Origin of the sequence: Pseudomonas sp. Irchel 3A5, assembly GCF_900187575.1 — a bacterium.
GTDB lineage: Bacteria > Pseudomonadota > Gammaproteobacteria > Pseudomonadales > Pseudomonadaceae > Aquipseudomonas > Aquipseudomonas folii.
In genome coordinates this window covers 173,015-286,304 of the sequence record NZ_FYDU01000007.1, presented here as the reverse complement: position 1 = coordinate 286,304, position 113,290 = coordinate 173,015, and the positions used below count along the sequence as shown (strand labels likewise).

Annotated in this window: 112 protein-coding genes, 1 tRNA gene and 2 pseudogenes (1 of these 115 only partly in view); 47 read left to right on the top strand and 68 right to left on the bottom strand. The window is 57.1% G+C overall.

What is annotated here, in order from left to right:
* Positions 1–211: 211 nt before the first annotated feature.
* The gene (locus CKW31_RS14045; protein WP_095095826.1) at positions 212–694 is read right to left on the bottom strand and encodes a DUF6882 domain-containing protein; all 483 of its coding nucleotides are present in this window, start codon (positions 692–694) and stop codon (positions 212–214) included.
* A gap of 269 nt (positions 695–963) precedes the next feature.
* Between CKW31_RS14045 and CKW31_RS14040 the strand changes: the two genes are divergently transcribed.
* Complete coding sequence (locus tag CKW31_RS14040) at positions 964–1,260, top strand: DUF2388 domain-containing protein (RefSeq protein WP_095095823.1); 297 nt, start codon at positions 964–966, stop codon at positions 1,258–1,260.
* Positions 1,261–1,291: 31 nt separating this feature from the next.
* On the opposite strand, the gene CKW31_RS14035 is transcribed toward CKW31_RS14040, so the two are convergent.
* The 13 genes from CKW31_RS14035 to thrS form a co-directional block, all read right to left on the bottom strand.
* Positions 1,292–1,549: a DUF1652 domain-containing protein gene (locus CKW31_RS14035; protein ID WP_095095820.1), complete on the bottom strand. Its 258-nt coding sequence runs from the start codon at positions 1,547–1,549 to the stop codon at positions 1,292–1,294.
* Between the two features lie 103 nt (positions 1,550–1,652).
* Positions 1,653–1,832, bottom strand: a complete 180-nt coding sequence (locus CKW31_RS14030; RefSeq protein ID WP_095095817.1) for a hypothetical protein — start codon at positions 1,830–1,832, stop codon at positions 1,653–1,655.
* 192 nt (positions 1,833–2,024) lie between these two features.
* Entirely contained in the window at positions 2,025–2,240 is a 216-nt protein-coding gene (locus CKW31_RS14025) for a hypothetical protein (protein ID WP_095095815.1), read from the bottom strand.
* Between the two features lie 88 nt (positions 2,241–2,328).
* Positions 2,329–2,847 carry a GNAT family N-acetyltransferase gene (locus CKW31_RS14020; protein ID WP_256582620.1) on the bottom strand — a complete coding sequence of 173 codons (519 nt, stop codon included), beginning with the start codon at positions 2,845–2,847 and terminating at the stop codon, positions 2,329–2,331.
* A gap of 665 nt (positions 2,848–3,512) precedes the next feature.
* Positions 3,513–3,589 (bottom strand) — tRNA-Pro (locus tag CKW31_RS14015).
* 86 nt (positions 3,590–3,675) lie between these two features.
* Positions 3,676–4,032 (bottom strand): MerR family transcriptional regulator, encoded by a 357-nt coding sequence (locus tag CKW31_RS14010; protein WP_095095809.1) that lies wholly within the window; start codon positions 4,030–4,032, stop codon positions 3,676–3,678.
* Positions 4,013–4,315, bottom strand: coding sequence for an integration host factor subunit alpha (gene ihfA, locus CKW31_RS14005; RefSeq protein ID WP_002553164.1), 303 nt, complete (start codon positions 4,313–4,315; stop codon positions 4,013–4,015). The genes CKW31_RS14010 and ihfA overlap by 20 nt, the downstream gene beginning before the upstream one ends.
* A 3-nt stretch (positions 4,316–4,318) precedes the next feature.
* A complete protein-coding gene (gene pheT, locus CKW31_RS14000; RefSeq protein ID WP_095095806.1) occupies positions 4,319–6,697 on the bottom strand; it encodes a phenylalanine--tRNA ligase subunit beta in 2,379 nt (792 codons plus the stop codon).
* A gap of 79 nt (positions 6,698–6,776) precedes the next feature.
* On the bottom strand, positions 6,777–7,793 hold the full coding sequence (pheS, locus tag CKW31_RS13995; RefSeq protein ID WP_027898688.1) for a phenylalanine--tRNA ligase subunit alpha: 1,017 nt from the start codon (positions 7,791–7,793) through the stop codon (positions 6,777–6,779).
* A 106-nt stretch (positions 7,794–7,899) separates the two neighbouring features.
* Positions 7,900–8,256, bottom strand: a complete 357-nt coding sequence (rplT, locus tag CKW31_RS13990) for a 50S ribosomal protein L20 (protein WP_007905879.1) — start codon at positions 8,254–8,256, stop codon at positions 7,900–7,902.
* A gap of 28 nt (positions 8,257–8,284) precedes the next feature.
* Positions 8,285–8,479 carry a 50S ribosomal protein L35 gene (gene rpmI / locus CKW31_RS13985; RefSeq protein WP_002553160.1) on the bottom strand — a complete coding sequence of 65 codons (195 nt, stop codon included), beginning with the start codon at positions 8,477–8,479 and terminating at the stop codon, positions 8,285–8,287.
* A gap of 60 nt (positions 8,480–8,539) precedes the next feature.
* The gene (infC, locus tag CKW31_RS13980; RefSeq protein ID WP_176469887.1) at positions 8,540–9,091 is read right to left on the bottom strand and encodes a translation initiation factor IF-3; all 552 of its coding nucleotides are present in this window, start codon (positions 9,089–9,091) and stop codon (positions 8,540–8,542) included.
* A complete protein-coding gene (thrS, locus tag CKW31_RS13975; protein WP_095095803.1) occupies positions 9,091–11,013 on the bottom strand; it encodes a threonine--tRNA ligase in 1,923 nt (640 codons plus the stop codon). Before thrS ends, infC begins: the two co-directional genes overlap by 1 nt.
* Before the next feature lie 364 nt (positions 11,014–11,377).
* Between thrS and CKW31_RS13970 the strand changes: the two genes are divergently transcribed.
* Complete coding sequence (locus CKW31_RS13970; protein WP_095095800.1) at positions 11,378–11,683, top strand: hypothetical protein; 306 nt, start codon at positions 11,378–11,380, stop codon at positions 11,681–11,683.
* Positions 11,684–11,979: 296 nt separating this feature from the next.
* A complete protein-coding gene (locus CKW31_RS13965; protein ID WP_007905882.1) occupies positions 11,980–12,192 on the top strand; it encodes a cold-shock protein in 213 nt (70 codons plus the stop codon).
* 64 nt (positions 12,193–12,256) lie between these two features.
* On the opposite strand, the gene CKW31_RS13960 is transcribed toward CKW31_RS13965, so the two are convergent.
* Entirely contained in the window at positions 12,257–12,571 is a 315-nt protein-coding gene (locus CKW31_RS13960) for an I78 family peptidase inhibitor (RefSeq protein ID WP_027898684.1), read from the bottom strand.
* Between the two features lie 311 nt (positions 12,572–12,882).
* Here CKW31_RS13960 and CKW31_RS13955 point away from each other — a divergent pair, with 311 nt between their 5' ends.
* Positions 12,883–13,077 (top strand): hypothetical protein, encoded by a 195-nt coding sequence (locus CKW31_RS13955; RefSeq protein WP_095095798.1) that lies wholly within the window; start codon positions 12,883–12,885, stop codon positions 13,075–13,077.
* A gap of 31 nt (positions 13,078–13,108) precedes the next feature.
* Here the strand turns inward: CKW31_RS13955 and CKW31_RS13950 are convergent, their stop codons facing one another.
* From CKW31_RS13950 to CKW31_RS13915, 8 genes are all read right to left on the bottom strand, one after another.
* Entirely contained in the window at positions 13,109–14,134 is a 1,026-nt protein-coding gene (locus tag CKW31_RS13950; RefSeq protein ID WP_095095796.1) for a nucleoside hydrolase, read from the bottom strand.
* Between the two features lie 40 nt (positions 14,135–14,174).
* Positions 14,175–14,579: a D-ribose pyranase gene (rbsD, locus tag CKW31_RS13945; RefSeq protein WP_095095793.1), complete on the bottom strand. Its 405-nt coding sequence runs from the start codon at positions 14,577–14,579 to the stop codon at positions 14,175–14,177.
* A complete protein-coding gene (gene rbsK, locus CKW31_RS13940; RefSeq protein ID WP_095095790.1) occupies positions 14,576–15,523 on the bottom strand; it encodes a ribokinase in 948 nt (315 codons plus the stop codon). The genes rbsD and rbsK overlap by 4 nt, the downstream gene beginning before the upstream one ends.
* 35 nt (positions 15,524–15,558) lie before the next feature.
* Positions 15,559–16,563 carry a LacI family DNA-binding transcriptional regulator gene (locus CKW31_RS13935; protein WP_095095788.1) on the bottom strand — a complete coding sequence of 335 codons (1,005 nt, stop codon included), beginning with the start codon at positions 16,561–16,563 and terminating at the stop codon, positions 15,559–15,561.
* A gap of 1 nt (position 16,564) precedes the next feature.
* The gene (locus tag CKW31_RS13930; protein ID WP_095095784.1) at positions 16,565–17,560 is read right to left on the bottom strand and encodes an ABC transporter permease; all 996 of its coding nucleotides are present in this window, start codon (positions 17,558–17,560) and stop codon (positions 16,565–16,567) included.
* The gene (locus tag CKW31_RS13925; RefSeq protein WP_095095781.1) at positions 17,560–19,110 is read right to left on the bottom strand and encodes a sugar ABC transporter ATP-binding protein; all 1,551 of its coding nucleotides are present in this window, start codon (positions 19,108–19,110) and stop codon (positions 17,560–17,562) included. The genes CKW31_RS13930 and CKW31_RS13925 overlap by 1 nt, the downstream gene beginning before the upstream one ends.
* A gap of 55 nt (positions 19,111–19,165) precedes the next feature.
* A complete protein-coding gene (locus tag CKW31_RS13920; protein WP_095095778.1) occupies positions 19,166–20,128 on the bottom strand; it encodes a sugar ABC transporter substrate-binding protein in 963 nt (320 codons plus the stop codon).
* A 159-nt stretch (positions 20,129–20,287) separates the two neighbouring features.
* Positions 20,288–20,683, bottom strand: coding sequence for a hypothetical protein (locus tag CKW31_RS13915; protein ID WP_218192152.1), 396 nt, complete (start codon positions 20,681–20,683; stop codon positions 20,288–20,290).
* A gap of 169 nt (positions 20,684–20,852) precedes the next feature.
* On the opposite strand from CKW31_RS13915, the gene CKW31_RS13910 reads away from it, so the two are divergent.
* The 4 genes from CKW31_RS13910 to CKW31_RS13895 all read left to right on the top strand — a co-directional run bounded on the left by CKW31_RS13910 (position 20,853) and on the right by CKW31_RS13895 (position 22,749).
* Positions 20,853–21,104, top strand: coding sequence for a DUF1654 domain-containing protein (locus tag CKW31_RS13910; protein ID WP_027898675.1), 252 nt, complete (start codon positions 20,853–20,855; stop codon positions 21,102–21,104).
* 4 nt (positions 21,105–21,108) lie between these two features.
* A complete protein-coding gene (locus tag CKW31_RS13905) occupies positions 21,109–21,831 on the top strand; it encodes an endonuclease (protein ID WP_095095771.1) in 723 nt (240 codons plus the stop codon).
* Positions 21,832–22,185: 354 nt separating this feature from the next.
* Positions 22,186–22,428 carry a DUF6555 family protein gene (locus CKW31_RS13900; RefSeq protein WP_095096080.1) on the top strand — a complete coding sequence of 81 codons (243 nt, stop codon included), beginning with the start codon at positions 22,186–22,188 and terminating at the stop codon, positions 22,426–22,428.
* A 66-nt stretch (positions 22,429–22,494) separates the two neighbouring features.
* The gene (locus tag CKW31_RS13895; RefSeq protein WP_095095768.1) at positions 22,495–22,749 is read left to right on the top strand and encodes a hypothetical protein; all 255 of its coding nucleotides are present in this window, start codon (positions 22,495–22,497) and stop codon (positions 22,747–22,749) included.
* A gap of 49 nt (positions 22,750–22,798) precedes the next feature.
* On the opposite strand, the gene map is transcribed toward CKW31_RS13895, so the two are convergent.
* Entirely contained in the window at positions 22,799–23,590 is a 792-nt protein-coding gene (map, locus tag CKW31_RS13890) for a type I methionyl aminopeptidase (protein ID WP_095095765.1), read from the bottom strand.
* Positions 23,587–23,841, bottom strand: coding sequence for a ParD-like family protein (locus tag CKW31_RS13885; protein ID WP_095095762.1), 255 nt, complete (start codon positions 23,839–23,841; stop codon positions 23,587–23,589). Before CKW31_RS13885 ends, map begins: the two co-directional genes overlap by 4 nt.
* Positions 23,842–23,985: 144 nt before the next feature.
* On the opposite strand from CKW31_RS13885, the gene CKW31_RS29570 reads away from it, so the two are divergent.
* Complete coding sequence (locus CKW31_RS29570) at positions 23,986–24,180, top strand: hypothetical protein (protein WP_141230155.1); 195 nt, start codon at positions 23,986–23,988, stop codon at positions 24,178–24,180.
* Here CKW31_RS29570 and CKW31_RS13875 read toward each other — a convergent pair.
* The 3 genes from CKW31_RS13875 to CKW31_RS13865 form a co-directional block, all read right to left on the bottom strand.
* Entirely contained in the window at positions 24,131–24,328 is a 198-nt protein-coding gene (locus CKW31_RS13875; RefSeq protein WP_095095756.1) for a hypothetical protein, read from the bottom strand. The genes CKW31_RS29570 and CKW31_RS13875 overlap by 50 nt on opposite strands.
* A gap of 88 nt (positions 24,329–24,416) precedes the next feature.
* Positions 24,417–25,454: an Ldh family oxidoreductase gene (locus tag CKW31_RS13870; protein WP_095095753.1), complete on the bottom strand. Its 1,038-nt coding sequence runs from the start codon at positions 25,452–25,454 to the stop codon at positions 24,417–24,419.
* Between the two features lie 80 nt (positions 25,455–25,534).
* Complete coding sequence (locus tag CKW31_RS13865; protein WP_095095750.1) at positions 25,535–25,978, bottom strand: N-acetyltransferase; 444 nt, start codon at positions 25,976–25,978, stop codon at positions 25,535–25,537.
* A 194-nt stretch (positions 25,979–26,172) separates the two neighbouring features.
* On the opposite strand from CKW31_RS13865, the gene CKW31_RS13860 reads away from it, so the two are divergent.
* Positions 26,173–27,210, top strand: a complete 1,038-nt coding sequence (locus CKW31_RS13860; protein ID WP_095095747.1) for a FecR family protein — start codon at positions 26,173–26,175, stop codon at positions 27,208–27,210.
* Positions 27,211–27,563: 353 nt separating this feature from the next.
* Here the strand turns inward: CKW31_RS13860 and CKW31_RS13855 are convergent, their stop codons facing one another.
* Positions 27,564–29,897: an acylase gene (locus CKW31_RS13855; protein WP_095095744.1), complete on the bottom strand. Its 2,334-nt coding sequence runs from the start codon at positions 29,895–29,897 to the stop codon at positions 27,564–27,566.
* Between the two features lie 223 nt (positions 29,898–30,120).
* Between CKW31_RS13855 and CKW31_RS13850 the strand changes: the two genes are divergently transcribed.
* A complete protein-coding gene (locus CKW31_RS13850; protein ID WP_095095742.1) occupies positions 30,121–30,510 on the top strand; it encodes a Fe2+/Zn2+ uptake regulation protein in 390 nt (129 codons plus the stop codon).
* Positions 30,511–30,545: 35 nt separating this feature from the next.
* Here the strand turns inward: CKW31_RS13850 and CKW31_RS13845 are convergent, their stop codons facing one another.
* Entirely contained in the window at positions 30,546–30,734 is a 189-nt protein-coding gene (locus CKW31_RS13845) for a hypothetical protein (RefSeq protein ID WP_095096077.1), read from the bottom strand.
* Between the two features lie 244 nt (positions 30,735–30,978).
* On the opposite strand from CKW31_RS13845, the gene CKW31_RS13840 reads away from it, so the two are divergent.
* A complete protein-coding gene (locus tag CKW31_RS13840; protein WP_095095739.1) occupies positions 30,979–32,787 on the top strand; it encodes a monovalent cation:proton antiporter-2 (CPA2) family protein in 1,809 nt (602 codons plus the stop codon).
* A 221-nt stretch (positions 32,788–33,008) separates the two neighbouring features.
* Here the strand turns inward: CKW31_RS13840 and CKW31_RS13835 are convergent, their stop codons facing one another.
* The 3 genes from CKW31_RS13835 to moaB all read right to left on the bottom strand — a co-directional run bounded on the left by CKW31_RS13835 (position 33,009) and on the right by moaB (position 35,784).
* Positions 33,009–33,935 carry a glycosyltransferase family 2 protein gene (locus CKW31_RS13835; RefSeq protein WP_095095736.1) on the bottom strand — a complete coding sequence of 309 codons (927 nt, stop codon included), beginning with the start codon at positions 33,933–33,935 and terminating at the stop codon, positions 33,009–33,011.
* A 99-nt stretch (positions 33,936–34,034) separates the two neighbouring features.
* A complete protein-coding gene (gene glp, locus CKW31_RS13830) occupies positions 34,035–35,237 on the bottom strand; it encodes a gephyrin-like molybdotransferase Glp (protein WP_095095733.1) in 1,203 nt (400 codons plus the stop codon).
* A gap of 7 nt (positions 35,238–35,244) precedes the next feature.
* Positions 35,245–35,784, bottom strand: coding sequence for a molybdenum cofactor biosynthesis protein B (gene moaB, locus CKW31_RS13825; protein WP_027898187.1), 540 nt, complete (start codon positions 35,782–35,784; stop codon positions 35,245–35,247).
* A 77-nt stretch (positions 35,785–35,861) separates the two neighbouring features.
* Between moaB and mobA the strand changes: the two genes are divergently transcribed.
* Together mobA and CKW31_RS13815 are read left to right on the top strand one after the other, a co-directional pair.
* Positions 35,862–36,455, top strand: coding sequence for a molybdenum cofactor guanylyltransferase MobA (mobA, locus tag CKW31_RS13820; RefSeq protein WP_095095730.1), 594 nt, complete (start codon positions 35,862–35,864; stop codon positions 36,453–36,455).
* A 96-nt stretch (positions 36,456–36,551) separates the two neighbouring features.
* Positions 36,552–36,776 carry a YgdI/YgdR family lipoprotein gene (locus tag CKW31_RS13815; protein WP_027898189.1) on the top strand — a complete coding sequence of 75 codons (225 nt, stop codon included), beginning with the start codon at positions 36,552–36,554 and terminating at the stop codon, positions 36,774–36,776.
* Between the two features lie 69 nt (positions 36,777–36,845).
* Here CKW31_RS13815 and CKW31_RS13810 read toward each other — a convergent pair whose 3' ends face one another.
* The 5 genes from CKW31_RS13810 to CKW31_RS13790 all read right to left on the bottom strand — a co-directional run bounded on the left by CKW31_RS13810 (position 36,846) and on the right by CKW31_RS13790 (position 40,711).
* Complete coding sequence (locus tag CKW31_RS13810; RefSeq protein WP_095095727.1) at positions 36,846–37,736, bottom strand: pseudouridine synthase; 891 nt, start codon at positions 37,734–37,736, stop codon at positions 36,846–36,848.
* Between the two features lie 82 nt (positions 37,737–37,818).
* Positions 37,819–38,340, bottom strand: a complete 522-nt coding sequence (sodC, locus tag CKW31_RS13805) for a superoxide dismutase family protein (RefSeq protein WP_095095724.1) — start codon at positions 38,338–38,340, stop codon at positions 37,819–37,821.
* A gap of 304 nt (positions 38,341–38,644) precedes the next feature.
* Complete coding sequence (locus CKW31_RS13800) at positions 38,645–38,881, bottom strand: glutaredoxin family protein (protein WP_095095721.1); 237 nt, start codon at positions 38,879–38,881, stop codon at positions 38,645–38,647.
* Between the two features lie 77 nt (positions 38,882–38,958).
* On the bottom strand, positions 38,959–39,585 hold the full coding sequence (locus CKW31_RS13795) for a hypothetical protein (RefSeq protein ID WP_371856741.1): 627 nt from the start codon (positions 39,583–39,585) through the stop codon (positions 38,959–38,961).
* 34 nt (positions 39,586–39,619) lie between these two features.
* Positions 39,620–40,711 (bottom strand): acyltransferase, encoded by a 1,092-nt coding sequence (locus CKW31_RS13790; RefSeq protein ID WP_095095719.1) that lies wholly within the window; start codon positions 40,709–40,711, stop codon positions 39,620–39,622.
* A 464-nt stretch (positions 40,712–41,175) separates the two neighbouring features.
* Between CKW31_RS13790 and CKW31_RS13785 the strand changes: the two genes are divergently transcribed.
* The 8 genes from CKW31_RS13785 to CKW31_RS13750 all read left to right on the top strand — a co-directional run bounded on the left by CKW31_RS13785 (position 41,176) and on the right by CKW31_RS13750 (position 50,295).
* On the top strand, positions 41,176–41,490 hold the full coding sequence (locus tag CKW31_RS13785) for a YqjD family protein (RefSeq protein ID WP_027898740.1): 315 nt from the start codon (positions 41,176–41,178) through the stop codon (positions 41,488–41,490).
* Positions 41,491–41,495: 5 nt separating this feature from the next.
* Positions 41,496–41,888, top strand: a complete 393-nt coding sequence (locus tag CKW31_RS13780) for a phage holin family protein (protein WP_095095715.1) — start codon at positions 41,496–41,498, stop codon at positions 41,886–41,888.
* Positions 41,885–42,223, top strand: coding sequence for a hypothetical protein (locus tag CKW31_RS13775; protein WP_095095712.1), 339 nt, complete (start codon positions 41,885–41,887; stop codon positions 42,221–42,223). The genes CKW31_RS13780 and CKW31_RS13775 overlap by 4 nt, the downstream gene beginning before the upstream one ends.
* Before the next feature lie 176 nt (positions 42,224–42,399).
* Positions 42,400–43,557, top strand: coding sequence for an EAL domain-containing protein (locus tag CKW31_RS13770; RefSeq protein WP_095095709.1), 1,158 nt, complete (start codon positions 42,400–42,402; stop codon positions 43,555–43,557).
* Positions 43,558–43,619: 62 nt separating this feature from the next.
* Positions 43,620–44,951, top strand: coding sequence for a deoxyguanosinetriphosphate triphosphohydrolase (locus CKW31_RS13765; RefSeq protein WP_095095706.1), 1,332 nt, complete (start codon positions 43,620–43,622; stop codon positions 44,949–44,951).
* A 324-nt stretch (positions 44,952–45,275) separates the two neighbouring features.
* Positions 45,276–45,674 (top strand): response regulator, encoded by a 399-nt coding sequence (locus CKW31_RS13760; protein WP_095096073.1) that lies wholly within the window; start codon positions 45,276–45,278, stop codon positions 45,672–45,674.
* 335 nt (positions 45,675–46,009) lie between these two features.
* Entirely contained in the window at positions 46,010–46,636 is a 627-nt protein-coding gene (locus CKW31_RS13755; RefSeq protein WP_176469880.1) for a response regulator transcription factor, read from the top strand.
* Positions 46,637–46,644: 8 nt separating this feature from the next.
* Positions 46,645–50,295, top strand: coding sequence for a transporter substrate-binding domain-containing protein (locus CKW31_RS13750; protein WP_095095701.1), 3,651 nt, complete (start codon positions 46,645–46,647; stop codon positions 50,293–50,295).
* Between the two features lie 43 nt (positions 50,296–50,338).
* Here CKW31_RS13750 and CKW31_RS13745 read toward each other — a convergent pair whose 3' ends face one another.
* Positions 50,339–50,683: a YggL family protein gene (locus CKW31_RS13745; RefSeq protein ID WP_027898748.1), complete on the bottom strand. Its 345-nt coding sequence runs from the start codon at positions 50,681–50,683 to the stop codon at positions 50,339–50,341.
* Positions 50,684–51,002: 319 nt separating this feature from the next.
* Here CKW31_RS13745 and dacB point away from each other — a divergent pair, with 319 nt between their 5' ends.
* Positions 51,003–52,469, top strand: coding sequence for a D-alanyl-D-alanine carboxypeptidase/D-alanyl-D-alanine-endopeptidase (gene dacB, locus CKW31_RS13740; RefSeq protein ID WP_095095698.1), 1,467 nt, complete (start codon positions 51,003–51,005; stop codon positions 52,467–52,469).
* 169 nt (positions 52,470–52,638) lie between these two features.
* Here the strand turns inward: dacB and CKW31_RS13735 are convergent, their stop codons facing one another.
* Together CKW31_RS13735 and rlmKL are read right to left on the bottom strand one after the other, a co-directional pair.
* Positions 52,639–55,050: a diguanylate cyclase gene (locus tag CKW31_RS13735; RefSeq protein ID WP_095096070.1), complete on the bottom strand. Its 2,412-nt coding sequence runs from the start codon at positions 55,048–55,050 to the stop codon at positions 52,639–52,641.
* Between the two features lie 151 nt (positions 55,051–55,201).
* The gene (gene rlmKL / locus CKW31_RS13730; RefSeq protein WP_095095696.1) at positions 55,202–57,472 is read right to left on the bottom strand and encodes a bifunctional 23S rRNA (guanine(2069)-N(7))-methyltransferase RlmK/23S rRNA (guanine(2445)-N(2))-methyltransferase RlmL; all 2,271 of its coding nucleotides are present in this window, start codon (positions 57,470–57,472) and stop codon (positions 55,202–55,204) included.
* Positions 57,473–57,544: 72 nt separating this feature from the next.
* Here rlmKL and CKW31_RS13725 point away from each other — a divergent pair, with 72 nt between their 5' ends.
* The gene (locus CKW31_RS13725) at positions 57,545–57,799 is read left to right on the top strand and encodes a hypothetical protein (protein WP_095095693.1); all 255 of its coding nucleotides are present in this window, start codon (positions 57,545–57,547) and stop codon (positions 57,797–57,799) included.
* A 240-nt stretch (positions 57,800–58,039) separates the two neighbouring features.
* Positions 58,040–58,255, top strand: a complete 216-nt coding sequence (gene rmf / locus CKW31_RS13720) for a ribosome modulation factor (protein ID WP_002553055.1) — start codon at positions 58,040–58,042, stop codon at positions 58,253–58,255.
* A gap of 117 nt (positions 58,256–58,372) precedes the next feature.
* Here the strand turns inward: rmf and CKW31_RS13715 are convergent, their stop codons facing one another.
* On the bottom strand, positions 58,373–59,398 hold the full coding sequence (locus CKW31_RS13715) for a quinone-dependent dihydroorotate dehydrogenase (RefSeq protein WP_095095691.1): 1,026 nt from the start codon (positions 59,396–59,398) through the stop codon (positions 58,373–58,375).
* Positions 59,399–60,519: 1,121 nt separating this feature from the next.
* On the opposite strand from CKW31_RS13715, the gene CKW31_RS13710 reads away from it, so the two are divergent.
* The 7 genes and pseudogenes from CKW31_RS13710 (at position 60,520) to cobA (ending at position 70,673) form a co-directional block, all read left to right on the top strand.
* Positions 60,520–61,728 carry a CmpA/NrtA family ABC transporter substrate-binding protein gene (locus CKW31_RS13710; protein WP_095095688.1) on the top strand — a complete coding sequence of 403 codons (1,209 nt, stop codon included), beginning with the start codon at positions 60,520–60,522 and terminating at the stop codon, positions 61,726–61,728.
* A gap of 13 nt (positions 61,729–61,741) precedes the next feature.
* Positions 61,742–62,317 carry an ANTAR domain-containing response regulator gene (locus tag CKW31_RS13705; RefSeq protein ID WP_095095685.1) on the top strand — a complete coding sequence of 192 codons (576 nt, stop codon included), beginning with the start codon at positions 61,742–61,744 and terminating at the stop codon, positions 62,315–62,317.
* Between the two features lie 419 nt (positions 62,318–62,736).
* Complete coding sequence (locus tag CKW31_RS13700; RefSeq protein WP_095095682.1) at positions 62,737–63,948, top strand: NarK/NasA family nitrate transporter; 1,212 nt, start codon at positions 62,737–62,739, stop codon at positions 63,946–63,948.
* Positions 63,949–63,956: 8 nt separating this feature from the next.
* Entirely contained in the window at positions 63,957–65,615 is a 1,659-nt protein-coding gene (locus CKW31_RS13695) for a bifunctional protein-serine/threonine kinase/phosphatase (protein ID WP_095095680.1), read from the top strand.
* A 336-nt stretch (positions 65,616–65,951) separates the two neighbouring features.
* A pseudogene (locus tag CKW31_RS13690) lies at positions 65,952–67,151 on the top strand (NAD(P)/FAD-dependent oxidoreductase); the annotation flags it as partial.
* 29 nt (positions 67,152–67,180) lie between these two features.
* Entirely contained in the window at positions 67,181–69,910 is a 2,730-nt protein-coding gene (locus tag CKW31_RS13685) for a nitrate reductase (protein ID WP_095095674.1), read from the top strand.
* A gap of 13 nt (positions 69,911–69,923) precedes the next feature.
* Positions 69,924–70,673 carry a uroporphyrinogen-III C-methyltransferase gene (gene cobA, locus CKW31_RS13680; protein WP_095095670.1) on the top strand — a complete coding sequence of 250 codons (750 nt, stop codon included), beginning with the start codon at positions 69,924–69,926 and terminating at the stop codon, positions 70,671–70,673.
* A gap of 78 nt (positions 70,674–70,751) precedes the next feature.
* On the opposite strand, the gene CKW31_RS13675 is transcribed toward cobA, so the two are convergent.
* The 8 genes from CKW31_RS13675 to ppsA form a co-directional block, all read right to left on the bottom strand.
* Positions 70,752–71,786, bottom strand: coding sequence for an OmpA family protein (locus tag CKW31_RS13675; protein ID WP_095095667.1), 1,035 nt, complete (start codon positions 71,784–71,786; stop codon positions 70,752–70,754).
* 106 nt (positions 71,787–71,892) lie between these two features.
* Entirely contained in the window at positions 71,893–72,483 is a 591-nt protein-coding gene (sigX, locus tag CKW31_RS13670) for an RNA polymerase sigma factor SigX (RefSeq protein ID WP_027902735.1), read from the bottom strand.
* A gap of 86 nt (positions 72,484–72,569) precedes the next feature.
* The gene (locus tag CKW31_RS13665) at positions 72,570–73,394 is read right to left on the bottom strand and encodes a mechanosensitive ion channel domain-containing protein (RefSeq protein WP_095095664.1); all 825 of its coding nucleotides are present in this window, start codon (positions 73,392–73,394) and stop codon (positions 72,570–72,572) included.
* A gap of 2 nt (positions 73,395–73,396) precedes the next feature.
* Positions 73,397–73,645 (bottom strand): CrfX protein, encoded by a 249-nt coding sequence (locus tag CKW31_RS13660; RefSeq protein WP_095095661.1) that lies wholly within the window; start codon positions 73,643–73,645, stop codon positions 73,397–73,399.
* An 87-nt stretch (positions 73,646–73,732) separates the two neighbouring features.
* Positions 73,733–74,728, bottom strand: a complete 996-nt coding sequence (locus CKW31_RS13655; protein WP_095095659.1) for a zinc transporter ZntB — start codon at positions 74,726–74,728, stop codon at positions 73,733–73,735.
* An 11-nt stretch (positions 74,729–74,739) separates the two neighbouring features.
* Complete coding sequence (gene rraA / locus CKW31_RS13650) at positions 74,740–75,228, bottom strand: ribonuclease E activity regulator RraA (protein WP_095095656.1); 489 nt, start codon at positions 75,226–75,228, stop codon at positions 74,740–74,742.
* 174 nt (positions 75,229–75,402) lie between these two features.
* A complete protein-coding gene (locus tag CKW31_RS13645) occupies positions 75,403–76,395 on the bottom strand; it encodes an alpha/beta fold hydrolase (protein ID WP_095095653.1) in 993 nt (330 codons plus the stop codon).
* A 97-nt stretch (positions 76,396–76,492) separates the two neighbouring features.
* Positions 76,493–78,868, bottom strand: a complete 2,376-nt coding sequence (gene ppsA / locus CKW31_RS13640) for a phosphoenolpyruvate synthase (protein ID WP_095095650.1) — start codon at positions 78,866–78,868, stop codon at positions 76,493–76,495.
* Here ppsA and CKW31_RS30360 point away from each other — a divergent pair.
* Positions 78,815–79,024, top strand: coding sequence for a hypothetical protein (locus CKW31_RS30360; protein ID WP_343073043.1), 210 nt, complete (start codon positions 78,815–78,817; stop codon positions 79,022–79,024). The genes ppsA and CKW31_RS30360 overlap by 54 nt on opposite strands.
* Before the next feature lie 39 nt (positions 79,025–79,063).
* Complete coding sequence (locus CKW31_RS13630; protein ID WP_087265069.1) at positions 79,064–79,882, top strand: pyruvate, water dikinase regulatory protein; 819 nt, start codon at positions 79,064–79,066, stop codon at positions 79,880–79,882.
* Between the two features lie 130 nt (positions 79,883–80,012).
* Here CKW31_RS13630 and prpF read toward each other — a convergent pair whose 3' ends face one another.
* From prpF to CKW31_RS13605, 5 genes are all read right to left on the bottom strand, one after another.
* Positions 80,013–81,194, bottom strand: a complete 1,182-nt coding sequence (prpF, locus tag CKW31_RS13625) for a 2-methylaconitate cis-trans isomerase PrpF (RefSeq protein ID WP_095095646.1) — start codon at positions 81,192–81,194, stop codon at positions 80,013–80,015.
* Positions 81,195–81,374: 180 nt separating this feature from the next.
* Positions 81,375–83,966 (bottom strand): Fe/S-dependent 2-methylisocitrate dehydratase AcnD, encoded by a 2,592-nt coding sequence (acnD, locus tag CKW31_RS13620; protein WP_095095643.1) that lies wholly within the window; start codon positions 83,964–83,966, stop codon positions 81,375–81,377.
* Between the two features lie 207 nt (positions 83,967–84,173).
* Positions 84,174–85,301 carry a 2-methylcitrate synthase gene (gene prpC, locus CKW31_RS13615; protein ID WP_095095641.1) on the bottom strand — a complete coding sequence of 376 codons (1,128 nt, stop codon included), beginning with the start codon at positions 85,299–85,301 and terminating at the stop codon, positions 84,174–84,176.
* Positions 85,302–85,405: 104 nt separating this feature from the next.
* The gene (gene prpB, locus CKW31_RS13610) at positions 85,406–86,299 is read right to left on the bottom strand and encodes a methylisocitrate lyase (protein WP_095095638.1); all 894 of its coding nucleotides are present in this window, start codon (positions 86,297–86,299) and stop codon (positions 85,406–85,408) included.
* Positions 86,299–87,024, bottom strand: a complete 726-nt coding sequence (locus CKW31_RS13605) for a GntR family transcriptional regulator (RefSeq protein WP_095095634.1) — start codon at positions 87,022–87,024, stop codon at positions 86,299–86,301. Before CKW31_RS13605 ends, prpB begins: the two co-directional genes overlap by 1 nt.
* A gap of 324 nt (positions 87,025–87,348) precedes the next feature.
* Between CKW31_RS13605 and CKW31_RS13600 the strand changes: the two genes are divergently transcribed.
* The 5 genes from CKW31_RS13600 (at position 87,349) to CKW31_RS13580 (ending at position 92,846) form a co-directional block, all read left to right on the top strand.
* Positions 87,349–87,885, top strand: coding sequence for an ATP-dependent zinc protease (locus tag CKW31_RS13600; RefSeq protein WP_027902243.1), 537 nt, complete (start codon positions 87,349–87,351; stop codon positions 87,883–87,885).
* A 4-nt stretch (positions 87,886–87,889) separates the two neighbouring features.
* Positions 87,890–89,443: an inactive transglutaminase family protein gene (locus tag CKW31_RS13595; protein ID WP_095095631.1), complete on the top strand. Its 1,554-nt coding sequence runs from the start codon at positions 87,890–87,892 to the stop codon at positions 89,441–89,443.
* Entirely contained in the window at positions 89,443–90,420 is a 978-nt protein-coding gene (locus tag CKW31_RS13590; RefSeq protein WP_176469885.1) for an alpha-L-glutamate ligase-like protein, read from the top strand. Before CKW31_RS13595 ends, CKW31_RS13590 begins: the two co-directional genes overlap by 1 nt.
* 108 nt (positions 90,421–90,528) lie before the next feature.
* The gene (gene pabB, locus CKW31_RS13585) at positions 90,529–91,881 is read left to right on the top strand and encodes an aminodeoxychorismate synthase component I (protein ID WP_095095626.1); all 1,353 of its coding nucleotides are present in this window, start codon (positions 90,529–90,531) and stop codon (positions 91,879–91,881) included.
* A gap of 230 nt (positions 91,882–92,111) precedes the next feature.
* Entirely contained in the window at positions 92,112–92,846 is a 735-nt protein-coding gene (locus CKW31_RS13580; RefSeq protein WP_027902239.1) for a phosphoadenylyl-sulfate reductase, read from the top strand.
* A 205-nt stretch (positions 92,847–93,051) separates the two neighbouring features.
* Here CKW31_RS13580 and cysB read toward each other — a convergent pair whose 3' ends face one another.
* The 3 genes from cysB to CKW31_RS13565 all read right to left on the bottom strand — a co-directional run bounded on the left by cysB (position 93,052) and on the right by CKW31_RS13565 (position 95,137).
* Complete coding sequence (cysB, locus tag CKW31_RS13575) at positions 93,052–94,026, bottom strand: HTH-type transcriptional regulator CysB (RefSeq protein WP_087265080.1); 975 nt, start codon at positions 94,024–94,026, stop codon at positions 93,052–93,054.
* Positions 94,027–94,147: 121 nt separating this feature from the next.
* Positions 94,148–94,660, bottom strand: a complete 513-nt coding sequence (locus tag CKW31_RS13570) for a universal stress protein (RefSeq protein ID WP_095095623.1) — start codon at positions 94,658–94,660, stop codon at positions 94,148–94,150.
* Between the two features lie 141 nt (positions 94,661–94,801).
* Positions 94,802–95,137, bottom strand: a complete 336-nt coding sequence (locus CKW31_RS13565) for a co-chaperone YbbN (RefSeq protein WP_095095620.1) — start codon at positions 95,135–95,137, stop codon at positions 94,802–94,804.
* Between the two features lie 217 nt (positions 95,138–95,354).
* Between CKW31_RS13565 and CKW31_RS13560 the strand changes: the two genes are divergently transcribed.
* The gene (locus CKW31_RS13560; protein ID WP_027902234.1) at positions 95,355–96,431 is read left to right on the top strand and encodes a 3-deoxy-7-phosphoheptulonate synthase; all 1,077 of its coding nucleotides are present in this window, start codon (positions 95,355–95,357) and stop codon (positions 96,429–96,431) included.
* Between the two features lie 95 nt (positions 96,432–96,526).
* Here CKW31_RS13560 and CKW31_RS13555 read toward each other — a convergent pair whose 3' ends face one another.
* A complete protein-coding gene (locus CKW31_RS13555; protein WP_027902233.1) occupies positions 96,527–96,808 on the bottom strand; it encodes a GNAT family N-acetyltransferase in 282 nt (93 codons plus the stop codon).
* A gap of 602 nt (positions 96,809–97,410) precedes the next feature.
* On the opposite strand from CKW31_RS13555, the gene CKW31_RS13550 reads away from it, so the two are divergent.
* On the top strand, positions 97,411–97,662 hold the full coding sequence (locus tag CKW31_RS13550; protein ID WP_027902232.1) for an Lpp/OprI family alanine-zipper lipoprotein: 252 nt from the start codon (positions 97,411–97,413) through the stop codon (positions 97,660–97,662).
* A gap of 859 nt (positions 97,663–98,521) precedes the next feature.
* Here CKW31_RS13550 and CKW31_RS13535 read toward each other — a convergent pair.
* From CKW31_RS13535 to CKW31_RS13525, 3 genes are all read right to left on the bottom strand, one after another.
* On the bottom strand, positions 98,522–99,490 hold the full coding sequence (locus CKW31_RS13535; protein ID WP_095095613.1) for a L,D-transpeptidase family protein: 969 nt from the start codon (positions 99,488–99,490) through the stop codon (positions 98,522–98,524).
* 84 nt (positions 99,491–99,574) lie between these two features.
* The gene (locus CKW31_RS13530) at positions 99,575–99,868 is read right to left on the bottom strand and encodes a hypothetical protein (RefSeq protein WP_027901747.1); all 294 of its coding nucleotides are present in this window, start codon (positions 99,866–99,868) and stop codon (positions 99,575–99,577) included.
* A 56-nt stretch (positions 99,869–99,924) separates the two neighbouring features.
* Positions 99,925–100,530, bottom strand: a complete 606-nt coding sequence (locus tag CKW31_RS13525; RefSeq protein ID WP_095095610.1) for an arylesterase — start codon at positions 100,528–100,530, stop codon at positions 99,925–99,927.
* A 10-nt stretch (positions 100,531–100,540) separates the two neighbouring features.
* Here CKW31_RS13525 and CKW31_RS13520 point away from each other — a divergent pair, with 10 nt between their 5' ends.
* From CKW31_RS13520 to greB, 3 genes are read left to right on the top strand one after another with little or no spacing between them, the layout of a single operon-like run.
* Positions 100,541–101,224 (top strand): ABC transporter ATP-binding protein, encoded by a 684-nt coding sequence (locus tag CKW31_RS13520; protein ID WP_027901749.1) that lies wholly within the window; start codon positions 100,541–100,543, stop codon positions 101,222–101,224.
* Positions 101,224–103,731 (top strand): ABC transporter permease, encoded by a 2,508-nt coding sequence (locus CKW31_RS13515; RefSeq protein ID WP_095095607.1) that lies wholly within the window; start codon positions 101,224–101,226, stop codon positions 103,729–103,731. The genes CKW31_RS13520 and CKW31_RS13515 overlap by 1 nt, the downstream gene beginning before the upstream one ends.
* A gap of 36 nt (positions 103,732–103,767) precedes the next feature.
* Entirely contained in the window at positions 103,768–104,265 is a 498-nt protein-coding gene (greB, locus tag CKW31_RS13510; protein WP_095095604.1) for a transcription elongation factor GreB, read from the top strand.
* Positions 104,266–104,458: 193 nt separating this feature from the next.
* Here greB and CKW31_RS13505 read toward each other — a convergent pair whose 3' ends face one another.
* From CKW31_RS13505 to CKW31_RS13495, 3 genes are all read right to left on the bottom strand, one after another.
* The gene (locus CKW31_RS13505) at positions 104,459–104,761 is read right to left on the bottom strand and encodes a hypothetical protein (RefSeq protein ID WP_095095601.1); all 303 of its coding nucleotides are present in this window, start codon (positions 104,759–104,761) and stop codon (positions 104,459–104,461) included.
* Between the two features lie 279 nt (positions 104,762–105,040).
* Positions 105,041–105,475, bottom strand: coding sequence for a DoxX family protein (locus CKW31_RS13500; protein WP_095095598.1), 435 nt, complete (start codon positions 105,473–105,475; stop codon positions 105,041–105,043).
* Between the two features lie 97 nt (positions 105,476–105,572).
* Positions 105,573–106,997, bottom strand: a complete 1,425-nt coding sequence (locus tag CKW31_RS13495; protein WP_095095595.1) for a transglycosylase SLT domain-containing protein — start codon at positions 106,995–106,997, stop codon at positions 105,573–105,575.
* Between the two features lie 191 nt (positions 106,998–107,188).
* Between CKW31_RS13495 and CKW31_RS13490 the strand changes: the two genes are divergently transcribed.
* The 3 genes and pseudogenes from CKW31_RS13490 to CKW31_RS13480 form a co-directional block, all read left to right on the top strand.
* Positions 107,189–108,010 carry a TatD family hydrolase gene (locus CKW31_RS13490; protein WP_095095592.1) on the top strand — a complete coding sequence of 274 codons (822 nt, stop codon included), beginning with the start codon at positions 107,189–107,191 and terminating at the stop codon, positions 108,008–108,010.
* 89 nt (positions 108,011–108,099) lie between these two features.
* A complete protein-coding gene (locus CKW31_RS13485; protein WP_095095589.1) occupies positions 108,100–109,581 on the top strand; it encodes a methyl-accepting chemotaxis protein in 1,482 nt (493 codons plus the stop codon).
* A gap of 290 nt (positions 109,582–109,871) precedes the next feature.
* Positions 109,872–110,093 (top strand): annotated as a pseudogene (locus CKW31_RS13480) (terminase); the annotation flags it as partial.
* A gap of 20 nt (positions 110,094–110,113) precedes the next feature.
* Here CKW31_RS13480 and CKW31_RS13475 read toward each other — a convergent pair.
* The 3 genes from CKW31_RS13475 to CKW31_RS13465 all read right to left on the bottom strand — a co-directional run.
* Entirely contained in the window at positions 110,114–110,908 is a 795-nt protein-coding gene (locus CKW31_RS13475) for an acyl-CoA thioesterase II (protein ID WP_095095586.1), read from the bottom strand.
* Positions 110,909–111,237: 329 nt separating this feature from the next.
* Positions 111,238–112,002, bottom strand: coding sequence for a CHAD domain-containing protein (locus tag CKW31_RS13470; RefSeq protein ID WP_095095582.1), 765 nt, complete (start codon positions 112,000–112,002; stop codon positions 111,238–111,240).
* A 10-nt stretch (positions 112,003–112,012) separates the two neighbouring features.
* Positions 112,013–113,290, bottom strand: partial view of a DUF3488 and transglutaminase-like domain-containing protein gene (locus tag CKW31_RS13465; RefSeq protein ID WP_095095579.1) — the 3' portion only. 735 nt of this gene lie beyond the right edge of the window; 1,278 of the gene's 2,013 nt are visible here — the last part of the coding sequence; its start codon lies off the right edge, out of view — the gene reads right to left on this strand; it ends in the stop codon at positions 112,013–112,015.

Sequence of the window (113,290 nt, the reverse complement as noted above, 5' to 3'; positions counted from 1 at the left end):
ACCAATGTGAATCGTTAATAAGTGACACCAGCAGGCTACACACGAGACGTTCTGCAAGGTCACGATTAACGACCAGTACTTGTTAGCTCAGAGGCAGTGTTTGAAGGCAAGTCATGTTGCAGCTCTTCTGCCGTCTATATAGATATAGAAAACCTGCTGCATGAGGCTTACCGTTGCCGTAACGTGCTTGCTCTACTTAAGCCAATCAAGTTCAATCGTGCCTTACATGCTTAACATTGGTAAGCGCGAGGTAGACATTCGGCCCCTCCTCCCCTGTTGGAGCCCGGTAGCATCCCTCGGCATTCAAATAATGGACCGCGATGGCTGCCAGCTCCCAAGCCATCGATTCACCTTCGACGGCAAATGCCTCCTCGCTACCAAACAGTTCAATGCCGGTGATGTCGCGCAGATTTTTCAATGGAAGCGCTTTATCGCGAAGCTCAGGCTCAACACTCGGGTTGCACCACGCCCATTTCCAGGTATCGCTTTTGGGTGCAAAAGAACCGATATTAAGAATATTGGCTTCAACAGCAAGCCTGTCATTCTCGTCGAAAAACTGAACGGTGGCATTCGTCTGATCCATCCACCAACGAGCCATTTCACCGAGACCAAAATTCTCCTGGAGCGCCTCCTGCTTGGTCATCAGGTTCTGCATCGCCTTTTCAAGCAACAGAGCAAATTCATTGTCTTCCATGTGCATTCCTTTTTATCAGTATCTGGCGAGCCTTCAGTCGATCCGCAGTAAACGACCGGTAGATAAGGCAAACCTATTACCGTCGGTTGTCTGAGCCGGTAGCCTCCGCGTGCCCCAAAGGTAGTGGGTGACAGGGGGGAAGGGTCGCCCAAAAAGAGTGGCAACTGTCAGTAAAACGAGCCCGGCCAAGTGCCATGCTTTTCGTATCTGACGGGTACTCGCCCATGCTATTGTGCCGCCCCCCAAACAGGCAATGGACGTATTGAAGAATGAATTCATGGAAGGCTGTGGTGATGGCTCTGGCAACCTTGATCGGCGCACAGGTAGAAGCCGCTGAATACGTCCGCTTCAGTACAGTCGCGACGGCTTTGTTGACTACAATGTCATCCGAAAAAATCGCTGATTTTTTCACACCCGCTCGTGACGATGCTCTGGCTTTTATCGGCTCGGATGGCGATATCCGTGGCGCGCAGTTTGAGCAGGCTGTTCAGCGCTACCGCTCGACTGCTAACCAACCCCAGATGTCTGATCTTCAACTGGCCCAAGCTATTGCTGCAAGGGACTGACTGGCTCACCGGCAGACTTTTCGTATCTGCCCTACCCCAGTCGCTTCATGGACAACTCCATCTTACCCATAAGGTCTCTCTGCTCTTTCAGCGAGAGCACCAACCTGGCGATGGATCTGCTGGTAGAAAGCTCAGACAAAGGGATCGCTGCTATATACAGCTCGACATCGCCTGATTCGGGGTTGATGAGCTTCACCGAGAAGCTATCGTTTGCGCCAATAACGCATTCGCACTTCGAAGGTAAAAACGCCGTTTCAAGCACTCGCTGGATATCTGCTTTTGAATACATCGTGCGTCCTCTGCTGACCCGGTAGTTTCACCAAGAGTAGATCACGGCTTCAGGTGCGTCTTGCACAACCCGGATCAGGATGACAAGGGCGAGACCGAAAGCCCTATTTAGTGTTTGTCGACTGCGTGAACATCCAGCCAAAAATCACGATCATCACAATAGGCATGATCAGTTGAGAAGATGGCGCAGTACCGCTGTAAACCTGCAAGCCGGTGAACAGAATCACGAACAGGTTTCCAACGACACAAACCAGAGATGGCCAGCGCAAGTACTTCGGAAACATCTCTCACTCCTTTGAGCAAAAGCAGGATGGTAATTGGGTGTGGCTTTCATTCCTAGTAGTGGCCGAAAAGCTTCCCCTCAAAAAGTGGAAGGTTCCACCATTCAATTTGCCCGGCATGAGCGGAGCTCGAACCGACATGCGCAGGGATACCTGACTAAGGTCTGGGCGGCCGCCCGAAGTCAGGCGCGCTTTCTAAAATTCAGCCAGATTCCCCTTCACCAAGTGGCAGCAGTATCGACTCTTGTCCACCGCACTTGGCTTGAACTGATCGAGCAACCCCACCTGCTCTTCACCTAAGTCAGCAGCCGCTTGCTCTGACAGCTCGTCTATATCGATACCCATACTCGCAGCTGTTGCGTAAACAGCGACCAGCATCTGCTTTAGTTCAATTGCGTGCTTGCCGATCATGTCTGAGCCCTCTGGGTTTGGGCTTGAACTTAGACCTGTAGCGCGACTGGCTTTAAAACGGCTTGCTAAAATCGTTATTCCAATGCAGCTAATCAAGATACATCCGGGCAACCGGGTCTGTACGCAGCAGACTGTATTGGTGGAGGCTCAGGAACTCGCCGTCCTTAAGCTCGACATCACGAAGAGTTCCGTCGTGGTGAAATCCGAGCTTTCGAAGCAAGGCGCAACTCGCTTCATTGGCCGGTTCAACATCAGCATGGATTCGATGAACACCCAAAGCTTTAAACGCATAGCGAAAAACGGATGGCAGAGCTTCGGTCAATAGGCCTTGGCGCCAGTAGGTGGGCATGAGCCAATAGCCAAGCTCTACACGGCGATGGTGTTGGCTCCAATCATTAAAACCGCAGGCACCTATCATTGAGTCGTCTTTCAGGTCTGCTATAGCCCACCAGGCTCCCGTTTGCTCGGCAACGATTTTCTCAAACCATTGCATTTGCGCTTCAGTCGCTTCAATGCTGGAGTACGAAACTCCGTAGTGCGCGATGACTAACGGATCCGATAAGCCAACGTAGACCGCTGGTAGATCACTTGGCCGGACAGGCCTCAATCTAATCCTGTCAAGCGCGAACTCTGGAACGGTCTCAGACAATTTCGGTGCTCACTTTTTTAGTGCCGAGATCATGCCAGTATTCGTGATACCACTTCAACGATAGCCACCTGATGACGTGTCGCCGTGTTAAAAATGCCCTACAACTACCCACTCCAACATTGCCCCGAGCCCCCCTCCGATACCAGCAGCGAATATGCCGATCTCTCTCGGCATAGAAGTAGGGAAGCAAACATCAACGAGCCACGCCAAGCCTAGCCCCATGCCGATTGGGAAGATGATTGTCCAGCTCAGCTCGGGCATTTTGCGCTCCATGGGCGGTTGGCTTGCAGCGCGAAACAAATACCCCATCGACAACCAAATAGCCACTCCGTCACATCCAGCCTTGGAGGGCGGCGCACTCATGGATTGCTAAAGTAATGAGCAGCCTGGCTTTCATGAGGTGAGCGCACTTTCGCTCCACTTGTACTAGCGGGCGGGCAAAGACGGGTAGAACATCGCGGGGCATAACTGAGGGGATGACGAGGAATTACCAGAAGGAACACAACGATATCATCTGGTCAGAGACCTCGATATCAAGGAGATTCGGACTGATGTTTTGATTCTGGGTCTTGAAATGAAAACGGCTCAAACACCGTAAGTGTTTGAGCCGTCTACAGAATAAATGGTCGGGACGGAGTGATTCGAACACTCGACCCCTTGCACCCCATGCAAGTGCGCTACCGGGCTGCGCTACGCCCCGACTAGGCGTGTATCAGTTTCCCATGCTGCGAAAACTTCGAGGAATATAACCTAAGCTTTTGAATTATGGAAGTATCCGGGCAATTTCTACTTGCCCAATACCACCAGAACGTCTTCCAGCTCGACGATCATCTGCCGGAGCAGTTTCTTGTAATCCTGAGCCTCATCCTTGGGTTCGCCAGCGGTCATACGCAGCCGCGCACCACCAATGGTGAAGCCTTGCTCGTAGAGCAAGCCACGGATCTGCCGGATCATCAGCACGTCTTCGCGCTGATAATACCGGCGGTTGCCGCGTCGTTTGACGGGGTTGAGCTGAGGAAATTCCTGTTCCCAATAGCGCAAAACGTGCGGTTTCACCGCGCAGAGCTCGCTGACCTCACCAATGGTGAAGTAGCGTTTGCCTGGTATCGGCGGTAACTCGTCGTTATGACTTGGTTCCAGCATAAGCCTCAACTCGGGCCTTCAACTTCTGCCCTGGACGGAACGTGACAACACGGCGAGCCGTGATAGGAATTTCTTCCCCGGTCTTCGGGTTTCTACCAGGCCGCTGGCGTTTATCTCGCAGGTCAAAATTGCCGAAACCGGACAATTTGACCTGTTCGTTATCTTCCAGAGCGTGCCTGATTTCCTCGAAGAACAGCTCCACCAATTCCTTGGCTTCTCGTTTATTCAGGCCCAGCTCTTCGTACAGACGTTCGGCCATCTCAGCTTTCGTCAGAGCCCCCATACGCTACTTCCTTAACGTGGCGTTTAACCTTTCCTCGAGTGAGGTGAGGATTTTATGCGTCGCCGCATTGACCTCATCGTCGTTAAGAGTGCGCGATGGATGCTGCCAGGTCAAGCCAACTGCAAGGCTTTTTCTATGCGGATCAATGCCTTTACCCTGATAAACATCAAATAGCCTGAGGTCTGTGAGCCATTCGCCTGCATTTTCTCGAATAACGTCAAGAACGGCAGTGGCTGCAACGCCTTCATCAGCCAGCAGCGCCAGGTCACGTCGTACTTCAGGAAAGCGTGATAACTCCTGGAATTTCGGCATTTTACCCAGTGCGACTTCAGCAAGAATCAGCTCGAAAACGAATACCGGACGATCCAGCCCCAGGGTTTTCGACAACTCAGGATGAATGGCACCAACGTAACCCACTTCACGACCATCACGTTCGATGCGCGCAGTCTGGCCCGGGTGCAAAGCCGGATGTTTACCAGGCACGAATTTGAAAGCATCCAGCGCACCAGCGAAGCCGAGAACGGCTTCAACATCCGCCTTGACGTCGAAGAAGTCGACCACATCACGGCCTTGCGCCCAGCCTTCCGGCAGACGGCTGCCACAGACTACACCCGCCAGCATCGGCTCTTGCTTCAGACCGTCCAGCTGCCCGACGAAGCGCAGGCCGCTTTCGAACAGACGTACACGATCCTGCTGACGATTGAGGTTGTGCTGCAAAGACTTGACCAGACCTGGCCACAACGAAGCGCGCATGGCGGCCATGTCATTGGAGATCGGGTTTGCCAGCAGCAACGGTTCAGCGCCAGGGCTGAACAGCTCGAACTGCTTGGGATCGATGAAGCTGTAGGTGATCGCTTCCTGATAACCGCGAGCGACCAACAGGCGACGCAGCTCAGGCAGATCGCTACGAGCTTCGGCTTTGGCTTGCGGTGCCAGACGCGCCTGCGGGTAACGAACCGGCAGACGGTTGTAGCCGTATAGGCGAGCCAGTTCTTCGATCAAGTCGACTTCAAGGCTGATATCGAAGCGATGACTTGGCACTTCTACGCGCCACTGCCCTGCTGTTTCAGCAGAAACGGTCAACCCAAGGCCGGTCAACAAGCCTTCGATTTCCGCAGGGTCCATCTTCAGGCCCAACATTTGCTCGATACGCTCGGCACGCAAAGTGACCGGCGCGATTGACGGCAGATCTTTTTCGCTGACAGCTTCAATCACGGGGCCAGCTTCACCCCCGGTGATTTCCAGCAGCAGGCCGGTGGCTCGCTCCATGGCCTTGCGCGCCAACTGCCAGTCAACACCGCGCTCATAGCGGTGCGAAGCGTCAGTGTGCAGGCCATACGAACGAGCTTTGCCCGCAACGGCAATCTGGTCGAAGAACGCGCTTTCGAGGAATACGTCACGAGTCGTGGTGGAAACACCGCTGTGTTCCCCGCCCATCACGCCGGCGATGGCCAGAGCACGCTGGTGGTCAGCGATAACCAGTGTATCGGCACGCAGGCTGACTTCCTGGCCGTCCAGCAGAACGAGCTTCTCGCCCTCTTCTGCCATACGCACACGAATACCGCCGTTGATTTCAGCCAGATCAAACGCGTGCAGTGGCTGACCCAGTTCGATCATCACGTAGTTGGTGATGTCGACCACGGCGTCGATGCTGCGAATGTCGGAACGACGCAGACGCTCAACCATCCACAACGGCGTTGGACGTGACAGGTCGACATTGCGAATCACACGACCGAGATAACGAGGGCAAGCGCTGGTAGCCAACACTTCAACCGGACGGACTTCATCGTGTGTCACGGGAACAGCGGCGACGGCAGGCACCGTCACAGGCACGGCGTAAAGCGCGCCGACTTCACGAGCCAGGCCAGTCAGTGACAGGCAGTCGCCACGGTTTGGCGTCAGGTCGACTTCGATGCTGGCGTCATCCAGCTCAAGGTAAACACGGAAGTCTTCACCCACCGGCGCATCGGCTGGCAGCTCCATCAAGCCGTTATTACCCTCGCCGACTTGCAGCTCGGATTGAGAGCACAGCATGCCGTTGGATTCAACGCCACGCAGCTTGGCTTTCTTGATCTTGAAATCGCCCGGCAGCTCGGCACCGATCATGGCGAATGGAATCTTGAGACCCGGGCGCACATTAGGCGCGCCGCACACAACCTGAAAGGTTTCCGAGCCGTTACTGACCTGACATACGCGCAGTTTGTCAGCATCCGGGTGTTGCTCGGTGCTCAGCACTTCGCCGACGATCACACCGCTGAATACGCCAGCGGCCGGGGTGACGCTATCGACTTCAAGGCCGGCCATCGACAAGCGGGCAACCAACTCGTCGCGGGATACTTGCGGGCTTACCCAGCCGCGCAACCATTGTTCACTGAATTTCATCCTGCTCTCCAAAAAAATGCGTTACGGGCGACTCCGGTGCTCTGCGACAGCGGCCACTGGCGGGCTGCCGCGAAGCGCCTCAGCGAAATTGCGCGAGGAACCGCAAGTCGTTGTCGAAGAACAGACGCAAGTCGTTGACGCCGTAACGCAGCATGGCCAGACGCTCCACACCCATGCCGAAGGCGAAGCCCGAGAATTCTTCGGGGTCGATGCCGGACATGCGCAGCACATTCGGGTGAACCATGCCGCAGCCCATGACTTCCAGCCAGCCAGTCTGCTTGCAGACACGGCAGCCTTTGCCGCTGCACATCACGCACTCCATGTCGACTTCGGCGGACGGCTCGGTAAACGGGAAGTAAGACGGGCGGAAACGCACGGCCAGTTCTTTTTCGAAGAACACCCGCAGGAACTCTTCGATGGTGCCTTTGAGGTCGGCGAAGTTGATGTCGCGATCAACCAGCAGGCCTTCGACCTGATGGAACATCGGCGAGTGGGTAATATCGGAGTCGCTGCGGTACACACGGCCTGGGCAGACAATGCGGATCGGCGGACGCTGCGATTCCATGGTGCGGACCTGTACCGGGGAGGTATGAGTGCGCAACAGCATGTTCGCATTGAAATAGAAGGTGTCATGCATCGACCGGGCCGGGTGATGGCCTGGGATGTTGAGCGCTTCGAAGTTGTGGTAATCGTCTTCCACCTCAGGGCCTTCAGCGATGCCGTAGCCAATGTGGGTGAAGAATTGTTCGATGCGTTCCAGAGTACGAGTAACGGGATGCAGACCGCCTGAGGTCTGACCGCGGCCAGGCAGGGTCACGTCAATGGACTCGGCGGCGAGTTTAGCGGCAAGATCCGCCTCCTCGAACTGCGCCTTGCGGGCATTGAGAACCTCTGTGACACGCTCCTTGGCGACATTGATCAGGGCGCCGACTTGCGGACGCTCTTCTGCAGGCAAATTCCCCAGGGTCTTCATCACCTGAGTCAACTCACCTTTCTTGCCAAGGTATTGAACCCGGATTTGCTCCAGGGCATTGATATCTTCAGCGCTCTGCACAGCCTCAAGAGCTTGCGAGACCAGCGCGTCCAGGTTTTCCATGTACAGACTCCAGATACGAAATAGGGGAAGAGCTTGTAGGCTCTTCCCCTATTTATGACGTTTAACACCGAACCCCAGAAACTGAGGCCCGGTGATTGTCGGGGACTTAGGCCAAAGTGGCTTTAGCTTTCTCGACAATCGCAGCAAACGCCGCTTTTTCGTTCACTGCCAGATCAGCCAGAACCTTACGGTCGATCTCGATGGACGCTTTTTTCAGGCCGGCGATGAAACGGCTGTAGGACAGACCGTTGATACGAGCACCAGCATTGATACGAGCGATCCACAGAGCGCGGAACTGACGTTTTTTCTGACGACGGTCACGGTAGGCGTATTGGCCTGCCTTGATTACCGCTTGCTTGGCAACACGGAATACGCGTGAACGCGCGCCGTAGTAGCCTTTAGCAAGTTTCAGAATTTTTTTGTGACGCTTACGGGCAATGACGCCACGCTTTACACGAGCCATGAGTTACTTCCTCTATTCTTGATCAAAATTAACGAAGGCGCAGCATGCGCTCGACTTTTGCCACGTCAGACGGATGCAGCAAGCTGCTACCGCGCAGTTGACGCTTACGCTTGGTCGACATTTTGGTCAGAATGTGGCTCTTGAAAGCGTGTTTGTGCTTGATGCCGTTAGCAGTTTTCAAAAACCGCTTAGCTGCACCACTTTTAGTCTTCATCTTTGGCATGTTCGGATACTCCGCATTCAGTTGATAAACATAACCGCAAGGCCTGCCGTGCCCTGGTGGTTATTTCTTCTTTTTCGGGGCGATGACCATAATCAGCTGGCGTCCTTCCATCTTAGGATGCTGCTCAACGGAACCGTATTCGAGAAGGTCACCTTCAACCCGCTTCAACAGTTCCATGCCCAGCTCCTGGTGGGCCATCTCACGACCGCGGAATCTTAACGATACCTTGGCCCTGTCCCCGTCACTCAGGAAACGTACCAGGTTGCGTAGTTTTACCTGGTAATCCCCTTCCTCCGTCCCTGGACGAAACTTGATTTCTTTAACCTGGATCTGCTTCTGATTTTTCTTGGCAGCGGCAACCTGTTTCTTCTTTTCGAAGATCGATTTGCCGTAGTCCATCAGCTTGCAGACAGGGGGTACTGCATCGGCGGAAATTTCCACCAGATCCAGCTTGGCCTCTTCAGCCTTAAGCAGCGCGTCTTCAATTGACACAATCCCAAGCTGCTCGCCTTCAGCTCCAATTAACCGAACCTCGCGTGCCGAGATATTCTCGTTGATCGGGGCTTTCGGTGCAGCTCGTTTATCTTGTCTCATTTCACGCTTAATAGTAATTACTCCGAATCTTGGCGACCACGCCGGGAAACCGCTTGTGCGAGGAATTCAGCGAACTGGGCGACCGGCATCGAGCCGAGGTCTGCACCTTCGCGTGTACGCACAGCGACAGTTTGCATTTCAACTTCCCGATCTCCAATCACGAGGAGATAAGGGACCTTGAGCAAAGTATGCTCACGGATTTTAAAGCCGATCTTTTCATTTCTCAAGTCGGACTTGGCACGAAACCCGCTTTCAGCGAGAATTTTTTCCACTTCAAGGGCAAAATCTGCCTGTTTATCAGTGATATTCATAATCACTGCCTGAGTGGGCGCCAGCCAGGCCGGGAATGCACCTTCGTAGTGCTCGATCAGAATCCCGATGAAACGTTCGAAAGAGCCAAGAATCGCCCGGTGCAACATCACCGGATGTTTACGGCTGTTGTCCTCGGACACATATTCGGCGCTCAAACGGATCGGCAAGTTAAAGTCGAGCTGCAGGGTACCACACTGCCAGACACGACCCAGACAGTCTTTCAACGAGAACTCGATCTTCGGACCGTAGAAAGCACCTTCGCCCGGCTGCAGATCGTAAGGCAGACCCGCGCTATCCAGCGCCGATGCCAGTGCGCTTTCGGCGCGATCCCACAGCTCATCGGAACCTACACGCTTTTCAGGACGGGTCGAAAGCTTCAGCTCGATGTCCTTGAAGCCGAAGTCGGCATACACATCCAGAGTCAGCTTGATGAACGCTGCAGACTCAGCCTGCATCTGATCTTCAGTGCAGAAGATGTGTGCGTCATCCTGGGTAAAGCCACGAACACGCATGATCCCGTGCAGCGCACCGGACGGCTCGTTACGGTGGCAAGCACCGAACTCGGCCAGACGCATCGGCAACTCACGGTAGCTTTTCAGCCCCTGATTGAACACCTGCACGTGGCATGGGCAGTTCATCGGCTTGATTGCGTAGTCGCGGCTCTCGGACTCGGTGGTGAACATGTTATCGGCGTAGTTCGCCCAGTGACCTGACTTTTCCCACAGGGAGCGATCGACCACCTGCGGCGTCTTGATCTCCAGATAACCGTTCTCGCGCTGCACTTTGCGCATGTACTGCTCAAGCACCTGGTACAGAGTCCAGCCCTGCGGATGCCAGAACACCATGCCCGGCGCTTCCTCCTGGGTGTGGAACAGCCCAAGACGCTTGCCGATCTTGCGGTGATCGCGCTTTTCAGCTTCTTCGATACGCTGGATGTAAGCAGCCAGTTGCTTCTTGTCGGCCCATGCGGTGCCATAAACGCGTTGCAGCTGCTCGTTTTTGGCATCGCCGCGCCAGTAGGCACCGGACAGCTTGGTCAGCTTGAAGGACTTGAGGAAGCGAGTGTTCGGCACGTGAGGGCCGCGGCACATGTCGACGTATTCTTCGTGGTAGTACAGACCCATGGTCTGCTGCTCTGGCATGTCTTCAACCAGACGCAGTTTGTAATCTTCGTGACGCGCAGTGAACACGTCGATCACTTCGGCGCGCGGAGTGACCTTCTTGATGACGTCGTAATCTTTTTCGATCAGCTGCTGCATGCGCTGCTCGATCGCCGCCATGTCGTCAGGCGTGAACGGGCGCTCATAAGCGATATCGTAATAAAAACCGTCATCGATGACTGGCCCGATGACCATCTTTGCAGTCGGGTACAGTTGCTTGACCGCATGACCTACCAGGTGGGCGCACGAGTGGCGGATGATCTCCAGCCCTTCCTGATCCTTGGGGGTAATGATCTGCAGGCTGGCATCTTTCTCGATCAGATCGCTGGCGTCGACCAGTTGACCGTCGACCTTACCGGCGACGGTGGCCTTGGCCAGACCTGCACCAATGGAAAGCGCGACCTCGGCTACGGAAACGGGGTGATCGAATGAACGTTGACTGCCGTCGGGAAGAGTAATGGTGGGCATGGCGCCTCCTCTCCTAGTGGTGACCCCTACCAAAGGTCACGTGGGTTGGGATGAGCCAGTACGTGATCCGGTGGTATGCCTGCCTCACAGTGGCAGGAGCCTTGCGGCCAACCTTGAACCGAACCAGATGACTGGTTTGAAATAAAACTGCACAACGACGGCGAAAAGAACACCAGCCAGACGCGGACAGATATAAAGGACGCGCATCCTATCACAGCTCAACCCATTCACATGCACGCTGGATCAATCAATTGCACCGCCCACATCCGTCTCGCGTTCATCAAACTGAACTGGCGTGGGCACTCATCGTCAGATAGCTGTGCAACCTGCTGCAAATACGTTGAACCCTATAAAGGAAAACGCCATGAAGCTTCCACGTTTATTCGCCCTGCTCGCCCCACTCGCCCTGGCAATGCCACTCACCGCTCATGCGGCCATGAGTGCTCCAACCAAAGCCAAGTTCATTCAGGATTGCGTGTCCACCGCAGGGCAAAAGCTTGATGCAGCCTCAGCCAAATCCCACTGCGAATGTGGCGCCGAGCAAGTGAGCAAAAACTTCAGCAGCGCGGAAATTGAAAAAATGAGTAATGGCGGTCAGCCACCAACCCGTGAGCAGACTGAAAAAATGCGTAAGTTGGTCGAAGCCAACTGCACTCAGCCAAAAAAATAATTCATCTACATGACTTCATGAAGCCAGGCGGGGGCATATTTGCAGGATGACTGTGGGCAATCCCTGAAAGCCACGGAATACGAGCCTTTCAGCCCCGCCAACCAACCTTTCTATGTAACTTCGAGCTTCAGAAACAAGGTGGCTTAGAGGAGTTATTCCGGGTTTACCTACGGTTACTGCTCAAAGTTCTTACTGAAAAAGTTCTACATTCCCACATTTCGACTATGATAGGCCGGTGTGCCCAGTTGGCCTGAGCAACACGTACACTGAAAAAATTATGTTCTTGGAGATTCACCATGTCTAATCGCCAAACCGGCACCGTAAAATGGTTCAACGACGAAAAAGGCTTCGGCTTTATCACCCCACAGGGTGGCGGTGACGACCTGTTCGTACACTTCAAAGCTATCGAAAGCGACGGTTTCAAAAGCCTGAAAGAAGGCCAGACCGTTTCCTTCGTGGCTGAGAAAGGCCAAAAGGGCATGCAAGCTGCTCAGGTTCGCGCGGAGTAATCCAGGCGATCTAAAAAACCCCGTCACTGACGGGGTTTTTTTATGGGTGCAGAAACGGCTCGACTCAACCGCAGTTAACCCGCACGACCTTGCCATTGGCATCGGTATTGAGATTGACGCGGTTGGAGCGGTATTCCAGGGTGACCATATCGTTGGCACCGATGAAGCGGGCATCTTGCGCCCCGGCTTTGGCTCGGGCCTGGGCGAGCAACGCAGCCGATGCTTGCTGACCTACGGCGAACTGAGCACCTGCGGCGTCGCAGCGTCCACTGGCAACCGGAGCATTCGGCTCTTGAGCTGTTGACTCAGACGTGCTGCTGCACCCTGCCAGCAACGACAACGCAACAGCAAACCCGACTGAAGAGATTTTCCACGGCATACAGACTCCTTGACCGATAAACATAAGCTGAACCCTTGCGACAGCACCGCAACCCATTCGTTGCAACATATGGCCAGTTCCAGGCCATCAGTACAGACCGCTGCGCAGTCTGCCCGAGCTTAATGCGCCACGTCTCAGCAAATCGTCACAAAACATGAGTACGCATGCGCCGGATTTTGACTTGTCGCTGCGTTACCGTCTTAGGTCGCAGTGTCAAACAGCGGCTGAAATGCTTTACTGGAGCAAGCGTTCGGCCGTCCAGGCCGCACCCTGTAAAGGATCTCCCTTTCAGACGACGAGACGAGGCAGCAATGGCAGTCGTATCCATCGATGCAGACATCAAGGCGAAATGGCCCCAGGGGCATTCATCACACAGCCCGGGCAATCCGGAGGAGCTGGCGATCATTGCTGTGGACTTGCTGGTAAAAGAGTTGGGCACCGAGGGCGCGCTGGCATTCATCACGCAAGTGCTCGCTCGCTACCCGAACGAAACCGGCAAGGCTTGACGAACGCCAAGCCGGTTTCGCTGGCAGGAGTTTATTTCAGGCGTGCCAGGCGACTGGTCAGCAGATCGAAGAAGCCTTGTGCGTCACCACTCTCGACCCAGAACACGTTCTTGTCGCGACCAAGCGTGTCATACCAGTCAGCAACGGTCTGACCGAAACCTATTCCTTCACGACTATCAACGGCAACGTTGATTTGCCTGCCACTGAACAGCTCGGGCTTGAGCAGCCAGGCAATGACACTGGCGTCATGTACCGGCCCGCCGGGCAAGCCATAGTGAGCCATGTCCAGCTTCACGTATTCATTGAGAATACTGCCGACCAGTTTGCCCGCCTGATTATTTAACGCGGCGATCTGGGCCAGACGCTGCTCGCTGGTGAGTATTTTGTGGGTTACGTCCAGTGGCAGGTAGGTCAGCTTGACGCCACTGGCCAAAACCACTTGAGCGGCATGAGGGTCAGCGAAGAGGTTGAACTCGGCGACCGGCGTGATATTTCCGCCGTTGAAGTGCGCCCCGCCCATCACGACGACTTCCTTGATGCCCTGAGTGATTTCCGGATCCTGTACCAGTGCCAGAGCCAGGTTGGTTTGCGGCCCCAGCATGGCGAGGGTGATGCTGTGCGGTTTGGCCTTGCGCAAGGTGTCAATCAAGTACTGCACCGCATTGCCCTGAGCAAGCCCCTGTTTAGGCTCATGCACGGGTACACCGGGCAACCCTTCCTGACCATGAACGTTTTCCGCATAGATAGGTGTACGCACCAAAGGCTTGGACGCACCGGCATATACCGGCACTTCTTCGCGCCCGGCCCACTCTCGGGCCAGTCTTGCGTTGCGAGAGGTTTTGTCCAGACGCACGTTGCCCGCCACAGTCGTAATCGCCAGGACATTCAACTCCTCAGGCGATGCCAGCGCGAGCAGCAAAGCCACCACGTCATCAGCCCCCGGATCGGTATCGATGATCAAGTCGCGTTTTTCCGCAGCCTGGGTCACGCTTGCACTGAGAATGGACAAAAGCAGCAGGCTCCGGAATAGCTGTTTGAAGATAGGCAACGCTTGCATAGCGAACTCCCTGTTCAGATTAAATGACTGTTGCGAGGAATCAGAAAACCACTCCGGCGACCAGCGCAATGTTGCTGTATGGCTCGCACTCACCGGTACGCACGATTGCTTTGGCACTTTTGCTCAGCACTTTGAGAGCCTCGTGACTGAGCAGCCGCTGCTCTCCCAGATCGCCGTCCAGATTCAACCCTTCAATCACGCTCAGGGCCGGCGGCTTCTTGAACATGATTTCTTCGGCCAGCACATGGCTTTCAACCTGCATTTCACTCAGCACGGTATCCAGCACACTGGCGAAGTCGGCCATACCACGGGTCAACGCCAGATCAATCAACTCCACGCCTGCCGGAATCGGCATGCCAGCATCAACGATCATGACGATATCGCCGTGCCCCAGGGAAGCAATGACGCGGGAAAGGGCGATATTGAGCAACGGTGTTTTTTTCATGTAGGGTCAAACCTTTGTACTTCAGCACGATCAGGGATGGAAGGCTGCGCACCCTCTCGGGTTACCGACAATGCCGCAGCCTTTTGTGCGAAACGAATCGCCTCGGCTTCAGTGCGACCTTCAGCCAGCGCCGCAGCGAAACCGCCGACAAATGTATCACCCGCAGCCGTGCTGTCGACCGCAGTGACGCGCGGCGCGGGAAACTGCTCGACGCCCTGCCCCGATGCCAATAACGCGCCGTGCTCACCTAACGTAATGATCACTTTGCCTGCGCCCGCAGCCAGCAGGGACCGGGCCGCGTGCTCTGCAGACGTCGGAGAGTCCACTGCTATACCGCTCAGGATTGCCGCTTCGGTTTCATTGGGGATCAGATAATCGATCAACGAATACCAATGCTCGGGCAATGCAGCCGATGCCGGAGCCGGGTTGAGAATGACCGTCTTGCCCAGTTCCCGCGCTCGACGCAATACGTGAGCAACGGTTGGCACCGGCACCTCAAGCTGACAAATGACCACCTGCGCAGCATCGAGCAGCGCGTCAAAGCGGTCTATGACATCCGGCGTCAGCTGGCCGTTGCCCCCGGCGACGATGATGATCGAGTTCTGGCCATTGGCATCCACCACAATCGAAGCGATTCCCGTGGATACCCCCGCCACGGTAGTCAGCCCCTGACAATCGATATCCTCGGCCAGTAACGCGGCACGCAGTTGCTCACCATAGGCGTCATCACCCACGCAACCGATCATCGCCACCCGCGCCCCCAGCCGCGCCGCGGCGACCGCCTGATTAGCACCTTTGCCGCCGGATACTGTGGCAAACGAATCCCCGCTCAAGGTTTCCCCCGGCCCCGGCAAGCGCTGGGCGCGCGTCACCAGATCCATATTCAAACTGCCGACCACCACTACCTGGGCGTGCGACGTATCTGCATTATTTTTCACATTCATCGTTCTTACTCGAGGTAGTTTTTGCTCAACGTCATTCATGTGACAGGAGGCGCCGTGGACTCACGCAACACAATGCTTGGGGGCACGACACGCTGTTCGGTCACGCCGTCGAATGGCCCGGTGATTCGTCGCAACAGCATCTGCGCGGCATGCTCGCCCAGTTCGACAATCGACTGGCCGACGGTCGTCAGCGCAGGATAGACATAGCGGCTCATTTCGATGTCATCGAAACCCACCACGGACAAGTCCTTTGGCACACGAATATTGCGTTCGGCAGCCGCGCGCAATACGCCGATGCCAATCATGTCATTGCCCGCAAAAATGGCGGTTGGCGGCTTGCCTGACAACAGGCTGACAGCCGCCTGGTAACCGCCCGGACTGGTGTAGTCGCTTTCGATCACCCAATGTGGCTCAACCTTGATACCAGCTTGCGCCATGGCTCGTTCGTAACCATTCAGCCGTAATCGCGCCACACTGGTCAGCGCCGGGCCATGAATGCAGGCGATATGCCGATGCCCCAACTCCAGCAAGTGCCGGGTTGCCAGATAGCCGCCGAGCTCATGATCGATACGCACCAGATCGGCGTCTATACCTTCCAGCTCTCTGTCGACCACCACCATGGGCGTACGCACCCCTGCGAGGCCACCATCTAGACCGGGATCGCCACCCACCGAGGACACGATCAGCCCATCGACACGCTTCTCCAGCAGCACCCGCAAATAGCCCCGCTGCTTATCCGCATTGTCATCGCAATTACACAGGATCACGCAAAAACCGTTGCGCTCGCAGTAGTCTTCAATGCCTCGAGCCAACTCAGCGAAATAGGGATTCACGCCATTGGGAATCAGCAGCCCGATTGTCGATGTGGACTTGGCTTTAAGAGAACGCGCCACCGCACTGGGCACATAATCCAGCTGCTGAATGGCAGCTTCGACCTTGATCCTGACCTGATCGCTCACGGGCCTGGATTTGTTCAGGACATGAGAAACCGTGGTGTAGGAAATCCCGGCCAACGCCGCTACATCCTTAATCGTTGCCATATCAGACCTGGCGCTTCGCGCGATGGCTGCGATAGGTGTCGAGCACTACCGCGATGACAATCACCGCGCCGGTAATGATCCGCTTGGTCGGCTCTGTGGCACCAATTTGCGCCAGCCCGGCCGCCAGCACGGAGATGATCAGGACGCCAAAGAAGGTACTGACGATAGAACCACGTCCGCCCATCAGACTGGTCCCGCCGATGACCACTGCAGCGATGACTTGCAACTCCAGGCCCGAGCCTGCGTTGGGGTCAGCGGCCTCCAGACGGGAAATCTGGAACAGCGCAGCCACGCCCGCCAACAGGCCCATCAACGAGAACACCAGAATCTTGTAAGGCTTGGGATTGATACCCGCCAGCCGCACGGCCTCTTCGTTAGTGCCAATGCCAATCAGGTAGCGTCCGAACACGGTGCGGGTAAGCAACGCCTGAGCAGCGATAATGACCAACAGGGCAATCACAAATGAAGGTGAGATGCCGAAGGCAAACGGGTTCGATAACCAGGCATACGAGTCGCCAATGTAGGCCGTGCGCGAGTCGGTCATCTGGTACGCGACACCGCGAGCCATTTCCAGCACGCCCAGCGACACGATGAATGACGGAATCCGCCAGGCAACCGTGATTGATCCGGTTATGGTCCCCGCGAGTGCGGCGCATGCCATGCCAAACAATGCAGCCGGGAAAATGCTCCAGCCCCAGCCGAGAATCGCCACGCTGACGGCTGAGGCCGCCAGCGCCAGCACCGAGCCTACCGACAGGTCAATGCCGCCGATGATCAGCACAAAGGTCATGCCCACTGCCAATACCATCAAGTCAGGGATCTGGTTGGCGATGGTGCTGAAGGTGTTGTAAGAAAGGAAGTGGTCACTGAGCAGCGAGAACAGCACGATCATCGCCAGCAAAGCACCCGCCAGCCCCAGATAAGTCCCCAGGCCGAAATAGGTGCCGCTACGTTTGGCGGTTGAAGGCAAAGCCGTTGAAGGGGTTGAGGTTTTCATCAAGCAGTCCTCGGCGCGGCTTCACTGAGCAGCGCGTCGCGTTTTTGATAGCCGGCAAATGCGGCGGCAAGCAGTTCATCCTGGGTCCAGCTGTCGCGCTCGAAGGTATCGATCAGGCGTCCGGCAGACAGCACGCCGATGCGATCACAGATCAGCATCAGCTCACGCAGATCACTGGACACCACGACCAGCGCCCTGCCCTGACGGGTCAGCTCACCGAACAACCCATAGATATCGAATTTGGCACCGACATCGATACCCCGGGTTGGCTCGTCGAACAGCATGATCGGGCAGTCACGCTCCAGCCATCGGCCAATCACCACCTTCTGCTGATTGCCACCGGAAAGTTCGGAAACCAGCTGCGCCGGACCGGAACTGCGGATGCGCATGGCATCGATCTGCCGCTGCGCCAGGCTCATTTCATCTTGAGCTTTGACCATTCCGCCAGCCGACACCGCATCCATGTTGCCCAAGGCGATATTGGCGCTGATGGACTGAGTCAGCAAAAGCCCCTCACCCTTGCGGTCTTCAGTAATCAACGCGATACCCTGGCGAACGGCATCGGAGGGTGAACGAATCGAAACGCTGCGCAGCGGGCTGCCCAACTCGATGGTGCCACTGTCGGCCAGATCAGCCCCATAGATCAGACGCATCAGCTCGGTACGACCCGCTCCGATCAATCCGGAGATACCGAAAATTTCGCCTTTACGCACCTGAAATGAGACATCCCTGACCTTGTCACCACGACTCAGGCCTTTGACGTTCAGTGCTACTTCGCCAATCTGGCGCGTCCCCAGATCGATCTTGTCACCCAGTTCGCGACCGACCATCAACGTCACTAACTGCTCGCTGCTGTAATTGGCAATGGCGTCGACGCACACCAGCTTGCCGTCGCGCAGCACAGCAATTCGCTGCGCGACACGTTGCAACTCCTCAAGGCGGTGAGAGATGTAGATGATCGACACGCCGCGTGCCTGCAGGCGGGTGATCTGCTCGAACAACATCTCGACCTCCCGCGCCGTCAACATGGCGGTCGGCTCATCGAGAATCAACACACGGCAATCACCGATCAGGTTGCGAGCGATCTCGACCATCTGCTGATGGCCAATGCCCAACTCACCGACCAATGTATCCGGGTCGATAGCATCCAGCCCTACTTGAGCCATGGCCTGAGTCGCATCTTCACGCAGACGCTTGCGGTTGATCCAGCCAGCACGTCGCGGCAGGTTATCGAGAAACAGGTTTTCGGCAACGGAGAGCGTGGGCAGCAGGTTCAGTTCCTGCATCACCATCCGCACCCCCAGCTTTTCTGCCTGGGTTCGGTTGGTCGGCTGATAGCTTTCGCCCTGGAACTGCATCTGCCCGGTGGTGGGCGCTTCCAGACCGCCGATAATTTTCGAAAGAGTGCTTTTTCCTGCGCCGTTTTCCCCCGTAAGGGCCAACACTTCGCCGCGTATCAACGTCAGGTCGATATCGCCAAGTACGGGTTGCGCGTAGGTTTTGCCTATACCGCTGACAGAAAGCACAGCAGTTTGAACTGAAGCCGACATAAGAATCTCCGTGCACCTGCCCAGGACGGGCAGATGCAGTCATTCGACAAAGGAGTTACAGTTTGGATTGAGTGATCAGAGTGACCGGTGTTTCGATGATGCCATTCACTGTCTCGACTTTTTCGCCCTTGAGAATCTTCAAGGCCGCGTCGATACCGAACATGGCTTGCCTGGCGGCGAACTGATCAGCCGTCGCCAGCACTCGACCGTCATTGATCATCGGCTGAATAGCCTTGATGTTGTCGTAGCCTACTACTTTGACCTGATCCTTTTTGCCTGCCGCGCGTACCGCGGAAACAGCGCCCAGCGCCATGCTGTCGTTACCGGCCAGCAGCGCTTTCAGGTTCGGGTGAGCATTGAGCATTTGTGAAGCAACGGCATTACCTTTGTCGATTTCCCAGTTACCGGACTGAACCGAGACAATCTTCATCTGCTTGGCTTCCATGGCGTCCTTGAACCCCGCCGTACGCTGTTGAGCGTTGGTGGTCGTGGAAACGCCTTCGATAATGCCGACTTCATCTCCCGGATTCAGGTCGCGAGCCAGGTACTCACCCACCAGCCTGGCGCCCTTACGGTTGTCAGGCCCTACGAAAGGCACGCTGATGCCTTTGCTTTTCAGCACTTCGGGATCCAGTTGATTGTCGATGTTCACGACTGTGATCCCGGCATCCATAGCCTTCTTGATCACCGGTACCAACGCCTTGGAATCTGCAGGTGCGATAACCAGCGCGTTGACTTTGGAAACGATCATCTGCTCAACAATGCGGATTTGGCTGGAGGTGTCTGATTCGTCCTTGATGCCGTTGGAGATCAGATCGAACTTGTCAGCGTTTTCTTTCTGGTAAACCTTGGCACCGTCTTCCATGGTTCGGAAGAATTCGTTGGCGAGGGATTTCATCACCAGCGCGACTTTGGGCTTTTCAGAAGACTCAGCGGATAAAGCAGGAAGAGAGGTTGTTGCGGCAACAGCAGCGAGCATAGCGACGGCAAGAACGCGTCCAGCAAATGGCAGCTTCATGGGTACACTCCGATCTTATGATTATTGTGTCGGGCAAAGCATCGTAACCCTGATCGATGATCATGGCGCAAACGTTTGCGAGAAACGAACTATGAGAAACGGCGCGACGATTGTCAACGCCTGGAACGGAGTGCTGCGCTAAAAAAAGTCGAGTGACCTTTACACCGTGATATCCATGCCGCCGCTTCTGTCGAGCTCTTTGAACAAAGATGCAGACATCAACATGATCGACCCTGTGACGGCGGTGATCTGACTTTGAAAGCTGGCCACGACTGAGTTTTTGGCAGCCAAGTTCGAATAGGCAGCGTTTTCAGCAGATTGCATCCTCGCTCGCAGGTCACGCAACTGCTCTTGCAATTCGGCCAGACGCTTTAGCAACCGTTTGGCCGAAACACTCAGATGATCGGAGATGTCGCCGCTGATCTTTTTCTCTTCCGAGGCGGTGTCGAGCTTCTTCTCCTCTCCATCAACGGCGTCCGCGCTGGCGGTCGCGGCCGCATTGATACTGAATGCAGGCGCTGAAAAACCGACTGTAGAAATCGTCATTACTGTCATCCTGAAATAATGGAGTCCTGAACCAGCAATCGGCTACGCCGTTTTTTTCTTTAACGCTGAATGCCCGAAGGTGATGCCTACAGGTCTGTTTTGTTTTCCTACAGAGAAGTTGCGAAAAGGCCCACAGTGAAATACTGTATGCCCGTACAGCAATCCAGGAAACCTCTCCGTGGCGAAATCAAGCGCAGCAACTCAGTCCCTACCCAGCTCCTACGAACGTTTAGGCGTAAGGGTACAAAAGATCATCAATTCACCTACGGCACAGAAAGCCAAGGCGGCGCTGATATTCCGTCTGCCAGATGAAATCGAAGACGAGTGGAACCAGTTGCTTGAAGAGATTGCTGAAAATGACAATGTAACCCTCGCCTATCGAGACGATGGCGGCATACACATTTTCTGGACAGTGCCGAAGGAAGATTGACGGCATGATGGTGCGAATTCTTACCCTGTTTTGTACGACCCTGTTCCTCACCGCTCCAGTCAATGTTCACGCAGAAGCGCCCCATACCTTCAGCCAGGCGAAAAAAATTGCCTGGGGCCTCTACTCCGCCCAGTCAACGGAGTTTTATTGCGGCTGTAAATACAGTGGCAACAAGGTCGATATCGCTGGCTGCGGCTATGTCCCACGCAAGAACGCCACGCGTGCCAAGCGCATTGAATGGGAACATATCGTCCCGGCATGGCAAATCGGCCATCTGCGTCAGTGCTGGCAAAACGGGGGGCGCAAAAACTGTACAAAGAACGACAAGATTTTCCAGCAGGCCGAAGCCGACCTTCACAACCTTGTACCCAGCATTGGCGAGGTCAACGGCGATCGAAACAACTTCAGTTTTGGTTGGCTTCCGCCCCAGACGGGCCAATACGGGTCGTGCCTGACTCAGGTTGATTTCAAGGCCAAAAAGGTCATGCCCCGGCCTTCCATCCGAGGCATGATTGCACGCACGTATTTCTATATGAGCAAGCAGTACAACTTGCGCCTGTCGCGCCAGGACCAGCAGCTTTATCAGGCATGGAGCAAGACGTACCCCGTGGAAAGCTGGGAACGCCAGCGTAATCAGAAGATTGCCTGCGTGATGGGACGAGCCAATGAGTTCGTCGGCCCGGTAGACCTGAAAAATTGCGAAAAAACCGTTTCAAGCAATCGTTAGCAGCTTCCATAAACCGGGCAACCTTCGAAAAGGCTGCCCGGCTCGCAACGCTTTTTCTGCCAGATTCCGCTTCTTTGTACTCCCTCCAAAAAAGCACAGCGCCACTCATCGGAGTTGTGTACAAATATGTTCAATTCAGTGTAAATCTCCTGATTCCTTTTCAAGGCAGAACATCAGCAAAACCACCGCTGGAGCAGCAGTACGATTCACGGCCGCTTGAAGTCTTTTGCAAGCCTGTATCGATCTCTAAATGAACTGGTAGTACGCCGGATACTTTCCCTACTCAAGCTCTCAGGTACCAGGGAAGTAGACATTTTCAGAGATGCATCCCGACACACTACAGGCAGGGGAATGATGAGCGATCAGACGGATTTTGAAATTCATTATCAGTTTCGCGGCGAACCTCGGCAATTCTGCCATCAGGCATTGCAACTGTGCGAAAGCGACGCGCTGCACATTGCCACACTGCACGCGGGGGTCTGGCAGGTAGGCGACAGTATTGCAACAGGGCCGATCCGCATGGCACTTCAGCAGGCAGAGGGACGGGGCGTTACCCAGGTGCACTGGAAAAAGACACCCAGGAAAGAGAAACTCTAAACGAACCTGTTTTGAGGCGGTCCCAATTACCAAGCAGCGCTCATCAACCAGCAACGCGAGGTAAGCATGACCATCGATAAAGACCTTGAAAAAGAAGTCCTCACCCGACTCCTAAAAGCTCATCCGGCAGGATTGGGTAAAGAAGTACTCGACAACTATCGGGGGGAGAACGCAGTCGCGGATACCCTGGAGTACTTGCAGCAAGGCGGGCTGATCCACCACGGTAGCGTCGAGTCACCAGGCGAACCGGGTCGTTCGCTCAACTATCCGATCAAGCTTAGTTCTGCTGGCGTTGTCGCTGCAAAAGCCTACGAAGTTTAGGGCTGCAGCGTAAAAAGCCCGATCTGTTTTCAGGTCGGGCTTTTTCATGTCAGATCTCCGGGTATTCCCCTGTGCCATCCGGCCATGGGGTGAGTAGCTCAAAGCCCGTCTCGGTGACCGCGACCATGTGCTCCCACTGGGCAGACAACGACAAGTCTCTGGTCAGAACTGTCCAGCCATCAGGCAAAACTTTAGTGCCCGGCTTGCCCGCATTGATCATCGGTTCAATGGTAAACACCATGCCTGGCTTGAGACGCATACCCTTCCCTTGCGCCCCGTAATGCAGCACCTGCGGATCTTCATGATAGTTACGACCGATCCCGTGGCCACAATATTCACGAACAACGCTAAACCCTTCGCGATGCGCCACCGTCTGGATCGCATGGCCAATGTCGCCCAGCGTCGCGCCAGGACGTACTGCGTGAATACCGGCACGAGTCGCTTCGTAGGTCGTGTACACCAGACGCTTCGCCAACGGACTGACTTCACCGACGAAGTACATGCGACTGGTATCTCCGTACCATCCATCCTTGATGACGGCCACGTCGATATTGATGATGTCGCCATCCTTCAGGATGTCGGACGCTGACGGTATGCCGTGACACACCACCGCATTGGGTGAAATGCAGGTGGTCTTGGTAAAACCGTGATAACCGACATTGGCCGGTGTTACTTTCAGCTCTTTGACGATGTATTCATTGCAGATGTCGTCCAGCGCCTCGGTACTGATGCCCGCCTTCACATGGGGTGTGATCATGGCCAGCACATCAGCAGCCAACCTGCCGGCAATCCGCAGTTGAACCAGATCCGCTTCACTTTTGATGCTGACTGGGCCGCTCATCGAGAAGCCACCTTCGCCTGAGGCTCGACAGGCGAGATGTCATAGTTCTGAGCACTGAGCACCACACCATCGGCGTTTTCCGTACGAATCAGCATCTGGCAGATATCGCTGTAATTGAGCGCAGGGTGCAACTCGCTGAGCATGCCGACACGCATCCAGTGCTCTGCTTGCGCATTTATAGAGCGACTGAGGGCCGCACTCGCTGCACGGATATTGGCGTGCATATGTTCAGAAATCTTGACCAGACCCATGGTTCACCTCGTATAGAATATACGAATCATATACGCTTCATATACTGCCTATCAAGCCAGGCATGAACCGATTCTATGTGGGTACCTGATTATGAGTGGCTGTCAGTGGTATAAATCCCGGCAGCCGCATCTGGAGAATCAAGCGTGGTAAATTTTCTGCTGGGCTGGTTGGTGGTCTCGCTGTTCGGCGCACTGCTGGCGCTTCGTTTGATACGCAATGGCAGACGCCGTCCTGCACGCAAAACCGCCAAGACTGAAACCGTGGTCAATGCAGACCCTGGCAACAACGTCATTCTGCCGCCGGACGACCCTGGTATTCACCCGCGTGCCGGGCATTGACGATGGCCATCGACACCAGAGGCTCGTAGGCATTGAACTGACGAAGCGCTGCCGCCAGCGCCAGAAAATCTTCGCGCTGCATTTCATTCATGCCAGCGATGATGGATGCGTGATCAGTGGAAGTGTTTGCAACGTGTTCAAGGGACATGGCGACCGCCTCTTTTAAATTTACTGTTTAAACATACAGTATTTGTATAAGGCGGATAACGCAAGCCAGCGAACGACGAACGGCTCTGTCAGTGATCAGCTGCAGCCGCAAGTGCTTGCAGGTTGGCCCATTCAACCTGGGAAATTTCGATCCCCTTCACGAGTGATTTTGCCCGTTCCTGATAACGACGATCACCCGGCATGCGCTCCTGCCCTACGCCGTGCATCTGCCTGACCAACTCTTCGCTGCGCTCTGCGAAGTGCTGACCGCTGCCTTTGTCCGGATCAATGACAATCAGCAATTGCCCGGTCCAGGGCGTCTGGGCGCCAGGGTGCCTGGACCAGTCGAATTCAAACGAGAAATTGCCCCCGGTGAGACCGGCAGCCAGCAGCTCGACCATCATCGACAGCGCAGACCCCTTGTAGCCGCCAAACGGCAGCAGCGCCCCGCCATCGAGAATGGCTTTGGGGTCCTGCGTCGGCTGCCCGCCGCTATCAACGCCCATGCCCGCGGGCAAGGTGCGTCCGGCACGGGCGGCGATTTGCACGTCACCATTGGCAATGGCACTGGTGGCGAGGTCAAACACAATCGGCTGTCCACCAGAGCGAGGCGCGGCGAACGCGATGGGATTGGTACCAAATAGAGGCTTTTGCGCGCCGTGGGGCACCACGCACGTCATGCTATTGACCACGCTCAACGCCACAAGGCCCTGTTCGGCGAATGGCTCGACATCTGGCCACAAGGCTGCAAAGTGATGGGAACTGCGAATTGCAAGAATCGCGATACCCGCACTTTTTACTTTCTCTATCAGCAAAGGCGTTGCCGAGGCCAACGCAGGCTGCGCGAAGCCATTAGCCGCATCGACCCGAATAAACGCAGCGCTTACATCCTCGACCACCGGCACGGCTTGCCCGTTGACCCAGCCGCTGGCCAACGACGACAAATAGCCGGGAATACGAAAAATCCCATGACTGTGCGAACCGTCGCGTTGGGCGCTCGCACAGTTTTGCGAGAGGACTTCGGCGACTTCTTCCGACGTTCCGTGGCGTATAAATATCTGCCGCAGTACCTGGGCCAGCTCAGTGAAACTGAGGGTATGCGTCACGATATCTCGGGGTGCAGACATTTGAAACTCCGGCGTCAGGTTGAACACGTTATGCAGCGATTGAGTGTTGCGTCACGGCCTTCGCAGACTGCTGCGCAACATCACGCGGGTAAATCGACCGCATCGAGGCGCTTCTGGAAAAAGTAACGGGTATGGCCCGGCGGATAATCGTTGATCTGCCCGCACTCGCTATAACCAAGGCCGCGATAGAAGTCCGGTGCCTGAAAATCGAATGTATCGAGCCATATGCCAACGCAGTTTTTTTCCCGTGCAAGATCTTCCGCCATGGTCATCAAGCGCGAGCCAAGCCCTTGACCACGAGCCTGTTCAGGCACGGCCAGCAACTCGATGAACATCCATCGATAAAAGATGCTGCCGCTCAATCCGCCCAACACTTCATCACTTTTTTCATCCCGGACGAGCAATGCAAATTTCTCCGCTCCGGACTCACCCGCCTGAGCGACGTTATAGGCACGCAATGGCGTAAGGATTGCCGATACTTGTTCTTCGGTGGGATTTGAGGTTTGTTCGATACGCACATTCATCCATGGCTCCGCGGGTTTGTTTGGATGAATGGCAGTCTAATACTGCTCCGCACTCAATAGGGTGTTAAAAAATGCGTTAACGCGAATTGACTGCTATTACCCAAAAAATGGCCTGCTGCATTGATATTCAATAGCCATAGCTGTTCTCCCCTACTCCTGCGCAGATGTAGAATGCTCCTACAGCCGGAGTACCAATGACCGACCCAATTCTCAGCGAAACCGAATACGACGCCGTCACCGATGCCGCAGCACATTGGTGCATGCGCATGCACGCCAGCGATTGCACCGCTGAAGAACGCCGGGCATTCGAGCAGTGGCTTGATGCTCATCCGCTGCATACCGTGGAATACCAGGCGATGCTGGAAATCTGGGAAATTTCCGAACAGGTTGTACCGGTCAATCCTTCGCCCGCCAATCACGAGAATGTCGCGAAATTTCGCACTGGCGCGGCATCTGAAGCGCGTGGCAGAAATTGGCGCAGCTATGCCGTGGCGGCGGCGGTCATCGCCCTCGTGTTACCGGTTGCAGGCTATATCGGCTGGAATCAGGGTTGGCTGCCCAATGCCTACGACTCCTATGAAGCCGACGGTAGCACCCGGTTGGTCACCATGGCTGACGGCAGTCGGGTGGAACTGAATCTGGGAACCCGCCTGACCTTCGCCAACTACAAGGATCGGCGCAGCGTGGTGCTGGACAAAGGTGAAGCTTTCTTTGAGGTCAGCCACGATGCTCAACACCCGTTTGTGGTGAAAGCCGGCCAAGGCAGCGTCAAGGTCACCGGTACAAAATTCAACGTCTGGATGTATCAGGATCAGGTCCGGGTGATGTTGCTCGAAGGCTCGGTCCAAGTGGTCAGTGATACGTCTCAACCCGGCAGCGGTTATCGCCTTGAGCCGGGCATGCAGGCCAGTTACAAAAACGGCGATTTCCAACCGCAAATCAGCGAGACCTACGCCAACGACAACAGCCTTGCGTGGCGCAATGGCAAGCTGGTGATCAACAACCTGCCGCTGGCGCAGGCATTACCGCTGATCAATCGCTACCTGCCGCAACCCATCCTGCTGGCCGACAACGCCACTGGCGCAATCCGCATCGGAGGCAGTTACAACACTCAGGACATGGCGAGTCTGGTAGCGTCTCTGCCCAAGGTCCTGCCGGTGACGGTTACCCGCAACAATGAAGGCAATCAGGTCATCAATAGACGGCCGAGTGTTGCCGCGCCGAAGGGGTAGGTTGACGCCTCCCCTGAAGCAGGAGCGCGCCTTGTGGGAGATTTTATGTTGACCTGCAAGCTGATTGACGACGTGGGACCGGCTTTAGCCGGGAAGGTGGTATTTCTGCCGATGAAGACTCAGCGTCTGTCACGGCCTCTTCCCGGCTTTAGCCGGGAAGGCGGTATTTCTGCCGATGAAGATTCAGCGTCTGTCACGGCCTCTTCCCGGCTAAAGCCGGTCCCACGACTTCACCCCTAATATCCAGGATTGCGCAGGTCGTGTGGGAGCTGAGCCTGGTCTGGGCAGCATTCAGACAATAAGGCTGGATGCGATCCAAAGCAGATCGCGCTCAGCCTTACTCCTCCCTGAGATTACTTCTGCCCTTCCTTGATCACCTGCAACCGATAAGCCGGATCAGCCTGGATCTGCTGCTCGGTGAACGGCAACACAGCCCATTGTTTTCTGGAGAACGCCTCAGTCTGATCCCGACGATACGGCGACTCGGGACGGGTTGATTCCGAAGGCGCCAGCAAGCCTTGAGCATGGGGGCCACGCTCATCGAAACTCACGACTTGCAAATAACTGCTGCCGCTGACCACTTCACGCTTGCCGTCACCACGCGGGACGGTCTGCATCGCGTTGTACACGCCCAAGATGCCCAGGCCACCATGAATCGGCGTCTGTTGCGTGCCCGCAGTTGAAACCTGAATATCCCCCCAACGACTGTTTGCCGTCAGCCCCGCCTTGCTCAATTGCTCCGCCGATTCCAGTATTGCCGCGTGCAACACTTCGGTTACGCCCGCCTGCTGCACGTCCAGGCCGCGTGGCGTATGGATCGGATTGGCCGGATCAAATGCGATACGCCAGGCATTCGGCACACTTTGCAGCGCCTTGGCGATGTTCTGAAAATGCACGTAGCCTACGCCAGCGTCCAGATTGGCGCTGCGGTCCCACTGGCTCATGCTCGTACAAACACTTTTGACTGTCGCGACGTCAGCACCCGAATACCCGGCGCAGTATTGCAGCAGGTCATCCAGCAGCCCACCCGCCTCGGCCAGGTACACTCGGTTATCCATGACCATCGCCTGCAAGTCGGCAAGGGTAACTTTGCCAGCTTGTTGCAGGCTGGCCAGTCGATCTACCGCAAAGCGCGTGCGCGGGCCCAGTGGCTGGGCGTCACGACTGATCAGCGGCGAGAACCCCGTCAACGGCTGCGCCGGGTTGGTCATCCACGCCGAGTCATTGGAATTCTGCAGGTAGTCGCTGCGGCTCAGTGTTGGCAACGCCGACACCGGGAAGATACCGGCCTGCGCCGCTGTCGGGTCGTTATCCCAGGCGCAGGCACTGCGGGAGCCGTCGAGCACAATCATCTCCAGCCCGGCAGCAGGATCGCTGCATTGGGCGAGCTTCTGCTGGCTGACATTCGGGACGACTGAATAGTTGGTGTAAAGCGTCTGCCCCTGATCATCGACCGCGAGGGTGTTGACCCAGGGGATGCCCTGGATTTTCTGCAACGCACCTTTCAGATCAGCGAGACTTCCGGCGCGGTTCATCGCGTACCACTGCTGTATGACCCGGTCATTGCCCAGATTTGCATCACGCAGGCTGTAGGCATATTCGTGATTCCAGTCCAGCTTGCCCGGCCATTGCACCACAGGACCGAACTCGGACTGATAGATCTCACGGGATTGCTGTTGCGGCTTCCCATCCTTGTCAGCCAGCGTAACGCTGACGGTGGCCTTCTTCAGCGGTCGGGACTGACCGTCAACGATATAACGCGTGGCATCCCCGGGATCGAGCTTGAGGCGGTACAACGTAAAGTGTTTCGAGGTATCCACCGTATGGGTCCAGGCCAGATGCTGGCTGAAACCGATATTGATCAGCGGCAAACCAGGCAGCGCAGCGCCCATCACATCGAGTTTGCCGGGGATGGTCAGGTGCATCTGATAAAAACGCATGCCGCCGACCCACGGGAAATGCGGATTAGCCAGCAGCATGCCCCGCCCGTTATCCGACCGGTCACGTCCGATCGCCACCGCGTTGCTGCCTCGCTCGAGCGCAAAATCCTGATCATGGGCAGCGGCACTGGCGAATGACATCGAATCTATCGAGCGGCTCGCAACACTGGCGGCAGGCGGTGCCGCGGCTGCAAGCGCTTCAGCAAAGCGCCCAACGCCGCCTTCTACCAACAAGCGACGGGTGAGCCTGACCTGATCCTCGACAGTGATCGGGCGTAGCCATTGCGCCTGCAGGCATTCACCCTGGGTGCCAGCCTCCCGTGTTTCCGCGAGGAACCGGTTGTAACCCGCGACATACCCTTCAACCAATTGGCGGACCTGTGGCGTCTGGGCCTTCCAGAATTCGGCCACGGCCTCGGGCGTGTTCAGCCAGTTGAAAAACACATCGCTGGCCATGTTGTTGCGCTGTTCGAAAGTCTTTTGCTCAGGACCAAAGTAACGTGAGCGCTCGCCGTTGACGGTGACCACTTCATTGGCCAACAGGCAGAGATTGTCCTGTGCGTACGCATAACCGATGCCATAACCAAGGCCGCGCTCGTTCTGTGCGCGAATGTGCGGCACGCCAAAGGTGGTCCTGCGGACTTCGGCGCTGGCCTGTTGCGCGGGCAACTGCGCATGGGCGCTGACACTCAGGCCGAACAACAATCCGGAAATACATAACGTCGGTACGCGCTTGAAAATGATCACTCTGACTCCTGATGACTGGCTTACAGACACGCACAGCCGGGAGGGGCTGTCGCTCACTTAAAGACGAAGAACGACGGGGAAATTTAGTGCGCAGCGCGCTGCCGGACAGCTGTCGAAGCGATGACCGGTAAAGTTTTTTTCGAAAACGATTGAGGATTTGCAGCGCTCATACGTCTTACTCAGTGAGGCAAGCATTTTTTAGAGCCTGAAAAGGAATTTGCGCATGTTGAATCGTCAAGCCACCACCACCCGAACGATGCTGCGCCAGTCAGCCATTGCAGCGCAGGCGCAGGCGCCTGCCACTGATACAGAGCGCCAGGGCAACGAACCTATCAGGAAGTTGCTCAAAAGCTTTGGTCTGCGGACCAGCCTGGTCCGGTTGAAAGTCCTGGATGCACTGCTGCAGGCCACCAGCGAAGGCCAGCCTCTGGGTGTACGTGGTGTGCACAGTCAAATGCTCAAGCTGGATATCCCGCTGTCCTTTCTGAGCGTGCGGGAGGTGCTTAAACGCCTCTGCGATGAAGGCGTTATTTTTCTTAATCCGGATAAAAGCTACAGCCTGCATCCTCAGGCCATGGAACAACTCAACGAACCGGGCAAGTCGACGCAATGAAATGACGGCCCGGCGGTGATCCGGGCCGAAAGCCGTCAGCGCTTGACCTTGCGACGTATCACGCCGTTGATGACCACAACCAGAATGGCAACGGCTATAGCGATGTACTGGAAAGTCTTCTCGCTGATGACGCCGCTGGCCTGCAATTGTGAGAGGCCCAGCATGACCGCCAGTACTACAAGGGCAATCAGCAGCGAATAAATCAAACGTTGTTTATTGGTCATTGCAGGGTTCCTGAAATCTTCATGGACAGCATTCGTTGCGCACGAATGCGCGCCCATCTTACGCTGATGTGCCAAGCCTGACATCGGCATCCTCCATGCACCCTCCGCGTCATGCCTTCCTCAGCATTGCTTTAAAGCCCATGCCAGAGCACATCCGGACAACGCCGGTTACAATTCGCGTGGTTTAATAGCGCCCTTTCAAGGCCGTCCATTCGGTCTCTTCGTGTTTAGCAAGGAGTCAACCATGCCCCATGAAGGCAGCCTGTTGCAGGCCGCAGTCGTGTTCCTGTTCGCCGCGGTTCTGACCGTGCCACTGGCCAAGCGGCTTCAACTGGGCGCCGTGATCGGTTACCTGTTCGCTGGTGTGATCATCGGCCCATCGGTACTGGGGTTAATCGGCAATCCCGAAAGCGTGAGCCACATTTCTGAACTTGGCGTTGTGCTGTTGCTGTTCATCATCGGCCTCGAACTTTCGCCCAAGCGTCTATGGGTGATGCGCAAAGCCGTGTTCGGCGTCGGCATGGCGCAGGTATTGTTGACCGGGCTGGTCATCGGCGTCTTGGCCCTGCTCGCGTTCGGCCAGCCACTGAATACCGCCGTTGTGCTGGGACTGGGCCTGGCACTGTCGTCCACCGCCTTCGGTCTGCAAAGCCTGGCCGAGCGCAAGGAACTGAACAGCCCTCACGGCCGGCTGGCGTTTGCCATTCTGCTGTTCCAGGACATCGCCGCTATCCCGCTGATTGCCATGGTGCCGCTGCTTGCCGGTACTGACGACAAACTCAGCGCCAGCGATGGCCTGACTCACGGCCTGGAAGTTCTGGGCGTCATTGCGATTGTGGTGGTAGGGGGTCGCTATTTGCTGCGTCCGGTATTCCGCATCGTGGCCAAGACCAAAATCCAGGAAGTGTCCACGGCCACCGCTTTGCTGGTAGTTATCGGCACTGCATGGCTAATGGATCTGGTCGGCGTGTCCATGGCACTGGGGGCTTTCCTTGCCGGACTGCTGCTGGCCGACTCGGAGTACCGCCACGAACTGGAATCGCAGATCGAACCGTTCAAAGGCCTGTTGCTTGGGCTGTTCTTCATGAGCGTGGGCATGGGTGCCAATCTCGGATTGTTGCTCAGCGAACCCCTGGTCGTGCTGGGGCTGACACTGCTACTGATCTTTATCAAATTGCCGCTGCTGTTTATTGTCGGGCGCCTGGCGGGAGGATTAGGCAAAGAAAGCGCGCTACGACTGGGCATCGTGCTCGCTGCGGGTGGTGAGTTCGCCTTTGTAGTGTTCAAGATCGGCAGTGATCAGGGCCTGTTCGACGCTCAGTTATACGACACGCTGGTACTGACCATCACGCTGTCCATGGCCCTGACACCGCTGTTGCTACTGGGCATAGCCCGTTGGCTCAAACCCAAGCCAGTCACTGTGGAAGTCCCGGACGAGTACCGGGACATCAGCACCGACGCGCCGCGCGTCGTTATCGCGGGCATGGGTCGCATGGGCCAGATCGTTGCGCGGATTCTGCGCGCCCAGAACATCCCTTTTGTCGCCCTGGATACCGCCGTGGAATCCATCGAGTTTTCGCGCAGTTTCGGTAATGTTCCGGTGTTCTACGGCGATCCGTTGCGCCCTGAAATCCTTCGCGCAGCAAAGGTTGAACAGGCAGAGTTTTTCATCATTGCGACGGATGATCCTGATATCAACATCAAGACTGCCGAGCTGGTTAACAAGCTGTACCCGAACATCAAGATCATTGCCCGCGCTCGCAACCGGCAGCATGTTCACCGTCTGATCGATGTCGGCGCGCAGGCAGTTCGGGAAACCTTCTATTCCAGTCTGGAAATGAGTCGGCAGACCCTGATCGGCCTGGGCTTGACCCAGACTCAGGCGGATGCGCGTATCAGTCGCTTCAAACGCCACGATGAGCAGGTTCTGGCAGCGCAGCATCTGGTGTATGACGACGCAGCGAAGGTACTACAGACGGCCCGGGAAGCCAGGAAAGAACTGGCACAGTTGTTCGAGGCGGATAGACAGGAAGAGGAAGCCGGGAAGGATTGATAGGGCTGGCATCCGAAGGTCAGGTCTGCCTGTAACATCCTCTTCGCGGACGAGCACCGTTCCCACAGGATCATTGATGACGTGGGAGCGGCCGGGCAGCGTTCCGTTTCAGCCGGGAAGGCGGTATTTCTGCAGATGAAGATTCAGCGTCTGTCCCGGCCTCTTCCCGGCTAAAGCCGGTCCCACGTCGTGTACTGACGCATGGACGCAACAACCCACCGCTAGCCAAACGGCCCATCCCAATACCGGCCATGCATGCCCAGCTTTTTCTTGAGACGCTTCGGCAGATGTTTTTCCTGTTTGCTGAGTTTGTAAGCCATCAGCTTTGCAGCATTACGAATGAACGAAAGCGGCCAGAGCAGGAAGCGCCGAGGTCCGAGGAATTTGAGTTCTGACTTGACGTAGCGCATCCCCTCTCCGCCGACGCCGCCGAAAGTGGCGTAGATCCAGGCTTCCCGCGACTGGAACACACCGATATCGAAGTAGCGCCGAAACTCCTCCCAAATCGTGTAGTTATGCGAATGCCGACACACTGCCGAGCCTTCATAAGCAACTTTCCAGCCTCCCATCAGCATTTTCGCCGTGACGTACATGTCTTCGGACAAAATCACATGCTGGGGAAAGCCACCGATATCCAGCAAGGCGTCACGGCGGTAGGCCGCAAACGAGTTGGACATGAACGGTGTCTTGATACCCAGGACCGGCGCATCGTCCAGCGTCTTGATCTGCGACACCGGCGGGTAATTGAACAAGCGGGCATGCTGGGCCAGCAGGCTGGCGTCTTTATGAGGTAACTGGCGCCCACAGACGGCACCGACTTTCGGGTCGGCGAAAGGCAGCAGTATGTTGGCGATGGCCTGCACATCCTCGACGTACGCGTCCTGTGTCATATAGACGTAGACGTCGTAATCAGGGTTGAACTCAACCATCATTTGCCGCGTGCCGCCGTGGTTGAAGTCCTTGCTGTCAATGCGGGTCACGTTTGCGCAACGCGAACGAGCCAACTCAAGCGTTCCATCGCTGGAGCTTGAGTCAACGATCAGGGTGTCGAAAACAGCGGTCTGGGTTGCCAGAGAATCCAGCAATCGCTCCAGGTCTTTTCGACCGTTATAAGTAGGGATGACACAAGCCACTCTCAAAGACGGCATAACAAAACTCCAGGGCGAAACCGAAATGCCCAACTTGTCAGCGTTTTTGAGGGTAGCTCATGCCTCGCGGATAGACCATCCGGACTGGTAAAAACCCACTCAGCCGAGCACTTCACTCAAAGGAATGAAGTTGACCCAGTCGTCCTCGGCGACGGTGCTGCCTTCGCGAACCTCGATCAAGCCATCAGCCCAGGCCGCACTGCGCAGCACACCAGAACTCTGGTTTTTGTAAAACACCGCCCGCCCCTGCTCCAGCCTGCCGCGTAAATACTCACGTCGGTTGCCCGGTTTGGTCCAGGCGAAACCTGCCGGTACTGGAAACTGCAGCGGCGTGACATCGACCACACCTTGGCGGCGCAACAGATATGGACGGGCCAACAGGGCGAAAGTAACCAGAGTCGATGCAGGATTGCCCGGCAGGCCGATCACCGGAACACCGCGAAAATGCCCGAACGTCAGCGGTTTGCCGGGCTTGATAGCCAGCTTCCAAAGCGACAATTCCCCCTCCTCGCGCAATGCGCGCCCGAGGAAGTCAGCCTCCCCCACCGAAACGCCGCCAGTTGACAGGATCAAGTCCACGTCGTTGAGCGCACCCAATGCCGTACGGGTCTTCTCCAGGTCATCGGGCAGAATCCCGGCGTCCACCACGTCGCACTCCAGCCTTTTCAGCCAACTGCACAACAACACGCGGTTGCTGTTGTAGATCTGCCCCGGCCCCAATGGCTGACCTGGTTCGATCAGCTCATCCCCCGTCGAGAGCACAGCAACCCGAACGCGCCTTACCACTTGCAGCTCCGCCAACCCCAGCGAAGCCGCCAGCCCCAGCTCGATAGGCCCGAGGCGCGTGCCTGCGGCAAGGACCTTGTCACCTGTGCGGGTTTCCTGGCCTTGGGGGCGGATGTTCTGGCCGACCTGTAGAGGCTCGGTAAAGCCCACGCGCTGATCGGGAAAGACTTCAGCGTTTTCCTGCATCTCGACACAATCGGCACCGGCCGGAACCGGTGCGCCGGTGAAAATCCGCGCGCAGGTACCGGGTGCCAACGGCTCCGGCGCCTGGCCAGCGAAAATACGCTGACTGACGACCAGCGGCTCACCTTTCCAGTCCGCCAGACTCAAGGCATAACCGTCCATGGCGCTGTTGGGCCAGGGTGGCAGGTCAAGCGTTGCAATCATTTCCCGGGCCAGCACGCGACCTTGTGCCTGCGCCAGCGGCACGGTCTCGGACTCCGTCACTGGCGCGGCTTCAGCCATTTCCAGCAAGCGTGCCAACGCCTGTTCGACCGGCATCAAGGGTTTGTTCATCGCTGTCTTATCCACGTGTTGCGCAAGGCTCGGCTTGCTTCAAATGCGGCACGAAGTTGCAGGGACGAAAACGGTTGTCCAATTGCTGGGCGAGAATGCCGTCCCAACCGGTACGCACCGCGTTGGTAGAGCCCGGCAGGCAGCAGACCAGCGTGCCATTGGCCAGACCGGCAAGGGCCCTGGACTGAATAGTGGAGGTGCCGATATCAGGAACGGATATCTGGCGGAACAATTCACCGAAGCCATCGACCTGCTTATCCAGCAGGCAAGCCACGGCTTCCGGCGTGCTGTCACGGCCGGTGAAACCTGTGCCGCCGGTAATCAACACCACCTGCACTTCATCATCGGCAATCCAGCCAGCGACCTTCGCGCGGATCTTGTACAAGTCATCCTTGAGCAGAACGCGCTCGATCAGGCTGTGACCGGCCTCAGTGAGACGATCGACAAACATCTGACCGGATGTATCGGTTTCTCGGGTGCGTGTGTCACTGACCGTCAAAACGGCAATATTCAGCGGTACGAAGGGAGTGTCAGCCTTGGCTTTCATCGCTCTATCCAGTTGTAGAGAAAACAGGCCGGTGTTATATCACAGCACCCCATTCCACTGCTTCGGTCGAGTCGTTCATGCCAGATGCCATCACCCTTCCCCCCTGTTCTATCCTGCTGTTGGCCGGTGGTCAGGGTCAGCGTATGGGTGGCCGGGACAAAGGTCTGATTCTCTGGAACGGTGAGCCGCTGATCCAGCATTTACACCGGCTGACCCGCCAGCTGACGGATGACTTGCTGATCTCCTGCAATCGCAACCTAGAGCAATACGCGAATTATGCCGATCGACTGGTGCAAGACGGCAATGATGAATTTCATGGACCGTTCGCCGGTATCCGCGCCGCTCTGCCCCTGGCGCGCCATGCGCATCTGCTGATCCTGCCCTGCGACGTGCCCTTGATTGACCACTCATTGCTGCAGGAACTGCGGGAGACCGCATTCAGGCATCCTCGCCAGCCAGTGATGGTGCGCAGCGGCGAGCACTGGCAACCCTTGCTCTGCGTGGTTCCGACTTGCCACCTACAGGCCTTCGAAGCCGCGTGGCAAAGCGGAGAACGCAGCCCGCGCAAGGTGATGGAGAGACTGAATGCTGTCGCCGTTCAGTGTGAAACCGATGATCCCCGTCTCGCCAATCTCAATACCCCGGACTTGCTGAACCAGACCACAGGCTAGGGTAAGCCCTGGGCTGTGATTAATATTGTTTGAACTTGCTGCAAGCAGATACGTCTTAAACGTCAGTTAACCAAGAATCGATCAGGAGACACCGTAATGAAACAACGGACCCTTCCCGCTGCCTTTTTGCTCGCACTGGGCCTGGCATCCCTCGCAGGCTGTGCATCGCCGACCGTGATCACTCTGACCGATGGCCGGGAAATCCAGGCTGTCGACACGCCGAAGTATGATGAAGATTCGGGCTTCTACGAGTTCAAGCAACTCGACGGTAAAGAAACCCGCGTCAACAAAGATCAGGTACGTACTGTCAAGGATCTGTAACTCAGAGCCCGACGCAGCAGACGTAAAAAAACCCGCCCAGTGCGGGTTTTTTATTGGCTGACGACCGAGTTACCATTCCAGATGAATTTCACTCTCGAACTGCCGCTGCTGGCGGGTTACCGGGTCGACAAAACGCAGGCTTTGAGCGAGTAACTTCAACGGCCTGGCGTAGTCATCTACCGCATCCTTGAGCACGTTTGGGTAGAACGGATCATTGCAGATGCCTGCCCCCAAAGCGGCCATGTGCACGCGCAACTGATGTTTCTTGCCCGTGACCGGATACAGCGCGTAACGCCAGAGGTCCCCGTTGCGCTCACAGACCTCCATGGCGGTTTCTGTATTGCTGACGCCCTCGCCTTCCTGCATGCGAAAAAACGGCTCGCCATCAATCAATCGACTTTTGTGCACTCTGGGAAACTCGACACCTGGCAACGCGGGCGCAATGGCCTCGTAGCGCTTGTCGATCTGGCGGGTCGGGAACAATGATTGATACGCCGAGCGCGTTTGTTTGCTGGCCGAGAACAGCACCAGCCCGGCAGTATGTCGGTCAATACGGTGCAATGGCACCAGATCAGGATTATCCAGGCGACGGATCAAACGGCGCAGCAGCGTCTGTTCGACGTATTCGCCAGCGGGTGTCACCGGCAGGAAATGTGGCTTGTCGGCAACCACCAGATGTTCATCGGAATAAAGAATCGACTCATGCACCGGGATTGGCGTTTCGTTGGGCACTTCGCGAAAGTAGTGAATCCGCAGCCCTTCCCGATAGGCCAGATCCACCCCGACAGGTTTACCGTTGGCATCCAGCACACGCCCCCGGGCAATACGGTCAAGCCACTGTTCACGGCTGATTGCGCTGAAATGCGCGCACAGACAATCGAGCACAGTGAGCCACTTCCCTGGCGGCAGGTAGAGGGTGCTGGCCTGGCTGTTGGCAGCGGAAAAAGCAGACTCGGACATACGCGGGCTCGTGGGAGACTCTTGGGTGAACAGCGCAGCATTATCACCCAAGAGCCTTGCAACGGCTAATCGACTGACCGTTTCAGATCACACCGCAAGCAGCCCGATCACCGCCACCGCCCAAAGGCTTGGGCATGTCGGAATGGTTATCCGCGCCTGCGTGAACCATCAACGCATGACCTTTTACGTCCTTCAGTTTTTTCAGACGTGGCGCGAGGACCGGGTAGTTGGCCATGCCGTCTTCTGTGACGTAGATAGCCGGAAGGTCACCCAAGTGACCGTTGGCATAAGGCCCGAGGTGTTTGCCGGTCTTTTTCGGGTCCCAGTGGCCACCTGCAGCTTGAGCGGCGATTTTCACGCCGTCTTTCTCGGCGGGTTCACAGCTCGGGTTTTCATGGATGTGGAAGCCATGAACACCGGCTGGCAACGAGGTCAGGTTGGGAGTGAAAAGAAGGCCATATTCAGTTTCGGTGACAATGACTTCGCCAATCGGCTTCGCCGCCTCCGTCGCACTCACGAGATTCATCGGTACAGACGCCGATTCGGCGAATGCCGTGTTCAGGGAAAAAGCGCCTACAAGGCCAAGCCAGAGATAAGATTTCATCATTCGTCCATTTGCTGAGAAAAGTGCAAGGCAGTCCAAAAAAAGCCTGCCGGGATGAAGGTCGTACCTGATCTTGTACCAGCTTGACGGCAAATTAGTTCCGCGGAATGTGTGTGCGGGTGTTTACCTGCCCTTGTCGCGGCCAGGCCTCGCTTATTAGATGCGTTATCCAAATATTGGCAATGGCGTGGGACCGGCTTTAGCCGGGAGAGGACGGGACAGTCATTACATTGTCGTCGTCAGAAACGCCGACTTCCCGGCTAAAGCCGGCCCCACGTCGTGAACTGCCCCACAAGCTCAACACCTACAACAGAAAACTGACCACCTGCTCCGCACTGAACGGCCAGTCCAGTTCCTCGCCGGTATCGACACGACGCAACACCGGAATGCGCAGACCATAGGTTTCGAACAACCGCTCGCTCTCAGCGATATCCACCAGTTCCACCAGTAATCCGTGCTCAACCAACGGCATTAATTCGGCTTCGGCGACCTCACACAGATGGCACCCCAACGTGCCAAACAACTGACATTCAGGAGGCATACCCACGACCCTCGGCGCAGAAAATGAACGATTATCTTAGGCCTGCCAAAGATAGTCGTCGAGAATGAACCGGCAGATCAAAGCGGCTCCCCGGGTACCCGCCATTCCGGTGCTTTGTAGACTTGCCCCGCCCCGGAAATCCGCATTGAAATACGATCCAGAATCGACTCCGCAGTGTATTTGGGCGTCGTCGCATTGAAGGCGATGAACAACAAGCCGATCACCACGGCTGCCGAAGGAATCCGGCCCGGCTGGAAATTTTCCAGCCCCAACAGAAAAAGGCCTGCCGCCAATGAGCCCAGCAAGGCACCGGCAATCGCTTCAGGCAACGGATGAATGAACGGCGCAACGCAGTAGATACTGAACAGCCACCCCACGGTCAGACCAAAAGCGGCAGCAGGCCAACTCAATACCGGATGCACCTGCCGGGCGAGCAGACTCAAGCCCACCGTGAGCACCAGACACGTGTTCATCGCATGGCCACTCAGCACATAAACCCCGAGACTTTCCAGCGCCACGCCCCAGCCTTTGAAGAGGATTTTGCTGACGGCCACGATCGAGTAGACCGCAAAAACAGTGGCCATCCACAGCAGCGCCGAGCGACGCGAGCGGGTCATCCAGAGCCAACCGGTGATGACGATTGCAGCGGGCAGCATGACCGTAATGCCGCCATACGGGGTGAGTGAAGCAAGGTGTATATCCAACGGTGACTCCAGACACGTAGCACGCCGCCAAATCTTACTGCGCACGCTCCAGGCCAGATGAGCGCGCTCGAAAGTATTTACGGGCAAACGCATTGGCCCGATCCAGCACCGGCTTCTCGAAACAGCGATAACCGACCCAGCCGTAACATAACACCGCACTCATCATCAGTGCTGCGAAGAAAATGTTGTCCATCAGCGTCCCCGGCCAACCGCCCAGCAATTGCCAGATACGCCCGATAACCCCTAACACCAGCAGATGGGACAAGTAGACGGTGTAAGACATGTCGCCGATCAATACCAGTCCCTTGGGCATGGACAGGTGTTTACGCCGTTCCAATAATGCCAGCGTGAACACCAGCAAGCCAAACACCAGACCCACCACCAGCATCCGCACCAAACCATGACCTTCAAATAACCCGTACAGGCCGATCAGGGGAGTACCCAGCAGCAACGCCCCCGCCAATAAGCCCCAGACCGCAAAGTCGGGAATACGAACGCTGTGTCGGCTGTAAAACAACAGTGCCAGTAGCGCTCCAGCGATGAACTCCAGCGCATAAGGATGCAGAACCACTGCCAGCACAGGCGAGTACGCCTGCCAGTCCTCCAGCATGTTGAACGCCAGTAACACCAGTGCCCAGACTGCCAGCAGCCACGGGAGGTAGCGCTCCTTGAAAAACAGCAGGACGCTGAACACCAGATAGAACCACAACTCAAATAACAGCGACCACGCCACCATGACCAATAGAACCTTGTCACTGGGCAGCAACAAAAAAGAAAGCCACAGGTTGGACTCTCCATGACCACTGTTGACCATCCCTGGCTGAAGCAGATAAACCGCCAGCGTGATGAAAAAATACAGCCAGTAGGTCGGATAAATACGCGAGACGCGATTGAACAGGAATCGTCGGCTTTCAACGCCACTCTGAAAACGTCCCCGGCTGACGATGACCATCACGAAACCGCTGATGACGAAAAACAGATCGACCCCTAACTGAAAGAAATCCAGCCAGCCAGGCAAGAGCCTGTCGCCCCCCGAATACTTCAATTCAACAGCCGTCATATGGAAAAGCACTACGCCCAGCACTGCCAGGCCCCTCAGCCCTTGAAGGGAATACAGCCGCTCCATGTCACTCTCCAGCCCATGCCCGAGCGCCAACCGCGGCGTCAGTACTTCCATGAATTTACCGAGGCTCAACCGCCTGAATCAGCAGGCCTTGAGACGTGCAAAGCCATCAGAATAATGACCTGACAGCACTCCACGATTCAGCATCGGGTTACAGCATAGCCAAGTCTCGCGTGGTTGAGGTCGTCGCGTCGCAGCTATTGCGATAACCCAAGCGATGCGCGCCTGCCGGTATGCGCACCGAGACAGAGACGGAAAAATAATGGAAACTCCTGACGCAGCGCTGCAGCAGCATAAGCAAACCAGTACCGCCCTTGTGCGCTCCTGATGAGCGCACAGCGAAAGGCAGCGCACCAACACACCGCAAAACGCCTTGCAGGCCCACCCAACGATTTCATGCGGCATTGGAGTGAACCTTCATCAACGCCCTGTACTCGAAACCCCATACGTACTTAATGGAGAGAAAAATGGCACGCCAAACAGCACAGAACGCCCAGGAAATATTGATGGCTGACTTTCAGGTACTGGTTGCCGACACGGAGAAGCTCCTGGAACACACCGCTTCACTGGCAGGCGCTCAGGCTGACGAATTACGCAGCCAGATCAACGAGAGCCTGGTGCGAGCCCGCGAAACCCTGAAACTCACTGAAGAATCGCTTCGCGAGCGCGGCAAGGCTGCCGTGGTTGCGACTGAAGATTACGTCCAGACAAATCCATGGCAATCAGTCGGCATCGCTGCCGGCGTTGGTTTCCTGATTGGTCTGCTGGCTACAAGGCGCTAACGACTATGGCTCTGGGAACTGAATCCGGTCCGGCATCAGACCAGACCTCATCATCGCCACGGCGACTGGGTGCGGCGGTCCTTGGGCTGCTGCACAGTCATGTCGAACTGTTCGGCATCGAATTGCAGGAACAGAAAGCCCGTACGTTGAGCCTGCTGTTGTTCGCAGGCCTCGCACTGGTGTTTGCCCTGCTTCTGCTGACCGGCTTGTCGGCATTACTGCTCATCGTGTTGTGGGACAGTTATCGTCTGGCTGGCATCGTTGGTCTGTGCGTCTTCTACACGCTGTGCGCGCTGTTCTGCGCCCTGCGCCTCAAAGCTGCCATTTTCGACGAATCGTCGCCGTTCAATGCGACCCTCGAAGAACTGGCCAATGACCGTGAGCGATTGATGCGATGAGCCTGCCTGAATCCCACCAGAAACATTCCCGTCGGGAATTGCGCAAGGCACTGGTTCGCCTGCGCATGGAAATGCACCGCCAGGAAATACGCCAGGAGTCGACGAATCTGATGCAGCCACTGCGTCGGGTTCGTGGCATGACCACTGACTGGCAAGGCGCATTGGGCATCAAACATGCGCCGTTGTGGGGTGTGGGTGTAGTCTCGCTGCTCGGCTTTCTGGGCGGCAAGGGTGCTAAAGGTTCACGCCCTGGCGGGTTGACTCGTATCGTCAAGCTCGGTGTAAGTCTGCTTCCGATTATTCGGCTGGCTCTGGGTTCTTCCCGAAAACCCTAGTGGCAATTGGCTGCGTTCTTGCAAGCAGCACTCCCCCATCAGGTTGAATCGACGGCTTCGGGTCCTACTGAAGCCGTCGATTTCGTTGTGGGATACGTTCCTGAAAGCCGTTTCAACAGTCCCTTTTCAACCGCCGTGTTATTGCCGTTAACTGCCGAGTTTACTGAGGAGGCCATGTGATCGATGGGCAACCCCTTGCCTGCTTTCAGCCGTTCATTGATACCGCTACTGGCCGTATTGCTGGTGTTGAAGCATTGGGCCGTGTTCTCCAGAATGACGGCCAGCTCAAATCTGTCGGCCCGTTGTTCGCTGACCCGCGAATACCTGCTGCAGCATTACGTCGATTGGATCGTATTATCCGGGACAACGCGCTGAGTCGACTTCACCAGGCACCTGATGACTGGTTCCTGAGCCTGAACATTTCGCCCCGCTGGATATCTCGCCTGCGCCCCGGCCAACCGCTGCCCAGCCTCAAGCAACTGCAACGAAATGGCGTCGATCCAAAACGCATCGTTTTTGAAATCACTGAACTCGAGGGCAACAGCCAGCGGCTTGCAGAAGTCGTGGGCCGCTATCGCGACGCAGGCGCACGAATTGCCATTGATGATTTCGGTGCAGGCTACTCCCAACTGGATCGGGTGCTTGCACTGCAACCTGACATTCTCAAGCTGGACATGCGCTTGTTTCAAGCCGCCGCGAAAGGAGGACCCAGCAGCGATATCGTCAAGGCACTGGCCCAGATGGCAGAGAAAACCGGTTGCTGGATTATCGCGGAAGGTGTCGAAACCGAGGCCGAACTGCATTTCGCCCTTGAATGCGGCGCACGCTATGTACAGGGTTTTCTGTTCGCCCGGGGCGAGCAGGCATTCTTCGACCCGGATGCGTTCGTCGAACAATTCGCCCGGCTGCGCGACTGCTATGTGCAGAAAAAACTGGCAGAGCGGGCGCTGGTGATGGATCTTCGCCAGCAACTGACGTCATTGATGGCGATTCTGCAACGATGGGATCAGCATGCGCTCGACCGACTGCCGCAACTGCACGATTACCCGTGGTTGCTTCGCTTTTACCAGTGCGATCGGCATGGCACCCAGCTCACTCCTAATCTGGAGTGGCGCAATGGTGAATGGCATTCCGACGCAACTTACATTGGCCATAACTGGTCATGGCGTCCCTACTTCTACCATTTGCTCGCAGAAGGCTGGCATGAACGTCGCCTGATCCTGTCCAACACCTATCGCGACGCTACAACCAATCAGTACTGCCTGACCGCCGGGCAGTTTTTCGACAACGACCAACGCATACTCCTGATTGATGTCGATGCAGTTGGTTTTTAACCCCTTGCAGCCGACGCATCGAACCCGGAAGCTAGGCAGTCTTTACCGACGGAGTGAACGCCTTGGATTGGCAAACCCTGCTCAACCGCGAGCGACTTGGCAAAACCCTGCACAGCCCTGAAGAGCTGGGACGCAGTCCTTTTCACAAGGACCACGACCGGATCATCTTTTCCGGTGCTTTTCGCCGCCTCGGGCGCAAGACCCAGGTGCACCCGGTTTCGAGCAATGATCACATTCATACGCGTCTGACCCACTCACTGGAAGTCAGCTGCGTAGGCCGCTCGTTGGGTATGCGTGTCGGTGAAACCCTGCGTAGCGCCCTCCCCGACTGGTGCGATCCAAGTGATCTGGGGATGGTTGTGCAATCAGCCTGCCTGGCCCACGACATTGGCAATCCGCCTTTCGGTCATTCTGGCGAAGATGCGATTCGCAACTGGTTCAATCAGGCAGCAGGCCGCGGCTGGCTGGATGCAATGAGCGAGGTCGAGCGGAACGACTTTCTCAATTTCGAAGGTAACGCCCAAGGCTTTCGGGTGCTGACTCAACTGGAATACCACCAGTTCGACGGTGGTACACGGCTGACCTACGCAACCCTCGGCACGTATCTGAAATATCCCTGGACGGCGCGCCACGCCGATTCTTTGGGCTACAAGAAACACAAATTCGGCTGCTACCAGAGCGAGCTGCCGATTCTGGAGCAAATCGCCCAGAAACTGGGCTTGCCGCAACTTGAAGAGCAACGCTGGGCACGGCATCCATTGGTGTATCTGATGGAAGCTGCGGACGATATCTGTTACGCGCTGATCGACCTGGAAGATGGTCTGGAAATGGATCTGCTTGAGTATGCAGAGGTGGAATCGCTGCTTCTCGGGCTGGTGGGCGATGATTTGCCTGATACCTACCGCCAGTTGGGTCCTGATGATTCGCGCCGGCGCAAGCTGGCCATCCTGCGTGGCAAAGCCATTGAGCATCTGACCAATGCTGCGGCGCGGGCCTTCGTCGAACAACAGGACGCGCTGCTGGCCGGCACCCTCAGCGGTGATCTGGTCGAGCACATGCATGGCCCGGCCAAGCGCTGCGTGCTGAGTGCCAAGGACATGGCACGCAAGAAAATATTCCAGGACAAGCGCAAGACCCTGCATGAAATCGGTGCCTACACAACACTGGAAATTCTGCTCAATGCCTTCTGCGGCGCTGCACTGGAGCAGTTTGGTGGGCGCACGCCGTCTTTCAAGCATCGTCGAATCCTGGACCTGCTCGGCAACAGTGCTCCCGACCCTAAAGCGCCTCTGCATGCCTCCTTCCTGCGCATGATCGACTTCATCGCCGGTATGACCGACAGCTACGCCAGTGAAATGGCCCGGGAGATGACCGGCCGCTCCAGTCCGATGTAAAGGTCGAAGGCTGCCGTCCTGTGCCTGCAAGGACTGGACGGCAGCAGGGCTGTCTGCCGGCAACATCCGCAGCGGCGTCGACGGTACAGATGGACCACGACAGACCTACCCAATACGACTTAAAACTTCAGACGCCTCCTACAGCCTTTTAGGATTCGTCTTATCGCAAGCCCTTCGTGCCTGCCAGATACTCCCGCCCCTTTAGCAGCCACCACTGGCCGCCTCCACTTACCCGCCCACGGGGCCTTGTCGATGCTGCCCGTCGCCGCAGCTTTGCGTCGATTCAGCATCCGGGCTGGCCGTCAACACCTGCCGGACTTCCTGATGTTCAAACACAAATTACGCATTTTGCTGGTGGAAGATCACCCCTTCCAACTGATCGCCACACAAATCATCCTGAACAACCAGGGCTACTTTCTGCTGACGCCTGCCTTGACTGCTGCAGAGGCCATGCAAGCCATAGAACGAACCCCTCAGCCTTATGATCTGCTGATTTGCGACCAGCGCCTGCCAGATGGCGCAGGACTCGACGTTATAGAACAGGCTTTCCAGATGGGAATGGCCCGTTACGCCATTGTCCTCAGCGGGCTGGATAACGCCCAACTGCGGGCCATCGAACAACTGGCGGTTCAGCGCGGGGTTCCCTTGCTGGGCTGCCTTGGCAAACCGCTACACGGTGCTGACCTTGCCCAACTGCTGGGCACCTGCTTCGAGGAAAGCTGAACCACTGAAACACGCCAGGGAAAAACCATTGCCCATCAACAAACCCTCCCGTGCTGTAGTGAACTACGCTAGTACAACTACCGAAAGCGTATAAACGACGTGTAGGGTAATTCCCAGCCGCAATAAACAACATAAACAAAGCCCTCCGTTCAGCCGAGTAAATCCGCCGCTGTTTTAAACATCGCGCATCAAAAAAACAGGCTCCTGCGTGCTCCAATACTCTAATTACTGTAGGAACTTTCCTATATGCCACCTATGGCAGGGTCTCTTCATGTGCCTGCCTGAACATCTGAGCTAAGGTGCGCCCTTTCCTCGCATCTTGTATGGATAGAATTATGAACTCAGTTTTTATCATCGATGACCATCCGGTTATTCGCCTTGCCGTTAGAATGCTTCTGGAAAATGAAAACTACGAAGTCGTGGGCGAAACCGATAACGGTGTGGATGCCATGCAAATGGTCCGCGAATGCATGCCGGACCTGATCATCCTCGACATCAGCATCCCCAAGCTGGATGGCCTGGAAGTACTGGCCCGCTTCAACTCGATGGGGCTTGATTCAAAAATTCTGGTCCTGACCTCTCAGACACCGAGTCTGTTTGCGATTCGCTGCATGCAGTCGGGCGCGGCGGGATATGTGTGCAAACAGGAAGATCTCAGTGAATTACTCAGTTCGGTGAAAGCGGTATTATCCGGCTACAATTACTTCCCGAGCCAGGCGCTGACTCCACCCCATGGGGAAAACGGTCAACCCAGCGAAATAGAGCTGTTCAAGTTAGTCAATGATCGCGAATTGATGGTATTGCAGTTGTTCGCCCAAGGCAGAACGAATAAGGAAATTGCCAAGGGCATGTTTCTCAGCAACAAGACAGTCAGCACTTACAAAACACGCCTGATGCAGAAACTCAGGGTCAAAACCCTGGTTGAACTAATCGAGATGGCAAAACGCAACGCGCTAGTGTGAGGAACAGGATGTCCAGGCGCTTTAAGTACTACTTGATCCTGACCATGGGCGTTTGCCTGAGTCTGGGGTGTCATGCCGCTTTCGCTGCAGCCGAACTCTACACCCTGCTGGGCCGCTCCAGCATCGGGCATATGGAGCTGCAACTGGACAAGACCCAATGGCAGTGGGTACGCAATAAACGTGAGCTGATTCTGGGGACGTCGGCTCCCGACTATCCACCGTTTGACATGACACTGACCGGACGCGACTACGAAGGGTTTACCGCCGACTACGCAAATATCATTTCCAGGGCGCTGGACCTGCCGGTCAAGGTTCTGCGCTTCGAATCCAGGCAGGCGGCTATTGCCGCCCTTGGCACCGGGCAGATCGACTTGCTGGGCAGCGCCAACGGGTTCGAGGCGAAAGACCGGAATATCAAGCTCTCTACCCCCTATGCGGTGGATCAGCCGGTGCTGGTCACCCGCACCGGTGAGACCCGCGCGCTTACTGATGGCCTGGCTGAAATGCGCCTGAGCATGGTCTACCACTACCTGCCACCGGAGGAAATCCAGAAGCTCTACCCCAACGCAGCACTGAAAACCTATCCGTCATTTCAAAGCGCGATCAATGCCGTTGCATTCAACCAGGCAGACGTCTTTCTTGGAGACACCATTTCTACCCAGTACATGATCAACAAGGGCTACCTCAACAACATCCAGATGGCCAATTTCGGTAGACACGAACCCGACGGCTTCAGTTTTGCGGTCGCTGGCGAAAACAATCAGTTGCTGGACATCATCAACCGCACGCTCAAGGCTATTCCGGTCGAAGAGCGCATCGCGATTTCCAGACGCTGGGGTGCCAGCGACTTGATGCTGACCGACCAGAAGCTGCAATTGACTCACCGGGAGGAGCGCTGGATCGAACAGCATCCGAACGTCCGGGTCGTTATCAACGAGTCATACGCGCCACTGACATTCTTTGATGCCAGCGGCAATTTCCGTGGCATAACTGCCGACCTGCTTGAACTGGTGCGCTTGCGCACCGGTTTGCGTTTCGAGATTACCCGGGCGCCAACCATGGCCGATATGATGAATCAGGTCAGTCAAGGCCAGGCGGATCTGATCAGCGCCCTGATTCCCAGTGAAGAACGGGAAGATCAATTCAGTTTCAGTCGGCCTTATCTGGATAACTCGTTCGTGCTGGTCACCCGCAAATGGCCTGAGAACTCGATCAACCTTGAGCAATTGAGTGGCAAGCGGATCGCTATCACGTTGGGTAGCCCGATCCTGCCTTTCCTGCGGCGTGAGTTTCCCACGGTAGTCCCCATCGAAGTCGACAACCCCTTTCAGACCCTGGAGATGCTGGCTCAAGGCAGGGTCGAAGCGGCGATCACCTCCCTGGTGAGCGCCAACTATTTCCTGAACTCGGGGATATTTGAAAATCGACTACAAATAACCACGACGGTTGGCGAAAAACCTGCGCTTATCGCAATGGCCACCTCACGAAAAGCCACTGAATTAATCAGCATTCTCGACAAGGCGCTGTCTAGCATCGCACCGCAGGAACTCGCCGCGATCAACAACCGCTGGCGCTCCTTTACTCCATCTGGCGGCAACTGGCAGGAATACCAGCGACAGATTTACCAGATCGTGTTGGGAGCAGGCCTGTTGTTACTTGGCTCTCTGGCCTGGAACGCTTACATGAGGCGCCAGATCAAACAACGCGAGCAGGCCGAGCGGGCTTTGAGCGATCAGTTCGAATTCATGAGGGCACTGGTCAATGGCAGCCCCCACCCTATTTATGTGCGTGACCGTGAAGGCCTGCTGCGCATGTGCAATGACAGCTACCTGAAGGCATTTGACGCGCAACGTGAAGATGTCCTCGACAAAAGCGTGACCGAGGGCGTTCTGAGCAATGTCTTCGAGGCCAAGGAATTCGCCAGCGACTATCAACTGGTCATGGCGACCAACAACCCCATGATTCTCGACCGCACATTGCAGATCGGAGAACGGCAACTGACGATCTACCACTGGATTCTGCCATTCCGGGACTCCTTGGGAGAAGTAAAGGGCATCATTGGTGGCTGGATCGATATCAGTGAACGCCGGCAACTGATCGAAGACCTGCGCTCGGCCAAGGATCAGGCCGATAACGCCAACCGCGCGAAAAGCACCTTCCTGGCCACCATGAGTCACGAAATACGCACGCCAATGAATGCTGTGATCGGCATGCTCGAACTGGCGCTCAAACGTGCCGATCAAGGCCATATGGACCGCCCTGCCGTCGAGGTTGCCTACAGCTCGGCGAAGGATCTGCTGGAACTGATCGGTGACATTCTCGACATCGCTCGCATTGAATCCGGACGGCTGACCTTGAGCCCGGAACGCGCCAACCTGCGTCAGTTGGTCGAGTCCGTCGTACGAGTATTTGACGGTCTGGCCCGGCAAAAAAGCCTCAGCCTGTTGCTGGATCTGGACAGCGGCATCAACACCGACGTGCTGATCGATCCGTTGCGCTTCAAGCAGATCCTCTCAAACCTGATCAGTAACGCCATCAAGTTCACGGAAAAAGGCCAGGTCAGAATCACCTTGCAAGCCGAAACCGGCACCGATCCGCGACAGTTGCAACTGCACGTCAGTATCCAGGACACCGGCATCGGTATCAGCGAGAAGGATCTGCAACGCTTGTTCGAACCCTTTGCGCAGGCTGACGACAATGGTCAACAGGCGCGCACTGGAGCGGGTCTGGGGCTGGTGATCTGCCGCAGCCTGTGCGAAATGATGGGCGGCACCCTTGATCTGAGCAGTGAGCAGGGTAAAGGCTCGCAGGTTCACATGACCTTCAACCTGACCACGCTGGAGCCTTTGGCAACCCTGACGGAGCAATCTGAACCCCCTGTAATGGCTAACGCCACGCTGAATATTCTGGTGGTGGACGATCACCCGGCCAACTCCCTGTTGCTTTGCCAGCAACTGGAGTTTCTCGGGCATCGCTGCGCAGTGGCAGAACAGGGCAAGCAAGGGCTGCAGCTTTGGCTGGATGGCTATTTCGATGTGGTCGTGACCGACTGCAACATGCCCATCATGAACGGTTATGACCTGACACGGGCGATCCGCAACCAGGAACAGAAAACCGGCCAGCAGCGCTGTGCGATATGGGGCTTTACCGCCAATGCCCAACCGGAAGAAACCCAACGCTGTCGTGAGGCAGGCATGGACGATTGCCTGTTCAAACCTATCAGCCTTACTTCTCTGAGCGAGCGACTTGGCAGCGTTCATCCCCGCGGGGACGCGTTGATCGAAGACGAGCATATCTCACCCGTAAAACCGCAACCGGCGTTCAACATGGCCAGTATCAGTGCCCTCACTGGTGAGCGCCCGGAAATGATTCGGCGCCTGCTCGAACAACTCCTGCGCAGCAACGAGGAAGATCGTCATCAGTTGACGGCGTTGCTAGCGGCCGAAGATCAATACGAGTTGTGCCAGCTTGCGCACCGGATCAAAGGGGCGGCGCGGATCATTCGAGCAAACCGAGTCATTGAAACGTGCGAAGCATTGGAGGATTCGTGCCAGAAGACAACGTCAGAACAAGTGATCAAGGATCGTCAGCAGGACATGGAAGTTGCCATGCTCGATCTGGAGCAGGCTTTGCGAGACGCTCTGAACAGAGCCGTGTAAAGAAGGGAATAAAGCGGCGGGCCTGAAGCCCGCCGCTGAAACATCAAGCTACCGAATTGATCGGTGTTTCCGGGTGCCAGGCATCCATCAACGGGCTGACTTCAACCTTGGTCAGCTCGCTACGGCCCTTGAGCCATGCTTCAACGACTGCGCGCTGCTCTTCGTTGACGGAACCACGTTTTGCAAGGCAAACCAGACCGAAGTCATCACCGCCAACATAGTCCAGACCATTGGCGTCCATGGCTTCAGTCAGAAAAGCGTTGAGGAATGCGTCGATCGCCTCTTCATCCAGGTCTTCCTTGAAGTCCAGGTTCAGCTCAAAACCCAACTCCTGGAATTCATCCACGCAGAGTTTTTTGCGCAGACGACGGGAACGATTAGTGGCCATTGGAACAATCCTCTTGAGTAATATCGGGGCGCACTTTATCAGTTTGGGAAGGCAAATGCCCATAAAACCGGCACAGCGCGGTAATGCCTGCACCGTTAATAGCGTGCTGATTGTGCATGGCGAGGACAAAAATACTTTATCCAGACACCTTGGCGGGGCCCAAGTCGCCCACGTTTGGGGCATAATGCCGCTCAATTCGGACGTATTACATATTGTTAGCGAAACTGTTTGAATCACTTGTATTCACGTCAGCTGTATTTTTGTCGAGGGAATTCATCCATGCCCTCTCGTGTCCCGTCTTTGTTGTAGGGGTTACTGAATGATCAAATCATTGCGTCCATTGTTTTTTGCCACCCTTCTTTTGCCACTGGCTTTGCCCATTCAAGCCGCGCCGGTCAACACTTCGCTCCCCCCCAAGGTTCAGCAGGCACTCAAAGCCAGCAAACTGGGCAATGACGCATTGTCGCTGGTGATGCTGCCTCTCAATGGTCAAGGCACCCCGACCGTGTTCAATGCCGACGTCTCCGTGAACCCGGCATCGACCATGAAGCTGGTCACCACCTATGCAGCACTGGAAATACTGGGCCCGACCCACCAGTGGAAAACCGAATTCTTCACCGACGGTACACTTAACAATGGCGTACTGCGCGGCAACCTGTACCTCAAGGGCGGCGGCGACCCCAAGCTGAACATGGAGAAGCTCTGGCTGTTGATGCGCGATCTGCGGGCCAATGGCGTGCAACAGGTGACCGGTGACCTGGTGCTTGATCGCAGCCACTTCGTGCAACCGCAACTGCCGGTGTTCGATGATGACGGCAACGACAGAAACAAGCCGTTCCTGGTCAAACCCGACTCGCTGATGGTCAACCTCAAGGCGCTGCGCTTCATCACCCGTAACGACGGCGGCAAGGTAATGGTGTCGGTGGAACCGCCGATTGCGACCATTCGTGTCGATAATCAGGTCAAAGCCATCGCGTCCAAACAATGCGGTGACGTTCGTTACAACCCGGTCACGCAGCCGGATGGCACAGTCAATGTCACCGTCACTGGCCAGCTTGGTGATGGCTGCAACTCACAGACTTACCTGTCGCTGCTTGACCACCCGACTTACGCAGCGGGTGCCGTTCGTGCGATCTGGCAGGAGCTGGGTGGCACCATTCTGGGCAAGGACCGCGTAGACGTGGTACCGGGCAGCGCGAAATTGCTGGCCAGGGCTTTCTCGCCGGATCTGGTTGAAGTCATTCGTGACATCAACAAGTTCAGCAACAACACCATGGCCCAGCAACTGTTCCTGAGCCTGGGTTCAGAGTTCCGTAATGATGCAGACGGTGACGATGCCAAGGCAGCACAGCGAGTCGTTCGCCAGTGGCTGGCGAAGAAAGGCATCACTGCGCCGCATCTGGTCATGGAAAATGGCTCGGGACTGTCTCGGGATGAACGGGTCAGCGCCCGGGAAATGGCCATCCTTTTGCAAGCGGCCTGGAAAAGCCCCTACGCAGCAGAGTTCATGAGCTCAATGCCACTGGCAGGCATGGACGGCACGATGCGCAAGCGCCTCAAACGCACCCCGCTACTGGGTGAAGCACACATCAAGACCGGCACCCTGAACAACGTCCGCGCCATCGCCGGCTTCAGCCGTGACAGCAACGGCAATACCTGGGCCGTGGTCGCCATTCTCAACGATCCACGTCCATGGGGCGCGTCTTCGGTGCTTGATGAAGTCCTGGTCGAGTTGTATCGCCAGCCGAAGCTGGGTGATAACACCGTGTCCATACGGCAGCAGTGAGGGATTTCTGTAAGTGACTTTGTAGGAGCGCACGAGCACCGCGAGGCCGCGATGGCGGTGCATCAGGCAGATCGCTATCGCTGCCTCGCGGTGCTCGTGAGCTCCCACAGGGAAATGCATTCCAGCTCAGATAGCTGTGTGCCGGCAACTGCAAGCCAGTCACCTCCACTCAAACACTCACCTCCCCCTGTTTCTCACCCTCCACCCGATCCCGTCCCGCCTGCTTGGCGGCATAAACGCCGGAGTCGGCGCGCAGTAACAGCGCATCGGCACTCTCACCCTCGCGCCAGCTCGCCACCCCGAAACTGGCAGTGACCAGACCGACGCCATCCACCGGCTGGCTGCGCAAAACGTTCCATAGCTGGATCGCCAGCTCATGCGCTGCGAATGCAGTGCTACCCGGGCAAAGCACCATGAACTCTTCACCGCCCAAACGACAGAACACGTCGCTACGGCGCAAACGGCTAGTGATTCGTTGGCAAATCGCCTTCAGAACGGTATCCCCAACCGCATGACCATACTCATCGTTGACGCGCTTGAAATGATCAATGTCCAGCATGATCAATGACAAAGCCCCGCCGTGACGATTGACCCTCGCCAACTCAGCGCTAAAGCGTTCCTGGAAATAGCGTCGGTTGAAGGCACCGGTCAGTACGTCAGTGACTGACATCTCGCGCAACTCTTCTTCCACACGTTTCATGTCAGTGATCTCGGAAAGGAATCCATGCCAGACCACTGCCCCGCCAGACTGAGCCTCCGGCATGGCATGGCTGTGTACCCAGCGCAGTCCATGCCCCGGAACATTGAGTCGATACTCGTCCTGCCAAGGTGTCATGTGTTGCGCGGAAGCGAGCATGGATTCCTTCACACGTCGCGCGTCCAGTGGATCGACACGGGCCAATACCGATTTGAAATCGAGCAGCATCTGCTCCCGGGTCATGCCATGCAGTTCGCACATGCCGTCGTTGATGTAGTTGAATCGTGACTCGCCGCTGGCATCGATCTGAAACTGATAAATCCCCCCAGGCACGTGTGCGCTGATTTTCTTCAATAACATGTCACGTGCGGCCAGCGCTTCGTAAACCAGTTTGCGCTCAGTGACATCGATACAGACCGCCAGATATCCCACCCACTGCTCATACTCGTTGCGCACCGCGGTCAACAGCATATTGACCACCAGCGAACTGCCGTCATGCCGAATGAACGTCCACTCGTGGGACTTGTGAGGGGCGGCGTCGGCGGCCTCGACGAAAATAGCCTGACCGGCCGTGACCTGATAGCCATACACCTGACTCAGATGTTGAGCATGCTCTTCCAGTTCAGCTGGCACCTGCAGGTCTTTGAGCTGGAGTTGGCCCAGCACTTCGTCCTCTTGATAGCCCAGCATCTTCTGGGCACCAACATTGAACGTGCCGATGACGCCGTTAAGATCCGTCGCAATAATCGCAACATCGGTGGCAGCGTTCAGCACGTTACTGAGTTGCCCATGAGCACCGCGCAATTGTCGCTCGCGCACGCGTAGCTCAGCCGTGCGCTCGTCCACCAGACGCAAGGCACGCTGACGCTGACTGATCAGGTTGTACAGCAAGGCACTCAACAGCAGACTCAGCAACCCGCCCATGAGAATCACGCTGCCCACCAGCGACTGATTACTTGTCATGAACGCCGCGGTCGGCCGAATCTCCAGCAGGTAGTCACGATTGGCCAGCCCCAGCAAGGTACTGACGCGTATTTCGTCAGAGGCTGCGGGGATGGGTGATTGATAAAGCAGTTGTGGTTCGACAGGCGATCCGAGATCGCTCATGGTTACGGTCAGATTATCCTGAGACGGTAGCCCCTCGGTCATCAGCTTGCTGAGGCTGATGACCGCCATGACGTAACCGCTGACATCTGCGACTTCGCCCACTGGATTGGCGTTGGAGGACATAACCGGTGCCAGCAGCAATACCCCGCTGGAGTTGCCTGGCTCCAGCCCCACCAGGTCCATGCGCGGTGTCGCGACCATCGCACCCAACTTGCCCGCCAGCTCAACAGCGCTACGGCGCACGCTTTCGGAGCCGATATCAAAGCCCAAGGGCAAAGGCTCAGTACTGCGCGAACGGGTGAACAGGACCGGGAAATAATCAGACCGGGCGTTTGCAGGCTCAAGCACGCCTCCTTGAGTCGCCTCACGTATCGAAAAACCCGTTAACCCCTCGGCAACGGCCTGCCGTTCAAACTGGCGACGCTGAGCATTCGTCACTTTCGGCGCCCACGAGTAAGCCTCGGTGCCGATCAATAGAGGATCGGCGAAACCGTTGAATTCAGTTCGGGTGACGTCACTAGAGAACATGAAGAAACGACGCAAGCTGTCCAGGCGATAAACCTGGCCGTCGAGCCGTTCCTGAATGCGACTGAAGCGCTCATTGGCCAACAGATCGAAACGCTGACGCAATTGATGTTCATAGAATTCGGAGTTGGCGAATGCCAGCACAGCAGTCAGTGCGGCGCCCACCAGAAAGGCGTATGCCGCAACGACCCACGCAGAGGCCTGCTCATTGATAAAGCCGAGAATCCTGGGACGAATCTGACTCGTAGGCATCATTCGACACTCGCAACGCCACAGCATAGAGACGCGTCACGCTGGCTGTAGCTCACTTATAGCTATTAGCCAGTATTTTGCCTAGTCTGACTCGGCACCGATTGCACATCGACCCATCACAAATGCGAACGGATCGATGTGCACCGGCCCATTATCTGGCTGTGATTTTCCACGCCTTATGGATTTTGCTGTTACGGGCGAAGTCAGGATCAATGGTCTGAGCGGTGATTTCTTCCACGGCATAACGCTGTGCAAGATTCTCGTCGAGGACAAACTTGCGGAAGTTATTCGAGAAATACAGCACGCCGCCCGGCGCAAGACGCGCCATGGCCAGATCCAGCAATTGCACCTGATCGCGTTGCACGTCGAAAACCCCTTCCATGCGCTTGGAGTTGGAGAAGGTCGGCGGGTCAATGAAGATCAGGTCGTACTCTTCACGACAGGCGTCCAGCCAGGCCATCACATCGCCCTGCTCCAGACGGTTCTTGTCGGAGAAACCGTTCAGCGACAGATTACGCCGCGCCCAGTCCAGATATGTCCGGGACAAGTCGACACTGGTGGTGCTGCGCGCGCCGCCTTTGGCTGCATGGACGCTGGCCGTCGCCGTGTACGAGAACAGGTTGAGGAAGCGTTTACCCTGAGCCTCGCGCTGGATACGCATGCGCATGGCGCGGTGATCCAGGAACAGGCCGGTGTCCAGATAATCCGTCAGGTTGACCAGCAGCTTGACGCCGCCTTCATTGACCTCGACGAACTGCCCTTGCGCACTTTGACGCTCGTACTGCCTGGTGCCGCTCTGGCGCTCGCGGCGCTTGATGATCACCCGGCTCTTGTCGACATTCAGCGCCTGGGGGATGGCCGCCAACGCATCGAACAGTCGGGCCGAGGCCTTTTCCGGATCAATGGACTTCGGCGCGGCATATTCCTGAACGTGAACCCAGTCCTGATACAGATCGATCGCCAGCGAGTATTCAGGCATGTCGGCGTCATACACGCGGTAGCAATCGATGCCTTCGCGACGTACCCACTTGCCCAGCAGCTTGAGGTTTTTCTGCAAACGGTTGGCAAACATCTGCCCGCCTTCGCTCAAGCGCGGCTGCTCGACCACCGCTGGAGCCGGTTTGATCGGGTTGCCGTTTTTGTTGTACTTCTCGTATTTGCCTGGAGTCACCAGCGGGCTGGTGTCTTCCGGCTCCACGTGCTCGCGCTCAACCTGACGCTGTTCGGCAGTACGGCGTTCGCCGGTCACGAACTGGTCCGGCAGCACTTTGATCAGCAGCAGCTTGCACGGCAAGGCACCGTTCCAGAAAGCGTATTGCTTGTGACTGCGAATGCCCATGCGCTTGCCCAGATCCGGAGCGCCGGTGAATACCGCGGCTTCCCAGTTCAGACAGGCCTGACGTAAACGCTCACCCAGGTTCTGGTAGAGATAAAGCAGGCTGGCTTCGTCGCCCAGTCGCTCGCCGTACGGAGGGTTACAGATCACCAGACCTTTCTGGTTCTGGTCAGGGCGCGGCTCGAATGTCGCCACTTCGCCCTGGTAAATCTTGATCCATTCGCTGAGACCGGCACGCTCCACGTTGTTGCGTCCCGGCTGAATCAGGCGCGGGTCCGCTTCGTAGCCGCGAATCCACAGCGGTGGCTTGGCCAACCCTGCTGCAGCGCGCTCCAGCGCCTCGTCGTGCAGCTTGCGCCACAGGGCTGGCACGTGACCGAGCCACGCGGAAAAACCCCAGCGTTCGCGCTTGAGGTTTGGCGCGATGTCGGCAGCAATCATCGCCGCCTCAACCAGAAACGTACCTACGCCGCACATCGGGTCAGCCAGCGCGCCGCCCTCAGCCGCGATGCGCGGCCAGCCTGCACGAATCAGAATCGCCGCCGCGAGGTTTTCCTTTAAAGGTGCAGCGCCCTGCTGCAAGCGATAACCACGCTGGTGCAGGCTGTGGCCAGACAGGTCCAGGGACAGAATCGCTTCGCCCCGGTCCAGACGCAAATGCACGCGCAGATCAGGGTTCAGCTTGTCCACTGAAGGACGCGAACCATCGGGCATGCGCAATTTGTCGACGATGGCATCCTTGACCTTCAAGGCGCCGAAATGGGTGTTGTCGATGCCCGACCCGTGGCCGCTGAACTCAACCGCCAGCGAGCCGTCCGGTTCCAGGTGATCGTGCCAGTCAACGTGCAATACGCCGTTGTACAGGTCTTCGGCGTCCTTCATCGGGAAGCGCTTGAGAACCAGCAACACGCGGTTGGCTAAACGCGACCAGAGGCAAAGCCGGTAAGCGGTCTCCATGTCGGCGCTGCCGCGAATGGCTGAGGTATGTTCACGGGTTTCCTCGAGGCCCAGCGCAGTGGCTTCCTCGGCAAGCAGCCCTTCCAGGCCTTTAGGACAAGTGAGGAAAAGTTCGTAACGGTCCGACATGAGTATTCCAGGGCGTAAGCCATAAGCGGCGGGCAACGCATTGCCCGACCAGATTTAAAACAGGCGTCTTTCTTGGAGAACGCCTGCGCGGCACACAATTTGTGCCAGACCACCTCGAACCGATCGGGCTATCAAGGCAGTCATCCCCAGACCATCATGGCCAAGGGACATTTAAAAAATACTATTCAGCACGACAACCGTCGCAATAAAAAGTCACATCGCGACCCTTCGTCGATTCAGGTCTACTTGCAACAGGCCATCATCTGCGGTTGCGAAACAGTTGCAACATTTCTTGCAAGCCTTGCCAGTTCAGGGCTGCCGAAATAATCAACTTTGAAACACCTGCCTGCTTATGTTCCAGTTATTACAAATATGACGTGCTTATGACAAAACGATCATTCACAGCACCCGATCCATTGGTTAGAAATCACCACAGGTTGTCACCGCAATGGTGGGAACACTAAAGCCCGCGACGCCGGCAGCGGGTACCAACGGCAGAAAATTTTCTGCCCGACCTCGACATGAGGTCTCAGGGACATAACAGTCAACAAACGAGGGCAACACCCTATGAGAAGACTTAAGCGTGATCCGTTGGAAAGAGCATTTTTACGCGGATATCAGTACGGCGTTCATGGTAAATCCCGTGAGCTTTGCCCTTTTACTCTACCGTCGGTGCGCCAAGCCTGGATCAATGGCTGGCGAGAAGGACGTGGCGACAACTGGGACGGTATGACCGGCACTGCGGGAATCCACAGACTCAACGAACTTCACGCGGTCGGGTAACCAGGTAACTTCCGATCAGTCCATCAAATCTCTGAAGCCGTATCAAAACCAGAAGCGTCCCATCCGGGCGCCGGGCGCAAGCCCAAGGGGCTCCTTGAAGGAGCCCCTTTTTTGCCCTCAGTATTTGCGCATCGCGGCAATCGCATCCACCGACTCACGAATCAACGCCGGGCCTTTATAGATAAAGCCGGAATAGATCTGCACCAGGCTCGCGCCAGCAGCGATTTTCTCAGCCGCGTGCTTGCCTTCGGTGATACCGCCCGCGGCAATGATCGGCATCCGCCCAGCCAGTTCGCCAGCCAGTACCTTGACCGTATGGGTGCTCTTCTCACGCACTGGAGCACCGGACAGACCGCCCGCCTCGTCACCATGGGGCAAGCCTTCGACGCCGACGCGGCTCAGGGTGGTGTTGGTCGCGATCACCGCATCCATCCCTGACTCGATCAGCGCCGCGGCGACCAGCACGGTTTCTTCATCGGTCATGTCCGGCGCTATCTTGATGGCCAGCGGCACTCGCTTGCCATGCAATTGGGTCAGCGCCTCCTGACGAACACGCAACGCTTCAAGCAACTGCTTGAGCGAGTCACCGAACTGCAGGCTGCGCAGGCCCGGAGTGTTGGGCGAACTGACGTTGACCGTCACATAGCTGGCGTGGGCGTACACCTTGTCCAGACAGATCAGGTAGTCGTCCACCGCGCGCTCGACCGGCGTGTCGAAGTTCTTGCCGATGTTGATACCCAGAATGCCTTTGTAGCTGGCGGCCTGAACCCGACTCACCAGATTATCAACGCCCAGGTTATTGAAGCCCATGCGGTTGATGATCGCTTCAGCCTGCGGCAGACGGAAAATCCGCGGCTTGGGATTGCCCGGCTGGGGACGCGGCGTCACAGTACCGATTTCAACGAAGCCGAAACCCAGTTGGGCAAAGCCGTCGATGGCCGCGCCGTTTTTGTCCAGACCGGCAGCAAGCCCGACCGGATTGGGAAAATCCAGGCCCATGACGTTCACCGGCAGACGCGCCGGGGCCTTGCTTAACAAGCCATTGATGCCCAATCGGCCACCAGCGCCAATCAGATCAAGCGACAGGTCGTGGGAGTTTTCCGGGGAGAGTTTGAACAGTAACTGGCGGGCCAGGTTATACATGGGCGGGCGCGGCTCGTAAGAAGCTGAATTCAGGGCGGCGATTATAGACGTCTGAGCGATTGCGTGCGAGGCATGCCTGCAGGCTTTTGCGGTATAGGTATTTAGATAACCCCTGTTGAGCACCATCCATTGCTGCGGTAACGGCTTCTTTGGGGTTGCGCCCTTACGGCGCCTCACTTTTGAGAAGCGCAAAAGTAAGCAAAACGCTCTTGCCCCACCACTAGGTGCCTCGCCTTGGCTCGGCATGCCCGTAATCCGACATTGCTGCGCGGGGCCGCCGCCACCGGCCATCCATGGCCTGAGGCGGCTAAACCGGCATCCCTGCCGGTTTGCCCCACGCAGCAATATCGAATTCCGGCCGTCGTGGTTTAACGGGGCGCCCAAGATCAAAATCAAAAGCAGATCAAAAGCAAATGCAGCGGTAACAACCCGGAACGGTAGGAGCGAACTTGTTCGCGAGACATCAGCAAAGCCAAAACAGACATCGTCTGACACACCGCTTCGCAGCCTTCGGCAGCTCCTACAGATACCAGGTAAACCCACAAAACCAGGTCGGCTGTCAGGCCGCCGCGCTATTGATTTTGATCTGGGGCGCCCCGTTAAACCACGCTGGCCGAACGCAGATTCTGAAGCGTGGGTAAACCGGCAAGGATGCCGGGTTAGCCGCACCGGGCCATGGATGGCCCATTGCGGCGGCCCACGGTTTCAGATCTGCGGGCGGGCATCCCGAGCCTAGGCGAGGGACCGAGTGATGGGGCAAGAGCGTTTTGGTTACTTTTGGCTGGGCCGGCTTCCGGATCAAAAGTGACGCGCTGTAAAAGCGCAACCAGTATCAGCCCTGACCACGGTAACGGATATGTACACAAGAACTGCTACATCCCCTGACAAAATAAGTGTAGATACCCAAGATCAAGTGAGAACGGCACTGGCATATCGCTTGCTTGGCTTAAGCTAATAGCAGCGTGCCAACGAAGGCCCGATGCATCGACAATGGCGTCGTTCCGTCTTTGCTTTTCTGGCGAAGGATCGAACGACGCTTTTTTTATGAAAGATTTCTGCCAGCCTGGACCGGACGCGCCCGCTCCACCCGCAGTTGTCATGGCAGAGGACAGATGACATTTATGAACGAGCCCACACGAAATCCGTTGGCCTGGGTAGCTGGCAGCGATGCGCCAGAGATGAACAGCCTGGATATCGGCTTCATGCCGCTGTCCGACAGCGCCTCGATAGTCGTCGCTGCGACGCAAGGCTTCGCGCAACCCTATGGTCTGAGCCTGAACCTCAAACGCCAGCCGTCCTGGGCGAGTTTGCGGGACAAACTGGTCAGCGGCGAATTGCACGCGGCCCATTGCCTGTATGGATTGATCTATGCGGTGCAGTTGGGTATTGGCGGAAGCGCGGCTACCGACATGGCCGTACTCATGGGGCTGAACCAGAATGGTCAAAGCATCAACTTGTCGCGGTCGTTGCAAGACGCTGGCGTGATCACTCCTGAGGCGCTGGATCAGCAAGTGCACCAAAGCGGCACAAAGCTGACCTTCGCGCAGACATTCCCTACCGGCAATCACGCCATGTGGCTTTATTACTGGCTAGCGAGCCAGGGCATTCATCCCCTGCAGGACGTGACCAGTGTGGTTGTTCCGCCGCCACGCATGGTCGAGCACCTGCAGGCTGGTCGAATTGATGGGTTCTGCGTGGGTGAACCCTGGGGCGCCAGCGCCGTGGATCAGCAACTGGGCTTTACCTTCGCTACCACTCAGGCAATCTGGCCCAACCACCCGGAAAAGGTGCTGGGCTGCACCCGTGAATTCGTTGAACAGTATCCCAACACCGCACGGGCACTGGTCATGGCTGTTCTGGAAGCCAGTCGCTTCATCGAATCCAGTGACGAGAATCGGCGCAGCACCGCGCAGTTGCTCAGCGGCGCGGATTATCTGGATGCACCTGCCAGTTATATCGAACCCCGCTTGCTCGGTGACTATCGCGACGGGTTGGGCAACCAATGGCACGACCACCATGCTCTGCGCTTTCACGGCAATGGCGAAGTCAATTTGCCTTACCTGTCCGACGGCGTGTGGTTCATGACGCAGTTCCGTCGCTGGGGTTTGCTGCGTGAAGATCCGGACTACCTCAATGTCGCCAAAGGCGTGCACCAACTGGCGCTCTATCGTCAGGCCGCCGAGGCGCTGGACATACCGGTTCCGACGGCGATGATGCGCAGCAGCCAGTTGATCGACGGTAAAGTCTGGGACGGATCAGATCCGGCTGGCTACGCCCGCAGCTTCAAGCTTCACGCCATGGCCAATGCGGCCGTCGCCCTGACGCAATGAGGAGCTGACGATTATGTTGCGTATCCTCTTGATCAATGACACAGCAAAAAAAGTCGGCCGCCTGAAAGCCGCGCTGAGAGAAGCGGGCTTTGAGGTGATCGACGAATCCGGACTGATTATTGACTTGCCCGCCCGAGTTGAAGCGCTTCGCCCGGATGTAATCCTGATCGACACTGAATCCCCTGGCCGCGATGTCATGGAGCAGGTCGTGATGGTCAGTCGCGACCAACCTCGCCCTATCGTGATGTTTACCGATGAACATGATCCGGGGGTGATGCGTCAGGCCATCAAGTCCGGCGTCAGTGCGTATATCGTCGAGGGCATTCACGCCCAGCGCCTGCAGCCAATCCTTGATGTGGCCATGGCCCGTTTTGAGAGCGATCAGGCCTTGCGTGCCCAACTTCAGGCACGGGACCAGCAACTGGCCGAACGCAAACGCATCGAGCTGGCCAAGGGTTTGCTGATGAAAATGAAGGAGTGCAAAGAAGAAGAGGCCTACACCCTGATGCGCCGCCAGGCCATGAGCAAACAGCAGAAGCTGATTCAGGTGGCGGAGCAGATTATCGCGATGAGTGAATTGTTGGGGTGAATCGTAGATTTTTTGGATTTGTGGGAGCAGAGGTTGGTCTGGGCGGCATTCCGACTATCAGGCTGGACGCTATTCACTTAGACCGCGTACACCTTATCGCGGGCAAGCCCGGCTCCCACATGGGAATGCATTACAAAATGAGGTGAATCGTACGATTTTCCAGATGGCCCAGCTTTTGCTAGTTAATCAACACAGGTAACCAACGGCGGTTGCCCCACTTTACGACAAAGACGTCGCACACCTCTTTCGCCAAGGCGAATCGGGTTGCGGCGTTTTTTGCGTTTTGGCCCCAGTGATCGGGGTCGGTGGTGCTGCCGAGGTCGTGGACGCCCACCTGCAAGTCTTTACAGCTTCAAGCCCCTGTGTTTCGGGTCCGTGTCCGAAACGACAGATCTCCCTTTTTGCAGATGAGGTGTTCAATGAATACAAGCTTCTGGAAGGCCGGCCACAAACCGACCCTGTTCGCCGCCTTTCTGTATTTCGATCTAAGCTTCATGGTCTGGTACCTGCTCGGTCCGATGGCGGTGCAAATTGCGACAGACCTGCAACTGACCACTCAACAACGCGGCCTGATGGTGGCAACGCCGATTCTGGCAGGCGCCCTGCTGCGCTTTGTGATGGGGATTGTGGCGGACCAACTGTCGCCGAAAACCGCCGGGATCATCGGTCAGGTCATCGTTATCCTGGCGCTGTTCACTGCCTGGAATCTGGGCATCCATACCTACGAGCAAGCGCTGTTGCTGGGCGTATTCCTCGGCGTAGCCGGTGCATCGTTCGCCGTCGCGCTGCCGCTGGCTTCCCAGTGGTATCCAGCAGAGCATCAAGGCAAAGCGATGGGCATTGCCGGTGCAGGCAACTCAGGCACCGTACTGGCCGCGTTGATTGCTCCGGTGCTGGCTGCGGCGTTCGGCTGGAGCAACGTGTTCGGCTTTGCGGTCATCCCGCTGGTCCTGACCCTGATCGCGTTTTCGCTGATGGCACGTAATGCGCCGGAGCGGGCGAAACCCAAGTCCATGGGCGACTACCTCAAGGCGCTGGGTGATCGTGACAGCTGGTGGTTCATGTTTTTCTACAGCGTCACCTTCGGCGGCTTCATTGGTCTGGCCAGCGCCCTGCCCGGCTACTTCAACGACCAATACGGGCTGAGCCCGGTCACTGCCGGTTACTACACCGCGGCCTGCGTATTCGGTGGCAGCCTGATGCGCCCACTGGGCGGCGCACTGGCCGACCGTTTTGGCGGTATCCGCACCCTGGCAGGCATGTACGCGGTGGCTGCTATCTGCATCGCGGCCGTTGGTTTCAACCTGCCCAGTTCCTGGGCAGCACTGGCCTTGTTTGTCGCAGCGATGCTCGGTCTGGGTGCCGGCAATGGCGCTGTGTTCCAACTGGTGCCACAACGCTTTCGCAAGGAAATTGGCGTCATGACCGGCTTGATCGGCATGGCTGGTGGTATCGGTGGTTTCCTGCTCGCGGCAGGTCTGGGCTCGATCAAGCAACACACCGGCGACTATCAGATGGGCCTTTGGTTGTTCGCGTTTCTTGGCGTGCTGGCGTGGTTCGGCCTGCTTAACGTCAAGCGCCGCTGGAGAACCACCTGGGGTTCGGCAGCCGTCACCGCTGCTCGCGTCTGAGTCACTTGATGAGCTTGCAACTGAGCCTTGCTCAATTCAGCGCCAGTGGGCCGCGGGCGGAGAATCAGGACGCCATGCGCCTGGTCACTCCGGCCCCGGCCCTTGCCGCCAGCAAGGGCTATCTGTTTGCCCTGGCGGATGGCGTCAGTCAGTGCGCTGATGGCGCTCTCGCGGCGCAATCAACCTTGCAGGCCTTGGCACTGGATTACTACTCGACGCCTGAAACCTGGGGCGTCGCCCAATCCCTTGACCGCCTGCTGCTGGCGCAAAATCGATGGTTGCAGGCCAACGGCTTGCTGACCACGCTGAGCGCGCTGGTGCTGCGTGGCAGGCGTTTCACCCTGGCTCACGTCGGCGATTGCCGCGTCTATCGCTGGCACGGCGGAGAGCTGCAACGCATCAGTGAAGACCACGTCTGGGAACAGCCCGACATGCAGCACGTGCTCAAACGCGCGCTGGGGCTGGATCAATACGTGGTCATGGATTACCTGGACGGCGAGTTGCGCGAGGGCGAACGCCTACTGTTGCTCAGCGATGGTGTCTGGGCAACACTGGGTGATGCCAGCATTCGCTCGATTCTCGCCGAACAGGAGGACCTGGATCGCGCCGTGCAGACGCTCGTCAGCGCCGCCCATCTGGCAGGCAGTCAGGATAACGCCAGCGCTGTATTGATTCGCGTCGATGCGCTGGGTCAGGATGACCTTGGCGACGCACTCATTCAGCTTCAACAATGGCCGCTGCCGCCATTACTGAAACCCGGACAACTTTTCGAAGGCTGGCAGATTCAAGGTCTGCTGGCTGAGTCTCGCCAGTCATTGCTGTATCGGGTCAACGATGCGCAAAACCAGCGCTGGCTGCTGAAAACCCTTCCAGGCAATCGCCATGACGAGCCCGGCGCGTGCCAGGGATTACTACTGGAAGAATGGTTTTTACGCCGGGTTGCGGGGCGGTTCTTTCCTGAAATCCATTCCGCACCTGATCGCCAGCACCTGTATTACGTGATGCGCGAGCATCCGGGGCGCAGCCTGGCACAATCATTCAACGAGCACGGCCCGGTGTCCGTGGCGCAATGGCTGAGCCATGCCACGCAGCTGTTGCGTGCCGTGGGTTTGCTGCATCGGCGCAACATCATCCACCGGGACATCAAACCGGAAAACCTGCTGCTCGAAGATGACGGCGAGTTGCGCCTGCTGGACTTTGGTCTCGCCTACTGTCCCGGCCTTTCCACGCTGACGCCGGGCGAGTTGCCGGGCACGCCAAGCTTCATTGCACCTGAAGCGTTCAATGGCGACGAGCCCACCCCCCGCCAGGATCTTTACGCGGTGGGCGTTACCCTCTATTACCTGCTGACCGGGCATTATCCGTACGGCGAGATTGAGGCATTCCAGCATCGGCGCTTCGGCGCGCCCACGCCTGCCAGCCGCTATCGACCAGACCTTCCCGACTGGCTGGATCACAACTTGAGCGTGGCACTGCAAGCCGATCCGCAACTGCGCTATGAAACCGCAGAACAGTGGTTGCTGGAGCTGGAACAGGCCGAACACCGGCCCATGGTCAAACGTGCACAGCCGCTGCTGGAGCGTGAACCGCTGAAAGTCTGGCGTACAGTGGCGCTGGTTTCGTTGCTGGTGAATTTAGTGGGGATTGTCTGGTTGATGCGTCATTGAGCAGGAGCGCCCTGCAAAGGTGCGCAACGCACCAAAGCGAACACGGTTTGGGCGTGAGTTCCCTACAAGAGCTGCCGAAGGCTGCTAAAGCAGATTGCCTGACACACCGCCATCGCAGCCTTCGGCAGCTCCTACAATGCGACGCCGAGCATCTGGCACAACCCCTGCATATCTCTCCTCAAGCAACTCACATCGCTACAGCTTTCAAAGACGAAGGCTGAGCTTCCCGAGAGAACGGGACCGGACAAAGGCGTCCTCGCTAGTTATCTAGCGGGACGCCTTTTTTGTTTGTGCAGAATTTGTCGAGCACCCTCTTGCGGGCTTCTCGGAGGCAAGATGAGAAAACTCAAACTGGTAATGATTGGCAATGGCATGGCCGGGGTTCGAACCCTTGAAGAGCTGCTGAAACTCAGTGACGAACTCTACGACATCACCGTATTCGGCGCCGAACCGCACCCCAATTACAACCGTATCATGCTGTCCCCAGTGCTGGCCGGTGAGCAGAAATTCGAAGACATCGTGCTCAACGATCTAGAATGGTACTTGAGCAACAACATTCGACTGCTGCTCAACCGCAGGGTGGTGAAAATCGACCGCGCGAAACGCCAGGTGATCGCCGACGACGGCACCGTCGCGCATTACGATCGCCTGCTGATTGCCACAGGCTCGACCCCCTTCATGCCACCCATGCCTGGCAGCACCCTCGGCGGCGTGATCGGTTACCGCGACATCGCCGACACCCGCATCATGATTCACACTGCCAAAACCCGAAAACATGCAGTGGTCATCGGTGGCGGCCTGCTCGGCCTGGAAGCGGCCAACGGCCTGAAGATGCGCGGCATGGACGTGACTGTGGTCCACATCGGCAAATGGCTGCTGGAGCGCCAGTTGGACAAAACCGCCGGGCAATTGCTGCAAGCCGCACTGGAAGCTCGTGGCTTGCACTTTCGCCTGAACGAGCAGACCGAAGCGCTGCTGGACAACGGCAAAGGCGCGGTGAAAGCGGTACAGTTCAAAAATGGTGATGTGATCCCCGCTGATCTGGTGGTCATGGCGGCGGGCATCCGCCCGGCGACCGAACTGGCAGAAATGGCTGGCTTGCCTTGCAATCGAGGGATTCTGGTCAACGACACTTTGCAAACCTACGACCCGCGCATTTATGCCATCGGCGAATGCGCCAGCCATCGCGGTACAGCCTACGGTCTGGTAGCACCGCTGTTCGAACAAGCCAAAGTCTGCGCCAATCATCTCGCGCAACTGGGCTTCGCTCGCTACAAGGGCTCTGTCACTTCGACGAAGTTGAAAGTGACCGGCATTGACCTGTTTTCCGCAGGGGACTTCATGGGCGATGAAGACGCCGAAGTGATTACCCTGCTGGACCCCATCAGCGGGCGCTATAAAAAACTGGTGATTAGAAACGACGTGCTGGTGGGCGCCTGTCTGTACGGCGACACCACTGACGGCGGCTGGTACATGCGTCTGATCCGCAGTGGCCAAACTATCAACACCTTGCGTGACCAACTGATGTTCGGCGAAACCGTCACGCCGCAAACGGACATTGCGCTATGCGCCTGACCAGCATTCCCGTGCCTGCGACGCAAACCACCGCGTCCACCTGCTGCTATTGCGGAGTCGGCTGCGGTGTATTGATCGAACATGACGGGCGCAACATCATCGGCGTCAGCGGTGATCCCGGGCACCCGGCCAACTTTGGCAAGCTGTGCAGCAAGGGTTCGACCTTGCACCTGACGGGCGACCTCAGCGCCAGGGCGCTGTACCCGGAACTGCGCCTGAGCAAAAGTCTTTCGCGAACCGAAACGGATTGGGATACCGCTCTGGATCACGCCGCCAACGTGTTTGCCGAAACCATTCGCGTACACGGGCCTGACAGCGTTGCGTTCTATATCTCAGGGCAATTGCTGACCGAGGATTATTACGCGTTCAACAAGCTCGCCCGGGCGCTGGTGGGTACTAACAACATCGACAGCAACTCGCGCCTTTGCATGTCCTCCGCGGTGGTCGGCTACAAGCGCAGCCTGGGTGCGGACGCTCCGCCCTGTAACTATGAAGATATCGAGCTCAGCGATTGCGTGATGATCGTCGGCAGCAACATGGCCTACGCGCACCCGATCCTTTTTCGTCGCCTGGAAGAGGCGAAAAGCCAACGCCCGGACATGAAAATCATCGTTATTGATCCACGCCGTACCGATACCTGCGATCTGGCGGACATACATCTGGCGATCACCCCCGGAACTGATGTGGCGCTGTTTCACGGCATCCTGCACTTGTTGCTCCGGGAAGGCCAAGTCGATCAGGATTTCATTGATCAGCACACCGAAGGCTACGCCGAACTGAAAAGTCTGGTGCACCACTACACACCGCAAATGGTCGCGCAGACCTGCGGCATCTCGCGTCAGCAACTGCACGACTGCGCGCAATGGATCGGTCAGGCACCGAGTTTTCTGTCGTTGTGGTGCATGGGCTTGAACCAGTCCACTGCGGGCAGCGCCAAGAACAGTGCATTGATAAACCTCCATCTGGCCACCGGACAAATCGGCCGTCCCGGCGCAGGGCCTTTTTCCCTGACCGGTCAGCCCAATGCCATGGGTGGCCGCGAAACCGGCAGCCTTTCGAACCTCCTGCCCGGCCACCGGGAAGCGGCCAATCCCGAACATCGTGCTGAAGTGGCGCGATACTGGGGGATCGATAAACTGCCGGCGACACCGGGCTTATCCGCCATCGAACTGTTCGAGCAGATGCAGAACGGCCAAATCAAAGCCGTGTGGATCGCCTGCACCAACCCGGCTCAATCGCTGCCTGATCAGACCCGAGTTCGCGACGCTTTGAACACCTGCCCTTTCGTGGTTCTGCAGGAAGCTTTTCGCACAACGGAAACCGCACGTTTTGCCGACCTGCTGCTGCCCGCTGCGAGCTGGGGCGAAAAAGAAGGCACGGTCACCAACTCCGAAAGACGAATTTCTCATGTGCGCAAGGCGATTGCTGCGCCCGGCGAAGCACGTCCGGACTGGGCAATCACAGTTGATTTCGCCCAACGCCTCCAGGCCCGGCTACAGCCTGAAGCAAAAGCGCTTTTTGATTTCCAGCAGCCTCAGGCACTGTTCGACGAATACAAGCTTCTGACTCAAGGTCGCGATCTGGACTTGTCTGGTATCAGCTACGGCCTCATCGACCAGCAGGGCCCGCAACAATGGCCATTCCCCGAGGGAGCTGCCAACGGCACGCCACGTCTGTATCTGGATAGCCAATTTCCAACGCCAACAGGCAGAGCACGATTCATCAGCGAACCGTACAGCGCACCAAAAGAGCTGCGCGACAGTCGATTCCCACTGACGCTGAATACCGGCCGCCTGCGTGATCAATGGCATGGCATGAGTCGCACGGGCACCGCGGCGCGCCTGTTCGGCCATGTCAGCGAAGCGGTATTGAGCCTGCACCCGAAAGACCTGCATCGCCATCGACTGCAGCCCGGTGACCTGGTCAGTCTCGAGAGCCGACGCGGCAGCATGATTGTGCCGGTAGCCAGCGATGATGGATTGCAGGCGGGTCATGCCTTCCTGCCGATGCACTGGGGTGATCGTTTTCTCAAAGGCGGCGTGAATCTTCTGACACAGCCAGCCTTTGACCCGATCTCTAAACAGCCCGAACTGAAGCATTCTGGTGTACGCGTCGACAAGGTCGAGCTGCCGTGGCGGCTGTTTGTGCTGATCGAAGGGGACGTACAGCTCCGACTGGATGCGTTGCGCTCACTGTGTGACGAATTTCCCTACACCAGCTTGAGTCTTGCTGGACGGGAGCGCCCTGCCCTGACCTTGCGTGCGGCCAGCAGCGAAGCGCCTGCTCAAGAACTGCTTGATCGGATTGACCAGTTGCTGGGTCTGGATCACGGCCCGGTGCTGGCTTATGACGATCCTCGTCGAGGCATCAGCAAACGCATTCGTCTGGATCAAGGTCGGGTCACCGCGGTCCGTCTCGGCGGGGAAACTCTCGCCTGGGACTGGTTGCAAAGCCTTTGGCTGGACGGACAGGAGATCGACGACGAGCTACGCCGCTGGTTGCTTGCGCCGATCAGCAGCGCTCCCGGTTCGGGCACAAGTAAATCAACCCGCAGCAAAACGTTGTGCAACTGCATGAACATCAGTGAAAACGCCGTGTGCGACGCCATCGGCAAAGGTCTGGATCTGGGTCAACTGAAGGCACAACTGGGCTGCGGCACTATGTGCGGCTCCTGTGTGCCGGAAATAAAACGACTGCTGACGGCCGTCGCGATCAATTAATGAGGTGTACAGCATGAGTGCAAAAGTCTGGCTGGTCGGCGCAGGTCCCGGAGATCCCGAGCTACTAACCCTCAAGGCCGTGCGTGCCTTGCGCGAAGCCGACGTTGTACTGATCGACGATCTGGTCAACAGCGCGGTGCTGGAGCATAGCCCCACTGCTCGCGTGATAGCCGTCGGCAAACGAGGTGGCTGTCGCTCGACACCCCAGGCGTTCATCCATCGCCTGATGCTGCGTTATGTGCGCCAAGGCAAGTGCGTGGTGCGCCTTAAAGGTGGAGACCCGTGCATATTCGGCCGCGGCGGCGAAGAAGCTGATTGGCTGCGTGCCCATGGGGTCGAGGTGGAATTGGTCAATGGCATTACTGCTGGCCTGGCAGGTGCGACGCAATGCGGGATATCGCTGACGCTGCGGGGTGTCAGTCGCGGCGTGACACTGGTGACCGCGCACACTCAGGATGACAGCACCTTGAACTGGCAAGCACTGGCTCAAGGAGGGACAACGCTAGTGGTGTATATGGGCGTAGCAAAACTGGCGGAAATCCGTGACAGCCTGATCACTGGCGGCATGGCTTTGAGTATGCCAGTGGCAATGATAGAAAACGCTTCGCTGCCTCAGCAACGGGAATGCCGGAGCTCACTGGCAGACATGCAACAGGACGCCGCATTATTCGAGCTGAAGAGTCCGGCCGTTCTGGTGATTGGCGAAGTGGCAGCAGTAACAGAGATGGATTTGTTCCAACTGACAGAAAACAAAACGGCCTGAGCTTTCCCCTCAAATCGCAGGCAAAGAAAAGCCCGGCCTAAGCCGGGCTCTTCTATTGAAGCGAGTAAAGCAGGCTAATTACTTAGCTTGTGCTTCAACTTCAGCTTCTACGCGACGGTTAACAGCGCGGCCAGCGTCAGTTGCGTTGTCAGCAACTGGACGGGATTCGCCATAACCAACCGAGTTTACGCGGCTAGCGCCAACACCGTACTGGTTAACCAGAACCTGTTTAACGGCGTTTGCACGACGCTCAGACAGTTTTTGGTTGTAAGCGTCAGGACCGACGGAGTCAGTGTGACCTTCAACAGTGGTGGTGGTTTGTGGGTACTGTTGCATGAAGTCAGCGAGGTTCTTGATGTCGCCGTAGCTGTTAGGCTTGACTACGGATTTGTCGAAATCGAACTTCACGTCCAGCTCAACACGAACCACTTCGGCAACTGCTGGGCAGCCATCAGCGTCAACAGTTACGTTGGCTGGGGTGTCCGGGCACTTGTCGACGTTGTCGCACACGCCGTCGTTGTCGCTGTCGGAGCACACTTCAGCTACTGGAGCTGGTGCTGCTTCAACTTTCTTGGAGCCGCCACCGAAGTTTACGCCGATACCGACGCTAGGAGCCCACTCGGTGTCGCCTTGGTCGATGTTGTACTGAGCTTCAACGCCAGCACGGGCATAGAAGTTGTCAGTGAAGTAAAGCTTGGCACCGCCGCCGATGTTGGCGAAGGTAGAACCGTTACGGCCGCTACGAGCGTCTTGACCGATGCTTTGATCAGAGAAACCAGCCGAAACGTACGGACGCAGCATGTCGCCCGGGTTGTTGAAGTGGTACAGAGCGTCAAGGGCGGTGTTCGAGCCTTTGATGTTCTTGCCGCTGTCGCTGCGAACGTTGTGAACTTCGTCGTAACCCAGACGTACTTCTACGTCGTCGGTCAGGAAGTAACCAATCGAGCCGCCGAACAGGTTGCCGTCGTTTTTAAAGTTACGGGCGCTGTCGTAGTACTCTTTCTTGGCGAAGCCTTCGATTTCGACTGCGCCTTGGCCTTGTGCCAGAGCGCCGAAAGATGCCGCGGCAACAATAGTACCAATGGCCAAGCCCAAGGTGTTTTTCAGTTTCATCCGTTAAATCCCCATCTGGTGATTGTAAAGCAGTCCCACTATAAGGGGACAACTCATCGGCAAGTCTATCAGAACTTGCCTGGTTGTTAGAGATATTTGCATCGCCTTAAGTTTCGGTAATGCCTGCAAATTTCTCACGTAATTTATCCAAAGCCCGCTTGTAGCGCATTTTCGTTGCGCTCAAGCCCATGTGCATGATGTCTGCAATCTCCTGGAATTCAAGTTCTGCAACAAATCGCAGCACCAGAATCTCCCGATCGATCGGGTTCACATGCACAAGCCAGCGATCGAGTCCGCCCCGTTCTTCAGGTTTGGGCGTCTTTTCTTCCGACGCTTCCTCAAGTGGATCCAGACTCAAAGCGTCCATCAAGCGACGCTTACGCCGTTCCTTCCTGTACTGAGTGATGCACTCGTTGTAGGTGATGCTGTACAGCCATGTTTTGAATTTCGATTTACCCTCAAAATTCTTCAAGCCATACAACACCTTAAGCATCACCTCCTGACAGACATCATCTGCGTCGCGATCGTTCCCTAAATAACGTGCACAGACGTTAAAAAGTGTCCGTTGGTAGCGACGCATCAACTCTTCGTAAGCCCTCGTCACATGAAACAATTCAACGTGGGCGCGCGCGACCAGCTCCTCATCAGAGAGCTCGCTCGGGTCGTAGCGCATCGATAGCGGTTGAGGGTTATTCAAAACAAATCGTGCCGACAGTCAGGTCAATGGCCGCCACTGCCCTTGGAGCGGCAATTTGTGGCGGCATAGAGTAGCAGGTTAGCCGCTTAACGGCTGCTCACTCGCTGCTCCAGAAGGACGCGGTTGGACAATGAAACCAACTCCCCGTCGTCTGTCAGCAGCGTGGTTTTCACCGTACCGATCTCTTCGATCTGCCCTTCGACATCGCCAATCCGCACCTCTTGCCCTACCTGATACAGCTCCCGCACATAAATCCCTGCCAGTATTTGGCCAGCAAGCTCACGACTTCCCAACCCCATGGCCAGCGCAATTGCCAGACCAACGGTAATCAAAACGATCACAATCACGTGATTGAGCAGGTCGGTTTTGACCTCCAACTGACTGATCGCCACCGAAATACTGATGATGATGACCAGACCCTGGGTGATTCTACCCAGGCCTGCGGCGTAATCCAGCCCTACTCCCTCGGCAGCGCCTCGCACCAGGCCGTTGACCAGTTGCGCCAGCAGCACACCAACCAGCAGCACCAGCGCAGCACCAAATACCTTCGGCAAATACCCTGTCAACATGTCCAGCGTCGCGGAAACCCGCTCCAGCCCCAGCGACCCAGCCGCTGTAACCAGGAAGGTCAACAACACAAACCAGTAAACAATTTTGCCGATCAGGGTAGAAATGGGCACCTGAACGCCAGCACGGCTGATCAGCTTGGTCAGGCCAGTGCCTGCCATCAAGCGATCCAGACCGACTTTGGCGAGCAGCTTGGACAGCAAGGTTTCGAGCAGCTTGGCGACAACAAAACCGAGCAATACGACGACCAGCGCGCCCAGCAAATTCGGGATGAAAATTGCAACCTTGGTCCACAATGCAGTCATTGCGGCAACCAGACTCTGAGTCCAGAGATCCAATTCCATGTTCAATCAGCCTTGTCGACAGGATGAGCGGTAGAATTCTTTTTACGTGAAACCGGTGCAACATGGGACGAACCGTTGTTCAAAGCGATCATCATCGCTTCAGTCCAGCGGCCCATCAGACTGAACAACACACCCGCGCCTACCTGGCGATTGGCGGTCTTCAGTACGCGACCAAGGCATGCATCATCATCCCGGCTGGAAGATGAAGATTTGAGCATGTCGCGCAATGATTCTTCAAACGGATCGTGCATAGGCACCTCTCGTAACGTCCAGTGAAGACGCATGCCGATTCGGACGAGTCACAAATCAGTCCCTGGACGCACGTTAAAAACTTAACACTAAACCCAGCGCAAGCGCCGGAACAACCACCACTGCCCTAAAGCCAGGGCGACGATCAATGCGCAGGCGACCAGAAATCCGTAAGGGCTGTCAGAGCCGGGAATCCCGCCTACGTTTATACCCAACAAGCCCGTCAGGAAGCTCATGGGCAGAAAAATCCCGGTGATGATGCCAAAGCGGTACATCGTGTGATTCATGCGTTCTCGCAAACGCCGGTCTTCGGACTCAAGCACCAGCCCCACTCGTTCGCGGGTCAATTCAAGCTCTTCGAGATAACGCGTCAGGCTGTTGTTCAGCTCGTTCCAGTAATCAGCGTCATCGTCTACGAACCACGGCAGCTTGCTGCGACTGAGCTGGCCGTAAATTTCCCGCTGCGGAGAGAGAAAACGCCGCAACCCTGCAGCCCGGCGACGAATATGCAGCATTTTGCCATGATCAGGGTTGTACCGTTCGTCGGCATCTATCTTTTCTTCCTCTTCATCCACCGATTCGGTGAGGTCTCCCACCAGTGCCTGAACCTTGTCGGTCAGGTATTGGGCGAGATAAAGGATCAGTTCGGACGCGGATTTAGGGCCCTTGCCTTCATTCAGTTGTTCAATCAGCTCATCCGTGGCGCGCAATGGTCGCAAGCGCAGGGAAATGACTTGCTGGGCCGCCGCGAAGATCCGGACCGAGACCATGTCTTCCGGCTCAGCCCCCGGATTGAGATTAACCCCACGCAGAAACAGCAGCAGTTTTTCGTCCGGCAATGGCAGCAAGCGCGGCCGGGTGTTTTCTTCGAGCAACAGATCGCAAGCGAACTCGCTCAAACCGCTGGCGGTGCGCAGCCAGGTGTGAGTTTGCGGATGACCACGGTCCCAATGCAGCCAGACACTTTCGTGCGGCTGCAGTTGCAGGCATTCCAGTTCGGTCCGAGCAATGAAACGTGCCCCGCCTTTACCGTCCAAAACGAGGGCATGAACCAGCCCCCACTGCGCATTTGTTTCGTCGAACATTAATACTTCGCTTATTCGGGCATTTTCAGAGGCGACGGTGAAACGATCACGCCATTATTGTCGGCATACACGTATTCCCCTGGACGAAACGTGACCCCGGCAAAGGTCACAACCACGTTCAGGTCACCAATACCGCGCTTGTTGGTTCTCAGTGGGTGACTGGCGAGCGCCTGGACTCCCAGATCAGTTTGCGCCAACACGTCCACGTCGCGGATGCAGCCGTAGATCACCATACCCTGCCAGCCATTGCGTGCGGCTTTCTCGGCAATCATGTCACCGAGTAGCGCGCAACGCAGCGATCCACCGCCGTCGACCACCAGCACCTTGCCCTTCCCGTCCAGCTCGGCCTGCTCCTTGACCAGCGAGTTGTCCTCAAAGCATTTGACGGTCACGATTTCACCGCCAAATGAGTCACGTCCACCGAAGTTGCTGAACATCGGCTCAAGCACCTGAACAAGGTCCGGATAAGCGTCGCACAGGTCGGGAGTGAGGTAATGCATGGTGGTACTCCTGTCAGTGAAAGATCAGCGTCTCATGATGTGTCTGCCTATGAACCGTAGCTCATAAGAACAAAACGTATCCAGCGTCGCGACCTTTAACTGACGTGACCTATAACTGAACTGCATTTCGCATCGTATCTCATCGCAATCTGCGCTCAGTGTAATACGCCGACGTCACTCGCCAACCGCCATCGGCGTTTGTGACAGCTCCTGTACAGCCACGCAGCCTTCGTTCAACCATTCGGTAACCAGTGGCCAGACCTCGCGCTGGGCGGCTTTACTGACCAGCATCTGTACGTGATCGAAGTCTTGCGAGAAGCCCTGCTCACGCCCCAGACAAAGAAATTTGCGCTGTTGCGACCCAATCTGATCAAAGAGTTTGCGGCAGGCCCAGACCGGGTCCTGGTGGTCGCCAACGGCGGCAACCGCAAGCACCGGAACTTCAACACTCGGCAAACCGGCCCACCAGTCGGTCTCGCGATCACCGAATCGCCCGAACATCCCGTGCCAGCGCATGCTTTCCAGCACCAGCCCGACAGGCTCGTCCTCTGGACCACGCTTGAAACGCGGCCCGGAGATGTGATCAAAAGGCTTCAACAGCAAACGCCCCGCCCACTGCACAGGCGGAATCTTCAGCGGCCAGTAATCGCGACTGACCTGGCTGCCGAACAAGGCAACAGAGGCTGCCCCGGATGGGCCGAGATACTCCCCGCCCAGCGCGGCCGCAAGGGTGGTGCCGCCCAGGGAGTGGCCGATCCAGTGCGGAATCTGCCCGCTCAGCTCACGCACAAATGCCGCAATGGCGGGCACGTCATAGCGGGCGTAATCAGCAACATGATTTGAACGATAGGCCTGGTTACGCGCCGACAGGCCGTGCCCACGCATTTCCGGGATCCATACATCGAAACCGGCTCGCGCAAGATATGCACCCAGGCCAATGCCTTTAGGGGAATACCAGAAGCGTCGGTTGGAAAAGCTGCCGTGCATCAGAATGACCGGCACACCGCGAACATCAGGCTGCGCGACCAGCCCCAGCCGGGTCACGGCAATTTCGACGCTGTAATCGGGACTGTTGGCGGGCTTGAGGCGGTAAACGTCTTCGATCAGATCGCCACAACGCTCTGCGCTGATCAAAGCCACAGGAAAAAGAGTGCTGCTGCTTTGCATATTGCTCAAACAATCAAAGGTCGGTGTGAAAACCGTCCGTGGTAAACGTAAAAAAGCCCCGGCTCACGGAGATGAACCGGGGCTTCACTCAATCAAATCAGACCGGGGCCTGAGCCTCAGCCAGGAAGAACCAGGTTTCCAGCACGGAATCCGGGTTCAACGAAACGCTCTCAATGCCCTGATCCATCAACCAGCGGGCAAGGTCCGGATGGTCCGATGGGCCTTGACCGCAGATGCCGATGTACTTGCCAGCCTTGTTACAGGCCTGAATGGCGTTGGACAGCAGCTTCTTCACTGCCGGGTTACGCTCATCAAACAGATGGGCGATGACCCCCGAGTCACGATCCAGCCCCAGTGTCAGCTGGGTCAAATCGTTGGAACCGATGGAGAAGCCGTCGAAGTACTCGAGGAACTCTTCGGCCAGAATCGCATTGGACGGCAGTTCGCACATCATGATCACGCGCAGGCCGTTTTCGCCGCGTTTCAGACCGTTCTCGGCCAGCAGATCAATGACCTGACTGGCTTCACCCAGCGTACGCACGAACGGCACCATGATCTCGACATTGGTCAGGCCCATTTCCTCACGCACACGCTTGAGGGCACGGCATTCCAGCTCGAAACAGTCGCGGAAATTTTCGCTGATGTAGCGGGAAGCGCCACGGAAACCCAGCATCGGGTTTTCTTCTTCCGGCTCGTACATCTTGCCGCCGATCAGGTTGGCGTACTCGTTGGACTTGAAGTCCGAGAGGCGCACGATGACCTTTTTCGGGGTGAATGCAGCGGCCAGGGTGCTGATGCCTTCCACCAGTTTCTCGACGTAGAAACCAACCGGATCATCGTAACCGGCGATGCGTTTGTCGACGCTGTCCTTGATGTCCTGAGGCAGGCTGTCGTAGTTGAGCAGCGCCTTGGGGTGCACGCCGATCATGCGGTTGATGATGAATTCCAGACGTGCCAGCCCCACACCCGCGTTGGGCAGTTGGGCGAAGTCGAATGCACGATCCGGGTTACCGACGTTCATCATGATCTTGAACGGCAGTTCAGGCATGGCATCGACCGAGTTGGTCTTGATGTCGAAGCCCAGCTCGCCTTCGAAGATGTAACCGGTGTCGCCTTCCGCGCAGGAAACCGTGACGCCCTGACCGTCCTGCAACAGTTGCGTGGCATTACCACAACCCACGACCGCCGGAATGCCCAGCTCACGGGCGATGATCGCCGCGTGGCAGGTGCGGCCGCCCCGGTTGGTGACGATGGCGCTGGCGCGCTTCATGACCGGCTCCCAATCCGGATCGGTCATGTCGGAGACCAGAACGTCGCCGGGCTGGACCTTGTCCATTTCCGAAACGTCTCTGATGATACGAACCTTGCCTGCGCCGATGCGCTGACCAATGGCTCGCCCCTCTACAAGCACCGTGCCGGTTTCCTTGAGCAGGTAGCGCTCCATGACATTGGCCTGGGCGCGGCTTTTCACGGTTTCCGGGCGCGCCTGAACGATGTACAGCTTGCCGTCATCGCCGTCTTTGGCCCACTCGATATCCATCGGTGCCTTGTAGTGCTTCTCGATGATCATCGCCTGTTTAGCCAGCTCTGCGACTTCCTCGTCAGTCAGGCAGAAACGCGCGCGATCAGCTGGCTCGACGTCCACGGTTTTCACCGAACGCCCTGCCTTGGCTTCTTCGCCATAGATCATCTTGATGGCCTTGCTGCCCAGATTGCGGCGCAGGATGGCCGGACGACCTGCTGCCAAGGTGCCCTTGTGCACATAGAATTCGTCAGGGTTGACCGCGCCCTGCACCACCGTTTCACCCAGGCCGTAAGCGCCGGTGATAAACACCACGTCGCGGAAGCCGGATTCGGTATCCAGGGTAAACATCACGCCTGCCGTACCGGTTTCGGAGCGCACCATGCGCTGCACGCCCGCAGACAAGGCCACCAGCTTGTGGTCGAAGCCCTGGTGAACACGGTAGGAAATGGCCCGGTCGTTGAACAGCGAGGCAAACACTTCCTTGGCCGCACGGATGACGTTTTCAACGCCGCGGATATTAAGGAAGGTTTCCTGCTGCCCGGCAAAGGACGCATCAGGAAGGTCTTCAGCGGTGGCGGAAGAACGCACGGCAACGGCGAGATTCGGGTTGCCTGCCGACAGTTCGGCAAAGGCAGTGCGGATTTCGGCGTTGAGCTTTTCGGGGAACTCGGCTTCCATGATCCACTGACGAATCTGCGCACCGGTTCTGGCCAGCGCGTTGACGTCGTCGACATCCAGAGCGTCCAGAGCTGCGTGGATCTGATCGTTCAGACCACTCAGCTCAAGGAAATCACGGTAGGCCTGGGCCGTAGTGGCGAAGCCACCGGGCACCGAAACGCCAGCACCGGCAAGGTTGCTGATCATTTCGCCGAGGGATGCGTTCTTGCCTCCCACATGCTCCACATCATGGACGCCGAGCTTATCGAGGGAAACTACGTACTCTACCAAGGTGATCTCTCCACTAACTGTGTTGTTGTTGGGAAAAGCTCAGTCTGGGTCGCCCCGCTACCGCGAGGCCCCGAACGCATTCTGGCCTGGCCTCAAGCCGAAACCTGGAAAAAAGTTGTGAATGCCAACCACTCGGGCCCGCAAGCGCGCCTATGATATCCAACAATCGTCACCAGCTTAAGGCCAAAGGCGCAAATGAAACGATCTGCTTTTTTTATCTCCGACGGCACCGGGATTACCGCTGAAACCCTTGGCCAAAGCCTGTTAGCGCAATTTGAGAACATTACGTTCAACAAGTTCACCAGGCCCTATATCGACAGCGTCGAGAAAGCGCGGGCGATGGTACAACAAATCAACAATGCCGCCGACAAGGACGATGTCCGCCCGATCATCTTCGACACCATCGTCAATCAGGACATCCGCGAGATCCTGGCGACGTCCAATGGCTTCATGATCGACATCTTTTCGACCTTCCTGGCACCGCTGGAACAAGAGCTTAGTTCACACTCCTCCTACTCGGTGGGCAAATCGCACTCCATCGGCCACAACTCCAATTACATGGAGCGGATTGAGGCAGTGAACTTCGCGCTGGACAACGACGACGGCGCCCGCACGCATTATTACGACAAGGCCGACATCATTCTGGTGGGTGTGTCGCGCTGCGGCAAAACCCCAACCTGCTTGTACATGGCCATGCAATTCGGCATTCGCGCCGCCAACTACCCGCTCACCGAAGACGATATGGAACGCCTGCAGCTGCCAAATGCGCTGAAGGAGCACCGTAGCAAATTATTCGGCCTGACCATTGATCCAGATCGCCTGACCGCGATTCGCCACGAACGCAAACCCAATAGCCGCTATTCCAGCTATGCCCAGTGTGAGTTCGAGGTGCGTGAAGTGGAAAGCCTGTTCCGCCGGGAAAACATCCCGAACATCAACTCCACCCATTTCTCGGTAGAAGAAATCTCCGCCAAGGTGCTGGTGGAGAAAGGGGTTGAACGACGATTTAAGTGATAGACAGGCTTTTTGTGGGAGCGGTGCTTGCCCGCGATAAGGTCTATGCGATCTAAAGTGAATCGCGTCTAGTCTTATCGCGGGCAAGCACCGCTCCCACATAAAAAGTATTCCAGGCCAACCGATCAGATCAACTCGGAACCCGCACCCAACCCTCCATCAACACCCTCGCGCTGCGACTCATGATGGCTTTGGTGACTTTCCATTCGCCATTGCTCTGCAGCGCCTGCGCCCCGACCCGCAAAGTGCCGGAGGGATGTCCGAAGCGCACCGCTTCGCGCTCAATGCCACCCGCCGCCAGATTGACCAACGTACCGGGAATGGCGGCCGCAGTGCCGATGGCTACCGCCGCGGTGCCCATCATGGCGTGATGCAACTTGCCCATGGACATGGCGCGCACCAGCAGATCGATATGGCTGGCAGCTACCGGTTTGCCGCTGGACGCGATGTAGTCCGCGGGTTGTGCCACGAACGCTACTTTCGGCGTGTGCTGGCGGGTTGCTGCATCATCCAGATGCTTGATCAAGCCCATGCGCAGCGCGCCGTGGGCGCGGATCGCTTCAAACATCGCCAACGCTTTGGGATCGCCATTGATATCGCCCTGCAATTCAACGCCGCTATAGCCAATGTCTCGAGCGTTAACAAATATAGTCGGGATACCGGCATTGATCAGCGTGGCCTTGAACGTGCCAACTCCCGGCACCTCCAGCTCATCCACCAGATTGCCGGTGGGGAACATCGAACCGCCTGCGCCCTCCTCGTCGGCCGCCGGGTCGAGAAACTCCAACTGCACTTCGGCTGCTGGAAACGTCACGCCATCCAGTTCGAAATCGCCGGTTTCCTGCACTGCTCCGTCAGTAATGGGCACATGGGCAATAATCGTTTTGCCGATATTCGCCTGCCAGATCCGCACCACGGCAACGCCGCTTTGAGGAACGCGCGAGGCGTCCAGCAAGCCGCTGCTGATGGCGAATGGGCCTACTGCCGCAGACAGGTTGCCGCAGTTACCACTCCAGTCCACGAACGGCTTGTCGATGGAAACCTGCCCGAACAGGTAATCCACATCGTGATCCGCCCGACTGCTGCGCGACACGATAACCGTCTTGCTGGTGCTGGAAGTCGCCCCGCCCATGCCGTCGATCTGCTTTTCGTACGGGTCCGGGCTGCCGATGACCCTTAGCAGCAGGACGTCGCGAGCAGCTCCCGGCACCTGCGCGGCCTCGGGCAGGTCAACGAGGTTGAAGAACACGCCTTTACTGGTACCGCCCCGCATGTAGGTGGCGGGGATTTTTATTTGTGGCAGGTGAGACATGTAGCGACCCTCTCAAAAATAGGTCAACGCCAGTTCCAAATGAAGAAAAGCGGTCCCTGTGGGAGCGGTGCTTGCCCGCGATAAGGCTGGACGCGATTCACTTTAGACCGCATTGGCCTTATCGCGGGCAAGCACCGCTCCCACAATTGATCTGATTCCAGATCAAAATATGCGCGATCTTCAGGCTGTAACCGCCTCAAGAAAATCCTGCGCAAAACGCTGCAACACGCCGCCCGCTTCGTAGATCGAAACCTCTTCAGCCGTATCCAGGCGACAGGTCACCGGCACTTCAATTCGCTCGCCATTTTTGCGATGGATCACCAGCGTCAATGTACTGCGGGGAATACGCTCACCGATTACGTCGAAGGTTTCACTGCCATCAATGCCCAGGGTGTGACGATCAACACCCGGCTTGAACTCCAGCGGCAAGACGCCCATGCCGACCAGATTGGTCCGGTGAATTCGCTCGAAACCTTCGGCAGCGATGGCTTCGACACCTGCCAGCCGCACGCCTTTCGCCGCCCAGTCGCGGGATGAGCCCTGGCCATAGTCCGCACCCGCAATAATGATCAGCGGCTGCTTGCGCTCCATGTAGGTTTCAATCGCTTCCCACATGCGCGTGACCTGACCTTCCGGCTCAATACGTGCGAGTGAGCCCTGCTTGACCTTGCCGTCAATGCGCACCATTTCGTTGATCAGTTTGGGGTTAGCAAAAGTCGCGCGCTGGGCCGTCAAATGGTCGCCTCTATGAGTCGCGTAAGAATTGAAGTCTTCTTCCGGCAGGCCCATTTTCGCCAGATATTCCCCGGCAGCGCTGTCGAGCATGATGGCGTTGGATGGGGACAGGTGATCGGTGGTGATGTTGTCGCCCAGCACGGCCAGCGGACGCATGCCTTTCAATGGTCGAGCCCCCGCCAGCGCGCCTTCCCAATAGGGCGGACGACGAATATAAGTGCTCGGCGCACGCCAGTCGTAGAGCGGTTTGACCCGCTCACCGTCGTCAGCCTTGATCTCGAACATCGGGATATAAACCTGACGAAACTGATCCGGCTTGACGCTGGCTTTCACCACCGCGTCGATTTCCTCGTCGCTGGGCCAGATGTCTTTCAGCGTGACCGGATTGCCCGCCTTGTCGATGCCCAGTACATCCTTCTCGATATCGAAACGAATGGTGCCCGCAATCGCATAGGCCACCACCAACGGCGGCGAGGCCAGGAAGGCCTGCTTGGCGTAAGGGTGAATGCGCCCATCGAAGTTGCGATTGCCGGACAGCACAGCCGTGGCGTAAAGATCGCGATCAATGACTTCCTGCTGGATGGCCGGATCCAGCGCGCCGCTCATGCCGTTACAGGTGGTGCAGGCAAAACCGACGATGCCAAAACCCAGGTTTTCCAGTTCCGGCAGCAAATTGGCCTCTTCCAGATACAGCTGCACCGCCTTGGAGCCAGGCGCCAACGACGATTTGACCCAGGGTTTGCGGGTCAGGCCAGCAGCGTTGGCATTACGCGCCAACAAACCCGCAGCGATCACGTTGCGCGGATTGCTGGTGTTGGTGCAACTGGTGATTGCCGCGATGATCACCGCGCCATCGGGCATCAGGCCCGGTTCGTTTTCTACCACTCCGGAAATCCCCAGCGCGGCCAGGTCAGAAGTTGGTACCCGCCGATGCGGATTGGATGGGCCCGCGATGTTGCGGACCACGCTGGACAGATCGAACTTCAGCACCCGCTCGTACTCGGCGGTTTTCAGGCTGTCGGCCCACAGGCCAGTCTGTCTGGCATAGGTTTCGACCAGCCTGACTTGCTCGGGATCGCGCCCGGTCAGGGTCAGGTAATCCAGCGTCTGCTGGTCGATGTAGAACATCGCCGCCGTGGCGCCGAACTCAGGCGTCATGTTGGAGATGGTCGCGCGGTCGCCCAAGGTCAGCGCGTTAGCGCCATCGCCGAAGAACTCCAGATACGACGACACGACTTTCTCGGCACGCAGAAACTCGGTAACGGCCAGTACGATGTCGGTTGCGGTGATACCCGGCTGACGCTTGCCCACCAGCTCCACACCGATGATGTCCGGCAGGCGCATCCAGGACGCCCGGCCGAGCATCACGCTCTCGGCCTCCAGCCCGCCGACGCCAATGGCGATCACCCCCAGTGCATCCACGTGCGGCGTGTGGCTGTCGGTGCCGACCAGGGTGTCAGGGAACGCCACGCCTTCCAGCGCATGCACCACAGGCGACATTCGCTCCAGATTGATCTGGTGCATGATGCCGTTGCCAGGCGGTATCACATCGACGTTCTTGAAAGCTTTTTTGGTCCAGTTGATGAAGTGAAACCGGTCTTCATTGCGACGATCTTCAATCGCCCGGTTACGTTCGAAGGCGTCAGGCTCGAAACCGCCATGCTCGACGGCTAAAGAGTGGTCAACAATCAATTGCGTCGGCACCACAGGATTGACCAGCGACGGGTCGCCACCCTGCAAAGCAATGGCGTCCCGCAGGCCTGCGAGGTCAACAAGGGCAGTCTGGCCAAGAATGTCGTGACACACCACACGCGCCGGAAACCACGGGAAGTCCAGGTCGCGCTTGCGCTCGATCAACTGTTCCAGAGAGGCGTTCAGGGTCGCCGGATCACAGCGCCGCACCAGATTTTCAGCCAGCACGCGCGAGGTATAAGGCAAGCCGTCGTAGGCACCAGGCTTGATGGCATCGACCGCCTCACGGGCATCGAAATAGTCCAGTGAAGTACCGGGCAAGGGTTTGCGGTGTTCTGAGTTCATGGCACGGGGCCTCAATCACGGAAATGGTGGGAGCTCTATAAGGGGCAACAAACTCATCTCACTCTGTAGGAGCTGCCGAAGGCTGCGAAGCGTTCATCTGACACAACGCCATCGCAGCCTTCGGCAGCTCCTACAGGTCCAATGTTTGCCCCGAGACAGCGCGGTGCCATGGACACCGGGGCGGCACTTACCTAAACATTTTTATAATCAGCGCTTTTCGACACTCACAAAACTGCGCTGCTCAACGCCGACATACTCGGCGCTGGGTCGGATGATGCGGTTGTTGGCACGTTGTTCGAACACATGCGCAGCCCAGCCTGTCAGGCGTGAGCACACGAAAATCGGCGTGAACAGCTTGGTCGGGATGCCCATGAAGTGGTACGCCGAGGCATGGTAGAAGTCGGCGTTGGGGAACAGTTTTTTCTGCTCCCACATGGTTTTGTCGATGGCTTCGGACACTGGGTACAACACGGTATCGCCCGCTTCATCGGCGAGCTTTTTCGCCCAGCCCTTGATGACTTCGTTGCGCGGGTCCGACTCTTTATAGATCGCGTGGCCAAAGCCCATGATCTTGTCTTTGCGCTCCAGCATACCCAAGGTGCCTTTAATAGCGTCTTCGGCAGAATCAAAACGCTGGATCATCTCCATGGCCGCTTCATTGGCGCCGCCGTGCAATGGACCGCGCAAGGTGCCAATTGCAGCCGTGATGCACGAGAACAGATCGGACAGGGTCGACGCACAGACCCGCGCCGTGAAGGTCGACGCATTGAATTCATGCTCTGCATAGAGGATCAGCGAAACATCCATGACCTTGCGATGCAGCTCGCTGGGTTTCTTGTCCAGCAGCAGATGCAGGAAATGCGCGCCGATGGAATCCTCGTCGGTCACGCAATCAATCCGTTTCCCGTCATGACTGAAGCGATACCAGTAACACATGATCGCCGGGAAGGCTGCGAGCAAGCGGTCGGTTGAATCGCGCTGCTGCTCGAAGCTGGTTTCAGGTTCCAGCGTGCCGAGCATCGACGCACCGGTACGCATCACGTCCATTGGGTGGGTATCAGCAGGTATCCGTTCGAGCACTTCTTTCAAAGCTTGCGGCAGATCCCGGAGCTTTTTCAGTTTCGCGAGATAGCCGTCCAGTTGCGTCTGGGTCGGCAGCTCGCCGTAAAGCAGCAGGTAGGCGACTTCTTCAAAGCGAGCCTCGGCAGCCAGTTCTTTTACGTCATAGCCACGGTACGTCAAACCGGCACCGGTCTGGCCAACGGTAGACAAGGCAGTCTGCCCGGCAACCTGACCACGCAGGCCCGCGCCGCTTAATACTTTTGCTTCAGCCATTGCTCTCTCCAATGTTGGATTTTTTAGGGATTTGGCAATTCGTTGAGAACTCAGTGCTCCCGGTAGGAGCTAACTTGTTGGCTCCTACCGGGTCGTCGTGCGCCTCACCCCTTCTTCTGCGCAAACAGCGCATCCAGCTTCTGTTCGAAGGTGTGGTAATCAATCGCGTCGTAAAGCTCCATTCGGGTCTGCATGGTGTCGACCACGTTCTTCTGGCTGCCATCACGGCGAATCGCGCCGTAGACGTTTTCCGCCGCCTTGTTCATGGCGCGGAATGCCGATAAAGGATAGAGCACCAGTGAAACATCAGCGCCGCGCAACTCGTCCACGGTGAACAGTGGCGTGGCACCAAACTCGGTGATATTGGCAAGAATCGGCGCTTTGACCCGCGAAGCAAACAGCTTGTACATGTCCAGCTCGGTGATGGCTTCGGGGAAGACCATATCGGCTCCCGCTTCGATGCACGCGGCTGCACGCTCAAGGGCCGACTCAATCCCTTCCACCGCCAGCGCATCAGTGCGCGCCATAATCACAAAACTGTCATCGGTGCGGGCATCCACGGCCGCTTTGATGCGGTCGACCATTTCCTGCTGGGTCACGATTTCTTTATTAGGGCGATGGCCGCAGCGCTTGGCACCCACCTGATCTTCGATATGAATCGCGGCTGCGCCGAACTTGATCATCGAGCGCACAGTCCGCGCCACGTTAAAGGCCGACGATCCAAAACCCGTATCCACGTCTACCAGCAAAGGCAAATCGCAGACATCGGTGATACGGCGTACGTCGGTAAGTACGTCATCAAGACCAGTGATGCCCAGATCAGGAATCCCCAGCGAACCCGCCGCCACCCCGCCACCCGACAGGTAGATAGCCTTGAACCCGGCGCGCTTGGCCAGCAACGCATGATTGGCATTAATCGCGCCGACCACTTGCAGCGGATGTTCGCTGGCGACCGCATCACGAAAACGTTGGCCTGGAGTGGTTTTATTGGAATTCATTATTCACCTCGGGTTGGGGCAGGCTGTTTCAGGGAACACTGCTCTAAATAATGCCGCTCGATATTGCGTTTGGAGGCGCCGATGTGGCGACGCATCAACAGTTCGGCCAGTTCGCCGTCACGGTCGGCGATGGCATCGAGAATGCGATGGTGTTCGGCAAATGCCTGACGGGGACGATTGGGCGTCGCAGAGAACTGGATGCGGTACATGCGCACCAGTTGATACAGATCGCCGCAGAGCATTTGCGTCAGGGTTTTATTGCCGCTGCCCTGGATGATCCGATAGTGGAAATCGAAATCCCCTTCCTGCTGGTAATAACCGACGCCAGCCTGAAACGCGGCATCACGCTCGTGGGTTTCAAGCACCCGGCGCAAGTCATCGATTTCTTCGGCGGTCATGCGCTCGGCCGCCAGACGGCAGGCCATGCCTTCCAGGGATTCGCGAATCTCGTACAGCTCGATCAATTCGGCATGACTGAGGGAAACCACACGAGCGCCCACATGGGGCACCCGAACCAGCAAGCGTTGCCCCTCTAGACGATGAATTGCCTCACGCAAAGGGCCACGACTGATGCCGTATGTGCGCGCCAGCTCGGGCTCGGAAATCTTGCTCCCGGGAGCGATTTCACCTTTGATGATGGCGGACTGAATGCGACGAAAAACGTTTTCGGAAAGGGTTTCCGAATCATCTGTCACTGGAGCAGCGCTTTCGGCTGATTCCAACATTGTCGACACCGGTAGGATTATTTTGGCTAAAACTAGCTTTCAAATACATTTTAGTCAAAGCATTAATCAAGACTGTCGACAATAGTCCAATATACGATCTTATGTGGGAGCAGAGCTTGCTCGCGATAAGACTGGACGCTATCTAAAGTAATCGCATGTAGCCTTATCGCGGGCAAGCCCGGCTCCCACAGGATCATCGCAGTGAGCGAGACGCACCTTCATGCTAGAATGCCGCCCCAACTGATCGTCAGCAATAGCACTGCGCCAGCCAATAAATGACTTAAGAGCGATGTCCGGATGACCGCTCTCAACGTGCCAGGATTTATGACACTCAAAGCCCTTCCCGCCCTGCTCTGCCTTCTTCTGCTATCAATCAACGGCATGGCAGCCGACAAGACCGTTTATGGTCTGAACGAATACGCTCAGCTCAACGATATCGACCTGCAGGTTGCCGCCAAACTCGACACCGGCGCCAAGACTGCTTCACTGAGCGCTCGGGACATCAAACATTTCAAACGCAATGGCGAGACCTGGGTGCGCTTCTATCTGGCGATCGATGACGCCCATGCGCACCCCATTGAGCGGCCACTGGCAAGGGTCAGCAAGATCAAACGACGTGCCGATGATTACGACGCCGATGAAGAAAAAAAGTACACGGCGCGCCCGGTCATCAGCCTTGATGTGTGCATGGGTGCATCTTTACGCACCATCGAAGTGAACTTGACGGACAGAAGTGCTTTCCAATATCCGCTTTTGATCGGCTCCGAGGCTCTAAAACGCTTTGATGCGCTGGTCGACCCAAGCCTTAAGTACGCAGCGGGCAAGCCTGGCTGTGAAATTACTGCTCAAACCACCGAGTAAACCCATGCGTTCTTTGACTTTGCATCTGAAAATCCTGATCGGCGTCCTGGTGACCCTGGGAATAGCGATCACGGCTTATCAGATTCTGGCGCTCGGCATCCCGATGACTGAGGATGAAACCGACGACCTGTGGAATATCGACGCCAAAGTCGAATTCGTTGCCAACAACAATAAGGATTCGGTGAAGGTGCAGATGTTCGTGCCGCCGCTGGCGCGGGACTTCATCAGCCTCAACGAAAGCTTCATTTCCAATAACTACGGCGTCAGCGTCAACCGGGTCGATGGCAATCGCAAAGTCACCTGGTCGGCACGTCGCGCAACCGGCAATCAGACCCTGTACTACCGCCTGGTGCTGACCAAGCGTTATAGCGGCGAAAGGCTGAAGACCAAAGGGCCGATCTTCCGCGACAGCATCCCGGTCGAAGGCCCGGAGAAGATTGCCGCCGAAGCGCTGCTCGCGCCAATCCGCCAGCACTCGGCCGACGTCGAGACCTTCATCACTGAAGCCATCAAGCGGGTCAACAATCTGAAAGATGACAACGTCAAGCTGCTGCTGGCAGGTGATACCTCCAGCACCAACAAGGCGCGCATTACCGAATTGCTGCTGTCCATTGCCCATGTGCCAATGGAGAAGGTCCACACGATTCGCCTCGTAGCCGACCAGCCGCAAAGCCCTGAACTCTGGCTGCGCAGTTTCAATGGCAAGGACTGGTTGTATTTCAACCCGGACACCGGTGAAAAAGGCCTGCCTGATGACCGCTTGCTATGGTGGACGGGCGACGAGAACCTGATCACGGTCGAGGGCGGCAAAAAAGCCCTGGTCACGTTCAGCCTCAACAACAGCGAGATGAACGCGATTCGGCTCGCACAGCTGACCGATGCCAGCACTGACGCCGACTTCCTTGAATATTCGTTGTATGGCCTGCCGCTGGAAACCCAGCAGACCTTCATGATCATGGTCATGATTCCGATCGGTGTGCTGGTCATTCTGGTCCTGCGTAACCTGATTGGCCTGCAGACGCTTGGGACGTTTACCCCGGTGCTGATCGCCCTGGCCTTCAGGGAAACCCAGCTCGGCTTCGGCATCATTCTGTTCACGGTTATAACTGCGCTCGGCCTTTCGTTACGCTCTTATCTGGAACATTTGAAGCTGCAAATGCTGCCCCGCCTGTCGGTGGTGCTGACGTTCGTGGTGGTGCTGATTGCTGCCATCAGCGTCCTCAGTCACAAACTGGGTCTGGAGCGCGGCCTTTCAGTGGCGCTATTCCCGATGGTGATTCTGACCATGACCATTGAACGCCTGTCGATCACCTGGGAGGAGCGTGGCGGTGGTCATGCCATGAAAGTCGCCATCGGCACGCTGTTCGCGGCCTCACTGGCGCACATCATCATGAGCGTGCCAGCGCTGATCTACTTCGTCTTCACCTTCCCAGCAGTGCTGCTGATTCTGGTGGGCTTCATGCTGGCCATGGGTCGCTATCGCGGTTACCGCCTGACTGAACTGGTCCGCTTCAAGGCCTTCCTGAAGGAAGAAGCCAAGCAAGAAGAAGCCAAATGATCGGCTGGTGGAAGACCTGGAAGGCGCTGGAAGCCCGGGGCATCATGGGCATCAACCGGCGTAACGCCGATTACGTGCTCAAATACAACAAGCGCAGCCTGTACCCGATTGTCGATGACAAGATCATCACCAAGGAGCGGGCGATCGCAGCGGGCATCAATGTGCCCGAGATGTACGGGGTAATTTCTACCGAGAAGGAAATCGACAAGCTCGACGAGATCATCGGTGGTCGCAGTGATTTCGTGATCAAGCCCGCTCAGGGCGCTGGCGGCGATGGCATCCTGGTGATCGCCGATCGTTTCGAGGGTCGCTATCGTACGGTTTCCGGGCGCATCGTCAGTCATTCGGAGATCGAGCATCAGGTGTCGAGCATCCTTACCGGGCTCTATTCCCTGGGCGGCCACCGGGACCGGGCACTGATCGAATACCGCGTCACCCCGGATCAGATTTTCAAAAGCATCAGCTACGAGGGCGTGCCGGACATTCGCATCATTGTCCTGATGGGCTACCCGGTCATGGCCATGCTGCGCCTGCCCACCCGGCAGTCCGGCGGCAAGGCCAACCTGCATCAGGGCGCGATTGGTGTCGGTGTCGACCTGGCCACCGGCATTACCCTGCGCGGCACCTGGCTGAATAACATCATCACCAAACACCCGGACACCACCAATGCGGTGGATGGCGTTCAATTGCCCAACTGGGACGGTTTCATGAAACTCGCCGCAGAGTGCTATGAGCTGTGTGGCCTGGGTTACATCGGCGTCGACATGGTGCTCGATCAGGAGCATGGCCCGTTGATTCTCGAACTCAACGCCCGCCCCGGTCTGAATATCCAGATTGCCAACGATTGCGGCCTGACTCACCGGACCCAGGCGGTTGAAGCGCGACTTGAGCAATTGGCACTCAATGGCGAACAGGAAACGCCTGAACAACGAGTGCAGTTCGTTCAGGAGTTGTTCGGTCACGTACAGGCGTCCTGAGCACAGGACCACTGCGCCCACTGACAATCCAATTCCGACACGCCACTAGGAGCGATGCCGACGGAAGACTACAATCCCCGTCCCGCGCTCCGAACTGACATCCCTCGAATGCCTGACTGTTTACTTTATTCGCTGCCTTACCGCGCCGACCCAGCGGATTATTTCCAACGCATCCGCCAGGCCCCGGGCGCCATTCTGCTGGACAGCGGCCGACCGGCTGCCGAGCGTGGCCGCTTCGACCTGCTCAGTGCATGGCCCGTGCAGACATTCCTGCCGGACAGCGCAGAAACCGGCAGCGGATTTTTCCAGCGCTTGCGTGATGGCTTGAACGCCCTGGGTCACGCGCAGTTGCCCACCGACTGTGAGCTGCCGTTCGCAGGCGGTTTGATCGGCTACATCAGCTACGACTTCGGGCGCCGCCTCGAAACACAATCCGGCGCTGCGCTTGATGACCTGCAACTTCCCGATGCGCGACTGGGGCTCTACGCCTGGGCGTTAATCAGCGATCATCAGCAGCAGACCAGCCAGCTCGTGTTTCACCCCTCGCTGGCCGAAACCGAGCGCCAGAGGCTGATTGCGCTGTTCAGCAGCACCCAGGCACCCGACTCAAGTGTCTTCGCCCTGGACGGCCAGTTTGCGCCGTCGATCAGCGCCAGTGCTTACCGCGAAGCCTTTGACCGTATCCAGTCCTACATCCATGCGGGTGACTGCTATCAGGTCAATCTGACTCAACGCTTTCAGGCCCGTTACGAAGGCGACCCTTGGGCGGCTTTTTGCGCGTTGCGGCAGGCCTGCCCTACCCCGTTTTCCGGTTATCAGGCCCTGCCGGATGGTGATGCTGTGCTGAGCCTTTCGCCGGAACGCTTCGTCAAGGTCAGCCAGAGCCACGTTGAAACCCGCCCCATCAAGGGCACACGGCCGCGAGGCAAAAACATCGCCGAAGACCAGGCCTATGCGCAGGAATTGATATCCAGCACCAAGGACCGTGCGGAAAACCTGATGATCGTCGATCTGCTACGCAATGATCTGGGGCGCAGTTGCCGGATTGGCTCAGTGAAAGTACCGGAACTGTTCAGCCTCGAAAGCTACCCCAACGTGCACCATCTGGTGAGCAGCGTAGTGGGTGAACTGGCGAATGATCACGATGCTCTGGATTTGATCGCAGGCAGTTTTCCGGGTGGATCCATTACCGGCGCGCCAAAAATTCGCGCCATGCAGATCATCGATGAACTGGAACCGACCCGCCGCGGCCTGTACTGCGGCTCGCTGCTGTATCTCGACGTGCGTGGCGAGATGGACAGCTCCATCGCGATCCGCAGCCTGCTCGCCAAGGATGGCAAGATCTCCTGCTGGGCAGGCGGCGGGATTGTTGCAGACTCCGACTGCGAGGCCGAGTATCAGGAGTCGTTCACCAAGGTGCGGGTTTTGCTGGATACGCTGGAAAAAACGACGCCTCGCTGATCCTGTAGGAGCTGCCGAAGGCTGCGATGGCCATATGTCAGGATGAATGCTTCGCAGCCTTCGGCAGCTCCTACAAAAATGCATCTAGACGCGCCAATCGCGATTTGACGCCTCGATGGATTCTCTCCTCAACACCGTGTACGTCACGATGACCGGCCAATCCCTCGGAAGATTTTGTTAACATTCGCGTCATTACGAGCGCCTAAGCGCCATATTTAGGAAACCGCCTGATGAGCACACCCTTCGATGTCGCCGAGCTTGCCGCGACCTACGCCAACAAGTCGGCACAAGACATCCTCAAACTGGCCTTCCAGCATTTCGGTGACGAGCTGTGGATTTCGTTCAGCGGCGCCGAGGATGTGGTGCTGGTGGACATGGCCTGGAAACTGAACAAGAACGTCAAAGTATTCAGTCTGGACACCGGTCGCCTGCATCCGGAAACCTATCGCTTCATCGAACAGGTCCGTGAGCACTACAAGATCGATATCGAGATCATGACTCCGGATCAGCAAAAGCTCGAACCTTTCGTCAAAGAGAAGGGTTTATTCAGCTTTTACCGAGACGGTCACGGCGAATGCTGCGGCGTGCGCAAGATCGAACCGCTGCGCCGCAAGCTGTCGGGCGTGAAAGCCTGGGCCACCGGCCAGCGTCGCGACCAGAGCCCCGGCACTCGCAGCCAGGTGGCGGCCCTGGAAATTGACAGCGCGTTCTCCACCCCGGAGCGCACCCTGTACAAGTTCAACCCGTTGGCACAGATGAGCAGCGAGGAAATCTGGGGCTATATCCGCATGCTGGAGCTGCCGTACAACAGCCTGCACGAGCGCGGGTTCATCAGTATCGGCTGCGAGCCCTGCACGCGCCCGGTACTGCCGAACCAGCACGAGCGTGAAGGTCGCTGGTGGTGGGAAGAAGCGACGCAGAAGGAATGCGGGCTGCACTCGGGGAATCTGATCGCGAAGGTGTGATACCAACCTTTAGCTCGCGACGCTCCACAGATCAATTCCCTGTGGGAGTGGCACCTCTGCTACACCGCGCGCTGTCGCCAGCGAACATAGATCTGTAGGAGCGCACGAGCAACGCGAGGCCGCGATAGCTGTGTGTCAGCCAGGGCGCCATCGCTGCCTCGCTGTGCTCGTGAGCGCCTACAGATAACTACTGCCTGAACGACAATCAATGCACCGGCAGTTCAACCCCGTCAAACAGCTCTTCCAGTTCCTGTTTGTTATGGCATTGAATCGCCTTGGCCATCACTTCGCGAGTCAGGTGCGGCGCGAACTTCTCGATGAAGTCACACATGAAACCGCGCAGGAAAGTGCCGCGACGGAAGCCGATCTTGGTCACGCTTGACTCAAACAGATCGCTTGCATCGAGCATCACCAGATCGCTGTCCAGCTTGGTGTCGACAGCCATTTTCGCAACGATGCCAACACCCAGCCCCAGACGTACATAAGTCTTGATGACGTCGGCGTCGGCTGCGGTGAACACGACTTTTGGTGTCAGGCCGCGATGGCTGAACGCTTCATCCAGCTTGGAGCGCCCCGTGAAGCCGAACACGTAAGTCACGATCGGATATTCAGCCAGCACTTCCAGGGTCAGCTTCGGTACTTTGGTCAGCGGGTGACCATGAGGCACTACCACACACCTGTTCCAGCGGTAGCACGGCATCATCACCAGATCACCGAACAACTCCAGTGCTTCAGTCGCGATGGCGAAATCGACCGTGCCGTCCGCAGCCATTTCGGCGATCTGCATGGGCGACCCCTGATGCATGTGCAGCGACACGTCGGGGTATTGCTTGATGAAGTTGCTGATCACCGGTGGCAGTGCATAACGTGCCTGGGTGTGAGTCGTCGCAATGGACAGCGTGCCTTTCTTCTCATTGGAGAATTCCTGGGCAATCTGCTTGATGCTTTCAACCTTGCGCAGGATCTCACCGGCGGTGGTGATAATGCGTTCGCCGGCCGGAGTGACACGGGTCAGATGCTTGCCACTGCGAGCGAAAACTTCCACGCCCAGCTCATCTTCGAGCAAGCGGATCTGCTTGCTGATACCTGGCTGAGAGGTGTAAAGGCTCTGAGCCGTCGCTGAAACGTTGAGGTCGTGGTGCGCCACTTCCCAGATGTAGCGCAGTTGTTGAAGCTTCATATGAATCCCTCAAAGCAGGAAGACGCCAAGGGCATCAGCGACGGTATATAACTGGATTAATGGTAGGAACGACAAAGCTAGAACTTTTTATCATCTTTGCGCGATAAAGGCACGCTCGATTTTATTCGACCCGCCCATTCGATCTGCGCACGCTTTGAGTACAACCCGGCACCATATACACCGGCACCTGCGAAAGCTGCAGAACCCGTGCCGCAGTACGACCTATCGGCGTGGTGGGCTCTGCCCCACGGCTATGGCTGCCGACAATAACCAGATCAACCTTGAGCTCGTCAGCCTGCCCCAGAATCACATCGCACGGATCGCCCTGAACCACCCGCACCGTGCTGATCAGCGCCAGATCCTGATGATCCTCGCCTAACTCTTCACGAAAACCATCAAGCACTCGCTGCTCGATACCTTCCATGACTGAACTCAATCCCTGACTGCGCAGATCCTTCAACGCGTCCTCATCCAGATAACTCTGCAGTACCGATTCGGCAAACGACCCGATAGGCTCCACCACATGCACCACATAGAGGTCGGCATTGAATGTTCGAGCCAGTGCCAGCGCGTGCTGCATAACATAGGGCGCGTACAGACCGAGGTCTGTGGCATAAAGCATCGAGCGAATCATGTACGACCTCCCGGACAGCCAGAATGGCGGAGATGGAATCAGCTTAGCAGCGCCCTCAGGAGTGTGGCGGCAATTACCTGCGAGCCCTGGAGGTAGTAGCTTTCAACTCATTGCTGATACAAGGGAAACGCAGATAAATACTCAAGGCAATTCATCTGACTTCGTACCCAAAGCCTGCGCCAGAGACTGTCGAATCCCGGTCAGGGTCAGGGGCGAACGCAACCCGCCATAAAACAGCCCATCCCGAACCACAAACAATGCCGGTAGATGAAATACCTCGTATCGCGCAACCGCCCCGCCGTTTTCCTCGGCATCGATCCAGCAGATACGATCCAGCCCCAGATCAAGTGTCGGAAGCAGCTCTCGGGCATATCGGCAACTGCTGCAACCGACGCTGGTGAATATCAGAAGCGAAGTGCCGGGAAGTGCCAATAACTGATGATCAATATCAAAGTCGGTCAATTCAAGCTCGTTCAATTACTGCCTCCCACAATCTGTCACTCACTATCCCTGCCCCTGCAGGTGCTTGCAAATCAGCCCGCCGGGCGCACGACGCTCGATAAAGCGGCGTTTGCCCATTGTATCGGCAAGGCCTAACGCGCTAAGGTTCGGTCCCCCGTTTCGCTCAATCATGCCTGGCTTCGCCCCACGGGGTTCGTTGGCGGCCGGCATACGCGACCTGATGAGTAGCACGATGGCTGATTTACCGATTGACGACCTCAACGTTTCCTCCAACGAGACACTGATCACACCGGATCAGCTCAAGCGCGAAATCCCGCTCACCGCCGCCGCACTGAAGACAGTGAGCAAGGGCCGTGAAGTGGTCCGCGACATTCTCGATGGTAAGGATCACCGCCTGTTCATCGTGATCGGGCCATGCTCGATCCATGACATCAAGGCCGCACACGAATACGCCGAACGCCTCAAGGCGCTGGCCGCCGAGGTTTCCGACACGCTGTATCTGGTGATGCGCGTCTACTTCGAGAAGCCGCGCACCACCGTGGGCTGGAAAGGTCTGATCAACGATCCGTACCTGGACGACTCATTCAAGATTCAGGACGGCCTGCATATCGGCCGCCAGTTGCTGCTGGACCTGGCTGAAATGGGCCTGCCCACAGCCACCGAAGCGCTGGACCCGATCTCCCCGCAGTACCTGCAGGACCTGATCAGCTGGTCGGCCATCGGCGCACGGACCACTGAATCCCAGACACACCGGGAGATGGCATCAGGCCTGTCCTCGGCCGTGGGCTTCAAGAATGGCACCGACGGCGGCCTGACAGTGGCAATCAATGCCCTGCAATCGGTTTCCAGCCCACACCGTTTCCTGGGGATCAACCAGGAAGGTGGCGTGTCCATCGTGACCACCAAAGGCAATGCCTATGGCCACGTGGTGCTACGCGGCGGCAACGGCAAGCCCAACTATGATTCGGTCAGCGTTGCACTGTGTGAGCAGGCGCTGAACAAGGCGAAGATCAAACCGAACATCATGGTGGATTGCAGCCACGCCAATTCCAACAAAGACCCTGCCCTGCAGCCGCTGGTCATGGAAAACGTCGCCAACCAGATTCTGGAAGGCAACCAGTCGATCATTGGCCTGATGGTCGAAAGTCATCTGAACTGGGGCTGTCAGGCGATTCCCAAGGATTTGTCCGAGCTGCAATACGGCGTGTCCGTCACCGATGCCTGCATCGACTGGGAAAGCACCGAAAAAACCTTGCGCAGCATGCACGCCAAGCTCAAGGACGTACTGCCGAAACGCCAACGCGGCTGATCAGCAGCAGAAACGAAAACGCCGAGCATATGCTCGGCGTTTTTCTTGGTGCTATCGGGTTACAACTCTGTCGGGGATACCGACTGAACCCCGACTCAGATCTTTGCCGCCTGACGCTGATTGCGCTCCATGTAGCGCTCTACATAAGAGCATGACGGGATGACCGTATACCCGATGCTGTCGGCGTAATCGAGCGCCTGTTCGGTCAGTGCAGCAGCAATGCCTCGACCACGCAGGGCATTGGGGACGAAAGTCCGATAGATATCCAGAGTCTGCTTACCCAAGTCCATATAGGTCAGGTAGGCACGGTGACCGTCGATGTTGATTTCAAACTGGTGACCGGTCTCATCATGGTGGATGGACAGCGCCTCGCTCATCACTACTCCTCGCGGGTCTTGGAATTTGACCCCTACCTTACCGATGTTTTTCCGGCGAAGGAACATCTACGCCACCCTGTGCCTGTTTTGGACACCGAGAAGAGCTTTGCTGATCCCAACAAAAGAGCACCTGCAAATAGTAGGCGTCATTGGGGAATATGCTCAAGCGTATCAACCGCAAAAAGCCGCGACCGAACATCTGATTGAGCAGAGCGTTGAACTGAACATTGCCGGAGCTTGTCGATTGAGACGTCGAGCTGAATTGAAAGTCACCTCGACGCAAGCTAAACAGATGCATGTTCCCCCTATACCTGCGGTCGTGAACAGTGGTTGGCAAGGTGAACATTTCTCGTCTTGCCAGTGTTGATCTGCGACTCGCAAGCCCTTGGGCATAAGGGTTACGTGAGACATGTGCAGCGGTTGGATATTTTTTATACAAAACACGTGGACAGTAAGGTTGATCACTTTCAAAGCGCACAAAATGTCGGGCTTCTTGCGCTTCGTCAGTTTACTTACTACAAACAGTGGGTACTATGTACGCCGGTCATTTTCTCATTTTCGAGAGATGACTAATTTGAAAAAAGTCCTTGAAGGGGAACACAATGAACAATGCTCTGAAATTCTCTGCTCTGGCTCTGGCAGCAGTTCTGGCTACCGGTTGCAGCAGCGTATCCAAAGAAACCGAAGCTCGTCTGACCGCTACTGAAGACGCAGCTGCTCGTTCGCAAGCTCGCGCTGACGAAGCTTATCGCAAAGCTGACGAAGCTCTGGCTGCTGCTCAAAAAGCTCAGCAAACTGCTGACGAAGCCAACGAGCGCGCTCTGCGTATGTTGGACAAGGCTAGCCGCAAGTAATAATCCCTTCGGGATTGTTGTTGCAAGAAAGCCGATCTGGTTATCCGGGTCGGCTTTTTTATTGGCTGGGAATTGGGGTTTGGGGTTTGTTTGCACATATCCGTTATTGGGGCGCGGCTGAGATTGGTTGCGCTTTTACAGCGCCTCACTTTTGAAAGGAGCCCAAAAGTAAGCAAAAGGCTCTTGCCCCACCACTAGGTGCCTCGCCTAGGCTCGGCATACCCGTAATCCGACATTGCTGCGTGGGGCCGCTGCCACCGGCCATCCATGGCCTGAGGCAGCTAAACCGGCATCCCTGCCGGTTTGCCCCACACAGCAATGTCGAATTCCGGCCGACGTGGTTTAACGGGGCGCTTAAGATCAAAAACAGATCAAAAACAGATCAAAAACAGAACGAAAACGACGGAAGCGACTCGGACCGGTAGGAGCGAACTTGTTCGCGAGACGTCAGCACAGCCAACACATACACAATCTGACACACCGCTTCGCAGCCTTCGGCAGCTCCTACAGAAGCCCGGAAAGTTCACAAATCAGGTCGGCTGTCAGGCCGCCGCGCTTTTGATTTTGATCTGAGGCGCCCCGTTAAACCACGCTGGCCGAACGCAGTTCTGAAGCCGTGGGTAACCCGGCAGGACGCCGGGTTAGCAGCATTGGGCCATGGATGGCCCGTTGCGGCGACCCACGGTTACAGATCTGCGGGCGGGCATGCCGAGCCTAGGCGAGGCACCAAGTGGTGGGGCAAGAGCCTTTTGGTTACTTTTGGGCTCTTTTCAAAAGTGACGCGCTGTAAAAGCGCAACCAATATCAGCAATACCCCCAAAAGCGGATATGTACGCAAAACAACTTCATAAAAGAACCATCACTGCAACGGAACCGAATCCTGAACACTGGCAGCCACCGCAGCACCCGGCACCGCGATTTCGACCGGCATACCATCCTCAGCCGCAACCACGTCACGAACCAGATCCCAATTCATGCGCAGGTTATTCGCCAGGTCTTCGCGCTTGAGCAACGCATTGATTACTGCGGTGTGCTTATCGACCACCGAAGGGTTGCCATTGTCATCCACTGGCGTATGTGCCTCCAGATAAACCTTGCCACCGCTGACACCAAACTTGTAAGGCTCGGCAATGATCCGCACGGTAGTGCCCACCGGGGCCATATCGGCCAGCTCCAGCACGTTGTTGTTGTACATGCGGAAACAACCGTGACTGGTGCGCATGCCAATACCGAACTTCTTGTTCGAACCGTGAATCAGGTAACCGGACATTCCCAGGCCAAACTTGAAAGGCCCCAGAGGATTATCCGGACCAGCAGGCACCACGTTTGGCAGTGGATCACCATCGGCAGCGTGCTCGGCACGGATCGACGCCGGTGGCGTCCAGGTCGGATTTGGCGTTTTGGCGATCACCTTGGTGACACCAATTGGCGAGCCCCACCCTTCCCGACCGATACCCAGCGGATAGGTGTGAACCACATTCTGCCCTTTCGGGTAGTAATACATGCGGTACTCGGAAAGGTTGATCACGATACCTTCGCGCGGGCCCGGTGGCAGCACGAATCGGGTCGGCAGCACGATCTGCGTACCAGCGCCCGGCAACCATGGGTCGACGCCAGGGTTGGCGGCGATCATTTCCAGATAACCCAGATCGTACTTCGTGCCCAGGTCGGCGAAAGTATCTTCGTATCGGGCCGTTACGGTCTGTACCTGGCCGATGATGTCTTCACCCGGCGGCGGCAAGGGGAATTCCAAAGCGGAAACGGAGCCTGCCGCACACAGTGCAGCAAGCGACAGGCAGCGGGTAACGGCTGGAATGCGCGACAACATCCGGGAAATCCTTGGGCAATACGGCGGGTAGTAAAGTAGCGAATTGTACACCCAGACCTGACGGACCGGGAGTCAACCCGCAATTTACTCCATGAAGCGTAATTCAGGCCAGATCGGCCGGTTGCCACTTTTTTGCGCTTCGACGATGGCACGGCACAGCGAGCACAACCGCTCGTCACGAAAAACCTCTCTCGCCACCACTGACCAGCGCGGCTGTGCGGGCAACAAAGTGCCACACAGCGTGCGATCAACGGTCCCGCCAAGCTCCAGTTGGCGGGCCACCAGATGCACTTTGACTTCCTGACACGCGAACAGATCGAGCTGCTCATCGGGCTCGATCATTTGGTAGGCATACAGGGACCAGGCAGGACGTGGCATGGAGGGCTCCAGATTGGGGGCGCCACCTTAGCCGAAAGCCCCCGCGTAGAAAAGCCTCAAAGCAGCGGTTTTAGCGTCGGCCAGACATTTTCCAGCAACTTTTGCTGAGCATTGGCCGCCGGATGCAAGCCATCCGCCTGCATCAGCTCGGGAACACCGCCCACCCCCTCGAGAAAGAACGGCACCAGTGGCACTTTTTTCTCGGCGGCCAGATTGGTGTAGACCTCCTTGAACGCGTTGGTGTAACGCGGACCGTAGTTCGGCGGGATCTGCATACCCAGCAAAAGTACCTTGGCGCCAGCATCCCGCGAGCCGTCAATCATTGATGCAAGGTTTTGTTGCAATTGAGTTGGCTGCTGACCACGCAAGCCATCATTGCCCCCCAACTCCAGGATCACCAGTTCCGGCTTATGCTCTGCAAGCAGCGCAGGCAGCCGCGCCCGTCCTCCGGCACTGGTATCGCCACTGATAGAGGCATTGATCACTTTGTCGGTGAAACCCTCCTGCTTCATGCGCTGTTCAAGCAAGGCAACCCAGCCAATGCGGGTATCCAGGCCGAAAGCCGCGCTGATACTATCCCCAACGATCAATACTGTGCCCGCCGCTGCGGCTTGTGACAGCAACAGCAAACCCAGGCCAGCACTTAAAAACCACGCACGCATCGGATTCTCCATGAGTGAAAGTATTCTCAGTGCTCTGAGCCTCAACAAAGTGGTCCCCAGCACCGAAGGTGACCTGACCATCCTGCACGAACTCTCACTGGAACTAAACAAGGGCGACAGTCTGGCCATCGTTGGCGCGTCAGGTTCTGGTAAGTCAACGCTGCTCGGCCTGCTGGCCGGTCTCGATCTGCCCAGCTCCGGAGCAGTGATTCTCGCAGGCCGCAACCTGAGTGAGCTGGACGAAGACCAGCGCGCCCGGGTTCGCGCCGAACATGTGGGTTTTGTATTCCAGTCATTCCAGTTGCTCGACAGCCTCAATGCACTGGAAAACGTCATGCTGCCTATGGAGCTGGAAGGTCGCAAGGATGCGCGCGAGCAGGCCAGAGTTCTGCTTGAGCGCGTCGGGCTGGGCAAACGCCTGACCCACACGCCGCGCCAACTGTCGGGAGGTGAGCAACAACGGGTTGCCATTGCCCGTGCATTCGCGGCAGATCCGTCCGTACTGTTCGCCGACGAGCCCACAGGTAACCTGGACAGCCAGACCGGTGAGCGCATCAGCGACCTGCTGTTCGATTTAAACAAGGAACGCGGTACGACGCTGGTACTGGTCACCCACGACGAACGTCTGGCACATCGCTGCCGTCGCCTGATCCGTCTTGAAGGTGGCCGTCTGGTCGCCCCATTGGAGCCTTGATGGTACGCCTGCCGTTTTCGCGCCTGCTCACCCTCGCCACTCGCCAACTGCTGCGCGATGCCCGCGCCGGTGAACTGCGAGTCCTGTTCTTTGCCTTGCTGGTAGCCGTAGCCGCCAGCACCGCCATCGGTTATTTCGGCGCCCGCCTCAATGGCGCGATGCTGCTGCGCGCCACCGAGTTTCTTGGTGCTGATCTGGTCGTGGAAGGTTCAAGCCCGGCCAGGCCTGAGCAAATTCAGGCGGGCGAAGCACTCAAGCTCAAGCATGCACAAATCGTCGTGTTTTCCACGGTCATCGCCACCGATGCCGGGATTCAGCTTTCGAGCATTAAAGCCGTCGACGGCGTTTACCCGCTACGCGGTGAACTGAAAAGCGCTGCCGACCTGTATCAGCCTGAAGAAGTCAGCCGCGGCCCGAAACCCGGTGAAGCCTGGGCTGAGTCGCGATTGTTACCGGCAGTGGACCTCAAAGTGGGTGACGACATCGACGTTGGCTCCAAAACACTCAAGCTGACCCGGGTGCTGACCTATGAACCTGATCGTGCAGGCAACTTCTACAGCCTGACACCTCGGGTCATGATCAACATGACTGATCTGCAAGCCACCGGTGTTGTGCAACCGGGCAGCCGCGTCAGTTATCGGGACATGTGGACCGGCCCGCCTGAAGCGTTGGCCGCCTATCGCAAGGCCATCGAACCGGGCATGGAGCCGCATCAGGAAATCAAGGACGCCCGCGACGGTAGTCAACAGATCGGTGGCGCGCTGGGCAAGGCCGAACGATATCTGAATATGGCCAGTCTGGTTGCGGTGTTGCTGGCCGGTGTCGCCGTTGCACTGTCGGCGGCACGTTTCGCCGTGCGCCGATTCGACGCCAGCGCACTGATGCGCTGCCTGGGTCTCTCCCGAAATGAAGCGCTGGTGCTGTTCAGCCTGCAACTGGCCATGCTTGGCCTGCTTGCCGCATTGAGCGGTGCATTGCTGGGCTGGCTGGCGCAACTGGCGCTGTTCGCTCTGCTGCATAATCTTCTGCCCGCAACAGTACCTCCCGGTGGCGTGATGCCTGCTCTCGCAGGTATCGGCACCGGGCTGGTTGCGCTGGCCGGGTTTGCTCTGCCACCGCTTGCAGCCCTGGGTCGCGTACCGCCGCTTCGTGTGCTGCGCCGTGACATGCTGCCCATTCCGGCCAGCTCATGGCTGGTGTACGGCGCCGCCTTGCTTGCTCTGGGGTTGATCATGTGGCGGTTGAGCCTGGATCTGGTACTGACTTTTGCATTGCTCGGCGGTGGTGTGATCGCAGCAGTGGTACTTGGCGGCTTGCTGTTGCTGGCCCTGAAAAGCCTGCGTCGCCTGCTCGCCCGCGCGTCGCTGCCGTGGCGCCTGGGCTTGGGTCAATTGCTGCGATATCCCATGGCTGCTGCCGGGCAATCGCTGGCATTCGGCTTGATTCTGTTGTCCATGGGTTTGATCGCGTTACTGCGCGGCGAACTGCTGGACACCTGGCAAAACCAGTTGCCCAAAGACGCGCCGAACTACTTCGTGCTCAACGTGCTGCCGGATCAGAAAGACGCCTTCAGCCAGCAGATCAGCAAACTGTCACCTCACGCCGCACCACTCTATCCAGTGGTGCCCGGTCGCCTTTTGAACATCAACGACAAGCCGGTGAGCGACTTCGTGACGAAGGACTCTCGCGGGGAAAACGCTACACGCCGCGACCTGAATCTGACATGGTCGGCAAACATGCCGGAAGGCAACACCCTGACCGCAGGCAACTGGTGGCCAGCCAACGGCGAAACCAGTGCAACTCCCGGGGTTTCGGTAGAGGCCAAGCTGGCTGACAGCCTGCAGATCAAACTGGGCGACCGCTTGAACTTCATGATCGGCGGGATGAGTCGTGATGCAGTGGTCACCAGCCTGCGGGACGTTAACTGGGACACCTTCCAGCCAAACTTCTTCATCATCTTTCAGCCCGGCACTTTGCAGGATCTGCCCACCACCTACATGACCAGCTTCTATCTGCCTGCTGGCAACGACAAGCAGATCGTCGAGCTGTCGCGCACCTTCCCGGCCATCAGTATTCTGGGCGTCGAAGCGTTACTGGAGCAGGTACGCAGCATTCTGGATCAAGTCACGCTGGCGGTGCAGTTCGTGCTGCTGTTCGTCCTGGCTGCGGGCATTGCCGTGCTGTTTTCCGGCTTGCAAGCGACCCTTGATGAGCGCATTCGCCAAGGTGCTCTGGTGCGGGCTCTAGGTGCGGAGCGGGCGTTACTGATCAAGGCGCGACGCATCGAGTTTGGCCTGCTGGGCGCCGTCAGCGGCTTGCTGGCTGCACTGGGTTGCGAATTGGTGACATTCGCCTTGTACCGCTACGCATTCAACCTCGACTGGGCGCCTCATGCCTGGCTGCTGCTGTTGCCTGTCATCGGCGCTTTGCTGGTAGGTGGCGCGGGCGTATTCGGTACCCGTCGAGCGTTGAATGTGAGCCCGCTGACGGTGCTGCGCGATGGCTGATAGACTTCGCGCCCTTGTTCCCTACAACGACAATCCATGAGCCGCTATCGCCCTCCCCGCACCGCTGGCACCGCGCTGATCACCCCTGAGGGTGAAGCGCGGATGCGAGCCGAACTCCATGAGCTTTGGCACGTCCGCCGCCCGCAAGTCACGCAGTCGGTGAGCGAAGCAGCAGCTCAGGGAGATCGTTCGGAGAACGCCGAGTACACCTACGGCAAAAAAATGCTGCGCGAAATCGACAGTCGCGTGCGCTTCCTTACCAAGCGACTTGAAAGCCTCAAAGTCGTCGACGCGCACCCCAGCGATATCAACAAAGTCTACTTCGGCGCTTGGGTGACCATTGAGTACGAAGATGGCAAAGAGTCGCGCTACCGGATCGTCGGCCCTGACGAACTGGACCTGAAACTGAACCTGATCAGCATCGACTCCCCCTTGGCCCGCGCCCTGATCGGCAAAGCGCTGGATGCCGAAGTGAAGGTTCAGACCCCGACCGGTGAGCAGCTCTGCTATATCGTAGCGATTGATTACCTCTGATAGAGCAGGTCAGCCTTCTGACACCGCGCCGTCGCACAGCAAACACAGCCCCTGTAGGAGTGAGCTTGCTCGCGATTCGTTTTTTTGGCCAATGAATTTCCCGCCTTAACTGCCGCTATCGCGAGCAAGCTCACTCCTACAGAACCTCATTTAGAATCATATAGTTATGTTTATTTGATAGGAGTTGCAGCCCTCAACACCGAGTAATCAACCCCTGCCGGGCAATGCGCGTCAGATCACGCACCACTTCTTCCACGCGTTCGGCAGAAGGCGCCTGAACCACCGCCAGGTCGAACTGGTCATCCTTGAAGTTGGCCAGTGACTGTTGCGGATCGACAAACTGGATCAGAAATGCGTGAGGACCGCCGTTGCGACGTGGACGGCCGTCCAGAAAGCGCAACAGGGTTGGCTGGTGTGAACCGCAGAGCAGGATTTTCGGGTTGCGACGGGAAAACTGGGTGGCAATCGGGGAAATACGGACGACAGGATGGTTCATGATGTTTTGACTCAGCCTCAAATGCTCCGCTGGGCAGCGGTGAGAGGCAACACCGAACCAACGCTTTAGCGGTATTTCGAAGCCCCTGAGGACTTCTATCGATAAGCTTCATGCTCATCTGGCGCCCCGCAAGTAGTTGTTAAATCGGCGCATGGGCAGCATCGTAGAGAAGCCGCCCGCTGATTGTCAATTGCCAGTAACGCGCTTCTTATTTGTTCCCAATAAAAAAGACCCGCACCAGGCGGGCCTTTCAGGCGTTACATCTATCAGTAACGTTGATCAGTTACCAATGGCGCGATCAATGGACAACTTGCCCGCCCCTTCAATCAACACGGCGACTACACCGCCCAGCAGCGCCAGCGCGAACTCATAACCATTGTTGGCCATGAACAAGCCGTTGTGGATGTGTACCGAGAAGATCGCCACGACCAATGTAGCTGCCAGTACCAGCGCCGCAGGACGGGCCAGCAAACCGACTACCAGACCCAGACCGCCGAAGAACTCTGCGCTGCCGGACAGCAGCGCCATCAGATAACCCGGTGTCAGACCCAGGCTCGCCATGTACTGGCCGGTGCCTTCCAGACCGTACCCACCGAAAGCGCCGAACAGTTTCTGGCTGCCATGGGCAACAAAGATGATACCGACCAGAATCCGTACAACAGTCAGGCCGTAACCAGCGCGGGTAGTGAAAAGCGATTTGATCCGAGTGTTCATGTGAGGCGTTCCGTGAATGAAGTTGATGGCGCCATATTAATCGGATCAGCCAATGTAGCAATCGCAAAAAACTCGGCATCACTATCTATTTTCTCGATCATTTCCTCACGACAGCTTTGCCGGACGGAGCGCTTTCCAGTGAATCCCGCTCACGATCAAACGCAAGGTAGTACTTGTTCACACTGTTGACGTAACTCACCACGCCCATGCCGGCCTGATCCATGGCAACCCGCTCAGTCTGGAAGAACCACTGATCAGGGTTGAGCCCTCGTCGTTTGGCTTCCTTGCGCATGCCTTGCACGCGCTCTGGGCCGAGGTTGTAGGCCGCCAGGGTAAACGCCATGCGTTCACGCTCGTTGAATCGGGAACTGGCGAAAAACTTGCGGCGGATCAACGCCAGGTACTTCGCCCCGGCCTGCACATTGCTATCGGTAGACTGAATGTTGCCCACGCCGACCCGCTTGGCGGCGGACGGCGTGATCTGCAACAACCCGGTAGCGCCGCCGCTGCCCTGCGCCTGTGGCTCAAGCCCTGATTCCTTGAAAGCCAGTGCTGCCAGATTCAACCAGTCCATGCCTTGAGCGTCCGCATGGCGTTGCAAGGTCGGCCGTAACTCCTCAAGACGCTGCCGATCAGCCCTGGCCAACGGGTTGTGGACTTTGTAGAGATTTTTGTAGGCCTTCTGGAACGCCAGGTCCTGATTGGCTGGCGGTTTGTAGCTCTTGAGAAAGCCATCAATGGTAGCGCGCAGCACGGTTGCGTCCTGCCGCACAAACCAGTTCATGTCGCTGTTGGTGCTTAGGGTCAACGAACGATCCACACGCAATTTGGGCATGACTTTGGCCCACCGCTCGGCGATAGGCTGCTCGACCACCGTGAGGTGGTAGATCCCGGCCTGAACCATCTCCAGTACGTCCTCCACCGCCAGGCTTGGATCGACCCACTCGATTTTCACCGGGGGCAGCTTGCGCAGAGCCAGTCGCTGATTCAGCAGATGCACGGCCTCATCGGCAGCACTGCCCGCGGACAAACTCAGGGTTCGTCCAGAGAGCTGTTCGATATGTTTGAAGCTGCGCGCCCCTCTGACACCCACCACAACCAACGGCACATGACGGATGATCGGCTCACTGGCCTGAATGCCTCTGGCTTCCCGCGTGTCGAGCAGCTCGCCAGGGGCAACCAGATCCCCCTCACCCCGCTGCAACGCGATGAGTAACTGGTTTTTGGCTTTGGGCATGATTTTGAAGGTGACTTGCTGACCATCACGGGAATGGCTATTGATATATTTTTCAAAGGCCTGCAGTCGATGGTACTCGACGCCGATCTCCTCTCCCTTGGCATCCCCCGAGCTGTTGCGGCTCTGATTAACCAGCACGCGCAATACCTTGCTGCTGCGAATCGTCGGCAGATCGCGCACGACTGTTTTGTGCTCGGCAACTTGCGGCCCGGCCTGACGGGCACTGACCGAAAATGGCAACAGCAGCGACACAGAAACAATCAGGTAGAGGGAAGCTCGGATCATTAACTCTCCAGGGTAATGCCGTTCGAAAAACATGAAAAAAGAAGTGGGTGAAGCGTGTGCGATGACACGCGGGCCATCCGAATGCTACAAAAATGAATCAGAAGCGTCTCTCAAACGTCTGATTGTATTACCTTTTATTATTGAAGCCGTAGCTCTGATATCCTCAGTGGTCTCCGGCCAGAGGTAGCACCATGCAACTCATCGACATCGGCGTCAATCTGACAAACGCCAGCTTCGACTCCCAACGACAAGCGGTGCTTGATCGCGCCTATGCTGCGGGCGTCTGTCAGTTGCTGCTCACCGGCACCAGCGTCGAAGGCAGTGAGCAGGCCTTGAAGCTTTGCCATGAGCTCGACGAAAGCGCTTTGCGACTGTTCAGCACCGCAGGGATTCATCCTCATTCGGCGGTTGACTGGAACGCTGACAGCGAGCGCCAATTGCGCGCTCTGCTTCAGGAAGACCGGGTACGGGCCGTCGGCGAGTGCGGGCTGGATTTCAATCGCGACTTCTCTCCGCGCCCGCAACAGGAAAAAGTACTGGAAGCACATCTGGCACTGGCCGTGGAGCTGCAAATGCCAGTATTCCTCCACGAGCGCGATGCGAATCAGCGGCTGCTGGAAATCCTCCGGGATTATCGTGATCGTCTGGCTGCTGCCGTGGTGCACTGCTTCACCGGCGAACAGCGCGCGCTCTACAGCTATCTGGACCTGGACCTGCACATCGGCATCACCGGCTGGATCTGCGATGAGCGCCGCGGCGCCCACTTGCATCCACTGGTTCGCGATATTCCCCGTGGCCGATTGATGCTGGAAAGCGATGCACCCTACCTGCTGCCGCGCACCCTGCGGCCCAAGCCGAAGAACGGTCGCAACGAACCCGGCTTTCTGCCGGAAGTCCTGCGAGAAGTCGCGCAGCATCGCGGTGAGACACTCGAGGACCTGGCCAGCCACAGCAGCGCCACCGCAAGAGAGTTTTTCGCATTACCTCAAATACCTGTCGCCGCTCAGGATTAGGTTGATCCAGGTCAAGGGACGCTTTGTTAAGTAGGAGATGATGATGGCACCTTGCTGCATTTCTCCTGACTAACCAAAGAAGACCTCCTATGGGCACCTGGATTAGCAACCTTTCCCTGAAGTACAAGTTCTGGGCCGTCAACGCGGTGGCCTTTTTCACCACGTTGATGCTGGTCATCTACGCCCTGCAACTGGAACAACAGGCCCGTATCGATGACGCCCGGGAGTCAGCTCAGGCCCAGGCACTTCTGCTCGCTACCTGGCCTGCGCCCCAGCCACTGCCAAGCCAGTCCGGGGTGTTGGTGTTCACTGCCGGGCAAACGCCCGCATTTAATGGACGGCCTCTGTCTGAGTTGAGCGCTGCCAAGGAATGGGTCGAACTCAACCCACGACCGTTGACCGGCGAACGCGCGCTTATCGGTGCTCAGATCGTGTCACGACCTGACGGGCAGCGAATCGCAGTACTGGCGTTTGCCCCGAGCCTGATGCAAGTGCTGGAGCAGCGCTTCGCCAATTACGCCCTTGCCGTGCTCGTGTTGATGCTGGCCATGCTCGGCGCTTCGCAATTGCTGATCCGCTTCCTGCTGACTCAGCTCAACACCCTCAAAGACGTCATGCTGCACGTGGAAAAAAGCGGCGACCTGTCGGCCCGCGTGCCACTGACCGGCGAGGATGAAGTGGGCCAGATGGCCAAGGCATTCAACGCCATGCAGGCAGGCTATCAGCGAGTCGTCACCACGGTCTCGCAGACCGCTACGCGTCTGGATCAGGGCGCAATGCATCTGGCGGCAGGCATGAGCGATGTGCGTCAAGGCATGCTCGGTCAGCAAAGTGAGACTGATCAGGTCGCCACCGCCATCAATGAGATGTCCGCAACGGTTTTCCACATTGCCCAGCACGCCAGCACCACCCGGGATCAATCCCGAACCGCCGATACCTTGGCAGGTGGCGGCAAGGCTGTGGTTGACCGGGTTCAGACCTCGATCGCCGGTTTGTCGACTGGCGTTCAGCAAACTGCCGGGATGATTCAGCGCCTGGCCGAAGACAGTCAAAAGATCAACGGCGTGGTCAGCGTGATTCATAGCATCGCCGAGCAAACCAATCTGCTGGCCCTGAATGCGGCGATTGAAGCGGCACGGGCTGGAGAAATGGGCCGCGGCTTTGCGGTGGTTGCCGACGAAGTACGCAACCTGGCCAAACGCGTTCAGGTCTCCACCGATGAAATCACCACGATGGTTTCAGCGTTGCAATCCGGCACCCGGGATGCCGTCGATTTCATGCAGGACAGCTCGTTCAAGGCTGATGAGTGCGTGCAGCAGGCGCACGAAGCCGGTGAAGCACTGGCAGCCATTGCCGACGCAGTGGCGCAAATGCGCGAAAGCAACACCCAGATTGCAGTCGCCGCACAGCAACAGAGCCAGGTCGCCGAGGAAATGAACCGCGCCGTGGTCAGCATCCGCGACGTGACCGAACGCACCGTCAACCAGACCGTGGACTCGGCAAGCACCAGCGACGAACTCGCCACCCTGGCGGGTGAACTGAGCAAGGCGATTGGGCAGTTGAAGCTGTAGGTCCGGTTTCAAACATTGGCAGAATGTCGTGGGGTTGGCTTCAGCCAGGAAGCGGCCAGTTCAGACGACACATTTGTATCGTAAGAGATGCCGCCTTCCCGGCTAAAGCCGGTCCCACGGCAGTATGTTCTGTGCAGTGCTTGCCCACGATAAACAGCAACGCGTCTGTCTCTGGCGGCGGATCACCGCTTTCAGGACCTATCACACCGATAGTCAGGCTTGATTCGCCGCAACTGCGAGTTGGGCCTACTCTTCAGGCATTCACACAGTGTTTGTAGAGGAATACAGTCATGGCCAAGCGCATACTCAATCTCCATGCATGGCAGTCGGGTAACTACGCCGACAATCAACTTCAGCCCAGCAATCTGGTGCTGCACCTGATCGTCGTGCCGCTGTTCATTCTGGCTGCGCTGCTCATTCTGGACGGGGTGTTTTCCATGAGCTTCTCCTCACTCGCCATAGGCGTCATCGGCCTGATCGCCGCGTTGGGCATTCAGCGTCACGCTCATTCGCCAGCGATGTGACAGCGAGCTCACCCAAACACCGTCACCGTCTGCCGACTGATCGCAATCAACTCGCCCGCCGGCGACCAAAGCATCGCCGCAGTGTGACCGTAGCCATCGCGCGCATGCTCGATAACCGCCTTGTACGAACACCAATCATACGTGCTCAACGTCGGCATCGGCTGCACAAACTCGATGGTCCAGGTCAGTGAACTGCCCGGCGCGGGTTTACTCAGGTGTGGCAGCAGCGCCGGTGGCCAGGTGTCTACCAGCGCCAGCATGTGCGCTTCACTGGAGGGTCCTTCTTCGATGTCGCGAAACCTCACGTAACCGCCAATGGCCGGAGACGGCGTATTGCTGAACGGCATGCCGCCCAACGCCCAACGCAGCTCCATGAACTGCAAATACTCGGGCATCATGCCGCTGACAAAGGGCAGTTGCGGGCATTCTTCCAGCGGTTTGAGCGTAGGCGCCGGATCGGATTTCACCGAAATCACCGACTCGCGTGGCGCGCCGAAGCTGCCCTGAATCAGCGTCATAACCTGACCATTCTGCGTCGCGCGACCCAGCAACTGGCTGACCGCTTTGCCCTCGCGCAATACCTCTACTTCGAAAGCGATCGGAACGCCAGGCTCGGCCGGACCGACAAAGGTGATCGCCAGGGACCGCACTGGCCTCCCCTCAGCCACCTTGGCGCGCATCGCTTCATATTGCAGCGCCGCCATCAAACCACCAAAACTGGCGCGGCCTTGCGCCCATTCAGCCGGGATGGTCACGGCCAGCGGATTACGCCGCACCGCATCGATCAGCTCGGAAAACTTCATGTATACCCCGTAGTACCGATAATAAAAGACCCGCGCGGTGGCGAGTCAGCAGACAGGCGTTGATCTTAACCAGCCATCATGGATAGCGGATACGACATATCTGCCATATTTGCGGCCGGATCAACGCTGCCCAGTCGCTAAATCGCCGCACAGTCTCCGGCGAATAACTCACCTGTAGGAGCGCGCTTGCCCGCGATTCGGTCCGTCAGTCGATGAATATATTGCCTATGCCGACGCAATCGCGGGCAAGCGCGCTCCTACAGGTAACAAAGCATTCCAAATCAGACAGTTGAAATGTGTTTAACGGCAGCCAATACCTTAAAGCGATTTCAGCCAAAACAGGTCTTGCTCAAACGCTGCAGCGCAACATCGGCCTTCTTCTCTGCACGTACGATACCGGTTTGCCAAGCGGCGATGCAGGGTGCCAGGTCGCGTTCCTGTCCGGCCTGGGCCAGCCATTGCAGGTGATCGTGCCAGTCGCCCAGCGCACCTTGAGCGGACTTCAAACGCGACTGCATTTTCTTCGGTTGATGGCTCAATTCGGGATAAGCATCCGCGGCATAGCGCACGCGCTTGATCAGCAGGCGCAGACGGTGCCGGTCATGAGCAGGGTCGGCGATGGCTTCGCGGAGTTTTTTCCACTGTTTGTCCATGCCTTTCTCGATGGTCTTGCGCAGGCCGCGCAACAGTTGTTGCCGCTGTTGGACCCGCAGGAATCCTGGAAATTGATCCAGAGTGCTGAACAGGCGACCGAGTTCGGCAGAGGTCGCAACCTGCCCGTAAGCCTTGCTGACCTTATTGATACGCACGGCTGCAGCGTCGGTCAGGCCTTGTTCGGCCAAGTGTGCGGCCAGTACTTCCATGTCCCGGAGCGGCGTGGTCAGCTCCCCGACGGCCTTGGCTGCGGTTTCCAGTTGCTCGACACCCGACACCCCACGAAGAGGACGCAACAGGCTGCGCAGACGGCGGACCGTCGTGCGCAAGTCGTGCAAGGCCTCGGGGTCGGTGGACGCGGCAAGACGCGCCTGACAAGCCAGCAACTTGATATGCAGGCCCAGGACCTGTGCGACCAGATGGTCAACCATCGATGACATGAACTCATCCTTATCGTGAATCGTGGGTTTCTTTGACGGCTGACAAACGCCATGGCAAACGACGCCGCAATTGCTTCAAACGCCTGCGCAGTTCCGCCGGTGATGACGAGCTACCGGCGTAACGTTGCGCCTGGAACTCTCTGACAAACGCATCGATAGCTTCGGCGTGCCCCGGTAACGACAATGCCGCACGGCGTGAGAACTGTTCGGCCCCCTCCCCCGGCAAACGCCGCAGGCCATGACGCGCCAGCAATCTTTCGAACGCACCGAACAGGCGAAGTTGCGAATCACTTTCCCGCTGCCAGGGTTTGAATACCCACAGCGCAACCAAACCCAGAAATACGCCCAACCCAACGATGAACGCCGGAGCCTCCAGACCTGAAAAACAGCGATTCAGCACCCGCAACTGCTCCTGCCCCTGATAGCCAAGCACCCAGCGCTGCCAGCCGTAATTAAGGTTGTCCCAGCTCAGGCGCAACGAATTGATCCAAGGCACATGGCGATAGCGCAGCGCCGACATGGGTGAATCCGCGAGAAACGCCTCGTCCGCGGCCAACGCTTGCTCCAGTCCTTGTTCTATACGCTGCGGCGCAACCGCTGCGGTGGGGTCGACGCTGCGCCAGCCAACACCGGGCTGCCAGTATTCAACCCAGGCGTGAGCATCGAACTGGCGCACTGTCAGGTACTGGCCGTCCGGGTTCAGTTCGCCGCCCTGATAACCGGCCACCACCCGTGCAGGAATCCCCGCTGCACGCAACACGAAAGTCATGGCCCCAGCATAATGCGCGCAAAAGCCACGCCGGCTCTCAAACAGGAAGTCATCGATGCTGTCAGGTCCCAGCGTCGGTGGTTTGAGGGTGTAGTGATAAGGCTCGCGGGCAAAGTAATCGAGCATCGTCTGCACCAGCCCATCGGGCTGTGGATGACGGCGCAGCAGATCGCTGGCCCACTGCCGAGCCTGGGGATTGCCTTTGGCGGGTAACTGCAGGTCCTGTCGCTGGATGTTCTCGCTGAGTTGCGCCTCACGGGTTGCGTCCGGCCAGGAGGTGACGTTGTAGAGCAACGACTGCTCCACCGGCCGCCGTCGCTGCAAGCGGAAATCGTTCATCTGGCGCACATCGCCCAGATTGCTTTCGGCTACGTCCAGGCTCGACAACCAGGGTCGGCCGCTGGGTTCCATGACGATGCTGTAACTCAGCGAATCACCTCGTTTCTGCCACTGCGGCATCTGCACGGTTTGCGCGCGCAGCGACTGGGACCAGCGCCGACCGTCGAACTGTTCAAGGGT

Bases quoted from the DNA above. Each gene is read 5' to 3' on its own strand.
- CKW31_RS13750 (WP_095095701.1), top strand. From the start codon at position 46,645: ATGTCCAGGCGCTTTAAGTACTACTTGATCCTGACCATGGGCGTTTGC.
- CKW31_RS13850 (WP_095095742.1), top strand. From the start codon at position 30,121: ATGTTGAATCGTCAAGCCACCACCACCCGAACGATGCTGCGCCAGTCA.
- moaB (WP_027898187.1), bottom strand. From the start codon at position 35,784: ATGAAAGCCAAGGCTGACACTCCCTTCGTACCGCTGAATATTGCCGTT.
- CKW31_RS13645 (WP_095095653.1), bottom strand. From the start codon at position 76,395: ATGCAAAGCAGCAGCACTCTTTTTCCTGTGGCTTTGATCAGCGCAGAG.
- CKW31_RS13505 (WP_095095601.1), bottom strand. From the start codon at position 104,761: ATGAACCATCCTGTCGTCCGTATTTCCCCGATTGCCACCCAGTTTTCC.
- CKW31_RS14030 (WP_095095817.1), bottom strand. From the start codon at position 1,832: ATGTTTCCGAAGTACTTGCGCTGGCCATCTCTGGTTTGTGTCGTTGGA.
- cobA (WP_095095670.1), top strand. From the start codon at position 69,924: ATGAGTGCAAAAGTCTGGCTGGTCGGCGCAGGTCCCGGAGATCCCGAG.
- CKW31_RS13780 (WP_095095715.1), top strand. From the start codon at position 41,496: ATGGCTCTGGGAACTGAATCCGGTCCGGCATCAGACCAGACCTCATCA.
- CKW31_RS13900 (WP_095096080.1), top strand. From the start codon at position 22,186: ATGAGCGATCAGACGGATTTTGAAATTCATTATCAGTTTCGCGGCGAA.
- rbsD (WP_095095793.1), bottom strand. From the start codon at position 14,579: ATGAAAAAAACACCGTTGCTCAATATCGCCCTTTCCCGCGTCATTGCT.
- CKW31_RS13955 (WP_095095798.1), top strand. From the start codon at position 12,883: ATGGCAGTCGTATCCATCGATGCAGACATCAAGGCGAAATGGCCCCAG.
- CKW31_RS13965 (WP_007905882.1), top strand. From the start codon at position 11,980: ATGTCTAATCGCCAAACCGGCACCGTAAAATGGTTCAACGACGAAAAA.
- CKW31_RS13745 (WP_027898748.1), bottom strand. From the start codon at position 50,683: ATGGCCACTAATCGTTCCCGTCGTCTGCGCAAAAAACTCTGCGTGGAT.
- CKW31_RS13930 (WP_095095784.1), bottom strand. From the start codon at position 17,560: ATGAAAACCTCAACCCCTTCAACGGCTTTGCCTTCAACCGCCAAACGT.
- CKW31_RS13735 (WP_095096070.1), bottom strand. From the start codon at position 55,050: ATGCCTACGAGTCAGATTCGTCCCAGGATTCTCGGCTTTATCAATGAG.
- rbsK (WP_095095790.1), bottom strand. From the start codon at position 15,523: ATGAATGTGAAAAATAATGCAGATACGTCGCACGCCCAGGTAGTGGTG.
- prpF (WP_095095646.1), bottom strand. From the start codon at position 81,194: ATGTCTCACCTGCCACAAATAAAAATCCCCGCCACCTACATGCGGGGC.
- CKW31_RS13570 (WP_095095623.1), bottom strand. From the start codon at position 94,660: ATGATTCGCTCGATGCTTTATGCCACAGACCTCGGTCTGTACGCGCCC.
- ihfA (WP_002553164.1), bottom strand. From the start codon at position 4,315: ATGGGGGCTCTGACGAAAGCTGAGATGGCCGAACGTCTGTACGAAGAG.
- CKW31_RS13655 (WP_095095659.1), bottom strand. From the start codon at position 74,728: ATGTTCGACGAAACAAATGCGCAGTGGGGGCTGGTTCATGCCCTCGTT.
- CKW31_RS13550 (WP_027902232.1), top strand. From the start codon at position 97,411: ATGAACAATGCTCTGAAATTCTCTGCTCTGGCTCTGGCAGCAGTTCTG.
- CKW31_RS13485 (WP_095095589.1), top strand. From the start codon at position 108,100: ATGGGCACCTGGATTAGCAACCTTTCCCTGAAGTACAAGTTCTGGGCC.
- CKW31_RS13605 (WP_095095634.1), bottom strand. From the start codon at position 87,024: ATGTTGGAATCAGCCGAAAGCGCTGCTCCAGTGACAGATGATTCGGAA.
- CKW31_RS13950 (WP_095095796.1), bottom strand. From the start codon at position 14,134: ATGCAAGCGTTGCCTATCTTCAAACAGCTATTCCGGAGCCTGCTGCTT.
- CKW31_RS13630 (WP_087265069.1), top strand. From the start codon at position 79,064: ATGAAACGATCTGCTTTTTTTATCTCCGACGGCACCGGGATTACCGCT.
- acnD (WP_095095643.1), bottom strand. From the start codon at position 83,966: ATGAACTCAGAACACCGCAAACCCTTGCCCGGTACTTCACTGGACTAT.
- CKW31_RS13915 (WP_218192152.1), bottom strand. From the start codon at position 20,683: ATGACAGTAATGACGATTTCTACAGTCGGTTTTTCAGCGCCTGCATTC.
- CKW31_RS13925 (WP_095095781.1), bottom strand. From the start codon at position 19,110: ATGTCGGCTTCAGTTCAAACTGCTGTGCTTTCTGTCAGCGGTATAGGC.
- CKW31_RS13685 (WP_095095674.1), top strand. From the start codon at position 67,181: ATGCGCCTGACCAGCATTCCCGTGCCTGCGACGCAAACCACCGCGTCC.
- CKW31_RS13815 (WP_027898189.1), top strand. From the start codon at position 36,552: ATGAAACAACGGACCCTTCCCGCTGCCTTTTTGCTCGCACTGGGCCTG.
- CKW31_RS13785 (WP_027898740.1), top strand. From the start codon at position 41,176: ATGGCACGCCAAACAGCACAGAACGCCCAGGAAATATTGATGGCTGAC.
- CKW31_RS13920 (WP_095095778.1), bottom strand. From the start codon at position 20,128: ATGAAGCTGCCATTTGCTGGACGCGTTCTTGCCGTCGCTATGCTCGCT.
- mobA (WP_095095730.1), top strand. From the start codon at position 35,862: ATGCCAGATGCCATCACCCTTCCCCCCTGTTCTATCCTGCTGTTGGCC.
- CKW31_RS13860 (WP_095095747.1), top strand. From the start codon at position 26,173: ATGACCGACCCAATTCTCAGCGAAACCGAATACGACGCCGTCACCGAT.
- CKW31_RS13870 (WP_095095753.1), bottom strand. From the start codon at position 25,454: ATGTCTGCACCCCGAGATATCGTGACGCATACCCTCAGTTTCACTGAG.
- CKW31_RS13790 (WP_095095719.1), bottom strand. From the start codon at position 40,711: ATGGAGCGGCTGTATTCCCTTCAAGGGCTGAGGGGCCTGGCAGTGCTG.
- CKW31_RS13970 (WP_095095800.1), top strand. From the start codon at position 11,378: ATGAAGCTTCCACGTTTATTCGCCCTGCTCGCCCCACTCGCCCTGGCA.
- CKW31_RS13600 (WP_027902243.1), top strand. From the start codon at position 87,349: ATGACACTCAAAGCCCTTCCCGCCCTGCTCTGCCTTCTTCTGCTATCA.
- pheT (WP_095095806.1), bottom strand. From the start codon at position 6,697: ATGAAATTCAGTGAACAATGGTTGCGCGGCTGGGTAAGCCCGCAAGTA.
- prpC (WP_095095641.1), bottom strand. From the start codon at position 85,301: ATGGCTGAAGCAAAAGTATTAAGCGGCGCGGGCCTGCGTGGTCAGGTT.
- cysB (WP_087265080.1), bottom strand. From the start codon at position 94,026: ATGAAGCTTCAACAACTGCGCTACATCTGGGAAGTGGCGCACCACGAC.
- map (WP_095095765.1), bottom strand. From the start codon at position 23,590: ATGAGCGGCCCAGTCAGCATCAAAAGTGAAGCGGATCTGGTTCAACTG.
- CKW31_RS13500 (WP_095095598.1), bottom strand. From the start codon at position 105,475: ATGAACACTCGGATCAAATCGCTTTTCACTACCCGCGCTGGTTACGGC.
- CKW31_RS13520 (WP_027901749.1), top strand. From the start codon at position 100,541: ATGAGTGAAAGTATTCTCAGTGCTCTGAGCCTCAACAAAGTGGTCCCC.
- CKW31_RS13905 (WP_095095771.1), top strand. From the start codon at position 21,109: ATGATGGTGCGAATTCTTACCCTGTTTTGTACGACCCTGTTCCTCACC.
- CKW31_RS13895 (WP_095095768.1), top strand. From the start codon at position 22,495: ATGACCATCGATAAAGACCTTGAAAAAGAAGTCCTCACCCGACTCCTA.
- CKW31_RS13760 (WP_095096073.1), top strand. From the start codon at position 45,276: ATGTTCAAACACAAATTACGCATTTTGCTGGTGGAAGATCACCCCTTC.
- CKW31_RS13515 (WP_095095607.1), top strand. From the start codon at position 101,224: ATGGTACGCCTGCCGTTTTCGCGCCTGCTCACCCTCGCCACTCGCCAA.
- CKW31_RS30360 (WP_343073043.1), top strand. From the start codon at position 78,815: ATGCTCCACATCATGGACGCCGAGCTTATCGAGGGAAACTACGTACTC.
- CKW31_RS13960 (WP_027898684.1), bottom strand. From the start codon at position 12,571: ATGCCGTGGAAAATCTCTTCAGTCGGGTTTGCTGTTGCGTTGTCGTTG.
- CKW31_RS13875 (WP_095095756.1), bottom strand. From the start codon at position 24,328: ATGTCCCTTGAACACGTTGCAAACACTTCCACTGATCACGCATCCATC.
- CKW31_RS13580 (WP_027902239.1), top strand. From the start codon at position 92,112: ATGAGCACACCCTTCGATGTCGCCGAGCTTGCCGCGACCTACGCCAAC.
- CKW31_RS13845 (WP_095096077.1), bottom strand. From the start codon at position 30,734: ATGACCAATAAACAACGTTTGATTTATTCGCTGCTGATTGCCCTTGTA.
- CKW31_RS13885 (WP_095095762.1), bottom strand. From the start codon at position 23,841: ATGGGTCTGGTCAAGATTTCTGAACATATGCACGCCAATATCCGTGCA.
- CKW31_RS13700 (WP_095095682.1), top strand. From the start codon at position 62,737: ATGAATACAAGCTTCTGGAAGGCCGGCCACAAACCGACCCTGTTCGCC.
- glp (WP_095095733.1), bottom strand. From the start codon at position 35,237: ATGAACAAACCCTTGATGCCGGTCGAACAGGCGTTGGCACGCTTGCTG.
- CKW31_RS13695 (WP_095095680.1), top strand. From the start codon at position 63,957: ATGAGCTTGCAACTGAGCCTTGCTCAATTCAGCGCCAGTGGGCCGCGG.
- CKW31_RS14040 (WP_095095823.1), top strand. From the start codon at position 964: ATGAATTCATGGAAGGCTGTGGTGATGGCTCTGGCAACCTTGATCGGC.
- CKW31_RS13660 (WP_095095661.1), bottom strand. From the start codon at position 73,645: ATGCACGATCCGTTTGAAGAATCATTGCGCGACATGCTCAAATCTTCA.
- sodC (WP_095095724.1), bottom strand. From the start codon at position 38,340: ATGAAATCTTATCTCTGGCTTGGCCTTGTAGGCGCTTTTTCCCTGAAC.
- CKW31_RS13495 (WP_095095595.1), bottom strand. From the start codon at position 106,997: ATGATCCGAGCTTCCCTCTACCTGATTGTTTCTGTGTCGCTGCTGTTG.
- CKW31_RS13470 (WP_095095582.1), bottom strand. From the start codon at position 112,002: ATGTCATCGATGGTTGACCATCTGGTCGCACAGGTCCTGGGCCTGCAT.
- CKW31_RS14045 (WP_095095826.1), bottom strand. From the start codon at position 694: ATGGAAGACAATGAATTTGCTCTGTTGCTTGAAAAGGCGATGCAGAAC.
- CKW31_RS13525 (WP_095095610.1), bottom strand. From the start codon at position 100,530: ATGCGTGCGTGGTTTTTAAGTGCTGGCCTGGGTTTGCTGTTGCTGTCA.
- CKW31_RS13705 (WP_095095685.1), top strand. From the start codon at position 61,742: ATGTTGCGTATCCTCTTGATCAATGACACAGCAAAAAAAGTCGGCCGC.
- CKW31_RS13755 (WP_176469880.1), top strand. From the start codon at position 46,010: ATGAACTCAGTTTTTATCATCGATGACCATCCGGTTATTCGCCTTGCC.
- CKW31_RS13710 (WP_095095688.1), top strand. From the start codon at position 60,520: ATGAACGAGCCCACACGAAATCCGTTGGCCTGGGTAGCTGGCAGCGAT.
- CKW31_RS13775 (WP_095095712.1), top strand. From the start codon at position 41,885: ATGAGCCTGCCTGAATCCCACCAGAAACATTCCCGTCGGGAATTGCGC.
- CKW31_RS13865 (WP_095095750.1), bottom strand. From the start codon at position 25,978: ATGAATGTGCGTATCGAACAAACCTCAAATCCCACCGAAGAACAAGTA.
- CKW31_RS13675 (WP_095095667.1), bottom strand. From the start codon at position 71,786: ATGAAACTGAAAAACACCTTGGGCTTGGCCATTGGTACTATTGTTGCC.
- CKW31_RS13800 (WP_095095721.1), bottom strand. From the start codon at position 38,881: ATGCCTCCTGAATGTCAGTTGTTTGGCACGTTGGGGTGCCATCTGTGT.
- CKW31_RS13595 (WP_095095631.1), top strand. From the start codon at position 87,890: ATGCGTTCTTTGACTTTGCATCTGAAAATCCTGATCGGCGTCCTGGTG.
- rplT (WP_007905879.1), bottom strand. From the start codon at position 8,256: ATGGCTCGTGTAAAGCGTGGCGTCATTGCCCGTAAGCGTCACAAAAAA.
- CKW31_RS13555 (WP_027902233.1), bottom strand. From the start codon at position 96,808: ATGAGCGAGGCGCTGTCCATCCACCATGATGAGACCGGTCACCAGTTT.
- prpB (WP_095095638.1), bottom strand. From the start codon at position 86,299: ATGAATTCCAATAAAACCACTCCAGGCCAACGTTTTCGTGATGCGGTC.
- pabB (WP_095095626.1), top strand. From the start codon at position 90,529: ATGCCTGACTGTTTACTTTATTCGCTGCCTTACCGCGCCGACCCAGCG.
- dacB (WP_095095698.1), top strand. From the start codon at position 51,003: ATGATCAAATCATTGCGTCCATTGTTTTTTGCCACCCTTCTTTTGCCA.
- pheS (WP_027898688.1), bottom strand. From the start codon at position 7,793: ATGGAAAACCTGGACGCGCTGGTCTCGCAAGCTCTTGAGGCTGTGCAG.
- CKW31_RS13935 (WP_095095788.1), bottom strand. From the start codon at position 16,563: ATGGCAACGATTAAGGATGTAGCGGCGTTGGCCGGGATTTCCTACACC.
- CKW31_RS14010 (WP_095095809.1), bottom strand. From the start codon at position 4,032: ATGCTGGAACCAAGTCATAACGACGAGTTACCGCCGATACCAGGCAAA.
- rlmKL (WP_095095696.1), bottom strand. From the start codon at position 57,472: ATGTCGGACCGTTACGAACTTTTCCTCACTTGTCCTAAAGGCCTGGAA.
- CKW31_RS13715 (WP_095095691.1), bottom strand. From the start codon at position 59,398: ATGTATAACCTGGCCCGCCAGTTACTGTTCAAACTCTCCCCGGAAAAC.
- CKW31_RS13530 (WP_027901747.1), bottom strand. From the start codon at position 99,868: ATGCCACGTCCTGCCTGGTCCCTGTATGCCTACCAAATGATCGAGCCC.
- rmf (WP_002553055.1), top strand. From the start codon at position 58,040: ATGAGAAGACTTAAGCGTGATCCGTTGGAAAGAGCATTTTTACGCGGA.
- CKW31_RS13840 (WP_095095739.1), top strand. From the start codon at position 30,979: ATGCCCCATGAAGGCAGCCTGTTGCAGGCCGCAGTCGTGTTCCTGTTC.
- CKW31_RS13535 (WP_095095613.1), bottom strand. From the start codon at position 99,490: ATGTTGTCGCGCATTCCAGCCGTTACCCGCTGCCTGTCGCTTGCTGCA.
- CKW31_RS13810 (WP_095095727.1), bottom strand. From the start codon at position 37,736: ATGTCCGAGTCTGCTTTTTCCGCTGCCAACAGCCAGGCCAGCACCCTC.
- rraA (WP_095095656.1), bottom strand. From the start codon at position 75,228: ATGCATTACCTCACTCCCGACCTGTGCGACGCTTATCCGGACCTTGTT.
- CKW31_RS13560 (WP_027902234.1), top strand. From the start codon at position 95,355: ATGGCTGATTTACCGATTGACGACCTCAACGTTTCCTCCAACGAGACA.
- CKW31_RS14035 (WP_095095820.1), bottom strand. From the start codon at position 1,549: ATGTATTCAAAAGCAGATATCCAGCGAGTGCTTGAAACGGCGTTTTTA.
- CKW31_RS13475 (WP_095095586.1), bottom strand. From the start codon at position 110,908: ATGAAGTTTTCCGAGCTGATCGATGCGGTGCGGCGTAATCCGCTGGCC.
- rpmI (WP_002553160.1), bottom strand. From the start codon at position 8,479: ATGCCAAAGATGAAGACTAAAAGTGGTGCAGCTAAGCGGTTTTTGAAA.
- CKW31_RS13490 (WP_095095592.1), top strand. From the start codon at position 107,189: ATGCAACTCATCGACATCGGCGTCAATCTGACAAACGCCAGCTTCGAC.
- thrS (WP_095095803.1), bottom strand. From the start codon at position 11,013: ATGCCCACCATTACTCTTCCCGACGGCAGTCAACGTTCATTCGATCAC.
- CKW31_RS14025 (WP_095095815.1), bottom strand. From the start codon at position 2,240: ATGATCGGCAAGCACGCAATTGAACTAAAGCAGATGCTGGTCGCTGTT.
- greB (WP_095095604.1), top strand. From the start codon at position 103,768: ATGAGCCGCTATCGCCCTCCCCGCACCGCTGGCACCGCGCTGATCACC.
- CKW31_RS13835 (WP_095095736.1), bottom strand. From the start codon at position 33,935: ATGCCGTCTTTGAGAGTGGCTTGTGTCATCCCTACTTATAACGGTCGA.
- CKW31_RS13665 (WP_095095664.1), bottom strand. From the start codon at position 73,394: ATGGAATTGGATCTCTGGACTCAGAGTCTGGTTGCCGCAATGACTGCA.